Annotated in this window: 110 protein-coding genes and 3 pseudogenes (2 of these 113 only partly in view); 60 read left to right on the forward strand and 53 right to left on the reverse strand. The window is 66.9% G+C overall.

Features of this window, described 5'->3' with window-relative positions:
• Window positions 1-88: the 3' end of an anti-sigma factor gene (locus tag PKB_RS12310; protein WP_043252102.1), read on the forward strand. It extends 713 nt beyond the left edge of the window; 88 of the gene's 801 nt are visible here — the last part of the coding sequence; the start codon falls outside the window, past its left edge; its stop codon occupies window positions 86-88.
• A 55-nt stretch (window positions 89-143) separates the two neighbouring features.
• Window positions 144-710 carry an START domain-containing protein gene (locus tag PKB_RS12315; protein WP_242411224.1) on the forward strand — a complete coding sequence of 189 codons (567 nt, stop codon included), beginning with the start codon at window positions 144-146 and terminating at the stop codon, window positions 708-710.
• Here PKB_RS12315 and PKB_RS12320 read toward each other — a convergent pair.
• The 4 genes from PKB_RS12320 to PKB_RS28750 form a co-directional block, all read right to left on the reverse strand.
• Window positions 707-2,203 carry a sensor domain-containing diguanylate cyclase gene (locus PKB_RS12320; protein ID WP_052355256.1) on the reverse strand — a complete coding sequence of 499 codons (1,497 nt, stop codon included), beginning with the start codon at window positions 2,201-2,203 and terminating at the stop codon, window positions 707-709. The genes PKB_RS12315 and PKB_RS12320 overlap by 4 nt on opposite strands.
• Before the next feature lie 122 nt (window positions 2,204-2,325).
• Window positions 2,326-4,716, reverse strand: coding sequence for an ATP-dependent DNA helicase (locus tag PKB_RS12325; RefSeq protein ID WP_043252104.1), 2,391 nt, complete (start codon window positions 4,714-4,716; stop codon window positions 2,326-2,328).
• Window positions 4,713-6,365, reverse strand: coding sequence for a VRR-NUC domain-containing protein (locus PKB_RS12330; RefSeq protein WP_043252106.1), 1,653 nt, complete (start codon window positions 6,363-6,365; stop codon window positions 4,713-4,715). Before PKB_RS12330 ends, PKB_RS12325 begins: the two co-directional genes overlap by 4 nt.
• A gap of 89 nt (window positions 6,366-6,454) precedes the next feature.
• Window positions 6,455-9,514, reverse strand: coding sequence for an EAL domain-containing protein (locus tag PKB_RS28750; RefSeq protein WP_052355257.1), 3,060 nt, complete (start codon window positions 9,512-9,514; stop codon window positions 6,455-6,457).
• A gap of 307 nt (window positions 9,515-9,821) precedes the next feature.
• Here PKB_RS28750 and PKB_RS12340 point away from each other — a divergent pair, with 307 nt between their 5' ends.
• Window positions 9,822-10,169, forward strand: a complete 348-nt coding sequence (locus PKB_RS12340) for a PilZ domain-containing protein (RefSeq protein ID WP_043252109.1) — start codon at window positions 9,822-9,824, stop codon at window positions 10,167-10,169.
• Between the two features lie 2 nt (window positions 10,170-10,171).
• On the opposite strand, the gene PKB_RS12345 is transcribed toward PKB_RS12340, so the two are convergent.
• Genes PKB_RS12345 through PKB_RS12375 form a run of 7 tightly spaced genes read right to left on the reverse strand, consistent with a single transcriptional unit; the run spans window position 10,172 to window position 16,439 of the window.
• Window positions 10,172-12,268, reverse strand: a complete 2,097-nt coding sequence (locus PKB_RS12345; RefSeq protein ID WP_043252111.1) for a flagellar biosynthesis protein FlhA — start codon at window positions 12,266-12,268, stop codon at window positions 10,172-10,174.
• Window positions 12,265-13,404 (reverse strand): flagellar type III secretion system protein FlhB, encoded by a 1,140-nt coding sequence (gene flhB / locus PKB_RS12350; protein ID WP_043252113.1) that lies wholly within the window; start codon window positions 13,402-13,404, stop codon window positions 12,265-12,267. Before flhB ends, PKB_RS12345 begins: the two co-directional genes overlap by 4 nt.
• Window positions 13,397-14,197: a flagellar biosynthetic protein FliR gene (gene fliR, locus PKB_RS12355; protein ID WP_043252115.1), complete on the reverse strand. Its 801-nt coding sequence runs from the start codon at window positions 14,195-14,197 to the stop codon at window positions 13,397-13,399. The genes flhB and fliR overlap by 8 nt, the downstream gene beginning before the upstream one ends.
• Window positions 14,198-14,211: 14 nt before the next feature.
• Window positions 14,212-14,484 (reverse strand): flagellar biosynthetic protein FliQ, encoded by a 273-nt coding sequence (locus PKB_RS12360; protein ID WP_043252117.1) that lies wholly within the window; start codon window positions 14,482-14,484, stop codon window positions 14,212-14,214.
• Window positions 14,485-14,491: 7 nt separating this feature from the next.
• Window positions 14,492-15,247: a flagellar type III secretion system pore protein FliP gene (gene fliP / locus PKB_RS12365; protein ID WP_043252119.1), complete on the reverse strand. Its 756-nt coding sequence runs from the start codon at window positions 15,245-15,247 to the stop codon at window positions 14,492-14,494.
• Entirely contained in the window at window positions 15,244-15,603 is a 360-nt protein-coding gene (locus tag PKB_RS12370) for a flagellar motor switch protein FliN (protein WP_043252121.1), read from the reverse strand. The genes fliP and PKB_RS12370 overlap by 4 nt, the downstream gene beginning before the upstream one ends.
• Window positions 15,600-16,439, reverse strand: coding sequence for a FliM/FliN family flagellar motor C-terminal domain-containing protein (locus PKB_RS12375; protein ID WP_043252123.1), 840 nt, complete (start codon window positions 16,437-16,439; stop codon window positions 15,600-15,602). Before PKB_RS12375 ends, PKB_RS12370 begins: the two co-directional genes overlap by 4 nt.
• A 511-nt stretch (window positions 16,440-16,950) precedes the next feature.
• Between PKB_RS12375 and PKB_RS12385 the strand changes: the two genes are divergently transcribed.
• From PKB_RS12385 to flgN, 9 genes are all read left to right on the forward strand, one after another.
• The gene (locus tag PKB_RS12385; RefSeq protein ID WP_052355258.1) at window positions 16,951-18,339 is read left to right on the forward strand and encodes a sigma-54 dependent transcriptional regulator; all 1,389 of its coding nucleotides are present in this window, start codon (window positions 16,951-16,953) and stop codon (window positions 18,337-18,339) included.
• Window positions 18,340-18,354: 15 nt separating this feature from the next.
• Complete coding sequence (gene fliE / locus PKB_RS12390) at window positions 18,355-18,687, forward strand: flagellar hook-basal body complex protein FliE (protein ID WP_043252128.1); 333 nt, start codon at window positions 18,355-18,357, stop codon at window positions 18,685-18,687.
• Window positions 18,688-18,707: 20 nt separating this feature from the next.
• A complete protein-coding gene (gene fliF / locus PKB_RS12395) occupies window positions 18,708-20,417 on the forward strand; it encodes a flagellar basal-body MS-ring/collar protein FliF (RefSeq protein ID WP_043252129.1) in 1,710 nt (569 codons plus the stop codon).
• Complete coding sequence (locus PKB_RS12400; RefSeq protein ID WP_043252132.1) at window positions 20,389-21,432, forward strand: FliG C-terminal domain-containing protein; 1,044 nt, start codon at window positions 20,389-20,391, stop codon at window positions 21,430-21,432. Before fliF ends, PKB_RS12400 begins: the two co-directional genes overlap by 29 nt.
• A 7-nt stretch (window positions 21,433-21,439) precedes the next feature.
• On the forward strand, window positions 21,440-22,135 hold the full coding sequence (fliH, locus tag PKB_RS12405) for a flagellar assembly protein FliH (protein WP_043252134.1): 696 nt from the start codon (window positions 21,440-21,442) through the stop codon (window positions 22,133-22,135).
• A gap of 2 nt (window positions 22,136-22,137) precedes the next feature.
• A complete protein-coding gene (gene fliI, locus PKB_RS12410; RefSeq protein ID WP_043252136.1) occupies window positions 22,138-23,484 on the forward strand; it encodes a flagellar protein export ATPase FliI in 1,347 nt (448 codons plus the stop codon).
• Window positions 23,481-23,903: a flagellar FliJ family protein gene (locus PKB_RS12415; protein WP_043252137.1), complete on the forward strand. Its 423-nt coding sequence runs from the start codon at window positions 23,481-23,483 to the stop codon at window positions 23,901-23,903. Before fliI ends, PKB_RS12415 begins: the two co-directional genes overlap by 4 nt.
• Window positions 23,904-23,977: 74 nt before the next feature.
• Window positions 23,978-24,262, forward strand: coding sequence for a flagellar biosynthesis anti-sigma factor FlgM (flgM, locus tag PKB_RS12420; RefSeq protein ID WP_043252138.1), 285 nt, complete (start codon window positions 23,978-23,980; stop codon window positions 24,260-24,262).
• Complete coding sequence (gene flgN, locus PKB_RS12425) at window positions 24,259-24,699, forward strand: flagellar export chaperone FlgN (protein ID WP_043252140.1); 441 nt, start codon at window positions 24,259-24,261, stop codon at window positions 24,697-24,699. Before flgM ends, flgN begins: the two co-directional genes overlap by 4 nt.
• Before the next feature lie 364 nt (window positions 24,700-25,063).
• On the opposite strand, the gene PKB_RS12430 is transcribed toward flgN, so the two are convergent.
• From PKB_RS12430 to PKB_RS29100, 9 genes and pseudogenes are all read right to left on the reverse strand, one after another.
• Complete coding sequence (locus tag PKB_RS12430; RefSeq protein WP_043249792.1) at window positions 25,064-26,080, reverse strand: IS110 family RNA-guided transposase; 1,017 nt, start codon at window positions 26,078-26,080, stop codon at window positions 25,064-25,066.
• Between the two features lie 229 nt (window positions 26,081-26,309).
• On the reverse strand, window positions 26,310-26,834 hold the full coding sequence (locus PKB_RS12435; protein ID WP_043252142.1) for a hypothetical protein: 525 nt from the start codon (window positions 26,832-26,834) through the stop codon (window positions 26,310-26,312).
• 118 nt (window positions 26,835-26,952) lie between these two features.
• Window positions 26,953-27,861 (reverse strand): serine/threonine-protein kinase, encoded by a 909-nt coding sequence (locus PKB_RS12440; RefSeq protein WP_084166621.1) that lies wholly within the window; start codon window positions 27,859-27,861, stop codon window positions 26,953-26,955.
• A complete protein-coding gene (locus PKB_RS12445) occupies window positions 27,858-28,586 on the reverse strand; it encodes a PP2C family protein-serine/threonine phosphatase (RefSeq protein WP_043252145.1) in 729 nt (242 codons plus the stop codon). Before PKB_RS12445 ends, PKB_RS12440 begins: the two co-directional genes overlap by 4 nt.
• Window positions 28,586-30,316, reverse strand: a pseudogene (tssM, locus tag PKB_RS12450) (type VI secretion system membrane subunit TssM); the annotation flags it as partial. The gene PKB_RS12445 and the pseudogene tssM, both read right to left, overlap by 1 nt.
• A complete protein-coding gene (locus tag PKB_RS12455) occupies window positions 30,214-30,993 on the reverse strand; it encodes an FHA domain-containing protein (protein ID WP_052355260.1) in 780 nt (259 codons plus the stop codon). The gene PKB_RS12455 and the pseudogene tssM, both read right to left, overlap by 103 nt.
• Window positions 30,994-31,010: 17 nt before the next feature.
• Window positions 31,011-31,151 carry a hypothetical protein gene (locus PKB_RS12460; protein WP_043252146.1) on the reverse strand — a complete coding sequence of 47 codons (141 nt, stop codon included), beginning with the start codon at window positions 31,149-31,151 and terminating at the stop codon, window positions 31,011-31,013.
• Window positions 31,152-31,198: 47 nt separating this feature from the next.
• Window positions 31,199-31,729 carry a hypothetical protein gene (locus tag PKB_RS29860; RefSeq protein WP_167333365.1) on the reverse strand — a complete coding sequence of 177 codons (531 nt, stop codon included), beginning with the start codon at window positions 31,727-31,729 and terminating at the stop codon, window positions 31,199-31,201.
• Window positions 31,678-32,505, reverse strand: coding sequence for a type VI secretion system protein TssA (locus tag PKB_RS29100; protein ID WP_084166623.1), 828 nt, complete (start codon window positions 32,503-32,505; stop codon window positions 31,678-31,680). Before PKB_RS29100 ends, PKB_RS29860 begins: the two co-directional genes overlap by 52 nt.
• Window positions 32,506-33,219: 714 nt before the next feature.
• Between PKB_RS29100 and PKB_RS12475 the strand changes: the two genes are divergently transcribed.
• The 9 genes from PKB_RS12475 to PKB_RS12515 all read left to right on the forward strand — a co-directional run bounded on the left by PKB_RS12475 (window position 33,220) and on the right by PKB_RS12515 (window position 40,623).
• Window positions 33,220-33,738, forward strand: coding sequence for an Hcp family type VI secretion system effector (locus PKB_RS12475; protein ID WP_043252149.1), 519 nt, complete (start codon window positions 33,220-33,222; stop codon window positions 33,736-33,738).
• Between the two features lie 483 nt (window positions 33,739-34,221).
• On the forward strand, window positions 34,222-35,529 hold the full coding sequence (gene fliD, locus PKB_RS12480) for a flagellar filament capping protein FliD (RefSeq protein ID WP_043252152.1): 1,308 nt from the start codon (window positions 34,222-34,224) through the stop codon (window positions 35,527-35,529).
• On the forward strand, window positions 35,526-35,921 hold the full coding sequence (fliS, locus tag PKB_RS12485) for a flagellar export chaperone FliS (RefSeq protein ID WP_043252155.1): 396 nt from the start codon (window positions 35,526-35,528) through the stop codon (window positions 35,919-35,921). Before fliD ends, fliS begins: the two co-directional genes overlap by 4 nt.
• Complete coding sequence (locus tag PKB_RS12490; RefSeq protein WP_043252156.1) at window positions 35,905-36,228, forward strand: hypothetical protein; 324 nt, start codon at window positions 35,905-35,907, stop codon at window positions 36,226-36,228. The genes fliS and PKB_RS12490 overlap by 17 nt, the downstream gene beginning before the upstream one ends.
• 2 nt (window positions 36,229-36,230) lie before the next feature.
• Entirely contained in the window at window positions 36,231-37,433 is a 1,203-nt protein-coding gene (locus PKB_RS28755; RefSeq protein WP_052355262.1) for a flagellar hook-length control protein FliK, read from the forward strand.
• A gap of 43 nt (window positions 37,434-37,476) precedes the next feature.
• Entirely contained in the window at window positions 37,477-37,974 is a 498-nt protein-coding gene (locus tag PKB_RS12500; protein WP_043257254.1) for a flagellar basal body-associated FliL family protein, read from the forward strand.
• A 10-nt stretch (window positions 37,975-37,984) separates the two neighbouring features.
• A complete protein-coding gene (locus tag PKB_RS12505; protein ID WP_043252159.1) occupies window positions 37,985-38,719 on the forward strand; it encodes a FliA/WhiG family RNA polymerase sigma factor in 735 nt (244 codons plus the stop codon).
• Window positions 38,720-38,722: 3 nt separating this feature from the next.
• A complete protein-coding gene (motA, locus tag PKB_RS12510; protein ID WP_043252161.1) occupies window positions 38,723-39,595 on the forward strand; it encodes a flagellar motor stator protein MotA in 873 nt (290 codons plus the stop codon).
• Entirely contained in the window at window positions 39,592-40,623 is a 1,032-nt protein-coding gene (locus PKB_RS12515; RefSeq protein ID WP_052355263.1) for an OmpA family protein, read from the forward strand. Before motA ends, PKB_RS12515 begins: the two co-directional genes overlap by 4 nt.
• On the opposite strand, the gene PKB_RS12520 is transcribed toward PKB_RS12515, so the two are convergent.
• From PKB_RS12520 to lafA, 3 genes are all read right to left on the reverse strand, one after another.
• Window positions 40,617-41,078, reverse strand: coding sequence for a hypothetical protein (locus PKB_RS12520; RefSeq protein WP_043252163.1), 462 nt, complete (start codon window positions 41,076-41,078; stop codon window positions 40,617-40,619). The two genes, PKB_RS12515 and PKB_RS12520, sit on opposite strands and share 7 nt — an antisense overlap.
• Window positions 41,075-41,908 carry a winged helix-turn-helix domain-containing protein gene (locus PKB_RS12525; RefSeq protein WP_043252165.1) on the reverse strand — a complete coding sequence of 278 codons (834 nt, stop codon included), beginning with the start codon at window positions 41,906-41,908 and terminating at the stop codon, window positions 41,075-41,077. Before PKB_RS12525 ends, PKB_RS12520 begins: the two co-directional genes overlap by 4 nt.
• Window positions 41,909-42,131: 223 nt before the next feature.
• Window positions 42,132-42,995, reverse strand: coding sequence for a lateral flagellin LafA (gene lafA / locus PKB_RS12530; protein ID WP_043252167.1), 864 nt, complete (start codon window positions 42,993-42,995; stop codon window positions 42,132-42,134).
• Between the two features lie 346 nt (window positions 42,996-43,341).
• Between lafA and PKB_RS12535 the strand changes: the two genes are divergently transcribed.
• Genes PKB_RS12535 through PKB_RS12550 form a run of 4 tightly spaced genes read left to right on the forward strand, consistent with a single transcriptional unit; the run spans window position 43,342 to window position 49,356 of the window.
• Complete coding sequence (locus tag PKB_RS12535; protein ID WP_422613529.1) at window positions 43,342-46,878, forward strand: glycosyltransferase; 3,537 nt, start codon at window positions 43,342-43,344, stop codon at window positions 46,876-46,878.
• Between the two features lie 11 nt (window positions 46,879-46,889).
• Entirely contained in the window at window positions 46,890-48,050 is a 1,161-nt protein-coding gene (gene vioA, locus PKB_RS12540) for a dTDP-4-amino-4,6-dideoxy-D-glucose aminotransferase VioA (protein WP_052355265.1), read from the forward strand.
• Window positions 48,026-48,763: a class I SAM-dependent methyltransferase gene (locus PKB_RS12545; protein WP_043252170.1), complete on the forward strand. Its 738-nt coding sequence runs from the start codon at window positions 48,026-48,028 to the stop codon at window positions 48,761-48,763. The genes vioA and PKB_RS12545 overlap by 25 nt, the downstream gene beginning before the upstream one ends.
• Window positions 48,760-49,356, forward strand: a complete 597-nt coding sequence (locus tag PKB_RS12550) for an acyltransferase (protein ID WP_043252172.1) — start codon at window positions 48,760-48,762, stop codon at window positions 49,354-49,356. Before PKB_RS12545 ends, PKB_RS12550 begins: the two co-directional genes overlap by 4 nt.
• A gap of 101 nt (window positions 49,357-49,457) precedes the next feature.
• Here PKB_RS12550 and PKB_RS12555 read toward each other — a convergent pair whose 3' ends face one another.
• Window positions 49,458-49,925, reverse strand: a complete 468-nt coding sequence (locus PKB_RS12555; RefSeq protein ID WP_043252173.1) for a BRO-N domain-containing protein — start codon at window positions 49,923-49,925, stop codon at window positions 49,458-49,460.
• Window positions 49,926-50,417: 492 nt separating this feature from the next.
• Complete coding sequence (gene flgA, locus PKB_RS12560) at window positions 50,418-51,218, reverse strand: flagellar basal body P-ring formation chaperone FlgA (protein WP_242411226.1); 801 nt, start codon at window positions 51,216-51,218, stop codon at window positions 50,418-50,420.
• Window positions 51,219-51,298: 80 nt separating this feature from the next.
• On the opposite strand from flgA, the gene flgB reads away from it, so the two are divergent.
• From flgB to PKB_RS12630, 14 genes are all read left to right on the forward strand, one after another.
• Window positions 51,299-51,667: a flagellar basal body rod protein FlgB gene (gene flgB, locus PKB_RS12565; protein ID WP_043252174.1), complete on the forward strand. Its 369-nt coding sequence runs from the start codon at window positions 51,299-51,301 to the stop codon at window positions 51,665-51,667.
• A gap of 2 nt (window positions 51,668-51,669) precedes the next feature.
• Complete coding sequence (flgC, locus tag PKB_RS12570) at window positions 51,670-52,101, forward strand: flagellar basal body rod protein FlgC (RefSeq protein ID WP_043252175.1); 432 nt, start codon at window positions 51,670-51,672, stop codon at window positions 52,099-52,101.
• Entirely contained in the window at window positions 52,098-52,760 is a 663-nt protein-coding gene (locus PKB_RS12575) for a flagellar hook capping FlgD N-terminal domain-containing protein (RefSeq protein ID WP_043252176.1), read from the forward strand. Before flgC ends, PKB_RS12575 begins: the two co-directional genes overlap by 4 nt.
• A gap of 23 nt (window positions 52,761-52,783) precedes the next feature.
• Entirely contained in the window at window positions 52,784-53,974 is a 1,191-nt protein-coding gene (flgE, locus tag PKB_RS12580) for a flagellar hook protein FlgE (protein WP_043252177.1), read from the forward strand.
• Window positions 53,975-53,983: 9 nt separating this feature from the next.
• Window positions 53,984-54,709 (forward strand): flagellar basal-body rod protein FlgF, encoded by a 726-nt coding sequence (gene flgF, locus PKB_RS12585; protein ID WP_043252178.1) that lies wholly within the window; start codon window positions 53,984-53,986, stop codon window positions 54,707-54,709.
• Window positions 54,710-54,764: 55 nt separating this feature from the next.
• A complete protein-coding gene (gene flgG, locus PKB_RS12590) occupies window positions 54,765-55,550 on the forward strand; it encodes a flagellar basal-body rod protein FlgG (RefSeq protein WP_043252179.1) in 786 nt (261 codons plus the stop codon).
• 5 nt (window positions 55,551-55,555) lie between these two features.
• Window positions 55,556-56,221, forward strand: a complete 666-nt coding sequence (gene flgH / locus PKB_RS12595) for a flagellar basal body L-ring protein FlgH (RefSeq protein ID WP_043257262.1) — start codon at window positions 55,556-55,558, stop codon at window positions 56,219-56,221.
• Window positions 56,222-56,234: 13 nt separating this feature from the next.
• Window positions 56,235-57,338, forward strand: coding sequence for a flagellar basal body P-ring protein FlgI (locus tag PKB_RS12600; protein ID WP_043252180.1), 1,104 nt, complete (start codon window positions 56,235-56,237; stop codon window positions 57,336-57,338).
• Window positions 57,339-57,347: 9 nt separating this feature from the next.
• A complete protein-coding gene (locus tag PKB_RS12605; RefSeq protein ID WP_043252182.1) occupies window positions 57,348-58,343 on the forward strand; it encodes a lytic transglycosylase domain-containing protein in 996 nt (331 codons plus the stop codon).
• Complete coding sequence (gene flgK / locus PKB_RS12610; protein ID WP_043252184.1) at window positions 58,340-59,704, forward strand: flagellar hook-associated protein FlgK; 1,365 nt, start codon at window positions 58,340-58,342, stop codon at window positions 59,702-59,704. The genes PKB_RS12605 and flgK overlap by 4 nt, the downstream gene beginning before the upstream one ends.
• A 23-nt stretch (window positions 59,705-59,727) precedes the next feature.
• On the forward strand, window positions 59,728-60,642 hold the full coding sequence (gene flgL, locus PKB_RS12615) for a flagellar hook-associated protein FlgL (RefSeq protein ID WP_043252186.1): 915 nt from the start codon (window positions 59,728-59,730) through the stop codon (window positions 60,640-60,642).
• 12 nt (window positions 60,643-60,654) lie between these two features.
• Window positions 60,655-61,695 carry a hypothetical protein gene (locus PKB_RS12620; RefSeq protein ID WP_043252187.1) on the forward strand — a complete coding sequence of 347 codons (1,041 nt, stop codon included), beginning with the start codon at window positions 60,655-60,657 and terminating at the stop codon, window positions 61,693-61,695.
• A gap of 115 nt (window positions 61,696-61,810) precedes the next feature.
• Window positions 61,811-62,137 carry a hypothetical protein gene (locus PKB_RS12625; protein ID WP_043252189.1) on the forward strand — a complete coding sequence of 109 codons (327 nt, stop codon included), beginning with the start codon at window positions 61,811-61,813 and terminating at the stop codon, window positions 62,135-62,137.
• A 408-nt stretch (window positions 62,138-62,545) separates the two neighbouring features.
• Window positions 62,546-63,151, forward strand: a complete 606-nt coding sequence (locus PKB_RS12630) for an eCIS core domain-containing protein (RefSeq protein ID WP_052355266.1) — start codon at window positions 62,546-62,548, stop codon at window positions 63,149-63,151.
• A gap of 74 nt (window positions 63,152-63,225) precedes the next feature.
• Here the strand turns inward: PKB_RS12630 and fnr are convergent, their stop codons facing one another.
• Window positions 63,226-63,972, reverse strand: a complete 747-nt coding sequence (gene fnr, locus PKB_RS12635) for a fumarate/nitrate reduction transcriptional regulator Fnr (protein ID WP_043252191.1) — start codon at window positions 63,970-63,972, stop codon at window positions 63,226-63,228.
• 154 nt (window positions 63,973-64,126) lie between these two features.
• On the reverse strand, window positions 64,127-64,684 hold the full coding sequence (locus PKB_RS12640; RefSeq protein WP_043252193.1) for an Hsp20/alpha crystallin family protein: 558 nt from the start codon (window positions 64,682-64,684) through the stop codon (window positions 64,127-64,129).
• A 205-nt stretch (window positions 64,685-64,889) separates the two neighbouring features.
• Between PKB_RS12640 and PKB_RS12645 the strand changes: the two genes are divergently transcribed.
• From PKB_RS12645 to PKB_RS12655, 3 genes are all read left to right on the forward strand, one after another.
• Entirely contained in the window at window positions 64,890-65,624 is a 735-nt protein-coding gene (locus PKB_RS12645; protein ID WP_043252195.1) for a ferredoxin reductase domain-containing protein, read from the forward strand.
• A gap of 94 nt (window positions 65,625-65,718) precedes the next feature.
• Window positions 65,719-66,615 (forward strand): universal stress protein, encoded by an 897-nt coding sequence (locus tag PKB_RS12650; RefSeq protein WP_043252198.1) that lies wholly within the window; start codon window positions 65,719-65,721, stop codon window positions 66,613-66,615.
• 15 nt (window positions 66,616-66,630) lie between these two features.
• Window positions 66,631-66,867 (forward strand): hypothetical protein, encoded by a 237-nt coding sequence (locus PKB_RS12655; RefSeq protein ID WP_043252199.1) that lies wholly within the window; start codon window positions 66,631-66,633, stop codon window positions 66,865-66,867.
• Window positions 66,868-66,898: 31 nt separating this feature from the next.
• Here the strand turns inward: PKB_RS12655 and PKB_RS12660 are convergent, their stop codons facing one another.
• The 4 genes from PKB_RS12660 to PKB_RS12675 form a co-directional block, all read right to left on the reverse strand.
• Window positions 66,899-67,084: a hypothetical protein gene (locus PKB_RS12660; protein ID WP_043252201.1), complete on the reverse strand. Its 186-nt coding sequence runs from the start codon at window positions 67,082-67,084 to the stop codon at window positions 66,899-66,901.
• A 16-nt stretch (window positions 67,085-67,100) separates the two neighbouring features.
• Entirely contained in the window at window positions 67,101-67,664 is a 564-nt protein-coding gene (locus tag PKB_RS12665; protein WP_052355267.1) for a GNAT family N-acetyltransferase, read from the reverse strand.
• Between the two features lie 135 nt (window positions 67,665-67,799).
• Window positions 67,800-68,999: an MFS transporter gene (locus tag PKB_RS12670; RefSeq protein WP_043252203.1), complete on the reverse strand. Its 1,200-nt coding sequence runs from the start codon at window positions 68,997-68,999 to the stop codon at window positions 67,800-67,802.
• Window positions 69,000-69,308: 309 nt separating this feature from the next.
• The gene (locus PKB_RS12675) at window positions 69,309-70,196 is read right to left on the reverse strand and encodes a TIGR02285 family protein (protein WP_043252205.1); all 888 of its coding nucleotides are present in this window, start codon (window positions 70,194-70,196) and stop codon (window positions 69,309-69,311) included.
• Between the two features lie 169 nt (window positions 70,197-70,365).
• Here PKB_RS12675 and PKB_RS12680 point away from each other — a divergent pair, with 169 nt between their 5' ends.
• A complete protein-coding gene (locus PKB_RS12680) occupies window positions 70,366-71,259 on the forward strand; it encodes a LysR family transcriptional regulator (RefSeq protein ID WP_043252207.1) in 894 nt (297 codons plus the stop codon).
• 10 nt (window positions 71,260-71,269) lie between these two features.
• Here the strand turns inward: PKB_RS12680 and PKB_RS12685 are convergent, their stop codons facing one another.
• Window positions 71,270-72,274 carry an aldo/keto reductase gene (locus tag PKB_RS12685; RefSeq protein WP_043252209.1) on the reverse strand — a complete coding sequence of 335 codons (1,005 nt, stop codon included), beginning with the start codon at window positions 72,272-72,274 and terminating at the stop codon, window positions 71,270-71,272.
• Window positions 72,275-72,284: 10 nt separating this feature from the next.
• Window positions 72,285-72,437, reverse strand: a complete 153-nt coding sequence (locus tag PKB_RS30135; protein WP_167333366.1) for a hypothetical protein — start codon at window positions 72,435-72,437, stop codon at window positions 72,285-72,287.
• A 251-nt stretch (window positions 72,438-72,688) separates the two neighbouring features.
• Between PKB_RS30135 and PKB_RS12690 the strand changes: the two genes are divergently transcribed.
• The gene (locus PKB_RS12690; RefSeq protein WP_043252211.1) at window positions 72,689-73,672 is read left to right on the forward strand and encodes an aldo/keto reductase; all 984 of its coding nucleotides are present in this window, start codon (window positions 72,689-72,691) and stop codon (window positions 73,670-73,672) included.
• Between the two features lie 64 nt (window positions 73,673-73,736).
• Window positions 73,737-74,954 carry a multidrug effflux MFS transporter gene (locus PKB_RS12695; RefSeq protein ID WP_052355268.1) on the forward strand — a complete coding sequence of 406 codons (1,218 nt, stop codon included), beginning with the start codon at window positions 73,737-73,739 and terminating at the stop codon, window positions 74,952-74,954.
• A 22-nt stretch (window positions 74,955-74,976) separates the two neighbouring features.
• On the opposite strand, the gene PKB_RS12700 is transcribed toward PKB_RS12695, so the two are convergent.
• Window positions 74,977-75,711, reverse strand: a complete 735-nt coding sequence (locus tag PKB_RS12700; protein WP_043252212.1) for a substrate-binding periplasmic protein — start codon at window positions 75,709-75,711, stop codon at window positions 74,977-74,979.
• 294 nt (window positions 75,712-76,005) lie between these two features.
• Here PKB_RS12700 and PKB_RS12705 point away from each other — a divergent pair, with 294 nt between their 5' ends.
• From PKB_RS12705 to PKB_RS12715, 4 genes are all read left to right on the forward strand, one after another.
• Entirely contained in the window at window positions 76,006-77,217 is a 1,212-nt protein-coding gene (locus PKB_RS12705) for a patatin-like phospholipase family protein (RefSeq protein ID WP_043252214.1), read from the forward strand.
• A gap of 200 nt (window positions 77,218-77,417) precedes the next feature.
• On the forward strand, window positions 77,418-78,146 hold the full coding sequence (locus tag PKB_RS12710) for a substrate-binding periplasmic protein (RefSeq protein WP_242411227.1): 729 nt from the start codon (window positions 77,418-77,420) through the stop codon (window positions 78,144-78,146).
• Between the two features lie 174 nt (window positions 78,147-78,320).
• Window positions 78,321-78,473 (forward strand): hypothetical protein, encoded by a 153-nt coding sequence (locus PKB_RS29580; protein ID WP_156958028.1) that lies wholly within the window; start codon window positions 78,321-78,323, stop codon window positions 78,471-78,473.
• 48 nt (window positions 78,474-78,521) lie between these two features.
• A complete protein-coding gene (locus PKB_RS12715) occupies window positions 78,522-79,601 on the forward strand; it encodes a C45 family autoproteolytic acyltransferase/hydrolase (RefSeq protein WP_043252216.1) in 1,080 nt (359 codons plus the stop codon).
• Between the two features lie 89 nt (window positions 79,602-79,690).
• Here PKB_RS12715 and PKB_RS12720 read toward each other — a convergent pair whose 3' ends face one another.
• The 3 genes from PKB_RS12720 to PKB_RS12730 are packed head-to-tail and all read right to left on the reverse strand — an operon-like array spanning window position 79,691 to window position 82,762.
• On the reverse strand, window positions 79,691-80,794 hold the full coding sequence (locus PKB_RS12720) for an extracellular solute-binding protein (protein ID WP_043252217.1): 1,104 nt from the start codon (window positions 80,792-80,794) through the stop codon (window positions 79,691-79,693).
• A 2-nt stretch (window positions 80,795-80,796) separates the two neighbouring features.
• Window positions 80,797-81,705 (reverse strand): N-carbamoylputrescine amidase, encoded by a 909-nt coding sequence (gene aguB, locus PKB_RS12725; protein WP_043252219.1) that lies wholly within the window; start codon window positions 81,703-81,705, stop codon window positions 80,797-80,799.
• A 4-nt stretch (window positions 81,706-81,709) separates the two neighbouring features.
• Window positions 81,710-82,762, reverse strand: coding sequence for an agmatine deiminase family protein (locus PKB_RS12730; RefSeq protein ID WP_043252221.1), 1,053 nt, complete (start codon window positions 82,760-82,762; stop codon window positions 81,710-81,712).
• Between the two features lie 133 nt (window positions 82,763-82,895).
• On the opposite strand from PKB_RS12730, the pseudogene PKB_RS12735 reads away from it, so the two are divergent.
• The 3 genes and pseudogenes from PKB_RS12735 (at window position 82,896) to PKB_RS12745 (ending at window position 85,568) form a co-directional block, all read left to right on the forward strand.
• Window positions 82,896-83,771, forward strand: a pseudogene (locus tag PKB_RS12735) (LysR substrate-binding domain-containing protein).
• A 37-nt stretch (window positions 83,772-83,808) separates the two neighbouring features.
• The gene (locus PKB_RS12740; protein WP_043252223.1) at window positions 83,809-84,345 is read left to right on the forward strand and encodes a cysteine hydrolase family protein; all 537 of its coding nucleotides are present in this window, start codon (window positions 83,809-83,811) and stop codon (window positions 84,343-84,345) included.
• A gap of 155 nt (window positions 84,346-84,500) precedes the next feature.
• Window positions 84,501-85,568, forward strand: coding sequence for a hypothetical protein (locus PKB_RS12745; RefSeq protein ID WP_052355269.1), 1,068 nt, complete (start codon window positions 84,501-84,503; stop codon window positions 85,566-85,568).
• 9 nt (window positions 85,569-85,577) lie between these two features.
• On the opposite strand, the gene PKB_RS28760 is transcribed toward PKB_RS12745, so the two are convergent.
• Both PKB_RS28760 and PKB_RS12755 read right to left on the reverse strand, forming a co-directional pair.
• Window positions 85,578-88,358: a DUF2235 domain-containing protein gene (locus PKB_RS28760; protein WP_052355270.1), complete on the reverse strand. Its 2,781-nt coding sequence runs from the start codon at window positions 88,356-88,358 to the stop codon at window positions 85,578-85,580.
• 48 nt (window positions 88,359-88,406) lie between these two features.
• The gene (locus tag PKB_RS12755; protein WP_156958029.1) at window positions 88,407-89,876 is read right to left on the reverse strand and encodes a hypothetical protein; all 1,470 of its coding nucleotides are present in this window, start codon (window positions 89,874-89,876) and stop codon (window positions 88,407-88,409) included.
• 353 nt (window positions 89,877-90,229) lie between these two features.
• Here PKB_RS12755 and thiM point away from each other — a divergent pair, with 353 nt between their 5' ends.
• Entirely contained in the window at window positions 90,230-91,093 is an 864-nt protein-coding gene (gene thiM, locus PKB_RS12760; RefSeq protein WP_084166628.1) for a hydroxyethylthiazole kinase, read from the forward strand.
• Between the two features lie 4 nt (window positions 91,094-91,097).
• Here the strand turns inward: thiM and PKB_RS12765 are convergent, their stop codons facing one another.
• Window positions 91,098-92,015, reverse strand: coding sequence for a LysR family transcriptional regulator (locus tag PKB_RS12765; protein ID WP_043252226.1), 918 nt, complete (start codon window positions 92,013-92,015; stop codon window positions 91,098-91,100).
• A gap of 123 nt (window positions 92,016-92,138) precedes the next feature.
• On the opposite strand from PKB_RS12765, the gene PKB_RS12770 reads away from it, so the two are divergent.
• Window positions 92,139-92,813, forward strand: coding sequence for a glutathione S-transferase family protein (locus PKB_RS12770; RefSeq protein WP_043252228.1), 675 nt, complete (start codon window positions 92,139-92,141; stop codon window positions 92,811-92,813).
• Window positions 92,814-92,830: 17 nt separating this feature from the next.
• Window positions 92,831-93,268, forward strand: a complete 438-nt coding sequence (locus tag PKB_RS12775; protein WP_043252229.1) for a VOC family protein — start codon at window positions 92,831-92,833, stop codon at window positions 93,266-93,268.
• Here the strand turns inward: PKB_RS12775 and PKB_RS12780 are convergent.
• The 3 genes from PKB_RS12780 to imuA are packed head-to-tail and all read right to left on the reverse strand — an operon-like array spanning window position 93,265 to window position 98,376.
• Complete coding sequence (locus tag PKB_RS12780; protein ID WP_043252232.1) at window positions 93,265-96,339, reverse strand: error-prone DNA polymerase; 3,075 nt, start codon at window positions 96,337-96,339, stop codon at window positions 93,265-93,267. The genes PKB_RS12775 and PKB_RS12780 overlap by 4 nt on opposite strands.
• Window positions 96,336-97,751 carry a Y-family DNA polymerase gene (locus PKB_RS12785; RefSeq protein WP_043252234.1) on the reverse strand — a complete coding sequence of 472 codons (1,416 nt, stop codon included), beginning with the start codon at window positions 97,749-97,751 and terminating at the stop codon, window positions 96,336-96,338. The genes PKB_RS12780 and PKB_RS12785 overlap by 4 nt, the downstream gene beginning before the upstream one ends.
• A 7-nt stretch (window positions 97,752-97,758) precedes the next feature.
• Window positions 97,759-98,376, reverse strand: coding sequence for a translesion DNA synthesis-associated protein ImuA (gene imuA / locus PKB_RS12790; RefSeq protein WP_043252235.1), 618 nt, complete (start codon window positions 98,374-98,376; stop codon window positions 97,759-97,761).
• A 410-nt stretch (window positions 98,377-98,786) separates the two neighbouring features.
• On the opposite strand from imuA, the gene galU reads away from it, so the two are divergent.
• Window positions 98,787-99,626 carry a UTP--glucose-1-phosphate uridylyltransferase GalU gene (gene galU / locus PKB_RS12795; protein ID WP_043252236.1) on the forward strand — a complete coding sequence of 280 codons (840 nt, stop codon included), beginning with the start codon at window positions 98,787-98,789 and terminating at the stop codon, window positions 99,624-99,626.
• Between the two features lie 162 nt (window positions 99,627-99,788).
• Here the strand turns inward: galU and PKB_RS12800 are convergent, their stop codons facing one another.
• A complete protein-coding gene (locus PKB_RS12800; protein ID WP_043252237.1) occupies window positions 99,789-100,211 on the reverse strand; it encodes a VOC family protein in 423 nt (140 codons plus the stop codon).
• A gap of 84 nt (window positions 100,212-100,295) precedes the next feature.
• Here PKB_RS12800 and gorA point away from each other — a divergent pair, with 84 nt between their 5' ends.
• Entirely contained in the window at window positions 100,296-101,651 is a 1,356-nt protein-coding gene (gorA, locus tag PKB_RS12805) for a glutathione-disulfide reductase (protein ID WP_043252239.1), read from the forward strand.
• Between the two features lie 94 nt (window positions 101,652-101,745).
• On the opposite strand, the pseudogene PKB_RS12810 reads toward gorA, so the two are convergent.
• Window positions 101,746-102,748, reverse strand: a pseudogene (locus tag PKB_RS12810) (bile acid:sodium symporter family protein).
• A gap of 141 nt (window positions 102,749-102,889) precedes the next feature.
• Window positions 102,890-103,243: a hypothetical protein gene (locus PKB_RS12815; RefSeq protein ID WP_242411228.1), complete on the reverse strand. Its 354-nt coding sequence runs from the start codon at window positions 103,241-103,243 to the stop codon at window positions 102,890-102,892.
• A 132-nt stretch (window positions 103,244-103,375) separates the two neighbouring features.
• Between PKB_RS12815 and PKB_RS12820 the strand changes: the two genes are divergently transcribed.
• Window positions 103,376-103,849 (forward strand): Lrp/AsnC family transcriptional regulator, encoded by a 474-nt coding sequence (locus tag PKB_RS12820; RefSeq protein ID WP_043252241.1) that lies wholly within the window; start codon window positions 103,376-103,378, stop codon window positions 103,847-103,849.
• Between the two features lie 41 nt (window positions 103,850-103,890).
• On the opposite strand, the gene PKB_RS12825 is transcribed toward PKB_RS12820, so the two are convergent.
• Both PKB_RS12825 and PKB_RS12830 read right to left on the reverse strand, forming a co-directional pair.
• Complete coding sequence (locus PKB_RS12825) at window positions 103,891-104,397, reverse strand: DUF1993 domain-containing protein (protein WP_043252242.1); 507 nt, start codon at window positions 104,395-104,397, stop codon at window positions 103,891-103,893.
• A gap of 100 nt (window positions 104,398-104,497) precedes the next feature.
• A complete protein-coding gene (locus tag PKB_RS12830; RefSeq protein ID WP_043252243.1) occupies window positions 104,498-105,214 on the reverse strand; it encodes an endonuclease in 717 nt (238 codons plus the stop codon).
• A gap of 364 nt (window positions 105,215-105,578) precedes the next feature.
• Here PKB_RS12830 and PKB_RS12835 point away from each other — a divergent pair, with 364 nt between their 5' ends.
• A complete protein-coding gene (locus tag PKB_RS12835) occupies window positions 105,579-105,914 on the forward strand; it encodes a hypothetical protein (protein WP_043252245.1) in 336 nt (111 codons plus the stop codon).
• 92 nt (window positions 105,915-106,006) lie between these two features.
• Here the strand turns inward: PKB_RS12835 and PKB_RS12840 are convergent, their stop codons facing one another.
• The 4 genes from PKB_RS12840 to PKB_RS12855 form a co-directional block, all read right to left on the reverse strand.
• Entirely contained in the window at window positions 106,007-106,186 is a 180-nt protein-coding gene (locus PKB_RS12840) for a hypothetical protein (RefSeq protein ID WP_043252246.1), read from the reverse strand.
• 93 nt (window positions 106,187-106,279) lie between these two features.
• Window positions 106,280-107,005 (reverse strand): class II aldolase/adducin family protein, encoded by a 726-nt coding sequence (locus PKB_RS12845; RefSeq protein WP_043252247.1) that lies wholly within the window; start codon window positions 107,003-107,005, stop codon window positions 106,280-106,282.
• A 104-nt stretch (window positions 107,006-107,109) separates the two neighbouring features.
• Window positions 107,110-108,021 carry a LysR family transcriptional regulator gene (locus tag PKB_RS12850; RefSeq protein WP_043252249.1) on the reverse strand — a complete coding sequence of 304 codons (912 nt, stop codon included), beginning with the start codon at window positions 108,019-108,021 and terminating at the stop codon, window positions 107,110-107,112.
• Between the two features lie 65 nt (window positions 108,022-108,086).
• Complete coding sequence (locus PKB_RS12855; RefSeq protein WP_043252251.1) at window positions 108,087-108,404, reverse strand: hypothetical protein; 318 nt, start codon at window positions 108,402-108,404, stop codon at window positions 108,087-108,089.
• Between the two features lie 207 nt (window positions 108,405-108,611).
• Here PKB_RS12855 and PKB_RS12860 point away from each other — a divergent pair, with 207 nt between their 5' ends.
• A complete protein-coding gene (locus tag PKB_RS12860; protein WP_043252252.1) occupies window positions 108,612-109,007 on the forward strand; it encodes a hypothetical protein in 396 nt (131 codons plus the stop codon).
• Window positions 109,008-109,137: 130 nt separating this feature from the next.
• On the opposite strand, the gene PKB_RS12865 is transcribed toward PKB_RS12860, so the two are convergent.
• On the reverse strand, window positions 109,138-109,263 hold the end of the coding sequence (locus tag PKB_RS12865; RefSeq protein WP_043252254.1) for a PGDYG domain-containing protein. 309 nt of this gene lie beyond the right edge of the window; only the last 126 of its 435 coding nucleotides appear in the window; its start codon lies beyond the right edge, outside the window — the gene reads right to left on this strand; the stop codon is at window positions 109,138-109,140.

A 109,263-nucleotide genomic window follows, 5' to 3' on the forward strand; every position in this document is an offset into this window, starting at 1 on the left:
CCTGCTGATCGGCCATAGCCCGGCCCAGGCCCTGCAATCCATGGCGGCCGGCCTGCGCGAACGCCTGGGGACGGGCGGTGGGGCATGAAACGGCTGCTGGTGGCCCCCCCCCCCTCCTGCTGCTCTGCGCAGCAGGAGGGCAGGTGAGTGCGCAGGAGCGCTGGCGCCTGTCCCGTGAAGAGGACGGCATCCGCGTCTACCTGAGTCCGGTGCCCGGCTCGCAGTACCAGAGCTATCGCGGGGTGGTCGATATCCGCGCCAACGTGCAGACCCTGGTCGACCTGCAGGAAAACCTGCGGGTCGCCTGCAAATGGCTGTATGCCTGCGCCGAGCTGCGCCTGCTCAAGGCCAGCGGCGATGACGTCTGGCTCTACATGCGCACCGAGCTGCCGTGGCCGACGCAGCCGCGCGACATGGTGCTGCGGGTGACGACTCAGCACAGCGACGACGGCGGCCTGTTGCGCCGTATCCAGGCAGTGCCGGACTACCTGCCGCCGGTGCCGGGGCAGATCCGCGTGCCCATGCTGGCCGGTATCTGGCAACTGGCGCCGCTGCCCGACGGGCGCACCCGGGTGACCTACCAGATGCGCGCCGAACCCGGCGGCAGCGTGCCGTCCTGGCTGGCCAACAGCTTCGTGGTGGATGCGCCGCTGGACACCCTGCGCACCTTGCGCGCGGTGGCAGAGCGCCAGGCGCCGCGCACGCCCTAGTGGGCTGCGACCGCGTCTGCGCTGTAGCTGGCGACGCGGTTGCGACCTTCGGACTTGGCCCGATAGAGCGCCCCATCCGCCGCTTCCAGCAGTTCTTCCAGACTCCCTGCGGAGCATTCGGAGGTGCTGGCTACGCCCACGCTCAGCGTCAGGATGCCCAGCGGCCCGCGTTCGTGGGGCAGGCTGCGGGCCTGTACGGCGGCGCGGATCTGCTCGCCGAGCGCCAGGGCCTTGGCCAGGTCGCTGTCGCCCAGCAGGACCACGAACTCCTCGCCACCGTAGCGGGCGGCGAAGTCGCTGGGGCGTCGCGCCAGGCCACCTATGGTCTGTGCCACTAGCCGCAGGGCCACGTCGCCCTGTGGGTGGCCGTAGTGGTCGTTGTAGGCCTTGAACATGTCGATATCGAGCATCAGCAGGGCCAGCGGCTCGCCGCTGCGCTGCGTGCGTGACCACTCTTCGGCGGCCCGGCGGTCGAAGGCGCGGCGGTTGTTCAGGCCGGTGAGCGCGTCGGTGTGGGCTTCCTCGCGCAATTCGCTGACCAGCGCCGTGCGCTTGCGCATCTGGCGTGCGGCGAGTAGCGCCAGGCCAATGATGGCGAGGTCCAGCCCGGCGGCCAAAAGGCCAATGGTCCAGGCGCGCAGCCGCCAGCGCAGGAAGATCTGCTGCTCCGGCAGGGCGACGCTGAACACCAGCGGGTAGTTGCCGACGCGGCGAAAGCTGTACCAGCTTCGCTGGCCATCGACGTGCGATGTCTCGATGAAGTCGCCGCGGCTGGACAGCAGGAAACGGCTGAACGCAGGCGTGTCGCGGTCGTCGGGAATGGGCGTGTCGAGCACCGGCCAGCGCACCAGGGGCGTGCCGTCGAGCATGCGCAAGGTGACCTCGCCGCCTTTGCCCAGGGACAACCCGCTGAACTGTTCGCGCAGGTAGTCCAGTTCCAGGGTGGCCACCACCACCCCGGCGAAACTGCCGTCGGATGTGCTAAGGCGGCGGCTGACGGCGATGCTGCGCTGGGCCCCCTCGACCAGCGGCAGGAACGGCTGGCTGATGTGCAACGCATCGTCGCCGGCGATGCGCTGGCTGGCGAAGAGCTCGTTCAGCGCAAGGCTGGCCGGCTGCGGCATGCGTTTGCCGAACTGGAAGATGACCTTGCCGTTTTCGTCGGTGAGAAAGATCGAGCCCATGCCCTTGGTGGTCGCCACGTAGTCCTGCAGTAGCGCGTTGCGCACCGTCGCCGGCAGCGCCAGTACGCTCGGTTCGCGATAGGCGTGGAGCACCGTGTTCAAAGCCAGGTCGTAGGCATCGAGGTTGTGCTTGAGGTCGCGCTCGACCAGCAAGGCGATGTTGTGGCCGCTGTCACGCGCGATTGCCAGGGCGTCCTGGCGCATCTGCAGGATGACTGCGGCGGTCAGTGCCGAGATCGCCACGGCCAGGGCCAGGCTGATGTAGAGAATGACATGGGGGCGGCGGAACAGCATGGCGGACGGGCCCATTGCGATTGGGTTCGCCGGACGGGTGCCCGGGCGAATGGCCTGACAACTAAATCAGAGCCTTCATCGCATATAGCAGGTAGCCAGATTGTTGCACGCCGGGGCCGATCGAAGACTGATCCGCCTCAACCTTCGTCGAAGCCCAGTTCGCCCTGGCGCTGCGCGGGACGCGGGCGCTCACGGCTTGGCCTCTTGGGCGCCTGGGAGGTCGTCGACCGCGAGACCGGTTCGGCCTCCGGCGGCGGCAAGGCCAGGCGGCAGCTCTCGACCTTCCACCAGCGCGGCAGCAACTGGCGCACCGCGCCCTGGCCGAAGCGGTCGTCGATCAACCAGACCACGCCCTGGTCCTGCTGGGTGCGGATCACCCGGCCTGCTGCTTGCACGACCTTCTGCAGGCCGGGGTAGAGATAGGTGTAGTCGTAGCCGTCGCCGAACTGGCTGTGCATGCGCTGGCGGATTTCCTCGTTCACCGGGTTGACCTGGGGCAGTCCGAGGGTGGCGACGAAGGCGCCGATCAGGCGCTCGCCCGGCAGGTCGATGCCTTCGCCGAAGGCGCCGCCGAGCACGGCGAAACCGATGCCGCGACCGCCTTCGCGGAATTGTTCGAGGAAGCCTTCGCGCGCCGTCTCGTCCATGTTGCGCGCCTGAACCCAGACCGGCACGTCCGGCTCGTCGCGGACGAAGCGCTCACGCACCTGTTCGAGGTAGGCGTAGCTGCTGAAGAAGGCCAGGTAGTTACCCGGCCGCTCGTGGTACTGCCGCGCCATCAGCTCGCAGATCGGTCGCACCGACTGCGCGCGGTGCTGGTAGCGGGTGGAGAGATTGCGCACCGCCTGCACGCTGAGCTGTTCGGCGCGGAACGGCGACTCGACGTCGAGCCAGGCGCTGTCCTGCGGCAGGCCGAGCAGGTCGCGGTAGTAGTGCGCCGGTGTCAGGGTGGCGGAGAACAGCGTGCAGCTGTGCGCCTCCTCGAAGCGCGGGGCGAGGAAGGGCGCGGGGATCACGTTGCGCAGGCAGAGGGTCGAGTAGACCCGGCCGCTTTCGCTCTCGCGGCGCGTGATGTCGAAGATCGAATGCTCGCCAAAGGCTTCGGCCAGGCGGCAGAAGGCCATGGAATCGAGGTAGAAGCTCAGCAGTTCGAGGCTGTTGCCGTCGGGTTGCTCGCTGAGGTGGTCGGTGATCGCCGTCACGGCCTTTTGCAGCGCGAGGATGAACAGCTCGGGCGCCAGCGGGTAGACCTGGTATTCCACTTCCTGGTCGCGGTGCAGCTGGTTCCAGTGGCGGCCGACGCGCTCCAGCGCGCCCTTCAGCTTGGCCGGGGCGACGCGGCGCAGGTCCTGGAAGTCGGCCTGGTCAAGCTCGGCCGTGTACATCTTGCGGCCGCGCTCGACCAGGTTGTGCGCCTCGTCCACCAGCAGCGCCACTTTCCACTCGTTGAGCGCGGTGAGCGCGTAGAGCAGGGCGCTCATGTCGAAGTAGTAGTTGTAGTCGCAGACCACCAGGTCGGCCCAGCGGCTCAGTTCCTGGCTCAGGTAGTAAGGGCAGATGGCGTGTTCGCGGGCCACTTCGCGGACCCGCGCCTGGTCCAGCCAGGCACTGTCCAGGGCGGCCTGGCGCGCGGCCGGCAGGCGGTCGTAGAAGCCCTTGGCGAGCGGGCAGGAGTCGCCGTGGCAGGCTTTGTCCGGGTGTTCGCAGGCCTTGTCGCGGGCCACGTGTTCGAGCACTCGCAGCGGCAGGTGCGGGTCGTCTTGGCGCAGGCTGGCCAGGGCTTCGAGCGCCAGGCGCCGGCCCGGGGTCTTGGCGCTGAGGAAGAACAGCCGGTCCAGGCCCTGGCCGGGCATGGCCTTGAGCTGCGGGAAGAGGGTGCCGAGGGTCTTGCCGATGCCGGTGGTGGCCTGCGCCATCAGGTGACGGCCATCGCGGGCGGCGCGGTACACGGCTTCGGCGAGCTGGCGCTGGCCGTGGCGGAACTGCGGCCAGGGGAATTGCAGTGTTTCCAGGGCCCGGTCGCGCGCCTCGCGGTGGGCCATCTCGCGTTCGGCCCAGACGATGAAGCGCTGGCACTGCAGCTCGAAGAAGGCGTGCAACTCGTCAGCCGTGAAGCTTTCCTGGAACACCGTCTCCTTCTGCGTCATGACGTTGAAGTAGACCACCGCCAGGTCGATTTCCTCGAGGTCCTGCAAGGCGCAAAGCAGCCAGCCGTAGACCTTCACCTGGGCCCAGTGCAGCTGGCGGTGGTTGTCGGGGATGCGCGCGATGTCGCCGCGATGGGTCTTGATCTCTTCCAGGCAGTTGCGCGCCGGGTCGTAGCCGTCGGCGCGGCCGCGCACCACCAGGTTGCGGTAGGCGCCGGCCAGCGGTAGTTCGGCGCAGTAGCCGGGGCCGCGGCGGCCGACCACGGTGGCGTGCCCGGCCATGCCTTCCTGGGCGGTGGGCGAGGGGGTGAAGCGCAGGTCGAGGTCGCCGACCTTGGCCGTGAACTCGCAGAGCGCGCGCACCGCGACCTGATAGTTCATACCGCGTCGTCCGCGCCAGCCCAGGTCACGTAGCAGACCTCCACCGGCATGCCGTGCTCGGCGCAGAAGGTCAGCCAGCGTTTCTGGTTGTCCTGCAGGCGGTCGCCGGGGCCTTTCACCTCGATCATCCGGTAGCGCCCTTCGGCGGGGTAGAACTGGATCAGGTCGGGCATCCCGGCGCGGTTGGCCTGCAGGTCCTGCAGCAGGCGCTCGAACCAGGCCTTCAGGTGCGCCGCCGGCAGGCAGGCCAGGGCCTGTTCCAGCAGGTTTTCGTCGAGCAGCTCCCAATAGACGAAGGGCGACTGCAGGCCCTGCTTGGCGCGGTGGATGCGGCGCATCTCGTCGGCGTAGGCATCGCTGTCGAGCAGCGCCAGGCGCGCCGCTAACAGTTCCGCGCGGCGAGAGCGGAAGCGGCTGTCGAAGAGGTCCGCCGGCCCGCTGTGGAAGGGGTGGAAGAAGGCGCCGTGCAGGGGCGCGAAGACCACGTCCCAGCAGAGCAGGCCGAACAGGCTGCAGATCAGCGTGTTCTCCACGTAGTGCACCGGGGCATTGGGACGCTGCAGGTGCAGTTGCACACATTGCTCGACGCTCAGGCCGGGCACTGGCTCCAGTTCCAGGTCGATGCGCGCGGGCGGCGCGGCCTTGGTTTTCGCCGGCTGGGCCAGGCCGAGCTGGCGGCGCAGGCGGACCAGGGCGCGCTCGATCAGCTGGGCTTCGGCGGCGTCCTGCGGCTCGGCTTCGGCCTGCACGGCCAGTTCATAGGCATCGGCATGCCGCTCCAGGCGTTCCAGCACGCGCACCTGGCGTTGCCGCGCGGCGGCGTGGCCGCTGGCGGCGTAGACGGGCAGCGCACCCTCCCAGTCGGCTTCGCGTTCCAGCTGCTGGCCGATGTGGTACAGCAGGCGCCCGCGACGGCGCTGCAGGTTGGCGGTGGAGCAGTCGAGCGCGGCAATCAGCGGAAGCAGCTCTTGCGCCTCGGCGCCCAGCTCGAAGGCTTCGCGGCAGCGTTGCAGGAACAGGTGCCCGTCGATCTCCTCGCGGCTGGCGAACCCACGGGATTCGCGGGTCAGCGGGACCGTCTCGTAGCGCATGATGCCGAGGTCGGCGAGGACGAACTCGCTCCAGTCCTGATGCAGGTTGCCGAAGAACATCAGGCGCAGGCGCTCGATGCGTTCGCCGATGGCCAGGCTGTAGACCGGGTCATCCAGCTGTGGGCACCAGTCGGCGAAGGGGCGTGGCTCGGCCTCCTGCTCGGCGAGCTCGGCAAGCAGCTCCGGCTTGCGCAACTGGCGGCTGGACAGGCGTGCACCGAAGCAGTCGAGGATCTCGTCCTTGCGCAACAGGCCGAACAACTCCTCCAGGCCTAGTGCGGCGCGACCGTCCAGCCAGCCGGCCTCCAGCAGCGGCGCGGCGGCAGCGCGCGGGCAGCCGATCTCGGCATAGTCCAGCTTGCTGGCACGGAAGTGCGGGCCCTTGCGCATGACCAGCCGTACCAGTAAGGCCCGGCTTTCCAGGGGCATTTGCTGGAATTCGGCGAGGAATCGGCGTTCATCGGCGTCGAACAGGTCGTCGTAACGCTCCTCCAGCCAGGCAATGGCCCGGTGGAAGTTGGCGAGGTAATAGAAACGCGGGTCGGAAAGGGCGGACATGTCTGAAGGCAAAGGCTGTATTTTTATACAGATATCAGCCAGAGCGCCGAATGGCAATCCGCGCGGGATGGATGGCCCGCGCGGCCGGCTCAGCGTGGCTGGCCCCCGGCCCCCCCGCGCAGCGCCGGGCTCTGCTGGCGCCAGCTTTCCAGCCAGATCGGCAGCTCCTGCGCCGGCATCGGCCGGCCGATGCCGTAGCCTTGGCCGAAACGGCAGCCCATGCGTCGCAGCTGGCGGGCGTGCTCGAGGGTTTCCACGCCCTCGGCGACCACCTCGCGGTCGAAGGTTTCGGCCAGGCGGATCACGCCTTCGACGATGCCCAGGTCGTCGCCGTCGTGGAGCATGTCGCGGACGAAGGTCTGGTCGATCTTCAGGGTGTCCACCGGCAACTGGCGCAGGTAGGTCAGCGAGGAGTAGCCGGTGCCGAAGTCGTCGAGGGCGAAATGCACGCCCAGCTTGCGGCACTGGCGCAGCACCTGGATGGCGCGGGCCATGTCGTCGATGGCGACGCTTTCGAGGATTTCCAGCTCCAGGCTTGCCGGCGGCAGCTCGGGGTAGCGTGCCAGGCTGCTACCCAGCCACTCGGGGAAGTGCTGGTCGAGCAGGTGGCAGGCGCTGACGTTGACGCTGATCGCCACCGGCCGCCCCTCGCGGCGCCAGGCATCGGCCTGGGCCAGGGCGGTACGGATCACCCATTCGCCCAGGCGCATGTCCAGCGGGCTGCCCTGCAGCGCCGGGAGGAACATGCCCGGCATCAGCAGGCCCTGGTCGGGATCGGCCCAGCGCACCAGCGCTTCGACGCCGACCAGCGCGCCGGTGTCGAGGTCGACCTTGGGCTGGTAGTGGAGGACGAATTCGTCGGCCTCCAGGCCACTGTGCGCGCGGTCGAGCAGCTTGCGCCGGGCGTGCGCCTTGCGGTCGCTGTCCGGGTCGAACAGGTGGTAGCGGTTCTTCCCGGCGGCCTTGGCCAGGCACATGGCCTGGTCGGCGTGGCGCAGCAGCAGGCCGGCATCGACGTCGTCGTCGGGGTAGATGCACACGCCGATGCTGGCCGAGAGGCGGAACTCACCGGCTTCGGTGGCGATGGGCGCGTTGATCGCGGCGAGCATGCGGTCGAGGGAGGACGAGCAGTCCTCCACCGACTCGATCTCGGTCAGCAGCACCACGAACTCGTCGTCGCCCAGGCGCGCCAGGGTGTCCTCGCTGCGCAGCACATGCTTGAGGTTGTCGCCGACCGTCACCAGCAGGCTGTCGCCCAGGGCCGTACCGCCTTGCTGGTTGATGGACTTGAAGTCGTCGATGTCCAGGTAGCACACCGCCAGCGAGTGCGACGAGCGCAGGCTGCGGGCGATGGCCTGGTCGAGGCGGTCGCCGAGCAGGCGGCGGTTGGGCAGGCCGGTGAGCGGGTCGAAGTGGGCCATGCGGTCGAGCTGGTCGGCCTGGCTCTTGATCTGCGTGAGGTCGCTGAACACGCCTATGTAGTGCAGCGGCTGGCCCTGGTCGTCGTGGGCGACGCTGATCGAGAGCATTTCCGGATAGGTCTCGCCGGACTTGCGGCGGTTCCACACTTCGCCGCTCCAATAGCCGTCGCGCGCGAGGCTCGCGTACAGCTCGCTGTAGAAGGCGGGGTCATGCAGGCCGGAGGAAAGCACGTTGGGCCGCTGGCCGACGACTTCCTCGGCGGTGTAGCCGGTGATCCGGGTGAAAGCCGGGTTGACCCGGCTGATGCGCATCTGCGGATCGACCACGATGATGCCCTGGTGGCTGCTGTCGAAGACCATTGCCGCCTGATGCAGCGCCAGTTCGGCGAGCTTGCGCTCGTTGATGTCCTGCAGCGCGCCATAGAGCTGGCGAACCTTGCCGTCGCTGCCGCGGCGGCCATAGCCACGCACCGATACCCAGCGCTGGGCGCCGGACTGGTCGCGCAGTTCCGCATCGACGGCGAAGTCTTCGCCCTGGGCCAGCGCCTTGTGCGTGGCCTGCTCGATCAGCGCCCAGTCCTTCTCTCCGAACCATTGGCGCAGCGCGGAGAAGGACGGCGGCGGCTGGTCGCTGGGAAGGCCGAAGATGCGGAAGGTCTGCTCCGACCAGACCTGCCGGTCGCTCGCCGCATCCCACTCCCAGTTGCCCACATTGGCCAGGCGCTGGGCCATGCGCATGGCGGTCTCGCTGCGCTGCAGGGCTTCCTCGGTGCGCTTGCGTGCAGTGATGTCGTGGGCGATGCCGAACACGCCACGGACCTGGCCGGCGGCATCGAAGATCGGCCCCTTGGTGATCAGGAATTCGAGCGCGCGGCCATCGCGCAGGGTCAGGCTTCGCTCCCAGCTGCGGGTGCACGCCTCGCGCATCAGGGTCAGGTCTTCTGCGCGCAGTTGGTCGGCTTGCTCGTCGCAGAAAAGCAGGCGGTCGTCGTTGCCGAGCAGAGCCTCCGGAGTGACCTGCAGCAGCTCGGCGAAGGCGCGGTTGGCCAACTGGTAGCGACCGGCCTGGTCCTTGACGAAGATGGCATCGGTGGTGCCGGTGACCACGGCGTCGAGCAGGTGGCGCTGGGCGTGCAGGTGCCGTTCGGTACGCAGGCGCAGGTGGCTGAGCAGGCTGATGGCCAGGCCGCCGAGGCAGAGGACGGCGAACTGCAGCAGGTCGTGGTCGTTGTCGATCCACAGGCTGTTCAACGGCGGCAGCGCGAGGTAGTCCAGTCCGAGTCCGGCCAGCGCGGTGGCCAGAAAGCCGGGGCCGAAGCCGCCGAGCCAGGCGCTGGCGACGATGGGCAGGAGCAGGATCACCGGCAGGGAGTGGTGATCGAGAAGGCCGGCCAGGCTGTGGTGCACCAGCAGCATGGCGAGGGTTACCAGGGTGGCGAACAGGTAGCTGCCGGCGCGTTGCAGCAGACTGCGTTGCGGCGCATCGCCGAAGGGGGCGCTATCGAGGGGGCTGGCCGTGGCCGGCGGCACGGTGTTCAGCGCATAGATGAGCAGGGCGGTGGTGAGGATGACGAAGAAGCCGCCCTTGGCCATGGACAGCCAGACCATCGCCTGGGTACTGGCCAGGTCGGCGAGCAGACGATCCGAACAGTAGATCCAGGCCAGGGAAGCCAGCGCATAGCCGCTGGCGGCGAGGCCGATGAATCGTCCGCGGGGAGACATTGCCATCCATCACTTCCTGTCTGTGCGTGATTGCCACGATATAGGGATGATCCGCGTCGTTCGCCGGAGTTCCACCCGTGGGTCCCTGGCTCCTTGCAGATTAGTTCAGGCGTCGGCGCAGCGTCCGTCAGCGCGGAGCCGAGGCCGTCTTGCGACCTTCGGCAGACATTCATGAACTGAGTCTGCAGGAACTTTCCTGTGATGGCCGTCACAATATCCGGTATTGCGGCTTTTTGGCATTACGAAGGGCTTAAGAGTGTTCGCCCGGCGGTCGCCCTCTTTTCCGAAGAGTCCGCCAACGACCAGGTTTCCCATGCGCCAGCACGACCGAATTGCTTTCCGCTCGATGTTCCGTATTCGTGTCCACGACGCCGCCAGCGGCGCGCTGATCGGTTATGCCGCCGATGTCTCGGAAAGCGGCCTGAAGCTGCGCTGCGATGTACTGCTGGAGGTCGACAGCCTGCTCGACCTGCGCCTGCGCATGCGTGACCGCGAGGACCGCATGCGCGTGGCCGAAGTGAAGATGCGCTGCGTCTGGGCGCGGGAAAACGCGCAGACCGGCCAGTACGAGGCCGGTCTGAAGCTGGAGCTGCCCTCGGTCACCTTCAACGAGCTGATGAACGAACTGCGCGCCGGTCGTCGCACGCCGGCGCCGGGCTGACCTCAGCCGAGGGTGCCGAGGATGTTCACCGCCACGCGCTCGGGGATTTCGTTCTGCGACAGCACGTGCAGGCCGGGGCTGAACACGCGGGCATAGCGCGCCAGCAGTGGGCGCAGTTGCGGCATCACGGTGAGGATCGGCGGGTGGCCGTCCTTGCGCAGCTTTTCCTTCACCACCGGCATGGTGTTCTGCAACTGGTTGAGCAGGTTCGGCTCCACCGGGATGTTGTCCAGGCTCACCGGGCCTGCCTGCTGGGCGATGGCCAGGGCGCTGAGCAGGGTGTTCTCCAGGTTGTTGTCGAGGATGAACACCGAAAGCTCGCCGCGTTCGCCGGCGATGCCCGAGACGATGCTGCGGCGCAGCGCGTAGCGCACGTCGGAGGCCAGCAGCACCGGGTCCTTGGTGGTTTCCGCCGACTCCACCAGGGTGGTGGCGATGCTGACCACGTCGCGCAGCGGCACCTGCTCCTGCAGCAGCTGGCGGTAGACGCGGTGCTGCAGGCTGAAGCTCAGCTGCGAACGCAGGTGCTCGGCAAGCTTCGGCGACTGGCTGGCCAGGCGCTGCATCAGCTGTTCGACGTCGTCGTGCTTGAAGATTTCCGGCAGGTGCTCGCGGATCACCTTGTTCAGGTGCGTGGCGATGACGCTGGCGCAATCGATCACCTGGTAGCCGAGGTTGAGCGCGCGCGGTTTGTCTTCCGGGCGAATCCACACCACCGGCATCTGGTAGGCCGGGTCGTGGCCGAGGATGCCGTCGATCTCGCCGTAGAGTTCCGCCGAGGGAATCGCCATCAGGCGGTCGGCGTGCAATTCGGCGCCGTCGATGCGTTCGCCGCTGATGTGAATGCTGTATTGCCCGGCCTTCAGCCGCAGGCTGTCGCGGATGTGCACTTCCGGGAGGAGGAAGCCGAGGCTTTCCGAGAGCGTCTGGCGCACCCCGCGCACGCGCTGCACCAGCGGCGCGCCGCCGGCTTCGTTGACCAGCCCGACCAGCTTGTAGCCCAGCGACACCGACAGCCGCTCGACCAGCGGGATGTCGTCCCAGCCGAGGTTCTGCACGCGCTCCTGGTCCATCGCCTTGCCCAGGGCCTCGACCTTGTCGAGTTCTTCCGCCTCGGCCGGCGGCTCGGCCAGCGACACCCGCCAGGCGACGAAGGCGATCAGCGCGGCGAAGCTGAAGAACGCCAGGTGCGGCATGCCCGGCACCATGGCCAGGACGGTGACGATGCCGGCCACCGTATAAAGGATGGAGGGCGAGGCGAGCATCTGCCGGCGCACCAGCGCGGTGATCTCCGCCGACTCGTTGACCCGGGTGATGATGATCGCCGCCGCGGTGGACAGCAGCAGCGCCGGGATCTGCGCCGCCAGGCCGTCACCGATGGTCAGCAGGGCGTATTGGCGGAAGGCCTCGCCGCCGGCCATGGCGTAGACGAAGACGCCGATGGCGACACCGCCGAACAGGTTGATCAGCAGGATCAGGATGCCGGCGATGGCGTCGCCGCGTACGAACTTCGAGGCGCCGTCCATCGCGCCGTAGAAGTCGGCTTCCTTGGCCACCTCGGCGCGGCGCTTCTTCGCCTCGGCCTGGTCGATCAGGCCAGCGTTGAGGTCGGCGTCGATGGCCATCTGCTTGCCGGGCAGGGCGTCCAGGGTGAAGCGCGCGGTCACCTCGGAAATCCGCTCGCCCCCCTTGGTGATGACCATGAAGTTGATGATGGTGAGGATCACGAAGACGATGATGCCGACGATGAAATTGCCGCCGATCACCACGTGGCCGAAGGCCTCGATCACCTTGCCCGCCGCGCCCGAGCCGGTGTGGCCGTCGAGCAGCACCACGCGCGAGGAGGCGACGTTCAGCGACAGCCGCAGCAGGGTGGTGACCAGCACCACGGTCGGCAGCAGCGAGAAGTCCAGCGGGCTGCGTGAGGACACGCTGACCATCAGCACCAGCAGGGCGATGCCGATGTTGAAGGTGAAGAGCACGTCCAGCAGCAGCGGCGGCAGCGGCAGGATGATCATCGCCAGGATGGAGAGGACGACCAGCGGGATGCCGATCCGCCCGCTGCGCAGTGTCGGCAGGAGTTGCTCGAGGAAATTCATGGTTGGCCTCTGCTTGCCAGGCTGTCGGGAATGGGGAGGTGGGTGGCCAGTTCCGGCTTGCGTTGCCGGCGCCCCTGGCGGTAGGCGCGCAGCTGCAGGATGTAGGTCAGCACGTGGGCCACGGCGGTATACAGGCCGGCCGGGATCTGCTGGTTGACCTGGGTGCTGAAGTAGATGGCGCGCGCCAGCGGCGGCAGCTCGAGGACTTCGAGATTGTGCTTGGCGGCGGCCTGGCGGATGTACAGGGCCATCTCATCCATGCCGCGGGCGAGCACGTAGGGCGCCTGGGCCTTCTTCGGGTCGTACTTGAGCGCCACCGCGAAGTGCGTGGGGTTGGTCACCACCACGTCGGCCTTGGGCAGCACGCGGTTGATCTGCCGCTGCAGCATCTGCCGCTGCACCTGGCGGATACGCGCCTTCACTTCCGGGCGGCCTTCCTGGTTCTTGTGCTCCTCGCGGCGCTCCTGCTTGGTCATGCGCATGCGCCGGTGGAACAGGAAGCGCTGCAGCGGCACGTCGAGCAAGGCGAAGAGGACGAAGACCATGAGCAGGCCGATCAGGGTGTCGTAGAGCAGGCCGAGGGAGCCGCCGATGGCCGTGCGGATGTCGCCGCGCTGCAGCTGGATCAGCTCCGGGATCGCTTCCTGCAACTGATACCAGGCCACTGTCAGCAGCACGGCCATCTTCAGCAGCGATTTCAGCAATTCGGTGAGGTTCTGCGGCGAAAACATCTTCGCCAGGCCGGAAATCGGGTTGAGCTTGCCGGCTTTGAAGGCCAGGTTCGCGGAAGCGAAGATCCAGCCGCCAGGCACCATGCCGAAGGTCACCACCAGCAAGGGCGTTAGCAGCAGCGGCAGGAGCAGCTGGACCAGCAGCCAGATGTGCTGGCCGAGGATCAGCGCCAGGTCGTTCAGGCCGATCTCGCTGTGCTTCAGGTCCAGGTAGGAGAAGCGGAAGCTGTCCTCCAGGCCCTGGCAGAAGCGCCCGACGCAGGCCTTGAGCACGAGCAGGGTGCAGAGCAGTGCGACCGTGCCGGCCAGGTCCTTCGAGCGCGGCACCTGGCCCTGTTCGCGGCTCTTGCGCAGTTTGTGCGCGCTGGCCTCTTCGGTCTTTTCACCGGAGCTGTTCTCAGCCATGGCTGGCCTCCCGCAGCAGGTGGCCGAGGTTGTCGAGCAGCTCGCGGGAGAGGTGCAGGTAGTTTTCCGGCAGCTCCGGCAGGGTCAGGTGGATGCATGCCAGGCTCGCCAGGATGGCCATGGGGAAGCCCAGGGAGAACAGGTTCATGGCCGGCGAGATGCGGTTGAGCAAGCCGAAGCAGAACTGCACGAGGAAGAGCGCGAACACCAGCGGCAGGCTGAGCAACGTGGCGGCGGACAGCACCCAGGCCATGGCGTAGATGAAGGTGGCGAAGCCGGCGTAGCTGAGGCCGCTGCCCACCGGCCAGTAGACGAAACTCTGGTAGATCACGCTGACCGCCAGCAGGTGGCCGTCGCTGGCGAGGAACAGCAGGGCGATCAGCAGGAAGTACAACTGGCCGACCACCGAGGACGAGGACACGCCGTTCACCGGGTCGTTGTAGCGCGCCATGCTCATGCCCATCTGCGTCGAGACGATCTCGCCGACCACGCTGAAGATCACGAACACCAGTTGCAGGGTCAGGCCGAGCAGGGCGCCCACGGCGATCTGCTCGATGGCAGCGAGGATGCCGGCGGCCGACAGCGCGTCGAGTTGCGGAGGGCGGGGCAGGGCAGTGGACAGCGCCAGGGTCAGCGCCAGGACGAGCAGAACCCGGGCGCGCTTGGGCAGCGACTTGTGGCCGAGCACCGGCGCCGTGGTCGCCAGCGCCATGATCCTGCAGAACGGCCACCAGTAGCGCTGCATCTCCTGCAGGTACTGGCTGGCCTCAAGCAGCGACTCGTTGGCAAGCATCCGTCGCGTCCCGCCTAGCCGACCAGGTGTCCGGCCTGCTTGAAGGTCTCGATGAACAGGTCGCTCAGCGTGCGCAGGATCCAGTGCCCGGCGAACACCAGCATGCCCAGGGTGATCAGCAGGCGCGGGAGGAAGCTGAGCATCTGCTCGTTGATCTGCGTGGCGGCCTGGAAAATGCTCACCAGCAGGCCGCCAAGCAGGCTCGGCACGACCAGCACGCAGACCACGATGGCGGTGATGTGCACGGCATTGGCGATGAACTCGACGGCGTATTCCGGGGTGAGCATGGCGGCCTCAGAACGGCTGGATGCTGGAGGTGAGGGTGCCCATCAGCAGCGCCCAGCCGTCGACCAGGACAAACACCATGAGCTTGAACGGCAGCGAGATCATCATCGGCGAGAGCATCATCATGCCCATCGCCATGAGCACGCTGGCCACCACCAGGTCGATGACCAGGAAGGGCACGAAGATCATGAAGCCGAGCTGGAAGGCGGTCTTCAGCTCGCTGAGCACATAGGCCGGCAACAGCAGCGAAAAGTCGAGATCGGCCTTGTTCTCCGGCATCTTCTCGCCCGCCAGGGCGAGCAGGGTGTCCAGGGAGGTCTTGGAGGTCTGCGCGAGCATGAAGCGGCTCAGGGTGCCCTTGGCGCGGCCCAGGCCCTCTTCCAGGGTGATGCTGTCGGCCTGGAAGGGCACGTAGGCCACGGTGTAGACCTCCTTCCACACCGGGCGCATGACCAGCAGGGTCATGCACAGCGCGATGCCCACCAGGATGTTGTTCGGCGGGCTCTGCTGCAGGCCCAGGGCTTGGCGCAGGATCGACAGGACGATGATGAAGCGGGTGAAGCAGGTCATCATCAGCAGCATGGCCGGGAGGAAGCCGAGCAGCGTCATCATCACCAGGATCTGCAGCTTCACGCTCAGTTCCTGGCCATGGCCGGTGTCGTTCAGGCTCAGCAGCGAAACCTCGCCGCCGGCGGCCAGGACCATGCCGGGAAGCATCCCGGCAAGCCCCAGGCCCAGCGCCAGCCAGTGCCGCGCGCGGTTCATCGGGTCAGGTCGTCCAGCCCGGCGCCGCACAGTTCCAGCACGCGCAGGCCGTAGTTGCCGTTCATCACCACCACCTCGGCCTTGGCGAAGAGCGCGCCGTTGACCTTCAGGTCCAGCGGCTCGCCGGCCAGCTTGTCGAGGACGATGACGCTGGAGGTGTCGACCTCCATCAGCTCCTTCAGGGAAATCTCGGTGGAGGCGACCTCCAGGGTCAGGTTCACCGGGATCTTGCCGAAGAAGCTCAGGTCCTGGCGCGCCGCCGGGGAGGCTTCGGGGCTGGGCATGGACGGCTCGTCGAGGGCCAGGCCCGCATCGTTGAGCAGGTTGTCCAGTTCGCTGTCGGTCACTTGGCTCATGGGCTTGTCACGCTTTCCAGGGAGGTCAGGAAAAGGCCGCCATCTTCTTCGAAAAGGCTGCCGCGGAAGAGTTTCTGCTGGTTAACCTGCACGTCGCAGCGCTCCAGCATGCGCACCGGGATGATGTCGCCGGGACGCAGGTCCAGCGCCTGGTTCAACGGCAGCTGCAGGGCGGCGATCACGCAATCCAGGCGCACCGGCAGGTGCAGCAGGTGCTGCATGGGGTCGCCGTTGAGCCGCGCCGGCGGCGGGCCGGAGAGGCGCGCCGTGAGTTCGTCGGTCAGCTCGCCGTCCAGGTAGATGTGCAGCGCTGCCGTGTTGCCGGTGATGTGGCTGAGGAACTGGAACTCGGCGACGTATTCCCACTGCACGATCTCGTAGTCGTTGTCGTGCGGGCTCAGCTCGCCAAAGGTGTCGCCCAGCAGCAGCGAGCGGGCGAACAGCTGGCTGACGTCCACCCCCAGGCGCTTGCGCATGCGCTGCTCGGAGGTGCTGATCGGCGGGGTGTCGTGGCTCGGCAGCGAGGTGCCGCCGTAGTAGCACTCCAGGGCCTCGGTCAGCAGCGGGCGATCGATGGCGAAACCGACCTTGCCGCCGGGGCAGCTGAACACGCATTCGGCCGGTCGCGGCGCCTGCTCGTGGACCTCGATCTTCTGCAACTCCAGGTTGATCCGGTAGTTGCGCAGGAAATAGTCGCTGATGGTCCGCGGATATTTATGGACGATCTCGCGAATATATTGCGGAACGCGATGGTGATGCCGGCCCAACTTGTGTGGCTGCAAGCGCGTGAGTCTTTCCGAGGGCACGCCGTGGTGGACTTTGGATGGGCCAGTCATGGGTTGTGTCGAATTCCGGAAGTTGGGGCTGCTCAAGGCGTTCGCGGCGCTCCCGGACGGTGCCGGGCAGGACGAACCTGAGGTGCTCGCCGGGGCCATCGGGAAAATCACCGAGGAGCCTCTGCAGATGGGCGGAAGTCTATGGCGGCGGGAGCTTGCGGTTAAATCAATAGATATCAAATGACGTTTTTGATCGTCAGCGGAGGGCGCCTAAGCGAATTTGACGAGAACTGACTGGGTCGTTTTGGCGTGATCTGGTTAACGTTGCGGCAGTGACGGGGTGCGCAACAAAAAGCAGCCCGTGAATGAGCAGGGCGACCGGGAAGTGGAACTTCTTAAGCCCTGTCGAAGAAAGAACTGAAAAAAGAGGTGAACTTTTCGAGGGTCTTTATAAAAGGCCGGAAAGTTGCCAGGGAAATGACCTCCATAAACGGCGGAAGTTCATCGTCGATGTGCGGGCGATGAAATAAACGAGTGCTGCCCAAGGCAGCCGAGAAGCAGGAAAGTTGCATTGAAACAGTTCAATCAATTGTCCAGTCAGGCGGCCCGGATCACCCCGGCCGAGCAGCAGGTGGTGATCGTCGGCGGGGCCGGCGAGATCGGCCTGGACCTGCTCAACGAGGGGCTGGCGCGACTCGGTCGCGAGGTGCTGCGGGTACGCCATCCGGCCGAGCTGGACGGCTGCGACCTGCAGGCGGTCGGCCCGGTCTTCGTCTTCGCCGAGCGCCAGCCGGCGCGCACTTTCCCGCACATCGCCGAGCTGCTGCAGCGGGTGCCGCAGCTGAGCCTGGTGCCGGTGGTCGAGTACGCCGACCAGGAAATGGCCGCGCAGCTGCTGGAGCTGGGCTGCGTCGACTACCTGCTGGCGCCGTTCAGCGAAAGCCAGCTGGCCGCGCTGCTGCACCGCCACGAACAGGCCCAGGCCGCAGGCGAAGGCTTCGTCTCGCAGTCGCGCGCCGGCCGCCGTCTGCTGGCCATGGCCCAGCGCGTGGCGCAGACCCGCGCGCCCATCCTCATCACTGGCGAAACCGGCACCGGCAAGGAGCTGATGGCGCGCTACATCCATCGCTTCTCCGCCGATCCGCAGGCGCCCTTCGTCGCGGTGAACTGCGCGGCAATCCCCGAACAAATGCTCGAATCGATTCTTTTCGGCCACGAACGCGGCGCGTTCACCGGCGCTGTCAGCGCCCAGCCGGGCAAGTTCGAACAGGCCAACGGCGGCACCCTGCTGCTCGATGAAATCGGCGAACTGCCGCTGGGCCTGCAAGCCAAGCTGCTGCGCGTGCTGCAGGAGCAGCGCGTGGAGCGCCTGGGCGGGCAGCGCGAGATCCGCCTGGACGTGCGCATCATCGCCGCGACCAACCGTGACCTGCAGGACGAAGTGGCCGCCGGGCGTTTCCGTTCCGACCTGATGTTCCGCCTCGACGTGCTGCCGCTGCACATCAGCCCGCTGCGCGAGCGCAAGGACGACATCCTGGCCCTGGCCCAGCGCTTCATCGGCCAGTACGCGCCGCAGGAGCGCCACGCCGAGCTGCTCACCGAGCCGGCCCGCCAGGCGCTGCTGGCCCACGACTGGCCGGGCAACGTGCGCGAGCTGGAAAACGTCATCCAGCGCGCCCTGGTGCTGCGCGCCGGGCTGTTCATCCAGCCCCGCGACCTGGGCCTCGCACCGCCTGCCGGGCTGGTGGAAGCCGTCCCGGTGGCGCAGCTGCCGGCCGAAGGCGGCAAGGCTGCGCTGCGCGCCAGCGGCAAGTGGGCCGAGTACCAGCACGTGATCGACACCATCCGCCGTTTCGGCGGGCACAAGACCAAGGCCGCCGAAAGCCTCGGCATGACGCCGCGCGCGCTGCGCTACCGGCTCAATGCCATGCGCGAGCAGGGCGTGCACCTGTCCTTCTGACCCGAGACCCCGTGAATGAACCCAATTCTGCAGGCCCGTAACGACATGCTCGGGCAGATGGAACAAATGCGCGAGCTGTCCGCGGCGCCGATCCGCCCGGCCGCGCAGATCGACGGCGCGGTCGCCGAGGCCGGCGTCGGCAATGCCTTCGAGGACGCGCTGCGCGCCGTGGACGCCCAGCAGCACCAGGCCAGCGCGGCCATGGCGGCGGTAGACAGCGGGCAGAGCGACGACCTGGCCGGGGCGATGATCGAGAGCCAGAAGGCCAGCGTCTCCTTCAGTGCGCTGCTGCAGGTGCGCAACAAGCTGAGCAGCGCCTTCGACGAAATCATGAGCATGCCGCTGTGACGGCGGACAAGGGCTGAACCGTGCTGCAGAAGATCAAAACCCGCCTGCCCCTGGAAAAGCTGCGCTTCGACCCGCGCCTGAGCCTGCTCGGCCTGGCCGGCGGCGCCGCGTTGCTGGCCCTGGGCAGCACCTGGTACCTGTGGCGCGACCAGGGCGCCTTCCATCCGCTGTATGGCGCAGGCGAAGCCTTCCCGGCCGCCGAGGTCATGCAGGTGCTCGACGCCGAGGGCGTCGCCTATCGCCTGCACCCGCAGAGCGGCCAGGTGCTGGTGCGTGACGACCAGCTGGCCCACGTGCGCATGCTGCTGGCGGCCAAGGGGGTGAAGGTCGCGGTGCCGGCTGGCTACGAACTGTTCGACAAGGACGAGCCGCTGGGCACCAGCCAGTTCGTCCAGGACGTGCGCTTGAAACGCAGCCTCGAAGGCGAGCTGGCGCGCACCGTGATGACCCTGGAAGGCGTGCAGCAGGCGCGTGTACACCTGGCCCTGGAGCAGGACAGCTCCTTCGTGGTCAGCCAGCGCGACCCGGCCAAGGCCTCGGTGATGCTGCAACTGGCGCCGGGCTACAAGCTCAAGCCGGACCAGGTCGCCGCGGTGGTCAACCTGGTGGCCAACAGCGTGCCGCAGCTCCAGCCGGAGAGCGTCAGCGTGGTCGACCAGCACGGCGTGCTGCTGTCGCGCGGGCTCAGCGCCTGGGGCGGCTCGCAGGAAAACGGCCAACTGGTCGACGACTTCCAGCAGAAGGCCGTGGCCAACGTCGAGCAGGTCCTCGCGCCCATCCTCGGCGCCGGCAACTACCGCGTCAGCGTGGCCGCCGACATCGACTTCAGCCAGGCCGAGGAAACCCGCCAGACCTACGGCGACAACCCGCGCCTGCGCCGCGAGACCACCCGCGACGATCGCACCCTGGACGAGCTCGCCCTCGGCGTGCCCGGCTCGCTGAGCAACCTGGCCCCGGCCAAGCCGAACGACCCGCAGCAGGGCGCCGGCAATGCGCAGGCGGCCGCAGCCGGTGGCGCCAATGGTGCTGGTGGCGAGAAGGGCCAGAACAAGTCGGCCACCTCGCTGCGCCAGGAATCCAACCGGCAGATCGACTACGACCAGACCGTCACCCATGTGAAGCGCGCGCCCTTCAACCTGCGCCAGCAGAGCATCGCGGTGATGATCAACGCCAACGTCGCGCCCAAGGATGGCTGGAACGAAGAGGCGCGCAAACAGATGGAACAGGCGGTGAAGAACGCCGTCGGCTTCAACGCCGCACGTGGCGACAGCCTGTCGATCTCGGTGCTGCCCTTCGTCGCCGCCGAACCCGTGGACGCGGCGAGCCCCTGGTGGGCCGACCCGCAATTGCAGGGCTGGGCCCGGCTGGGTGCCTTCACCCTGGTCAGCCTGCTGCTGGTGCTGCTGGTGGTGCGCCCGGCGGTCCGCAGCCTGAGCAACCGTCCGGCGTCGGGCGTGGCAGTGGACGACAACGACGGCCTGGCGCCGCTGCTCAGTGGCGAACGCGCCGCCGAGCGCCTGCTCGCCCGGGTCGGCGACGAACCGCGCGCGCTGGGTGTGTTCAGCGAACTCAACCCGCTGTCGGAGATTCGCCTGCCGGCGCCCGGCTCGGGCCTGGAGCACCAGATCGAACACCTGCAGATGCTGGCCAAGAACGATCCCGAGCGGGTCTCCGAAGTGATCAAGCAATGGATAGGGCGCAATGAGCGAGACCTCCAACCCGTCGGCTGAAGAGCCGCGCGTACCGGCGCGCCGGCGCAATATGAGCTCCATGGAACAGGCGGCGATCCTCATGCTGAGCATGGGTGACGAAACCTCCGCCGGCGTGCTGCGACACTTCTCCCGCGAGGAGATCATCAGCATCAGCCAGGCCATGGCGCGGCTGAACAACGTCAAGCTGCCGATGGTCTCGGACGTCATCGGCCGCTTCTTCGAGGACTACAAGGAGCAGAGCAGCATCAAGGGTGCCTCGCGCGGCTACCTCGCCGGCATGCTCGGCAAGGCGTTGGGCAGCGACATCACCCGCAGCCTGCTGGACAGCATCTACGGCGAGGAAATCCGCGCGAAGATGGCCCGCCTGGAATGGCTCGATCCCAAGCAGTTCGCTGCGCTGATCGCCAACGAGCACGCGCAGATGCAGGCGGTGTTCCTTGCCTTCCTGCCGCCGTCGATGGCCAGCGAGGTGCTCGAATGCCTGCCGGCCGAGCGCCAGGACGAATTGCTCTACCGCATCGCCAACCTCAGCGAGGTCAGCAGCGAAGTCATCGCCGAACTCGAGCAACTGATCGACCGCAGCCTGCAGGTGCTTTCCGCGCAGGGCTCGCAAGTACGCGGCATCAAGCAGGCGGCGGACATCATGAACCGCTTCAAGGGCGACCGGAACCAGATGTTCGAGCTGCTGCGCGGGCACAGCGAGGACCTGGTGGAGCGCATCGAGGAGGAGATGTACGACTTCTTCATCCTCTCCCGGCAGTCCCAGGACACCCTGCAGGCGCTGCTCGAAGCCATCCCCCTGGAAGAGTGGGTGGTCGCGCTCAAGGGCGCCGAGCCGGCGCTGGTCAAGGCCATCCAGGCCGCGATGCCCAAGCGCCAGGCGCAGCAGATGGATTCCATCAAGCGCCGCCAGGGCCCGGTGCCGCTGAGCCGCGTCGAGCAGGTGCGCCGCGACATCATGGGCATGGTCCGCGAGCTGGCCGCCGAAGGCGAAATCCAGCTGCAGCTGTTCCGCGAACAGACGGTGGAGTGAGGCGAACATGACGGTCAAGGTTATCCGCGGCAGCACCCGCGAGTGGCGGCCGTACCGATTCCCGCCGCGTTGCAGCGGGGCCCTGCAGGAGCAATGGCAGGGCGGCGATCCGGCCGAACTGCAACGCGCCGTAGCCGACGGCTACCAGCAGGGCAGCGAGAAGGGCTACCACGAAGGCCTCGAACAGGGGCGCGAAGCCGGCCACGCGGAAGGCCTGCGCAGCGGTCGCCAGGAAGGCCTGCGCCAGGGGCGCGAGGAGGGCCGTGCCGAGGGGCGCCAGGTGTTCGAAACCGCGGCGCAGCCGCTGGATCGCCTGTGCCAGGAGTTCCGCCGCTTCGCCGAGCAGTTCGAGGCGCAGCGCCGCGAGCAATTGCTGGAGCTGGTGCAGAAGGTTTCCCGGCAAGTCATCCGCTGCGAGCTGACCCTGCATCCGACCCAATTGCTGAGCCTGGCCGACGAGGCCCTGGCGGCGATGCCGGAGCGCCCGGAGAGCGTGCAACTGCTGCTCAACCCCGAGGAGTGCGCGCGCATTCGCGAGTTGGCCCCGGAACGCGCTGCAGCCTGGCGCCTGGTCCCCGACGAGCGCCTGGCGCTGGGCGAGTGCCGGCTGCTGACCGCCGAAGAGGAAACCGATATCGGCTGCCAGCAGCGCCTGGACAGCTGCATGCAAGTGCTCGACGAGCACCTGCTGGGCGAAGCCTGACCATGGCCCTGGGCGACGGCTTCGGCTTCGACCGCGACCTCGATCTCGACGGCGCCCTGCGCTCGCTCGATGCAGTCCAGCTGGCGAAGGTCAGTGGGCGCCTGGTGCGGGTCTCCGGGCTGCTCCTGGAAAGCCTCGGTTGCCGCCGCGCCACCGGCCAGCGCTGCATGGTCGAGCAGGCCGACGGCAGCCTGCTGGACGCCCAGGTGGTCGGCTTCAACCGTGATACCACCTACCTGATGCCGTTCAAGAAACCGGTCGGCCTGGCCGCCGGCTCGCGGGTGTTCCCCGCCGAGGAGCAGGCCGCGCTGCGCATCGACGAATCCTGGCTGGGGCGGGTGGTCAACGGTCTCGGCGAACCCCTCGATGAACTGGGCCGGCTCGGCGGGCGCGATCCGCTGTCGACCCAGCTGCCAACGGTCAACCCGCTCAAGCGCCGCCCGGTGACCGAGGCGCTGGACGTCGGCGTGCGCGCCATCAACGGCTTGCTGACCCTCGGCAAGGGCCAGCGCGTGGGCCTGTTCGCCGGCAGCGGCGTGGGCAAGAGCGTGTTGCTGGGCATGATCACCCGGCAGACCAAGGCCGATGTAGTGGTGGTTGGGCTGATCGGCGAGCGCGGCCGCGAAGTGCAGGAATTCATCCAGCACTCCCTCGGCGAGGAAGGCCGGCGCAAGGCCGTGGTGGTAGTCGCGCCGGCCAACGAGTCGCCCTTGATGCGCCTGAAGGCCACCGAGCTGTGCCACAGCATCGCCGCCTATTTCCGCGACCAGGGCCGCGACGTGCTGCTGCTGGTCGATTCGCTGACCCGCTACGCCATGGCCCAGCGCGAAATCGCCCTGGCCCTGGGCGAGCCGCCGGCGACCAAGGGCTACCCGCCGTCGGTGTTCGGCATGCTCCCGGAGCTGGTGGAAAGCGCCGGCAACGGCGTGGCCGGCAGCGGCAGCCTGAGCGCGCTCTACACCGTGCTCGCCGAGGGCGACGACCAGCAGGACCCGATCGCCGACAGCGCGCGGGCCATCCTCGACGGCCACATCGTGCTGTCGCGCCGCCTGGCCGATATCGGCCACTACCCGGCCATCGACATAGGCGCTTCGGTCAGCCGCTGCATGGCGCAGGTCGGCGACCCGCAGCAGCTGCGCGCGGCGCGGCAGTTCAAGGAGTTCCACGGCACCTACGAGAAGATCCGCGAACTGATCCCGCTCGGCGGCTATACGGCAGGGCTCGACGCGCGCACCGACCGTGCCGTGCAACTGGCCCCGGCCCTGGAACGCTTCCTGCGCCAGGAGGTGGGCGAGGGCGCCGACCTCGCGGCCAGCCGTGAAACCCTGCAAACGGTACTGCGCGGATGAAAGAACAGATCGACACCCTGCGCCGGCTCGCCGGCGTGCGCGGCAACCGCGTGCGCGAGATGCTCGGCCGGGTCAACTACCAGCGCGGCCTGTGCCAGCGCTACCGCAACAACATCACCGGCCTGAACCGCCTGTGCGGCTTCGTGGTGCCGACCAGCACCGCGCTGCAACGCGGCAACCAGCAGCAGTACAAGGCCACGCTGTTCAAGATGCTGGCCCTGCAGCAGCGCGAGCTGGAAGTGGCCGAGCAGACCCTGGAGCGCATCCAGGCCGAACTGCTGCAGGCCATGCGTGGCGAGAAGGTGCTGGAGCACGTCATCGAATCGCGCCTGGAGCAATGGCAGGCGCAGCTGGCGCGCCAGGAACAGAAGATCCAGGACGGCCTGGCCGCCCAGGCGTGGTGGCGCGGGCAGGATTGATGAGGCAGCATTTAAGTTCTTCGGCGCATGGGTCGCCTGTGGGTCGATAGGCCCCCCTTATTCTGGATTCGAGCATGGAAATCACCCGCCAACTCAAGCCCGCCCTCGGCACCCCGGTGCAGACCGCCGCGACCTCGCGCGCGTCCACCCAGGCCACGGTGCAAGGCGCCGCGACCCAGGCCGCAGGCAATGCCGCCGCGTTGCCGGTCGAGCAACTGCAGGACGCCCTGGGCGCGCTGCCGGACGTCGACCTGGACAAGGTCGCGGCCATTCGCGACGCCCTGGCGCGCGGCGAGATCTCCCTCGACCCCGAGGCGCTGTCGCGCAGCATGCTCGACTTCCACGGCGGCGGTGCATGAGCGAAAAGCGCGCCCGCCTGCTGCAACTGATCGAGGCCGACATTCGCCTGGATCGGGCTGATTACCTGTACCTGCGTGCGGCATTGCTGGAGCTGCACGACCAGCTGATGGCCCGTGACAGCGAGGCCATCTCCCGCGGCAACCGACGAATCGAAGAGCTGGTGGCCAGCGTGCGCGAACGCGCCGAACGCCGCACCAAGGTCCTCCAGGCATTCGGCCTGCATATCGACCGCGCCGGCATGCAACGCCTGTTGGAACACTTCCCCGGCGCCGGCCGCGAAGCCCTGCAACGCGACTGGCAGCAGCTGGGCGAACAGGTCGAGGAATGCCGCCTGCTCAACGAACGCAACGGCCGCCTGCTGGCGATGCACCACGAAATCCTCGGCCAATTGCTGGGCGAGCAAGGCGGGCACGGGGTCTATTCGCCCGCCTACTGAATCCATTCCTTTGCGGCGCCCCAGGGCGTCGTTTTTTTGCCTGCCGCGCAGCCCGAAAAGGCGGATAACCCCCTCGGGGTTATTCGTATATGGACTCCTCCCGGTTTGCCAGTGTTTGGCGGGGATTTCGAACCTAGGTACGACTGCGTCCGTATATCCGGCTTCATGGAGCGGTGTGGCAGCTCCCGAGCCCTGATGAAATGCGCGCCTGTATGTCTGATCGCCCTAACGGCTTTGCTTCACGGCAGCAGGGAGCCCGCGGATAACCCAGGTTTCATACAGGCCGGTTCGACCGGTTCGTCATCAATGCCATTCACTGTGCAATCGTGGTGGAGCGTTTCTACAGCGGTGTTGCCGGTAACGCTCAGGCGGGTTGGTAGGTGGTTTCCCGACTGAGCAGGGCCCAGACGATCCGGGCATTCTTGTTGGCCAGGGCAACGGCGACGGCGTTGGCATTGCATCGTTGCAACAGGCCTTGCAGCCAGCGACTGCGAGCATCGGTCTTGTTGGCGCAACAGCGTACGACCGAGCGGGAGCCATGGGTGAACAGGGTGCGCAGGTAGGTATCGCCACGCTTGGTGATCCCGCCCAGGCGCTGCTGCCCGCCCGTGGAGTGTTGCCGTGGCACCAGGCCCAGCCAGGCCGCGAACTGACGCGCCGTGCGGAATTGCCGGGCATCGCCGACCGCTGCCACCACCGCGCTGGCGGTGAGCGGGCCGATGCCTTCCACGGCCAGCAGGCGCTGGATGCGCGCATCCTCGCGCGCACTGCGCTTGATCACTCGCTCCAGTCGCTCGATGCGGGCATCCAGCGCCTGCAACTCCTCTTTCAAGCCGCTCAACAACTCGCCCATCGGCGCCGGCAAGGGCACCGGCTCGGCAGCGGTGACCGTCTCGAGCAGTTCGACCGTCGCCGCGCGCCCGCGTCGGCTGGCGACCAGGCCGAATTCGCCGAGCAAGCCGCGAATTTCGTTGCACAGTGCCGTACGGGCCCGGACCAGACGGCTGCGAATGCGATGCACGGACTGCCCGGCCTGCTGCTGCGCACTCTTCACCGGCACAAAGCGCATGCTCGGACGGCTGGCCGCCTCGCAGATCGCTTCGGCATCGTGGGCATCGTGTTTGTCACCCTTGACGTAAGGTTTGACGAACTGCGGTGCAATCAAGCGGACCTCGTGCCCCAGCCCCTGCAGCTCTCGCGCCCAATAGTGCGCACTGCCGCAGGCCTCCATCGCCACCAGGCAGGGTGCCAGCTGGCGAAAGAAATCCAGCATCTGCGCCCGCTTGAGCTGCCGCCGGCACACCACGCGCTCGTGGCTATCGACGCCGTGCACCTGAAATACCTGCTTTGCCAGATCCAGACCAACGCGACTAATGTTCATGCTGACTCCCCCTCCGGGACTTGTGGCTACACCATCAGTCTGGCGCTTGACGCCGTAGGAGGGAGGAGTCCATTTCATTGCCCTACCAACGCGCCCGTGCCGAACTCGCGGAATCCCCCTGTAGGAGCGGATCTCATCCGCGAAAATCCCCGCGCCAATGCCTTTGTAGGAGCACGCCATGCGCGCGAGTCGCGGATGAGGTCCGTTCCTGATGAGTCAATCGTGACGCTCAGCTCATTATTGGCCTGACCAGGCCGCTGAGACGCGGCACCGTGTTCAGCTCCAGTTTCGCTTCGGCCACCTTGCCCTCCGGCACGTAGATGGCACGCACATGGTCGATGTTGATTCCGCGGCAGCTGACCGGGTGATCGAGGAACCTCTCATGGGTGCAGACCTCGCTACCTAATCCGAACAGAACCGGATAGGCCCCAGATTCGCAGCCGAACTTCGCGTAGTGCAGCGATTCGCCGAAGTTCTGCACGTGATTCAGGCTGACGCCCTGCGAGACGGGCTGGCCGCAGTACAGATAACGGCGCGTATAGCCACGTTCTCCGGAATGCAGGCCGTGGGCATGGAACCAGGGGGTTCCGTCGATTTCCTCCATGCTCAGCAGCGCCCTGAAGCGAATCAGGCCGGCGAAGGAATGGCTGTTGGAGCCATGTACGTAGCTGACCCCTCGCGCGGCCATGTCGACGAATTGGGGCTGTTGTTGCACGGGGGTGATGTTCAGGGAGAGCGCGGGGCGTCTTTTCATGGTGTTCGACTCGATATTTCGGAGATGGCGGAATCGGCACATCCTGGTGTTGTGGGGCATCTGGCGCATGGAAGGTGGTGTTGGCAGGGGGAACATGCGTGCGTTTCCTTGTTCCGGGTCATCCGCGACGCCGTGGCAGCCATCGCCCCAGCCCCATTGGACGTGCCGTGTGCAAGGCATCGCGCAACTGTGCGACGCTGATCCGGCGATCCGCTTCGTCCAACGCCAGGGCAGTACGCAGCGCGCGCCAGCAGCGGCGGGGCAGTTGCGCGGGGGCTCTCAGCTCCCGGTCGAGCTGCTTGGCCTTGGCTTGCCGCGCGCTGAGGCGTTGGTAGGGGTGCTTGCCGGTCAGCAGCTCGTAGAGCACGCAGGCCGCCGCGTAGAGGTCGGTGGCGGGCGAGAGGGGGCCGCCTTCGAGCAGTTCGAGGGCGGCGTAGCGGGGCGTCCAGGCGGCGAAGCGGGCGCGCGCCAGTTTTGGCAAGCCCTCCAGAAGGCCCTGGCTTGCCTGGCCCAGGCCGAAGTCGAAGAGGCGTAGACCGTCCTCGGCCAGGAGCAGGTTGCTCGGCTTGACGTCGCCGTGCAGCACGCCGCGTTCATGGGCGTGGGCGAGAGCGGCCAGCAGGTCGCCGGCCAGTTCGGCGAACTCGTGCCGGGGCAAACCTTCAGGGCACTCGCAGAGCAGTTGGTCGAGGGTCGGGCCGCGCAGCAGCTCCAGTGTGATGAAGGCGCGCTGGCTGGCCGGGTCCACCTCGAAGCTGTGCGGGCGCACCACGTGTGGGTGATGCAGGCGCAAGGTCAGGGCGTACTCGCTATAGAGCAGCGCGTTGGCGTCGGGATACTCGGCGAACTCGGCGTTGAGCAGCTTGAGCGCCATGTAGGGCTCGGGTTCGCCGAACTGCTCGCGCAGCAGGTCGCGGGCGCGGTAGACGCTGCTCATTCCGCCCACGCCGAGCAACCGTTCCAGCTGATAACGGTCGCACAGGGCCTCGGGCAACGGCTGGTCGGCGAGGGCTTCCGAATGGCTCATAGGCGTACTACCACGGCGGTGAGGTTATCGCGGGCCGCCCCTTGCAGTGCCTGCTCGAACAGACGCTCCAGTGCGGCATCGGGCGAGGCGAGGGCGAGCGCATGGCTCAGGGCTTCCTGGCTGAGGGAGCGATAGAGCCCGTCGCTGCACAGCATGAAAACGTCGCCCGGATAGGTCTCAAGGCCGAGGACGCCGAGCGAGAGTTGGTCGCCGGCGCCTATCGCTCGAGTCAGCGCATGGGCGGAGGGGTTGCAGCGCGCCTGCTCAGCGCTCAGGCCCTGCTCGTCGATCAGTCGTTGCTCCAGCGAGTGGTCGCGAGTGAGCTGGTAGAGCCGATGGCTGCGCCAGAGATAGCAACGGCTGTCGCCTGCCCAGACGCAGGCGGCTCGAGAACCATCGAGCAGCAGCGAAACCACGGTACTGCCCATGACCGGCCTGGGTTGCTCGCGGACGACGGTAGGCTCCTCGCAAAGCCGGCGATTGAGCCCATGAAGACACTGGCGCAACTGTCGCAGACGCACCTCGAAGCCGGCCTGCATCGGCAGCTCTGCGAGGTTGTCGACGACCAGGCGGCTGGCGCGTGCGCCACCGTGGTAGCCGCCCATGCCGTCGGCGACCACCCAGAGCCCCTGCTCCGGGTGGTCGAGGAAGGCGTCCTCGTTGTGCTCGCGCACCTTGCCGGGGTGGCTGCGCGCCGCGCTGCGCCAGAGGCTGCCGGCGGCCATCAGAGCGACACCGGCAGGTGGAAGCGGCGCAGGGCGGCGAGGTCGAACGGGTTCGGCTCGCGCTGTGCCAGCACCAGGTAGCTGGCGCGCAGCCCGTCGATGTCGGCCTTGAGCATCAGCACATCGCGACCGCTGTGGTACTCGCTGTGCATCTGGTCGAAGAGGCGGAACAGCGACCAGGGCCCGCTGTCGCTTTCCAGGCTGGCGCGGCGGCCGCCGAGTTCTTCCAGGGTCAGGCCGCTGCGGTCGTTGTCGGTTTCCGCCGGCCACTTGAAGGTCATCGGCACTATGGGGCCGTGGCGGTACTCCAGGCGCTGGCCGGCGAAGCGGAATTCCGCACGGTGCAGGTTGGCGTCGATGCTGTGCGGCTCCAGCCTGAACTGCACCTGGGGTTCGGCCGGGTTGTCGGTGAAGAAGCTGCGACGGATCGCCTGGACGTGGCCCAGTTGCGCGAGGAAGTCGTGCGAGACCGGCAGGCTGCGGCCATCGACGCTGCGCAGGCGGTAAGCCTCCGCATCGCCGCTGACGAAGGGCCGCAGGTAGGTTTCGAAGAAGCGCTCGGCGACGCCCTGGGCCTTGAAGAACTCGCGGAAGTCGGCGATGGCTACATCGCTTTCGCTCTGCGGGTTGAACGGATAGCGCTGGTTGAGGGCCTTGAAATAGAAGCTGTAGAGCTCGCTCTGGTAGCGCTGGTTGAGGTAGAGGTGGGCATCGTCCAGCACCAGGCTCCAGCTGTCCTCGGCCAGCAGCGAGAACCATCCGTTGAGCGGTGGCGGCAGGCGCGTGGCGCTGGTGCGTAGCGAGGCCAGTGCGTCGAGTTGGCCGCCCATGCGGTTGCGCGCCAGTTCGAAGGCGGCTTGCTGCGGCTGGCTGGCGTGGCTCAAACCTGCCAGTTGCAACTGCAGGCCGTTGAGTGCTTGCAGCACTGGCGGCAAGTCGGCGCTGGGTGCGCCGTTGTCGTCGAGCAGCCGTTGCAGCGGCTCGAAGCGGCGCCGCATGGCCAGGCGCGCGCTGTCCGGCAGGTTCTTGGCGAGCGCGTCGCGGGCTTGGCCGGCCGCAGCGGCGGCGATCTTGCCCACGGCTCCCTGCTTGCCACTGGCTTCGAGGGCCGCCACCGCTTCGCCGGCGCCTTCCGCCACCCCTGGCAGCAGCGTGTTGTCGCGCACTTCCTGCAGCAACTGCAGCAGCGGCGAGTTGGCCGCGGTGAGGGCGGCAACCTCGTCGGCGCCCTGGCTGGTGTCGAGCAGCGGTTGCAGCTGCACCCGGTTGACCGCTTCGCTCCAATGGTCGGCGTAGTCGCGGAAGTACAGCTGCTGCAGCTCGACCATCAGGCGGACGAAGTCCTGGCCGCTGAGGCTGCTGCCTTCGCCGAGCACCCAGTTGTCGCGCAGGAACTCGCGGACCAGGGGTTCGCCCTGGGTGATGAAATAGCCCTGGTAGCCGGTGCGGGTATAGAGGCCGGGAATCGCGTAGTCGGCGTCGGTGAGCAGTGCTCCCTGCGGGCCGAGGTGCTGGCTGAGGCGATATTCCGGGAGGCTGCGCGCCTGCTCGCGGAGCAGCCGATAGACCACGCTGGCCAGGGGCTCGCCCTTGAGTTTCTGGCGCGCCTGGGCAACCAGCGAATCGTTCAGCGGGTAGCGGAAGGGTTGTTCCAGCAGGCGGGCGAAGTGCCCGGCCAGGCTGTTCTGCACCTTGGCATTGCCGCGGTAGCGCAGCGACCAGTCTGCTGCAGCCCGCCGATGCACTGGCGCAGCAGGTGCGCAGTCTTCAGCGCCAGGGCTTGCCGGGCGTTATCGTCCAGCTCGTCCAGGTCCAGCCCCAATTCGCTGGCGAAGTTTTGCCAGAAGCGATCCGCTGGCTGTGGCGAAGGCGTTGCCGCAGCCGGCTGCGATTCCGGCACCAGTACCGGCAGCGGCAGGTTGCCGATCTCGACGCGGGTGTGGTCCGCCGGCTGCACCGGCGCTTCCGATGTTTCGCCGCCGAGGCGGACGCCATTGGCCAGGCCGATGGCACTGAGCGGGTCGAGGAAGGCGTCGTCGGGGATGAGGGCCGGCGCGGCGCTGGCGTGATCCGCGCGCGCCTGGCTTTCCACCAGCCGGGCGCGGATCAGGAAGGTGGCCAGGCGAAACACGTTGCCATTGGCTATGCGGTGTGGCGCGCCCTTGCCCAGCTGCGCCCCGTCGTCCATGAGCTGGGTGCCGTTGGTGCTGATGTCGGTCAGGTAGTAGGCACCGTCGCGATAGCTGATCGTGGCGTGCTGCTTGGAAAGCTCGTTGGTGGGGTCGTGAATCACCCAGTCGCAGTCGGCGTGGCGACCGATCACCCCGCCGGCCTGCCGGAAGGTCTTGCCAGCCGGCACGGCGGGCACCGATTGCAGGGCGCTGACGATTTCGAAAACCAGGTCCATGAAGGCGAACTCCTTGTTCAGTGGCGAGGCTTGATCGCCTGTGGCTCGCCCAGCGGGCGGTAGTCGTCGTCGTTGAAGCGGTAGTTGCCGCCGCAGGCGCAGAGGCCGAACAGGACGACGCAGCAGAGCAGCGCGGTGCGCCAGGGAAGGGAAGGCATCGGGTGTCCTTTTGAAGGGGGCGTAAGGGGGCGAGGGTGGCGAGGCATCAGCTCCAGTCCCCCGCCGGCCCGAACAGCTTGTCGAAGTCCAGCGGCCCGGCAGGGATGGCCCAATACTCGTTCGCGGCCTTGGGCGGAATCATGGCCAGGGGCTCCGGGTCATGGTTCGACGCGTGTGCCAGCCAGCGCTCCAGGGCCTGCTCCAGCATCGGCTCGGCCAGGTCGCCGTACAGGCTTTCCCGGGTCGGGCTGTCGAAGCGCAGGGAGTCCAGGCGCTGGAGGCTTTCTTCCAGTCGCCCGCGTTCGGCGGACAGGGCGTTCTGCGCGGTGATCGGCGCCTGCTTGTCGGCGGGCTTGCCCGGGGTATGCGCCAGCTCGCGCTGGACCTGCTGCAGGCGTTGCTTGACGTCCTCGAGCTGGGCTTTCAGCGCCTGCCGTTCGATCTCGGCGACCAGCGTCGCTTTCCCGTCCAGCGCCCGCTGCCAGCGGCGCAGCACGGCCCAGGCGTTGGGGATGTAGCTGTCGGTCATCTTGTGGTCGGAGAACTGCAGCAACTGGCCGATGAAGCCCGGCCGCACCGGTAGGTCGCGGTCGCTGTTGAAACCCAGCGCCTTGCTGCAGGCGGCCTCCTCGACGGTGTCGCAGCCGGGCTCCCAGAGAAACGCCGAACGCGCGCCGCCTGGCAGGTCCAGGGGCATGAAGTGCAGCAGCTTGCCCTGGTGCTGGTAGGGCTAGCGGCCTGCTTCACCTGGGCGACCACCGCGCCTACCGAGCCGGGTTCCGGCTGCCCTTGCGCTGCCCGCTGCAGCATCTCCGCCAGGCGCCGGCACTGTGGCAGCAGCAGTGGCGCATCGGCGCCCAGCTCCCGGCTGAGGATGGCCTCCAGACCGGTGAGGTTGTCGGCGAGTTCGCGGAAAAGGGGGAGCTGATCCTTGAGCGCCAGGTCCTCGGTGAACAGCGGTTCCAGCCGTGTGGTCAGCCAGCCCAATGCCGCCGCGCGGGTACGAGCCTTGGTCGGGTGGACGTCTTGCCAGTGCTGTTCGCACAAGCCGCGGATGAGGCCGATTCCGGCGTTAAGGCCCGGAAACGACTCGCACTGGTACAGCCCCCAGGTCAGCCAGGCGGCGACGCGCAGATCCTTCGACTGTTCGCTCAGCACGGTCTCGCTCAGTTGACGAACCCGCTCCCAGTCGAATTTTCCGGCGTCACCCAGCGCCAACCCTTTGCTCAGTTCGCGCTCCAGTTGTTCGTATTCGGGCGAATAGCGAGCGCTGGAACCGACATAGCTGTCACGGCTGATTGGGGTGCCCAGTAAATTCAAATAATGCATCGCCAGGTCCTTTTGATAATTCAAATTAACCTCCTGCGATGATTTGTCTCTGGGCGGGTATTTGTTGGTCTGTTATTCGCGATTGATAAAGGTGTAATCGTTTAGCGCCTAATATTTAGTGTTTGAGTGCTTGGATTGTCGGTGCCGAATTCGTGATTATTTGAAATTGTTTATCTCGGCTCGAAATTGATCTGTGTCAATTTTTTGAATTATTTCGAGTGATAACGTTTTTGCGGCTTTTAATTGCGGGAGATTGGTATATGCCGAGTGGGGATAGAAATCTGCTTCAAAAGGCCGCAGATTCATCCGGAGCCTCTAGTACTCCAGGATCTTATGCGCACAGTATTGGATGGGTTAATTTCGCAATGCAGAGATTTAGGGTGGGGCTCTCAACTGCTCAAGAGCGAAATATGTGTACCAATATGGGGAGGGTCGATGCCGGCGAACTGACAAACTCCGAAGCATCAATGGCCGAGGGGAAGGGGTTTCTGAAAGACGTTGCCAATTCCAATTTTTCGGGTAAGGACAGATTGGCGAGCCTCGCGGGGGTGGTTGCAAACATGGGGTTTGGGCCAGCATTCCATTATCCGACAGACCAGTACAACTATCTAAGAAACAAGGGTCAAAGTCCGGAGGTTCGCGCAATGATGCACGCGCATACATCGGGGGATACATTCTCCTGAATCTGGATTCCTACATTTTGTATGTAATTTCCTACAAGTCATTGAGGATTGATAAATGCCTACACCTGCCTATATCTCTATCACTGGAAAGACCCAGGGCAATATTACCCAGGGAGCCTTCACGGCAGATTCTGTTGGAAATGGTTTCGTGGAAGGACATGAGGACGAAATCCTGGTCCAGGAAATCAAGCACCTCATTCAACTTCCAACCGATCCGCAATCCGGCCAGCCGACCGGGCAACGTGTTCACCGTCCACTGGTATTCACCTGTTCCGTTAATAAATCCGTACCGCTGCTTTATCAGGCGCTGGCTTCTGGCGAGTTGCTCACCAAGGTTGTCCTGAAGCTCTACCGAACGTCAGTGAACGGCCAGCAGGAGCACTTCTTCAGCACCACGCTGGAAGACGCCGTGATCGTCAACATTTCCATGGCGGTGCCCAATGCGCAGAGCCCGATGTACTCCGACTTCACCCAACTGATCGACGTTGCGCTGTCGTATCGGAAAATCAGCTGGGAGCATGTCGTGGCCAATACCTCGGCGGCCGATGACTGGCGAGCACCCAAGGCCAGTTGATGGCCAGACCGGCCCCCTCAGGGGGCTGTTTCGCCTAATGACTCTCTCTTACGGCGCCTTCGGGCGCCGTTTTTTTGCCTGCTGCCCCTGCCAAAGCGCCCGCCACGAACCTTCGGCATCCCCCGTAGGAGCGGAACTCATCCGCGAGAATCCCCGTACCGATGCCCCTCGTAGGAGCGCGCCATGCGCGCGAATCGCGGCCATGGGCCGCTCCTACAGGGGCGTCGTGCCGTGCGGTTCGCGAGCGAGCTCGCTCCTACGGGATTTCCCCTATCCCACCGCTTAAGCCCCGCCTTCTGCGCGTCGCCTGTAGAGGGGAGCAGCTCCGTTCCCGGCAGGCGGAAACGCCGTTTCCGGGCTGGCTTCCGGTTTCTTCTGGCGGAAGTGTCCTTTCACCCTACGGATGTCTGGAAGCCCCGTTTCATGGGGCTTTCAGGCGTTGGCATCGATATTGCTATAAGGCTCGCAAAGGGGTACCTGACCATGGCAACCATAGATTCCGATTACGTCCAGAGCATGGCCACGCAGCTGGCCAAGTACGACATCCAGGCGTCGCAGACCCGGCTGAACCGTAATCAGACCAGTTACAACAACCAGCTCAGTGCTGTGAATCAGCTCAAGACCGCCCTGAGCACCTTCGACTCGGCAGTGACGGGCCTGAAGAGCACCACTAGCGGCGCCAGCAGCATGCTGGTCAACAGCGCGACCTTCAGCGACGACGGCTATGCCACCGCCACCGTCGGCGCCACTGCGACCGCCGGCAGCTACCAGTTCTTCGTCCAGCAACTGGCGTCCAAGGACCAGTTCGCCCTGCAGGGCCTGAGCGACAGCGACCTGGGCAGCGGCAGCCTGACCCTCGGCCAGAACGGCAAGAGCTTCAACGTCGACATGACCGGCGTGACCAGCCTTTCGGCGCTGGCCACCAAGATCAACGGCGCCAGCGACAACACCGGCCTCACCGCGACCCTGGTGCGCAGCAACGGCTCGGTCAACCTGGTGCTGACCAGCAACGACACCGGCGCCGACCAGGCCATCAGCGTGTCGAGCAGCAACACCGCGGTGCAGACCTCCATCGACGGCCGCAAGCAACTGACCAGCGCCAAGGACGCCATCGTCTACCTGGGTGGGCAGGGCGGCATCGAGCTGCGCAACGGCAGCAACACCTTCGACGACGCCATCGACGGCGTGAGCCTGACCTTCAACAAGGTCAGCGACCCGGCCGGCTCGCCCCTGACCCTGGACATCGGCCAGGACAAGGCTGGCACCACCAAGAAACTGCAGACCTTCCTCGACGCCTACAACGCCCTGGTGAGCAGCCTCTCCTCGCTCACCGCCAGCGGCTCCAGCAGCAGCTCGCGCGGCGCGCTGGCCGGTGATTCCAGCGTGCAGGCGATCAAGTCGGCGGTGAACGGCCTGATCCGCACCAGCTTCGGCGGCGCCAACCTGATCGCCTACGGCATCAGCGCCGACAGCAACGGCAAGCTGACCGTGGACAGCAGCAAGTTCGACAAGGCCCTGGCGCAGAACGCCGAAGGCTTCGAGAACCTGTTCAGTGGCAAGGGCAACCTGATCGACAGCCTGCACGACACGCTGAAGACCTACACCAGTTCCAGCAGCGGCCTGCTGACCTCGCGGGTGAACAGCCTGAACCAGAAGCTCAGTGACGTCAGCGACCAGCTCGATGCGCTGCAGACCCGCTATGACGCGTCCTACAACCGCTACCTGAAGCAGTACACCAACCTCATGCAAGTCATGAATTCCATGGACCAGACCTCCAGCATGTTCACATGACCTACTCGATGAACGAAGGCTACGACAGCTACCGCTCGGTGGACCTCGAGGCTCGCGCCGCCGCCGCTTCCCCCTACGAACTGGTGCTGGTGCTGTTCGACGGCCTGCTCGACGAGCTGGCCCGCGCGCGCGGCCATATCGAGGCGCGGCGCTTCCAGCAGAAGGGCCGTTCCCTGGAGAAGTGCATGAACATCCTCAATGGCCTCTCCAGCGCCCTCGACCTCGACGCTGGCGGGCAGGTCGTGCAGGACCTGGCGCGCCTCTACGACTACTGCATCTACAAGCTTTCCGAGGTCAGCGTGAGCCTGTCCCTGGACGGCCTGGACGAAGTGGTCGGGCTGCTCGGCACGCTCCGCGAGGGGTGGGCCGGTGTCCATGCCGCCCGTGGCTGACAACGTCGTGCGCGCCCTGCGCGAAGTCCACGCGCGCCTGGCCGAAGTGCTGGCGCTCGGCGACTGGCAGCGCCTGGGCGAGATCGATCAGTTGATCCGCGCGCTGCTCGAGCGCCTGGCCGCCGGCCCGGCGCTGGATGACGCCGCGCTGGCCGCCAAGCGCGATCTGCAGGCCCTGCACGAGCAGGCCCGGCAGCAAGGCTCGCGCGAGCTGGAACGCCTGCGGCAATTGCTCATGAGTCATCTGGAGTACGCCGAAGGGCGCTCCGCGTACATGCACATCGACCGCGTGTTGGCTGGGAGGTAAGGGTGCTGCAAGTGAATCCCGGTCTGGCGGCGAAAGCGACGCCGGGCAACGACGCGCCGCTGCCGGCGGCGCAACCGGGCAGCGTGCCGGCCATGGGCCGTGCCGACGGCGACCGCGACACCAAGGATGCGAAAGGCGCCAAGGGCAAGGCGGAAGCCGCGCGCGATGGCGCTACCGATGCGGTTGTGCCGGGCGATGTTTTCGGTGCTCAACTGGCCTTGCAGGCGGATGCCGCGCAGGACGCAGTGCCGGTCCAGGCGACCGGTGCCGATACGCCCCAGGACGCCCAGGCTGCGACGCCGACGCCGACCGATGTGCCCCAGGCCGAGCCGGCGCAATCTGTCGTGCCTGCCGCCGAGCAATGGCTGGCGAGCATGCTGGGTCAGCGCGAAGTGACCCTGCAGGCGCGTGACTCGGGCGCGGATGCGTCTGGCGTTGCGCAGGGCGTGCTGAAAGCCGCGCAGGCGGCCGCCAGCGCATTGCCTCAGTGGCGCTCCGGCCTGCCGGCCGTGCAGGCCATGCCGGTGCAGCCGGCAGGCGGCCAGGCGCTGCCATTGGCGGCCTTGCCGAAAGAGGCGCATGCCACGCCGGATGCCGCGCCGGGCAAGACCGACTCCACGCTTGACGACACCCTGCGCAGCCAGCTCGACAGGCTTGCCAGTCAGGTCGGCGAGCCCGCGGGCGCCTCGCCGGCAGCAAGCGCACCGACAGCACCTGCTCAGCCTTCGACGGCGCCGGCATCGATGCCGGTTCCGGAGCGCCAGCTGAGCCTGCAGGCGCCGGCCGAGCGCTGGGGCGAGCAGATGCTCGATGCGCTGCGCGACAACGTCGAGCTGCAACTGAAGCAGAACCAGCAGAGCGCGAGCATTCGCCTCGACCCCGCGGAACTGGGGCGCCTGGACATCCACCTGAGCCAGGAGGCCGGACGCCTGACGGTGCAGATCCACGCCCAGCAGAGCGACGTTGCGCGAATGATCCAGCAGGGCGCCGAGCGCCTGCGCCAGGACATCGCCGGCAACGGCCTGCAGGTGGTCGATGTGCAGGTCTCCGACGGTCGCACCGCGCAGCAGGGTTCGCAGCAACAGGCCCAGCAGGGGCGCGCGGCGCCCTGGCTGGAAGAAACACAAGTGCGCGCCGCGAATGGCGAGCAGGGCACGCCCGAGGATGCCGAACGGCGCCCGCGCGACGTGCTGGTAACCGTCTGAGGACGAGCAAGCAATGGATGAAATCGAGGTTCGCAAACCCTTTATGACAATGCCGCGGATCATGCTGCTGGTCACCGTGCTCAACCTGCTGGTCGCCGGCGGTGGCGTGGCGGCGACCTGGTTCCTGGCGCGGCCGCTGCTGGCCGAGCGCGCCCAGGCCGAAGCGGCCAAGGCTGGCGCGGACAAGGACAAGGGCAAGGAAGAAGAGAAGGAGCAGGAGCCGGCCGAGTTCGAGTTCTTCCCGGTCACCAAGATCATCGTTAGCCTGCCGGGCAGCGACGGCCGCGAGCACTACTTCGTGCTCGACCTGGTGCTGCAGGCGGAGCAGGGCACGGCGCAGAAGAAGCTGGAGCAGATCGACCCGATGGTGCGCAACTCGGCGGTGGCGCACCTGAGCGCGCTGACCTTCGAGCAGCTGCGCGGCAAGAGCGTGCCGGCGCTGCAGGCGGAGCTGGAGCAGGTGCTGCTCGCCGACTTCGCCACGCGCAAGGTGATCGCGCCCTTCCAGCATGTGCTGGTCAGCAAGCTGATCGTCCAGTAAGGCCACGGCCATGAATGCCCATTGCGCCCTCGACTACCAGAACCACGCACCGGCCGCCGGTCATCCGGCCATCGCGCCCGGCGCCGAACAGCAGTGGCTGCTGCGCTACCTGCCGCTGGTCAAGCGGGTGGTCAGCCAGCTGTCGCTGCAGGCCAACCAGGTGCTGGATCGCGAGGACATGGAGCAGATCGGCCTGATGGGCCTGCTCGAAAGCCTGCGCCGCTACGGCACGCCCGACGAGCATTTCGCCGGCTTCGCCGTGCTGCGCATCCGCGGCGCCATCCTCGACGAGCTGCGCCGCCAGGATTGGCGTCCGCGCCAGGTGCGGCTGCAGGCGCACAAGGTGCGCGACAGCATCCGTGAGCTGACCCGACGCCTGGGCCGCGCGCCCAGCGAGAAGGAAATCCTCGCCCACACCGGCCTCGACGAGCGCGGCTACCAGGACTACCTGCAGGCCGAGACTTCCGAGGCCATCGAGAGCCTCGACGCGCTGCTCGGCGAGGGCCTGGAACACCTGGCCGACGGTGAGTCGGCCCTGGAGGTGCGGGTGCTGCGCGAGCGCATGCTGGCCCAGGCCCTGGCGCAGCTGAGCGAGCGCGAACGCCTGGTGCTGACCCTGTACTACCAGCACGAGCTGAGCCTGAAGGAAATCGCCCTGGTCCTCGACGTGAGCGACGCCCGGGTCTGTCAATTGAGCAAGCAGGCGTTGAACAAGGCCTGCCGTTACCTGAGCGAGAGAAGCTGAATCATGCAGAAAGTCATAGGCGCGCTGATCATCGTCGCCTGCGTCCTGGGCGGCTACGCCATGTCCCATGGCGAAATGGGCGTGCTCTGGCAGCCGGCGGAAGTGCTGATCATCCTCGGCGCCGGTCTCGGCAGCCTGGTGGTGGCCAACCCGCGTGAAGTGCTGGTGGAAATGCTGCACCAGCTCAAGGGCGTGTTCGTCCAGAAGCGCCGGGGCGAGGAGTTCCAGCGCCAGCTGCTGATGCTGCTCTACCAACTGCTGGAGATGGTCGAGGTCGGCGGCCTGAAGGTGCTCGACGAGCACATCGAGGACCCCAGCCAGAGCGAGCTGTTCGCACGCTATCCGCTGATTCTCGAGGAAGACAACCTGATGGCGTTCATCGCCGACAACTTCCGCCTGATGGCCATGGGCAAGATCAGCGCGCACGAACTCGAAGGCTTCCTCGAGCAGGAGCTGGACGCCATGGAGCACGCGCTGCTGCTGCCGTCGAAGTCGCTGCACAAGGTCGGCGAGGCGATGCCCGGCTTCGGCATTCTCGCCGCGATCATGGGCATCATCATCACCATGGGCAGCATCGGCGGCACGGTCGCCGAGGTGGGCGCGCACGTCGCCGCCGCGCTGGTCGGCACCTTCCTCGGCATCTTCTTCTGCTACTGCGTGCTCGATCCGCTTTCCAACGCCATGGCGCAGCGGGTGAAGACCGAGCTGTCGGCCCTGGAGTGCGTGCGCACCACGCTGGTCGCCCACGTCGCCGGCAAGCCCACGCTGCTGGCGGTGGACGCCGGGCGCAAGCTGATCGAGCAGGACGTCAAGCCGGCCTTCCGCCAGCTCGAGACCTGGGTCAACCAGTACGAGGATGAAAGGGAAGCGGCATGAGGAAGCGCGCCGAACAGAACCACGAGATCATCATCAAGCGGCGCGGCAAGAAGGGCCACGCCGAGGAGCACAGCTCCGCCTGGAAGGTGGCCTTTGCCGACTTCACCCTGGCGATGATGGCGCTGTTCATGGTGCTGTGGATCGTGCAGCCGCGCAGCGCGCTGCAGAACCCGTCTTCCGGCGACCTGCAGAGCAACCCGCTGGTGGATGGCGGCGCCGGCGTTTTCGACGGCTCCAGCCGCAGCCCGATCGCCCTGGATGGCCTGCCCATGCCGGTGAACCCCCAGGACCCGACCCGTCCGGCGCAGCCGGCCGCCACGGCGACGCCCGAGGCGAATGGCGACCAGCAGCCGAACACCGCGAAAGAGCCGCGCCATTACGATTCGAATGTCGACCTGCAAGAGCTGGCCGCGCTGATCCGCGCCGTATCCGGACAGGTCGATGCGCTGGCCAACGTCGAGATCAAGGTGGTGCCCCAGGGCCTGCGCGTGCTGATCAAGGACGACCAGAAGCGCTTCATGTTCGAGCGCGGCAGCGCCAACCTCGATCCGCACTTCCGCACCCTGCTGGTCGCCCTGGGCGGCGTGCTGGCCAAGGTCGAGAACAAGCTGATCATCAGCGGCCACACCGATGCGGTGCAGTACCGCGGCGCCAATGGCTACAACAACTGGAACCTGTCCGGCGACCGCGCCCTGCGCGCGCGCAACGTGCTGGTGGAGTCGGGCCTGCCGGCGACCAACGTGCTGCAGGTGACCGCCCAGGCGGACGGCATGCCCTTGCTGCCGGCCGACCCGCAGAACGGCGCCAACCGCCGCATCGAATTGCTGCTGCTGACCGACAGCGCGGAGAAGCTCTATCGCCAGCTGTTCAGCGAAGACCAGGCACAGATCGAGTTCGGCCCGCACGGCGCTTCGTTCAGCGCACCGCGTGATCCGGCTGTGAAGGAAGGGCAGGGCGCGGCTGCGGCGGCACCGGCACCGACAATCGCAGCGCCTGCTGCACCCGCCGCAGCAGTCAAGGCTCAGTGATCGCCGGCGTAGCGCTCGGGGCAGAACAGTTGCCGGGTTTCCTCGGCGAACAGGCAATCGCCTTGCGGAACGAGGTCGATGACGTTGTTGCTCTCGCCGCCGTAAAGCAGGTCGAAAAGCAGCTCGTTGTCGGTTGCGCCGGCCTGCGTGAGTTCGCTTAGCTCGCTCTTGTCCACGCGCAGGCGCAGGTGGCCGAGGAAGCTCGATTCGACGCTGCCGGCGCTGCGCTGCACGGTGTCGCCCTGGCGTGTCATGGCGTAGAAGCGGTCGTTCTTCAGCAGCAGGCTGTATTCCAGGCGCAGGTCGCGGCCGTCGCTGAGCAAGAGTTTGCCGCTGCTGTGGTAGCGGCCGGCGAACTCGCTGGCGGAGCCGTATTCGAACCAGGCGCCGAGCAATCCGGCGGCCAGGCAGAGGCTGATCGCCGCACTGGCGGCGAGCCGGTGTACAGGTTTCATGGCAGGCAGCTCCGCAGTTGCCCGATGTCGAGGGCGGCCAGGCGGTCCTGGTGGACCACCAGCAGGCGCGTGGCGCCGTCGGCGTCACTGCAGGCGATCTCGTAGAACCCGGCGTGCCGTGACAAGGTGAAATTCATGGCGGCCGTACTCAGGGCGCCCAGGCGCACGCTGAGTTCGGCGGTCCGCTCGCGCAACTGGCGCAGGCGGTCGTGGTCGGCATCCAGATAGATGAAGTGCTTGTTGCCGACGCTGGTTTCTTCGCGGGCCAGGCGCGGCTGCTGGCTGAACAGGTGCAGCGCGGCGGCCAGGGTCAGCACGATCAGCAGCAGCGGGGTGGCCATGGCAATCCAGTCGAGCGGCCGCTGGCGTCGGGCGGGCGGCAGGATTTCGTCCAGGGAAATGGCCTTCGGCGGCTCTGGTGCTTGCGTGGGCTCGGCTTTCGGCGGCGGGGTGCGGCTGGCGTACTGCGGATTGAGCATGTAGCCCCGGCGGGGCAGGGTCTGGATGATCTCGCGGCGCTTTTCGTCGCCCAGGACCTGGCGCAGGGTATAGATCTGCTGGTTCAGGCTGCCCTGGCCGACCACCCGGTCGCTCCAGGCGTGGGAGAGCAGTTCGTCGCGCGCTACCACTTCGCCGGGCTCGCGCATCAGTCGCTCGAGCAGGCGGCTGCCGGAAAAGCCCAGCTCTACCTTTTCCTCGTAGCCGTCGCGGCGCAGGACCAGCTGATACAGCTCCGGATGGAAATGGGCGATGCAGCCGTCGCCCAGCCCGGTGCGGATGCTGCCCAGGGGAGCGGGTCGGACCTCGGGGGCCTGGGGAATCTGACTCATGTGCATGGGGTGCTGCGCCGGCCCGTTCTTGTAGGAATTGTTCGACGTTTGTAAGAAAGGGCCGACATTTTGGCGTCAACAAAATGTAGAGACAAGTCCCATTTCTGAATCTATGGGGCTTGACATGGATGGGGCAGACCTTTCCGACGAAACTTTTCGCCAAGCAACGACAAACGCCCCGAACCAGTCGGGGCGTTTGTCGTGGGAGGTGCTACGCGGCGGATCAGCCCAGCAGCGACATCACCATGCCAGGCATCTGGCCAGCTTGCTTGAGCATCGAGATACCCGACTGCATCAGCATGCTGTTCTTGGTCATGGAAGCCGATTCGGAAGCGAAGTCGGCGTCCATGATGGTGCCCTTGGCCACGTCGGTGTTGTCTTTCATGTTGGCCAGGTTGTTGGCGGTGTGGTTCAGGCGGTTGATGTTGGCGCCGAACTGGGCACGCAGGGTGCCGATGCTGTCCAGGGCCGAGGCGATCTTGTCGATCATGGCGTTGGCGCCCGAAGCGGTGGACAGCTCGGTGCCGCCGCTGGTGCCGCCGAAGGTGGCGGAGATGCCGCTCAGTGCGGTGGAAACGCCGCTGACGTTGGCCGAAGCGTCCAGGCTCAGGGTTTCGCCGCTGCTCGAACCGATCTGGAAGTCGACGTTGGCGGTGAACTTGCCGCCGGTGGCGAACAGCTTGTCGCCGGCGTAGCTGGTGTTGTTCATGATGTTGCCCATTTCCTTGCCGAGTTCGTCGAACTCGGACTGCAGGGCATCACGGTCGGTCTGGCTGTTGGTGCCGTTGGCGGCCTGGGTGGCCAGGTCCTTCATGCGCTGAACGATGTCGGTCATTTCGCTGAAGGCGCCTTCGCCGGTCTGCAGCAGGGAAACGGCATCGTTGACGTTACGGGTGGCGACGGCCATGCCGCGGGACTGACCGTCCAGGCGGGTGGCGATCTGCAGGCCGGCGGCGTCGTCCGCGGCGCTGTTCACGCGGAAGCCGGTGCCCAGGCGCTGTTGGTTGGTGGCCAGCTTGGAGTTGGTCTTGCTCAGGTTGGTCTGGGTAACGAGAGCGGAATAGTTGGTATGAATCGAGAGAGCCATGGACTTGATCCTTCGTAGGAGTGGGCTGTCGAAGCCGGCTTAGCTCGGCTGCTGAAGGGGTAGGGCGACGAACTTTCGGCGGCACTTAAATGGCGTTCGAAAATTTTTTCGCAGCACTCGAGAAACGCCGGAAGAAGCCCGGCGAACCGCGCCTTGTCGCCTTTTGGGGTGCCTGTCCAGGGCGCGGAAGCCGGACTTCCGCCTATGCTCGCCAAGGCTGCGCAGGCGGAAGCGCAACTCCTCTGCCTGTGCCTGGTTGCCCAATAAAATCAATTGTTTAGGCCTGCTCTGCAGGGTGGCGCGCTTTGTGCACCACGCGGCAAACGAGTTCTTTGCCCCGAGGTGTGTGTTGAGTCACTCCAACGAAGCCGGCCCGCTGGTCAGCGTGGTGATCCCGGCGTATCGCGCCGACTTCCTTGCCGATGCCCTGAGCAGCGTGCTGCTGCAGACCTACCGGCCGCTCGAGCTGGTGGTTTCCGACGACTGCCGCAGCGATGCGGTGCGCGCGCTGGTCGACGACTTCCGCGCCCAGGCCGATTTTCCCATCGTCTACAAGCGCAATGCCGAGGCCCTCGGCGAGCGTCTCAACACAGCTGCCGGCGTGGCGCTGGCGAGCGGCGAGTACATCAAGTTCCTCCATGACGATGACCGCCTCGCGCCTGGCTGTGTCGAGGCTTTGCTGGATGTGATGCGTCGCGAGAGCAATGTCGTGCTCGCCAGTTCGCGGCGCCGCCGCATCGACGAGGCCGGCGCACCGTTGCCCGACATTCGCGAGACGGCCTTCCCCTTCGCCGGCGACGTGCTGATCGACGGCCAGGACGTTGGCGGCTTCTTCGCCGAGCACCTGGTCAACTTCATCGGCGAGCCGAGTGCCGTGCTCTGCCGGCGCAGCGACCTGCTGGCGCTGGGCGACGAGCTGATGTCGCTCAACGGTGAGCGCATCTCCTGGGTCGGCGACCTGGCGCTGTACGTGAACCTCCTGCGCAATGGCCACCTGGCGCTGCTCGCCGAACCGCTGATGGACTACCGGGTGACTGCCAGCCAGGTGACCCAGCAGGGGCGCGACGATCCCTCGCTGTGGCTCTCGTGCCACGAGCAGTTCAAGCAGGCGCTGCGTGATCTCGGCTGGAATCGACCGGTCGCGACCTGTCACTGGTTGCAAGTGGCGCCCATTACCCGGGTCAAGACGCGTGCGTTCAGGAGCGTCGACCTGCTCACGGCCATCGCCCAGGCGGCCGGACATGGCGGTTTCTCGCTGGCCTCCTGGCTGGGCGTTCGCCAGCCGACCCCAGCCCAGCAGCGGCTGATCGACCAGCGCCTGGCGGAACGGGGCGGCGGTCCGCTGATCGAGATTCTGCTGCTCGATCTTCTTGGCGCTGCCGATAGGGTGCGGTGCAGCCTGGACAGCCTGGCCGAGCGCAACGGCTACCGGCGCTACGCCGTGCGGGTGCTGAGCGATGCGCCGGAACGGCTGGCCGGGCTGGGCGTCGAGTGCCTGCCGTTGGCGGGCGAGGCGCCGGTCAGGGCGGTCAACCGTGCGTTGGCATCGTCCACGGGCGACTGGCTGCTGATCGCAGACGCCGGAGTCGAGTTCACCCCCGGCGGCCTGCTGGTGGCAGCGCTGGATCTGCTCGAAGCCCCGGACAGTTGCCGCGCGGCATACGCCGACGAGGTGCTGCGTGTCGGCGAGGGCGATCTCGGCCTGGCCCTGCGCCCGGACGTCAACCTCGACCTGCTGCTCAGCTTCCCCGCCGGCCTGGCGCGCCACTGGTTGTTCCGTCGCGAGGCGTTGCAGGCGGCCGGCGGTTTCGACGAGGCAGCGGGCGAGGCCTTCGAGCTGGACTACCAGCTGCGCCTGATCGAGCGCGAAGGTCTCGCCTCGTTCGGCCACATCAGCGAGCCGCTGCTGCTCGCCGAGCATCCGCCGCTGGCCGATAGCGCCGATGAGCGCCGGGTGCTGCAGCGCCATCTCGGCGAGCGCGGTTATCCGCAGGCGCAGGTGCAATCGCGCTATCCGGGGCGCTACGAAATCGACTACGGGCATGCCTCGGCCCCGGCCGTCAGCGTACTGGTGGTCGTCGAGGGTGACCTGGGCCGGCTGCAGCGCTGCGTGCAGACCCTGATGGAGCAGACCGCCTACCCGAACTACGAACTGCTGCTGGTTTGCGTCGGTGCCCAGGACGCCGAGACCTGTGCCTGGCTGCGCGGCATCGAGGGCCTGGGCCAGGCGCGCCTGCGCGTGCTGCGCCAGCCGGTCGGTGAGGGTCGCGAGGCGGCCTGCAACGAGGCGGCGCAGGCGGCCAGGGGCGACTTCCTGCTTTGGCTGGGCGCCGGCGCCGGCATCCTCCAGCGCGATTGGCTGCAGCAGTTGCTCAACCACGGCCTGCGTCCGGAGGTCGGCGCGGTCGGTGGCAAGCTGCTGGCGGCCGATGGCACCGTGCGCCAGGGCGGACTGCTGCTCGGCCTGGGCGCGCCGGTGGGCAGCGCCTTCCACGGCGCCGCGATGGATGCGCCGGGCTACATGAGCCGCCTGCTGGTGGACCAGAACCACGCTGCGCTCAGCGGCGACTGCCTGTTGCTACGCAAGGCGCTCTTCCTCGAGGCCGGTGGCTTCGAGCGCGAGCCGAAGCTGGCGCGCTGGGCGGCGGTGGATCTGTGCCTGCGCCTGCAGCAGGCCGGCTACCTGAACGTCTGGACGCCGCGCGCGTACCTGATGATGGACTTGCCCGCGCAGCCGGCCGCCAGCGTCGAGGAAGAGGACGCCATGTTCCAGCGCTGGCTGCCGCTGCTGGCGCGCGACCCTTCCTATAACGCCGGCTTCGCCCTCGGCGGCGACCAGGGCTACACCCTCGGCGACCCGGTGCGGGCCTGGCGTCCGCTGCAGGGCTGGCAGCCGGTGCCGAGCCTGCTGGCGCACCCCGGCGACCTGCATGGCTGCGGCCACTACCGGGTGATCCAGCCGTTCAACGCGCTGCGTGCCGAGGGCGCGCTCGACGGCAGCATGTCGCTGACCCTGCTCGACGTGCCGAGCCTGGAGCGCTACCAGCCGGACATCATCCTGCTGCAGCGCCAACTGGGCGACCAGCGCCTGGAAGCGATGCGCCGCTACCAGGCATTCTCCCGCGCCTTCAAGGTCTACGAGCTGGACGACTACCTGCCCGGCGTGCCGATGAAGAGCATCCACCGCCAGCATTTCGTGTCCAGCGACATGACCCGCTACCTGCGTCGCGGGTTGTCCTACGTCGACCGTTTCGTGGTTTCCACCGAGCCGCTGGCCGAGGCCCTGGGGCACCTGCACAGCGACGTGCGGGTGATGCGCAACTGCCTCGACCCACTGTGGTGGGGCGACCTGAAGAGCGAGCGGCGCGTCTCGGCCAAGCCGCGCGTGGGCTGGGCCGGCGGCTCCAGCCACACCGGCGACCTGGAGCTGATCGCCGACGTGGTCAAGGAACTGGCCAACGAAGTGGAGTGGGTGTTCTTCGGCATGTGCCCGGAGAAGCTGCGCCCCTACGTGCACGAGTTCCATCACGGCATCCCCATCGCCCGCTACCCGGCGGCGCTGGCGGCGCTGAACCTCGACCTGGCGCTGGCGCCGGTGGAGCAGAACCTGTTCAACGAGTGCAAGAGCAACCTGCGCCTGCTGGAGTACGGTGTCTGCGGCTTCCCGGTGATCGCCAGCGACGTGCGCTGCTACCAGGGCGAGCTGCCGGTGACGCGGGTGAAGAACCGCTTCAAGGACTGGGTCGACGCCATCCGCATGCACCTGGCCGACCTCGACGCCAACGCGCGCATGGGGGACGAGCTGCAAGCGGCCATCCGCCGCGACTACATGCTCGAGGGCGCCAACCTCGAGCGCTGGCTGCAAGCCTGGCTGCCGAGTTGAGGGAGACTGCCATGACCGACAAGACCCTCTACGTCACCCAGCCGCACTTGCCGCCGCTGGAAGAGTTCCTGCCGTACCTGGAGGAAATCTGGGAGCGACGCATCCTCACCAATGGCGGCCCGTTCCACCAGCAGCTGGAAAAGGCGTTGTGCGAGTACCTGGGTGTGGAGCACATCGCGCTGTTCGCCAACGGCACCCTGGCGCTGGTCACGGCGCTGCAGTCGCTGCGCATCACCGGCGAGGTGATCACCACGCCGTACTCGTTCGTGGCGACGGCGCACTCGTTGTTGTGGAACGGCATCAAGCCGGTGTTCGTCGACATCGACCCGCACTCGCTCAATCTCGATCCACGGCAGATCGAGGCGGCCATCACCCCGCAGACCACGGCGATCCTGCCGGTGCACTGCTACGGCCGGCCGTGCGACGTCGAGGCGATCCAGCGCATCGCCGACAACTACAACCTCAAGGTCATCTACGACGCCGCGCATGCCTTCGGTGTGCGCGACGCCGGCGGCAGCGTGCTGCGCCATGGCGACCTGGCGATCCTCAGCTTCCACGCCACCAAGGTGTTCAACACCTTCGAGGGCGGCGCCATCGTCTGCCCGGACGCCAAGACCAAGCAGCGCATCGACCACCTGAAGAACTTCGGTTTCGTCGACGAGGTGACGGTGGCGGCGCCGGGCATCAACGGCAAGATGAGCGAGATCAACGCCGCCTTCGGCATGCTCCAGCTCAAGCACGTGGATGCTGCCATCGAGCGTCGTGGGCAACTCGACCGCCAGTACCGCGATGCGCTCGGCGAAGTGGCCGGCCTGCATTGCCTGCCGCGCGACGGGGCTGCGCGGGACAATCACGCCTACTTCCCGATCCTGGTCGAGGACGGCTACCCGCTGTCCCGCGATGCGCTCTACGCGCGGCTGCGCGAACACGGCATCCACGCGCGGCGCTATTTCTACCCGCTGATCTCCGATTTCCCGATGTACCGCGGCCTGCCTTCGGCGCAAAGCGGCAACCTGCCGGTGGCCGCCGGCATTTCCGAGCGGGTGCTGTGCCTGCCGATCTACCCCGACCTGACCGACGAGCAGCAACAGCGCGTGATCGACGTGCTGCGTGCCTGCGCCATTCCAGCCTTCGCGAGCCAAGCCCCATGCGTCAGTGTTCCCTGTGCCTGAGCCAGGTGCCGAATTTCCTGCCCCTGCCCGATAACCTGGTGCGCCTGTTCAACCGCCTGGAGGTCGACTATTCGCTGGAAGACTTCGAGACGCTGAATGTCGGCCAGTACAGCTGCCCGAGCTGCGGCGCGGCGGACCGCGAGCGGCTCTACGCGCTCTTCGTGCGTGCCTGCCTGCAGTGGGGCGGCGAGCAGCCGATGCGCATTCTCGACATCGCGCCGGCGCCGGCCCTGTCGCGCCTGCTCAGCGGCCTGAACCACGTTCACTACCGCTCCGCCGACCTCTGTTCGCCGCTGGCCGATGACCAGGTGGACATCACCGACATGGCGCTCTACGCCGATGCGTCCTTCGATTTCATCCTCTGCTCGCATGTGCTGGAGCACGTGCCGGATGACGCCAAGGCCATCGCCGAGCTGTACCGGGTGCTGGCCCCGGGCGGCGCGGCCATCCTCATGGTGCCGATCCTGCTGGGGCGGGACGCAACCGACGAGGACCCCGCCGTCGACGACGTCAACGAGCGCTGGCGGCGCTTCGGCCAGGACGACCATGTGCGCATGTATGCCCGCGAGGACTACCTGGCGCGCCTGCGTCGGGGCGGTTTCGAGGTGCTCGAGCTGAACAGCGCAACGTTCGGCGAAGGGGTGTTCCGCCAGCACGGCATCACCGAGCAATCGGTGCTCTACATTGGCCGCAAACCAGGAGGCGCCGAATGACCTGCCTCGACGTGAGTCGCATGGGCTTCAAGCACGTCGGCGAGAACGTGCGCATCTTCCCCGGCGCGAAGATCATCGGCTGCGAACACATCCATATCGGCAGCAACGTGATCATCGATGACTTCGTGCTGATCTACGCCACCGCGCCGGTGTACATCGGCAGCTATGTGCACATTGCCTCGTTCACGTCCATTTCCGGCGGCAGCGTGGTGCTGGAGGATTTTGCCGGGCTGTCGTCCGGCGTGCGCATCATCGCCGGCAGCGAAGACTTCCTGGGCGGCGGCCTGACCAATCCCACCGTGCCGGCGAAATATCGTCCGGTTCAGCGTTCGGTGGTGCACATAGGGCGGCACGTCATCATCGGCGCCAATAGCAGTGTCATGCCCGGTGTGCATGTGGGCGAGGGGACGGCGGTGGGGGCCAACTCACTGGTAGGCAGATCGTTGGAACCCTGGGGCGTGTATCTGGGGAATCCGGTTCGACGGCTGAAGGAGCGCGAGTCGGAAACCATCCTGCGCCTGGAGCGCGAGCTGATGGCCGAGCGACCCTTCGAGCCGCTGGTGCCGCCAGATATGCGGGCGCTTTACGGCTGAAAGGTGGCGCTCGGTTTTCTGGGTTCCCGCGTTCGCGGGGATGACGCGCAGAGGAGGGCGCGGGATGCTGCTTTTCGCAGGAGCAATGGGCCCAGCCCAGCCTACGGGCTGGTTTCCAGCAGCGTCAGCGCGTCCTTCGCCCGCACCCAGAGCGTGCCTTGCCAGTCCAGCAGGCCCAGCTCGCGGCCCAACGCCTGGCCATAACGGCGGCGCGGCAAGTGCTGGTTGTGCTGCTCTTCGTCGCGTAGCACCGGTATCACTTCGTTGCTCAGCCACTGGCGCAGGCTGCGGTTTTCCGGGTGGTAGAAGTTGACCGCCAGCAGCGCGTAGACACCGCTCTCGCTGACCAGCAGCTCTTCTTCGGCTGCGCCTCGCGGCCCCATCAGCAGGGCTTTGCGGTGCTGGTCCGGGTCCAGGCGATGGATCACCCGTTCGGTGACGTGGCTGTTGGTCAGCCGCGCCAGGTCGCGGGCGACGAACCAGGCCTGGCGCTCGATCAACACGACGCGCAGCTGGCGGTGGTAGCGCAGGAAAGTGGAGGGAATCAGGACGGAATCGGAAGGGCTCATTGCTGTCGCTCCTTGCTGTATTCAAGAAGCCGCCACCGGAATGCCGGGAGGGGAGGCGGACCGTGCAAGGGTGGAAAACCGGCTATTACCAGACCGGCCGGGCCGAAGCCCGCCTTGCACGGTCCGCCATAGACAGCCAGAGAAGGCCCGGCTTGTTTAAGGCCTGACCCTCTCTGCTATGGCGCGTAGGTAATAGCTCAGGTTTCCACACCTGACCGCGAAAATCGCGGCGGGCGAAAACTACGCAGAGAGCTTGTAGGACCGCAATGCAGTTACAGCGTAGGAAATTTCGCCTGGTAGGCGGCACGAGCCTTTTTCTCGCCTGCCGCAGCCACGTCGGGGCTGGGCTGGAAACCGTAGGATGGGTTGAGGCACGAAACCCATGCGGTCGCCGGTGACGTTCGTGCTGTGTTCGTCATTGGAGCGGACGACCACATGCAGCATGGGTTTCGCTTCGCTCAACGCCATCCTACGGATACGTTGCCCCTTTCTTCATTCGAAGGTGCTGCTGACCACTCCGGCGTCGATCACCTTGGCCTGGATCACCTTCTGGCTGCTCAGGTTGCGCACCTTGATCACTTCGCCTTGCTGACCGTTGGCCATCGCCTCGCCGGGCATGCTCGCCTGGATGCCGTCGCGGCTGGCGCTGATGCGGACTTGTTGGCCGCGCTTTACCTGCGCGGCCTCGGTGAGCAGCGCCGGGGTCAGCAGTTGGCCGGCGCGCACTCGGCGGCGCAGGGCCTGGCCGAGCACCTGGTCGGCGCGTACGTAGAAGCCGTGGTGGGCGCGGGCGATGTTCTGGGTCTTTAGCTGCAGGTCGCCGGCTTCCAGGGTGTGGCCGCGCTCCAGCACGGCGCCGGTCACCAGCACCGGCAGGAAGACCTCCGCTTGGCTGCTGACCACCAGCGACCAGCCATCGCCGCAGCGTACTTCGTAGCGCTGGCGGGCTAATGCCGAAGGCTCTTCGCTGCGGCGCAGCACCTGCAGCGGGGTGGCGCAGGGTGTCGGCGGCAGCGCGCCAAGCAGTTCGTGACTGAACTGGCTGCGGGCGCCTTGCCAGCCATTGCGCTGTGCCTCGTCGGCCAGTTGTGAGGAAAGCTGTGCGTTCACCGCCTGTTCGACCTGGGCACGCACGCCGTCGGCAGCTTCGCTCACCGGCGCGCAGCAGAGGCCGGCGAAGAGGAGGAAGAGGGCGGAAATGGCTTTTCCGCCTGCCGTCGCCGGGCGACGCGAAAGCGGAAGGCGGCGTTGTGCCTGTTGTCCTTCCTGCTGGCTGAAAGTCAATGAAATCAAGGTTTTGCTCGCTGTTCTCAAGATAGGCACGGTTCCTGCTGAAGGGGATCCCAGCAAGAGTCAGGCCGGAGACACGAACGATGAGCATACGGGTAGAAGAATCGCTGGGCGTGCACATTCGCGCGCTGCAGGTGCGTGGCGAGCGCAGCGAAATCCTCGCCGCCAACCTGGCGAACCAGGACACCCCGGGTTTCCTCGCCCGCGATATCGATTTCGCCGGCGAGATGCAGCGCCTCGATCCGCAGGGCGCCGACGCCGACCTGGTGTCCGCCGACAGCCCGGCGCAGTTGAAGTACCGCATTCCCAACCAGCCGTCCGAAGACGGTAACACCGTCGAACAGGGTGTCGAGCAGGCCGAGTTCTCGCGCAACGCCATGGGCTTCCAGACCAGCCTGACCTTCCTCGGCATGCAGTTCCGCGGCCTCAAGCAAGCCATCGAAGGACATTGACCATGGCACTGGATTCCATCTACCGCATCGCCGGTTCCGCGATGACCGCGCAGACCGTGCGCCTGAACACCGTGGCCAGCAACCTGGCCAACGCCGATTCCGCCGCCTCCAGCGCGAGCGCCGTGTACCAGGCGCGCAAGCCGATGTTCGCCGCGGTCTACGGCAACGACGAGCTGACCCGCGGCGCCGGCATGGGCGGCGCGCGCGTGCAGGTGATGGATGTGGTCACCTCCGGCCGCCAGCCGCAACGCCGCTACGAGCCGAACAACCCGCTGGCCGACCGCGACGGCTACGTGTTCTACCCGGACGTCAACGAGATCGAGGAAATGACCGACATGATGTCGGCCACCCGCAGCTTCGAGAACAGCGTCGACGTCCTCAACCGCGTACGCAGCATGCAGCAGGGCCTGCTGAAGCTCGGAGAAGAGGCATGACCACCGTCAACGGCACCACGTCCGGCAGTTCCACGGACAGCACCAGCAGCAACCCGACTGCCAACCTGACGGACGTCAGCCAGCTGCAGAACAACTTCATCAGCCTGATGGTCGCGCAGATCCAGTACCAGGACCCGACCGACCCGGTGGACAGCACCCAGTTCGTCAACCAGTACTCGCAGCTGTCGCAGGTGCAGAGCCTGGAGAACCTCAACACCATCCAGAAGAACAGCCTGGTGCTCGCCGACAACCTGCAGAACCTCACCGCAGCCGGGCTGGTGGGCCACCAGGTGATGGTCTCGGCGGACAGCCTGAGCCTGGACGCCGCCGCCATCGACGGCCAGGTGCAGCTGGAGCACGCCTCCACCAGCACCACCCTGAAGCTGACCAGCAGCGCCACCGGCGAGGTCACCGAGGTCGCCCTCGGCCCGCAGGAGGCCGGCACCGTGATGTTCACCGTCGATCCCGAGAAGCTCGGCCTGGCGCCGGGCAAGTACGCCGTCGAGGTGCAGACCAGCAGCGGCGAGAAGCCCAAGGTCGAGATCGGCGGCAAGGTCAGCAACGTGCGGGTCAGCAGCAATGGCCCGGTGCTGGACGTTGACGGCGTGGGTTCCGTGCCTTTCTACAACATCGTCGAATTCGGCAGCGGCGCTGCCTGAGCCCTTCCTAGGAGCAACCCCAGATGAGCTTCAACATCGCCCTGACCGGCCTGAACGCAGTCAGCGAGAAACTGGACGCGGTCAGCAACAACATCGCCAACGTCGGCACCACCGGCTTCAAGTCCTCGCGCACCGAGTTCGGCAGCGTCTACGCCGACAGCCAGGCAATGGGCGTGGAAGTGCTCGGCAACACCCAGAGCATCAGCCTCGGCGGCAGCATCACCAACACCAGCCGCAACCTCGACCTGGCGATTTCCGGCGCCGGTTTCTTCATGGTCAAGGGCGGCACCGGCGAGACGCAGTACACCCGCGCCGGCGTGTTCAACACCGACAACGCCAACTACGTGGTCAACGCCTCCGGCCAGCGCCTGCAGGGCTACATGACCGATGCCGCGGGCAACCTGCAGTCCGGCACCGTGGGCGATCTGCAAGTGAAGCCCGCCAGCCTGCCGGCCAAGGCCACCGACGCGCTGACCTTCGTCGCCAACCTCGACGCCGACGAAGCCGTGCCGACCACCACGCCCTTCGATCCGGCGACCAAGGCCAGCTACAACTCCACCTACACCACGAAGATCTACGACTCCCAGGGCAAGCAGCACACCCTGACCCAGTACTTCGTGAAGAACGCCGCCAACGACTGGACCAGCAACTACTACGTCGATGGCACCGCCGCTGGCAGCCAGGCGCTGACCTTCGACTCGGCCGGCATGCTGACCTCGCCGACCACCCCGACCACCCTCAGCGTCGCCGGCCTGCCCGGCGGCGTGGCGCCGCTGTCGATCGCCGTCGACTTCACCGGCACCACCCAGTACGGCTCGGACTTCGCGGTGACCACCAACGCCCCCACCGGCTACGCCTCGGGTGACAAGACCGGCCTGACCGTCGACGACCAGGGCATGGTCTACGTCAACTACAGCAACGGCGAGCGCCTGCTGCAGGGCCAGGTGGTACTGGCCAACTTCACCAACCCGCAGGGCCTGAAAGCGGTCAGCGGCACTGCCTGGACCGAGACTTCGTCCTCCGGCAGCGCGCTGGTCGGCGCGCCCGGCAACGGGCAGTTCGGCGACCTGGTGGCCGGCGCCCTGGAAGGCTCCAACGTGGACCTGACCGCGCAGCTGGTGGACCTGATGGAAGGCCAGCGCAACTACCAGGCCAACACCAAGGTGCTGACCACCGACAAGGAACTCACCCAAGCGCTGTTCGGCGCCATCTGAGGCTGACCCATGGACCGCCTTGCCTACACCGCGATGACCGCCGCCAACCGCACCCTGGAGTCGCTCTCGGTGCGCGCCAACAACCTGGCCAACGCCAATACCCCGGGTTTCCGTGCCGACATGGAAAGCGCCCAGGCGGTGGACATCAAAGGCTACGGCTACGACAGCCGGCACCTGGCAACCGTGAAGAACGACGGCGTCGACATGACCCCGGGCACCCTCACGGTGACCGGCCGCGACCTCGACTTCGCCATCCGCGGCCAGGGCCTGATCGCCCTGCAGGACGGCAACGGCGAGGCCTATACCCGCCACGGCAGCATGGTGGTCGACAGCGAGGGACGCCTGACCATCAACGGCCGCCAGGTGATGGGCGAGGGCGGTCCCATCGTGCTGCCCGAGTACGACAACGTGAGCATCGGCGAGGACGGCACCATTTCGGTGATGCCGCGCGGCGATTACCTGATGACCGAGGTCGACAAGATCAAGCTGGTCGACGCGCCGGCCGCCGAACTGAAGAAGAACGCCGCCGGCCTGCTGGTGCGCAAGGACGGTCAGCCGGCCCAGGCCGCCGACAACGTGCGCCTGGTCAGCGGCTACCTGGAGTCGAGCAACGTGTCCTCGATCGACCAGCTCACCGCGACCCTCAGCCTGAATCGCACGTTCGAGACCCAGGTGAAGATGATGAAGGCCGCCGAGGACATGGCGTCCGCTGGCGATCGCCTGCTGCGCGACTGACGCCCACCCGTACAACTTGAGGCCGCGCAGGGCGCGGCCGTGAAGGAGCATCTACATGAGTTCGGCACTCTGGGTCAGCAAGACCGGTCTGGCGGCGCAGGACACCGCGCTGTCGGCGGTCGCCAACAACCTGGCCAACGTCAACACCAACGGCTTCAAGAGCGACCGCGTGGTCTTCGAGGACCTGTTCTATTCCATCGACCGCCAGCCTGGCGCCCAGGCCGACCAGGTCAACACCGTGCCCTCGGGCATCCAGTTGGGCAGCGGCGTGCGCGTCGCCGGCACGCAGAAGGTGTTCACTGAAGGCAGCATGCAGACCACCGGCCAGCCGATGGACCTGGCGATCGTCGGCCGCGGCTTCTTCCAGGTCGAAGCGCCCAACGGCGACACCCTGTACACCGAGAACGGCCAGCTGCAGCTCAACTCCGACGGCGTGGTGGTCAACGCCCAGGGCCTGCCGCTGATCCCCAACATCGAGGTGCCGGCCGGCGCCAGCAGCTTCACCGTGGGCAGCGACGGCACCGTCACCGCGATCCTGCCGGGCGAGACCCAGCCGACCCAGCTGGGCCAGATCACCCTGGTCAACTTCACCAACCCGGCCGGCCTCGAAGCCCTGGGTGGCAACCTCTACCGCGAGACCGTCGCCAGCGGCCAGCCGGTGGAAGGCACGCCGGGCGAGGAGGGCCTGGGGACGCTCAAGCAGGGCGTACTGGAAGGCTCCAACGTGCAGGTGGTGGAAGCGATGGTGAACATGATCGCCATCCAGCGCGCCTACGAGGCCAACGCCAAGGTGCTGGACGCCGCCTCCGGCATGCAGCAGTTCCTCAACCAGACCGTATGACCGCCATGAGCCGCCTGCCGATGCTGCTTGCCGCGCTGCTCCTGCTGGGCGGCTGCGCGAGCTTCAACGAGATGCTTCCGGAAGAGGATTCCAGCGCCTACCAGCCGCCGAAGTTCGACTACAGCATGCCGCCGACCACCGCCGGCGGGTTGTACCGTACCGGCTTCTACGGCGGCCTGGTGCAGGACCAGCGCGCCCTGCGCGTGGGCGACGTGCTCACGGTGGTGCTGGAAGAGCAGACCCAGTCGAGCAAGAGCGCCGGCACCAGCTTCGACAAGAGCTCGAGCCTGGGCATTGGCGTGCCGAAGATCCTCGGCCACGACTACGACCGCCTGGAAAGCTCGGCCAGCGGCAAGCGCGACTTCAAGGGCGACGCCAAGAGCGAGCAGCAGAACTCCCTGCGCGGCTCCATCGCGGTGACCGTGCACCAGGTGCTGCCCAACGGCACCCTGCTGATCCGCGGCGAGAAGAACCTGCGCCTGAACCAGGGCTCGGAGTTCATCCGCCTGACCGGGATGGTCCGGGTCGAGGACATCAACCGCAACAACCAGGTGTCCTCGCTGAACGTCGCCAACGCCAACATCTCCTACGCCGGGCGCGGCGTGCTCAACGACAGTAACTCGGCCGGCTGGCTGACGCGCTTCTTCACCCACCCCATCTTCCCCCTGTGAGACGAGACCGGTCATGCGCCTGACGCTCAAGCTTTTCCTTCCCGCGGCCTTGCTCCTATGGCCGCTGGCGAGCCGCGCGGTGCCGCTGCTGGACCTGGTCGACATCGAGGGCGTGCGCGGCAACCAGCTGATCGGCTACGGGCTGGTGGTGGGCCTCGACGGCACTGGCGACAAGAACCAGGTGAAGTTCACCAGCCAGTCGGTGGTGAACATGATCAAGCAGTTCGGCGTGAACCTGCCGGCCAACGTCGATCCCAAGCTGAAGAACGTGGCGGCAGTGAGCATCACCGCCGAGGTGCCGCCGTCCTACAGCCCCGGCCAGACGGTGGACGTCACCGTTTCCTCGCTGGGCGATGCCAAGAGTCTGCGCGGCGGCCAGCTGCTGCTCACGCCGCTGCGTGGCATCGACGGCGAAACCTATGCCCTGGCCCAGGGCGCGGTGGCCGTCGGCGGCCTCAACGCCAGCGGCCAGAGCGGCTCCAGCGTGGCGATCAACACCGCCAACGGCGGCCGCATCCCCAATGGCGCGACCATCGAACGGATGATCCCCAGCGACTTCACCACGCGCCCGGACATCATGCTCAACCTGCGCCAGCCGAGCTTCCAGACCGCCACCAACATCGTCACCGCGCTGGACGGCATGCTCGGCGCCGGCAGCGCCCAGGCGCTCGACGGCACCAAGGTCAGCGTGCGCGCGCCGCTCTCGCCGAACCAGCGCACCAGCTTCATGGCCTTGCTCGAAGGCGTCGAGGTGAAGGAAGGCCGCGAGCGGCCGAAGGTCGTCTTCAACAGCCGCACCGGCACCGTGGTCATCGGCCAGGGCGTGCGCGTGAAGGCCGCCGCCGTGTCCCACGGCAGCCTCACCGTGACCATCAGCGAGAACCCGCAGGTCAGCCAGCCGGCGCCGTTCTCCAACGGCCAGACCACCGTCACGCCGCAGTCCAGCGTCAACGTCAGTCAGGACAAGAAGCCGATGTTCCGCTGGCCGGAAGGCACCAACCTGCAAAGCATCATCGACACCGTGAACAGCCTTGGCGCCACGCCGGACGACGTCATGAGCATCCTCCAGGCGCTGGAGAAGGCCGGCGCGCTGAACGCCGAACTGATCGTCATCTAAGGCCGGGCCATGAGCATCGTTTCCCTTCCCACCGCGCTGAACGTCGCCCGTGGCCAGCAGGCCAACCCGCAGGCGCGCCTGCAGGCAGCGGCCGAGCAGTTCGAGGCGCTGTTCCTGCAGCAGATCCTCAAGCAGATGCGCAAGGCCAGCGACGTGCTTTCCGCCGGCAGCATGCTGCGCAGCCGCGACCTGGACACCATGCGCGATTTCTACGACGGCGTGATGGCCGACGACCTGGCGCAGAAGAAGCAGACCGGCATCGCCGACATGCTGGTGCGCCAGCTCTCCGGGCATGACGCGCAAGGGCAGGGCGAGGCGCTGGCCGGCGGCGACCGCCTGGGCCTGCCGCGCAGCCTGCAGCAGGCGGTAGCAGCCGATTGGCAGCGCAGTGTGCAGAGCGTCGGGCGCCTTTGGCAGCGCGGCAGCGCGGCATTTTCCGACCTGGTCGAGAGCCTGATTTCCCACGAGTCGTCCGGCGACGTCGCCGCCGTGTCCTCGCGCGGAGCGCGCGGCCTGATGCAGCTGATGCCGGACACCGCGAAGGACATGGCGGCCAAGCTCGGCATGGATTTCGACGAGCAGCGCCTGACCCAGGACGGCGCGTACAACCGCCAGCTCGGCAGCGCCTACCTGGACGAGATGCTGCGGCGCTACGACGGCCAGCGCGCACTTGCACTGGCTGCCTACAACGCCGGTCCGGCGCGGGTCGACGAGTGGCTGAAGACCAATGGCGACCCGCGCAACGGCGAAGTCGATATCGACACCTGGGTACAGCGCATTCCCTTCGACGAGACCCGCAACTACACCCGCGGCATCCTCGACGACCTGGCCCGCCGTGGTCATGCCTCTACGGCTCCGGCGCGCAGCAATGAAAGTGCGCCGGCAGCGCCGCTTAAGCCGCAGGCCGATCCCGTCGCCTATCAGCAACAGGGCGCACAGCATCAGGCGCTGTCCGCCGCCTTCGCCCAACCGATCCGCCTTCAGCCGAAAGGGAAGCAGTCGTGAGCAATTTGACGCAGATCGCCTACAGCGGCGTGCGCGCCTCGGAGATCGCCCTGTCGGTCACCGGGCAGAACACCTCCAACGTCAACACCCCCGGTTTCAGCCGGCTGTCCACGGTGATGAGCTCGCTGGGCGGGCAGGGCATGTCGAACCCCGGTGGCGGCGTCACGGTGAGCAGCATCCGCCGCATGTCCGACGACTTCCACAACCAGCAACTGTGGCGCGCGACCACCGCGCAGAATTACTACAGCGACTCGCAGCAGTACCTGGGTGCGCTGGAAGACCTGATGTCCAGCGACGGCGCCAGCATCAACGTCGGCCTGGACAACTTCTTCACCGCCCTGAGCGAGGCCACCGGCACGCCCGATTCCGATGCCCTGCGCAAGCAGATCATCACCGAGGCCGGCAACCTGGCGCAGCGCTTCAATACGCTCTCCGGCAACATCGACACCCAGCTCAAGTCGCTGCAGGAGCAGCGCAGCAGCATGGTCGGCGAGATCAACGGGCTGACCTCCAACATCGCCCTGCTGAACAAGAAGATAGTCGCGGCCAAGTCCGCCGCCGCCGATCCCTCGGCGCTGCAGGACCAGCGCGATGCACTGATCACCCAGCTCAGCCAGTACAGCGGCATCCGCACCGCGACTGCCGACGACGGTTCGATCTCGGTGTCCCTGGCCAACGGCCAGCCGCTGGTGGCCGGTGCTTCCGCCGCGCAACTGAAGGTCAGCCTGACCTCAACGGGGGAGCAGGATGTCAGCCTGTCCTTCGCCGGCACCCAGTTCTCCATCGACCAGCAGGGCCTGGGCGGCGGCATGGGCGCGCTGTACGACACCGAATACCAGACCCTGCGGCCGAACCAGGACCGCCTCGGGCAGATGGCCTCGCAGGTTGCCGACCTGGTGAACAACACCCTCGCCGGTGGCTTCGACCTGGACGGCAACGCCGGTCAGCCGCTGCTGCAGTACAACGCCGGCAGCACCAAGATGCTGACCCTGACCGGCCTCACCGCACGCCAGCTGGCGCTGTCGGACAGCGTCGGCGAGGCGGGCAACAACGGCAACCTGCTCAAGCTGATCGACCTGAAGAACCAGTCGATCACCCTCGACGGCAACGCCGTGTCGCTGAACGACGCCTACGCCGGAATGATCGGCGAGGTCGCCAGCGCGAGCCGGCAGAACCAGGGCGACCTGGATACCGCCAAGTCCGTGACCACCCAGGCGCAGGCCCAGCGCGACAGCGTCAGCGCGGTGAACCTGGACGAGGAAGCGGTGAACCTGATGACCTACCAGCAGGCCTACCAGGCCAACATGAAGGTCATCAGCACCGCCAAGGACCTGTTCGACAGCATGCTCGCCGCCTTCTGAGCGGCCTGACCGGAAAACGCCCGATGCGCATCACCAATTCGCAGACCACCTCGATCCTGCTGGACTCGATGACCCGCAACAACGACAAGCTGTCGCAGCTGATGCAGCAGATGTCGAGCAGCAATCGCCTGTTGCACCCCTCGGACGACCCCATCGCTTCGGTGAGCATCCTGCGCGTGCAGCGCGCCGAGGCCAGCCTGACCCAGTACGGCAGCAACATCTCCAGCCTGTCCGGCAGCCTGTCGATCCAGGAAACCAACCTGCAGTCGACCTCCGACACCATGCTCGACGTGCGCGACCTGCTGCTGTGGGCCTCCAACGGCTCCAACGGCAAGGAAGAGCTGAGCGCCATGGCCGGGCAGCTGTCGACCCTGGAAACCACCCTGGTGAGCTACCTCAACGTGCAGGACGAGGAGGGCCGCTACCTGTTCTCCGGCACCCTGACCGACAAGCCGGCGGTGACCTTCGACTCGGCGACCGGCACCTACTCGGCCACCGGCAACGCCAAGACCCGCCAGGCCGCCGTGGCCAACGGCGTGCTGGTCGACGAGAACGTCGCGGTGCAGCCGATCTTCGGCGGCAGCATGGACTTCCTCAACAGCCTCCACGGCCTGGTCGCCAAGCTGCAGGACCCGGCGCTGGACACCACCGACCCGACCGTCCTGCAGAGCATCAAGGACACCATGAACCTGCTGGACGACAGCCAGGGCAAGGTGCTCTCGACCATCACCGACCTGGGCGGCCGGCAGAACACCCTGACCCTGCTGGACAACAGCAACCAGGACGTGTCGCTGGTCAACCAGAAGATCGAGGGCGACCTCTCGGCGCTGGACTACGGCAAGGCGAGCATCGACCTGAACAACTACAAGCTGGCGCTGCAGGCGACCCAGAAGACCTACGTGACGGTCAACGGGCTGTCGCTGTTCAGCATCCTCTAAGGTCCCCGGGCGATGAAGGTCGAGAATCCGTTTCCGGCGGTCGCCGCCATCGAGGGCAACGAGCGCCGCACGCCGGTGCCGCTGTCCGGCCGTGGCGGCGTACGCCAGCGCAAGAGCGCTGGCGCCGGCGATGCCGTGCAGGTCGAGCGCGGGCCGGGCAAGGCCGCTGGCTTCAGCATCCAGCTCAACCAGCAGCTGAGCGCCATGCAGAGCGCCGAAGGCTACCTGGGCGAGCTGTCCGACCGTCTCAGCCAGCTCAAGCTCAGCCTCGGCCGCGAACTGGCGTCCAGCCAGGGCAGCAGCCGCAAGCCACTGGACGAGCCGCTCAAGCAGGCGGCCGACCTGCTCGACCAGCGCAGCGAGCGCAGTGCCGGCGGGCTCGACGCCAACCTCGAACTGCGCCTGCACGAGCCGGCGCGCACGCGCTTCTCCATCGACGGCCTGGAAACCCTCGACCAGGCCCGCAGCGGCGGCCGCGAGAGCCTGCTGTTCAGCGCCGGACGCAGCCAGACCGAGCCGGGCGTGGTGGTGCTCGACGATGCCATGAGCGACCAGCAGGTCCTGCGCAGCTTCAACCTGGGCCTGGCGTCCTCGGGCATTCGCGCGGAAGTCGGCGCGGACGGCAAGCTGACGTTCTCCATGGCCGAGACCGAGTGGCAGCGCAACGGCGGCGAGCTGAACGTGAAAGGCGAGGGCAAGCGCTTCGCCAAGGACCGCAGCAGCCGCGCGCAGACCCGCGAGGAGCGCCTGCTGCAGCTGCCGCAAAGCCTGGCCGGCAGTGGCCAGCGCGAGCTGCGGCAGATGCTCGACCAGGTGATCGATGCGCTGGACCGTATCGGTACCCTGCGCGACCAGCTGCGCCAGCGGCAGAACGAAATTCGCGAATTCCTCGCGCGCCAGGCCGGCAGCGACGAGCAGCAATGGGCGCAGGACTACGCCGGCACGGTTTTCGACCTGGTCCGCCAGAGCGGTTCGAGCTACGCCGCGGTGACCCAGACAGTGGTCGCGCAAGCGAACTTGAGCCGATTCACGGTGGTCAGCCTGCTTTCTTGAGTCGACCTTGTTAAGCTCCGTCGAACCAATGGACCGTTCGACGGTCCGAGCATGCGGCGGAGGCAAGGGACAGGCCCCGCGTGTACCTCAGGCACAGACGGTGAAGGCGATCCGCATGGTTTACGTACAACGTGATGGACATGGAAAACTGTTGAGGGTGGAGAGCCAGCCGTTCGAGGGCATGAACGACACGCTGGCCTACCAGAGCGACGAACTCAAGGATTGGCTGGAGGCCCGCACCGAGGTGCGTAGCCGCCTGGACCTGCTGCGTCATTCCGACCTGGACCTGGTGCGGGTGCTGGAAGACGTGGTCAACGTCCTGGTCGAGCGCGGCGTGATCCGCTACACCGACCTCCCCGAAGCGGCCCGTCGCAAGCTCGACGACCGCGCCGTGGCCCGCGCCGAGCTGGAAGGCCTGGCCGACCATCCGGGTGACGAATAGCTGCCACGGCAAGCCGTTTCCGCCGATTCTCGCGCTCCCGCGCTTTCCGCAGCAGCGAGGGGGACGCCTAGTTCTTGCTCACGAACCGCACGGCACGGTATTTCCCCTGTAGGAGCGGCCCATGGCCGCGATTCGCGCGCATGGCGCGCTCCTGCAGGGAGCTTCGGTGCGGGGTTTGTCGCGGATGAGATCCGCTCCTGCAGGAGGATGCCGAACGCCCCGCGTGCACCCTATAGCGCCCTCGCCCTCCAGGGCGGGTCGCGCAGAGAGGGGCCTTGGCGGTCGCGCACTCTGCAGTTCGCCGGAAAACACCGTCCGCCCGTTCCCGCCCAGTGAGCAAATCGGCTCCGGCAGTTGTCTGAGGTAGCGCGGGTATACTCGCCCGCCTGCCTGATCCCGGAGCCCCGCTTGTCGATCCCTCTTGCCTCACGCCCGTTGCTTTCCTTCGTTGCAGCGGCCTGCCTCAGTCTCAGCGCATCTCTCTATGCCTGCCCGGCCGGCCAGGCGGAAATCTGCATGGGCGAATGCATCTGCGTGTCCGATCCCGATGGCACGCTGGGCGGCCTGCAGGAGAGCGCCCGGCAAGTCGCCGCGCCCGCCCTGGCGCTGTGGCTTAACCAGTCGCGCGAGCAGGCGCTGGCCGCCGGCGCCGAGCCCATTCCGCTGGATCTGCGCGTGAAGTTGCAGGCCTGGTATCCGGACGATTTGCTGCAAAGCGTGCGCTACCGCGTCGGCCAGGGCGACGACGTCGATGCCGCCAGCGCCATGCTGCAGAACCAGGACGTGGTCGCCGTGACCCTGGTGGACGTGATCGTGTTCCGCAATCGTGACGACGCGCTAAGCGACCTGGCGCTCTGGGCCCACGAACTCAAGCACGTGCAGCAATACCGCGAGCTGGGCGTGAACGGCTTTGCCCAGCAGTACGTGCGCAACTACCACACCCTTGAAGATCCGGCCTACGCCATCCAGAACCAGGTCGAAAAGGGCCTGCATACCGCATCGCGCAGCAACTGACCTCGCCGCTCAGAGCAACTGGAAGGTCCGCTTGATCTACTCGCGCAGCGCCGTTCGGCCTCTGGTTCGGAGTTTCAGGTGCTCTGCGTCGGGTTGCGGGTTTCGTGCTGCCCGCCCATCCGGCACAGGCCGCCACGGTCGAGCAGGCGCACTTCGCGGCCATGGCACTCGATCAGCCCAGCCTGGGCGTAGCGGGTGAACAGCCGGCTGACGGTTTCCACGGTGAGGTCGAGGTAGTTGCCGATTTCCGCGCGGGTCATCGGCAGGATGAAGGCATCCGGTGACAGGCCACGCTGGTGATAGCGGGTCGACAGCCCGAGGAGGAAGGTGGCCAGGCGCTGTTCGGCCCGTTCTCGGCTATGGCGGATGTGTTCGTGCTCAACGTGGATGCCCTGGCTGAGAATGTGCAGCAACTGGTGGCGCAGGCCGGGGATGCGTCCGGAAAGCTCTTCCAGCTGATCGAGGCCGATGGCGCAGACCAGCGAGGTCTCCAGGGCCGTGGCGTAGCCGCGGAATCGCTCGGCGCCGATGGCGTCGAGGCCGAGCATCTCGCCGGGGAGGATGAAGCCGGTCACCTGTTCTTCGCCATTCGCATCCAGCAGGTAGGTCTTGATGGCGCCGGAGCGCACCGCGTAGACGTGCTGCATGAGGTCGTCGGCGCGGAACAGATACTCGCCCTTGTGCAGCGGACGATTGCGCCGAACGATGTGGTCGAGCTCTTCGACTTCGCTGTTGCTGAGGCTCGCCGGCAAGCAGAGACGGCTCAGTGAACAGGCCTGGCAACTGACCTGGAGACGAGGGGGGGGGCGCTCTTCAGGCATTACACACCCGCAAAGATGACATAGGCGAATTAAATATAGTCAGCCCGTGCCCCTATGCATTGTGGGGTGATGGAAAGCAGAACGGCGCCCGGCGCCAGTGTCGGCGCAATGGCCGCGCGCGCCGCCGTCCCAGGGCGCGCGCGGTCGGTCTGGCTCAGTCAGCCGGTTTGACCGGAATCACCTTTTCCGGATGAACGGCTTCGGGGCGCTTGGGCAAGTGCACTTGCAGCACACCCTTGGCGAACTGGGCGTTGATCTTGTCGGCATCGACTTCCTTGGGCAGGCGGAAGGCGCGCTCGAAGGAGCCATAGCGGCGCTCGGAGAGGAAGTAGTCCTTGCGCTTTTCTTCCTTCTCTTCCTTTTTCTCGCCCTTGATCACCAGGTTGCCGTTGCTCAGCTTGATCTCGATGTCCTTCTCGTCCATGCCCGGCAGCTCAGCACTGAGCTGGTATTCCTCGGCGTGCTCGCTGAGGTCCATGGCCGGCATGTGGCGAAACGGCTCGCGATGCCAGAACGGCTCGACATCGAAGGCGCTGTGGCCGAAAGGCAGGCGCAGCGGTGCCCGACCGAAGTCGTCGAAGAGGCTATCGATCTGCCGGCGCAGGTTGTCGAAGGGATGCCAGAAATCGGACGGGCCGCTGCTGGGCACCGGCGCTTTGCTGCTCTGGCTGGGGACGGGGGTAACGGGGACTTTCTTCGCGATGTTGGACATGACGGCTTCCTCCGCTTGAGGCTTGCCCGGTTGAGGGTCGAGTCGATTCTGCAAAGCCGTTCGGGTGCCGATCTTGATCATGATCAAATTTCGAAGCCCATCGGCGCTACCGTTCGACGGCGGAATGTTGATGGCAATCAAGTCGCCCGCGGTTGTCCTCCGTAGCCTGAAGAAACAGCGGCCTGGATGGTCGAGGAGGAGTGTCATGCAGACGGTAAGCGAAGGGCACGTGCGGGTGATGCAGCGGATCGCGTTGGGCCAGGACGTGCATTGCCTGCGCCTGTGCCTGGAGGATGCCGACTTCGAGCCAGTGGCTCCCGGCCAGTATTGCCGCCTCTCCGGACCGGGGCTGGCGCCGCAGGCCTGCAGCTATGTGAGCCTGCCCGACCACGACGGCTGCTTCATGGTCGCTGTGGACGGCGCGCGCACTGCCGTCGCGGTGGGCGAGCGGCTTGACTACCGTGGCCCACTGGGCTGCGGCTGGCCATTGCCGTTGCACGCCAGCCACCTGCTGTTGCTGGTGACCGACAATGGTCTGCTGAGCCTGGCCGCATTGGTCGACGAACTCGGCTGCTGGATGCCCTGGGTACAGCTGCGCCTGCTCTGCGAACCGCAGTGCTTCGAGCGCCTGCCGCAGGAATGTCGTGGTTGGCTGCGCTCGCTGGGACTGGCGCCGTCGGCCAATCCGGACTGGTACTGCGGCGACCTGCTCGACCGACTCGAAGAGCAGCTCCGCGCGCAGCCGCCGGACCTGGTGTTCTGTAGCGGTTCGCAGCGCTTCAGCCTCGCCTGCGCCGAACTTTGCCTACGCCACGGAGTGGCCCAGAGAAATATCTGGTTGCGCGCCGACATCCTGCCGCGGATCGACGGTCCGCCGGCGGAGGAGGGCCCGGTCTTCCGCCTGGATCGCTATCCACCGGCGGGACGGGGTCGGACTTGATGCACATCAAATCGACAGCCGGGCGATCGGCCCAGGCTTGAGCAAGATCCAACGAGCATGCCCCTAGCGGGGTGCCACCCATGCGGAGGTCATCATGAGTACCTATCAGCGTCTGCTTCTGATCTGCGACCCGGTCCTGCACTATTCCCCCGCCATGGCCCGCGCCCAGGCGCTGGCCGGCTCCAGCGGCGCCACCTTGCACATGGTGGCGCTCGGCAGCCTGCCGGTCGGGCTGCGCATTCTCGACAACAGCCTGCAGATCCGCGCTCGCGAGGAGGCCCTGGAGCGCCAGCAGATCTGGCTGCGCAATCAGGTCGAACTCATGCGCGGCCATGGCATCGAGGCCAGCGCCGAGGCCATCTGGAGCGAAGAGCCGCTGCAGGAGGTGTTGCAGCTGGTGAATGAGCGCTCCATCGACCTGCTGATCAAGGACAGTCAGTACGAACCGGCGCTGAGCCGCGCGCTGATGGCGCCGCTGGACTGGCAATTGCTGCGCGTCTGCCCGGCGCCGCTGCATCTGGTCAGCCTGGCTGAGCACCCGCTGCCGCGGCGAGTGGTGGCGACGCTGGACCTGTCCCAGGACGATCCGCAGGTCGACACCCTGAACGATCGTATCGTCGAGGCGGCGCAGCAACTCGCCGAACAGTGCGATGCCGAACTGCACCTGCTCGAAGCCTACGACTTGTCGCCAAGCTTCCTCGCGTATGCCGCCGGCCCGGTGTCGTGGAATGCCGAAGTGCAGGAGGAAATCACCGGTCGCGCGCACCAGCGCATGATTCGCCTGGGCGAGCGTTTTGGCGTGCCACTGAATTTCCAGCACGTGGTGAAAGGTCAGGCGACCAAGGTGATCGCCGAGTTCGCCGCCGAACAGCACATGGACGTGGTGGTGATGGGCACCCTGTACCACGCCGGGCTGGCGAAGATTATCGGCAGTACGACGGAACAGGCGCTATACAAGGTTAAGTCGAGCATCCTGGCGATTCGCCCCTGAGGAGGGGGCTCCGGCATGAAGGTGGTCGCCTTTCTCAGTCTGCTGTTCTCTTTCTGGGCCGCCGCCTGTGTGGCCTGGATGGAGTATCGCTATACGCCGGCCGGCGGCGATTCACAGTACGTGTTCCTCTGGGATCGCTGGGAGAACCGGCTGTGCCTGGTTTCCCCGGCGTCTCCCTCGAAGATCATCTGCGATTTGCGCACCCTCTGGGTGCAACAGGACGGTACGACGCGCGAAGCGCCGCGGCCCTAGGCCGTCGGCGCTTCGCGTTCAATCGGGAGTTTCAGGCGGGTCGGCGCAGCTTCGGCGAGAGGTGCGACGCGCTTGCAGGCAGGACATGCGGCGCGGCGATGCGCTGTTCCAGCCGGGCCAGGTAGTCGCGGGCCTGGCGCTCGTCATGGAAGGGTACTCGCCATTCGTCCAGTTGCACGTAGCAGTGGCCGTCGATGGTGAGCAACTGGATGCGCATGGAAACCTCCCGCGGCTCAGGACGCCGCTTGCAACTTCAGGGTATGGATCAGTTGGGTGGCGTCTTCGGGGTCCTGGTGGCTGCTGAAGCCGAGGAAACGCGCCAGGTCATGCATGGCCGTGTTGGCCGCCGAGTCCACTGAAAACATCTGCTGCAATCCATTGCGTCGTGCGCAGTCGATCAGGTGGCGCATCAGCGCGACGGCCAGGCCGCGCTCGCGCCAGTCGTCCGCGACTGTGACTGCGCATTCGCACTGCTGCTTGTCCTGGCCCACCGAGTAGCGGCTGATGCCGACCTCGATGAGCTCGCCGTCCTGATGGACCAGGGCGACGTAGGCAACGCTGTCGTGGAAGTCCACCGCCATCAGCTGGTCGAGCAGGGCCGGGCTCACCTCGCGCATGCTGCAGAGGAAGCGGAAGTGCCGGGCCTCCGGCGACAGCCGGGCGATGAAGTCGGCTTCGCGCTGGCGGTCTTCCGCGCGCAACGGGCGGATCAGCACGTGCGTGCCGTCGGTGAGGGATTCGACCCAGTGTTCGCCGCTGGGATCTTGGGCGGGCAGGGTTGCGGGGGAAGCGGGCATGGAAACCTCCTGGCATCGGCGGATGTGTAGGCGAGTACCGCCGGATCACTTCTACGCCGGGCGTTGAATCGCGGATTGATCCGGATCAAAAGCCGAGGAGGTCAGCGCCGTTCGCAGCCGAACGGCGCCGAGGGGTCAGCAGTCGCCCTGCAGGGCGCTCTTCGCCGGGCGGCTGGTGGCCACGGAGATCGACCAGAGCACGAAGCCGCCGATGGCCAGCAGGCTGCCGACCCAGCGGGGGGGGCCCCAGCCGTAGCCGGCGGCCAGGGCCAGGCCGCCGAGGAAGGGGCCGAGTGCGTTGGCGAAGTTGAAGGCCGAGTGGTTCAGCGCCGCGGCCAGGCCCTGGGCGTCTTCGGCAACGTCCATCAGGCGCGTTTGCAGCACGGTACCCAGCGCGCCGCCGAAGCCGACGAAGAACACGCAGATCGAGACGGTCCAGATGTTCCCGGCGGTGAACGGGAAGATCGCCAGCACCACCGCGCTCCACACCAGCAGGCCGCCGGCGGTGGGCATCACGGCGCGGTCGGCGAGCACCGGGATGAACATGTTGCCGAGGGTCATGCCGACGCCGAACACCGCCAGCACCAGCGGCACCAGGGTCGGCGAGACATGCGTGACGGCGCCGAGGATGTCGGCCAGGTAGGTGTACACGGCGAACAGGCCGCCGAAGCCGATGGCGCCGATGCCCAGGGTCAGCCACACCTGGCCGCGCTTGAGCGCGCCCAGCTCGCGCAGCGGGCTGGCATCGGCCTCGGCGGGCGAGTAGGGGGCGAACAGGCGGACGCAGAGCATGGTGGTCACGCCTAGCGCGGCGACCAGGGCGAAGCTCCAGCGCCAGCCGACGGCCTGGCTCAGCCAGTTGGCCAGGGGCACGCCGACGATGGTGGCGACGGTCAGGCCGAGGAACATCCGCCCGACCGCCACGGTGCGCCGGTGCGGCGGCACCACGGAGGCGGCGACCAGCGCGGCGATGCCGAAGTAGGCGCCGTGGGGCAGGCCGCTGATGAAGCGGAACAGCAGCATCCAGTGGTAGGTCGGCGCCAGCGCGCTGAGGCCGTTGCCGAGGGCGAACAGGCCCATCAGCAGCACCAGCAGGGTGCGCCGCGGCAGGCGCGCGCCCAGCACGGCGAGCAGCGGAGCGCCCACCACCACGCCAAGGGCGTAGGCGCTGATCACATGGCCGGCGGTGGGCGCATCGATGCCCAGGGCCGGCGCGAAGTACGGCAACAGGCTCATGGTGGCGAACTCGGTGGTGCCGATGGCGAAGCCACCGACGGCCAATGCGAATAGCACCAGCGCCGTACCGCGATGCGGTTCGGTTTTGCGGGTAGTCATCAGGGATTCCTTGGTCTTATGAGGTGCGCCGAGGCGCGGCTGTCTTGCGGGGCACGGGCAAGGCGGGCCGACAGCAGAAGGACGCGCAGGATAGCAGAACCGTCCGGTCGATGGGCTGGTGAATGCGTCTGGCGCGCGGTTTGGCGATGGGCGGGAAATCTCCGCCAGGGGCCGCAGGATGGCTTGAGGCACGAAACCCATGCTGTCGTCGTGGGCTTCGGCAACGCGCTTCAACGGGGCGAATGCGGGGCGGGTTCCGGGATAAGTCCGGTGCGAGGCTTTCGCCGCATGGGGTTCGCTCAACCCATCCTACGGCGGTGTCGTTTCCGCCGCGCCGAACACCTTTTTCACCAGTGCCTGGTAGCGCTCCCGGTCTTCGCCTTGCAGTTGCGCGGCATAGGCGGCGGAGACGGCTGGGCGGATTTCGCCGAGGAGGCGGTTGATGTCCTGCACCACCTGGCGGCCGAGCGGGCTCTGCGAGCAGGCGATGTAGCCTTCGAGGTATTCCGGCGTGCCGGCGATGGCGTAGCGGCGCATGGCCGGCGCCGTCTTGCCCGAGAGCGCGAGGCGTTGCTCCAGCTCGTTGGGGTAGGCGAGCACGCCGTCGATCTGCCGGCCTTCGGTGGCCATCATGTTAAGCAGACCTTCGAGCTGGTCCTGGGCCAGGCGGCGGTACACCGCGGCGTCGTGCGGGTGCTGGTCGAGGGTGCTATCGATACCCGGGCCGTACTTGCGTCCGCCCATCACGCCCAGGCGGAAGTTGCCGTCCTGCAGCAGTGCCCGCAAGTCCACCTTGGCGTCGCGGGTGGGCGGCTGCTCGCGGTCGGCCGGCACGAACAGTTCGATGGGCAGCATCACCCGATAGGAGCCGCTGAAGGCGAAGGCGCGTTCGCGCTCCGGGGTCTTGAGGAAGGCGGCGAAGCAGGCGTTGTCGCGGGTCTTCAGCTCGCGCTCGATGCGCGGATAGTTCGCCGGCACCGTTTCCTGGATGTGCCTGTAGGCGGTCAGCCGGCGCTCGGCGATCCGCTGGGCGATCTCCGCCAGGCCCTGGCCCTGGTTCGGGCCGGTGAGGATGAATTGCGGCGGGAAGTCGGTGATGAGCCAGCGGACGGTTGGGGGGGCCGTCGGGGCAGGGGCCGCCTGGGCGGCCTGGGTGAGGGCGGCGATCAGCAGAAAGGCGCTGAAGCGGTGTCGCACGTTGGTCTGTCCTTGTCCTTCGTTCGTCAGCCGGCTCAGTATCCGGCGCCTGAAACTCTAGACAATGAATGGCGTTGCCGCACCTGGCAGGGTGCGGCCGGTGCAGGGATCGTCGCCGGCTCGGCGTGCATGGCAAGATGGCGCCTCTTCAGTGCAGCCGGATCGGACCATGCCCCGCGAGAACTTCAATGACCTGCAGGCTTTCGTCAGCGTGGCCCGCGAGGGCAGCTTCACCCGCGCTGCGGCGCAGCTGGGCGTCTCGCAGTCGGCGCTGAGCCACACCATCCGCGCCCTGGAAAGCCGCCTGGGGGTGCGCCTGCTCAGCCGCACCACGCGCAGCGTGTCGCCCACCGAAGCGGGCGAACGCCTGCTGCTGACCCTGGCGCCGCGCTTCGAGGAGATCGAGGCGGAGCTGGCGGCGCTCAGCGACTTCCGCGACAAGCCGGTCGGCACCCTGCGCATCACCGCCGCCGAGCATGCCGCGACCACGGTGCTCTGGCCGAAGCTCGTGCAGGTGCTGCCGCAGTACCCGGACATCAAGGTGGAAGTGAACATCGACTACGGCCTCACCGACATCGCCGCGCAGCGCTTCGATGCCGGCGTGCGCCTGGGCGACCAGGTGGCCAAGGACATGATCGCCGTGCGCATCGCCCCGGACCTGCGCATGGCCGTGGTAGCCAGCCCCGAGTACCTGAAGGCTCACGGCCGGCCGGAAACCGTGCAGGCACTGGCCGAGCACGCCTGCATCAACCTGCGCCTGCCGACCTACGGCGGGCTGATGGCCTGGGAGTTCGAGCGCGATGGCCATGAGGTGAAGGCGCGGGTGGACGGGCAGCTGGTGTTCAACAGCAGCCCGCACATCCTGCGCGCGGCGCTGGCTGGTTTCGGCCTGGCCTACCTGCCGGAGGACATGGTGCTCGAGGCGGAAGCGGCGGGGCAGCTCGAACGGGTGCTCGACGACTGGTGCCCGACCTTCCCCGGCTACCACCTCTATTACCCGAGCCGGCGCCAGTCCTCGCGCGCCCTGGCGGTGCTGGTCGAGGCGCTGCGCTACCGCCCGTGACGGCTCGCTTTTAGCGCGGCAGACGTCCTTCGATGGGATAGGCCGGGTCGGAGTAGCCCGGTGTCGAGGCATGGCCCGGCGGCACCAGGCTGTCGACCAGGGCTTCGTCGGCGGCGTCCAGCTTCACCTGCAGCGCCTCCATGTAGCCGTCCCAGTGCGCCTCGGTGCGCGGCCCGGCAATGGCCGAGCTGACCAGGCGATTGTTCAGCACCCAGGCGAGGGCGAAGGCCGCCGAGGCAGTGCCGCGCGCCGCCGCATGCTCGGCGATGCGCTGAGCAACGTGCAGCGACTCGGGGCGCCATTCGGTCTGCTGGATACGCTTGTCGCCACGGCCGACGCGGGAGTCGGCGGGCGGTGCGGCATCAGGCTGGTACTTGCCGGTGAGCACGCCGCGCGCCAGTGGGCTGTAGGGCACCACGCCGATGCCGTAGTGCCCGGCAGCCGGCAACTGCTCGACCTCGGCCGTGCGGTCCACCAGGTTGTACAGCGGCTCGCTGGCCACCGGGCGGTCGATGCCCAGCTGGTCGGCCAGGCGCACCACCTCGGCGATGCGCCAGCCACGGAAGTTGGACAGCCCGTAGTAGCGCACCTTGCCCTGGCGGATCAGCTCGCCGACGGCGCGCAGGCCTTCCTCCAGCGGCGCGTCGTTCAGCGAGCGGTGGAAGTAGACGATGTCCAGGTAGTCGCTGCCCAGGCGCTTGAGGCTGGCCTCCACCGATTGATAGATCCACTTGCGCGACTGGCCCTGCTGGTTGGGGCCCTGGCCGAAGGCGTAGCCGAACTTGCTGGCGATCACCCAGTCGTCGCGGTTCGCGGCGATGGCGCGGCCGACGATCTCCTCGGAGCGGCCGGCATGGTAGACGTCGGCAGTGTCGATGAAGTTGACGCCCTGCTCATGGGCCTTGGCGATGATGCGCGCGGCCGTGGCTTCGTCGGTCTCGCCGCCGAACATCATCGCGCCCAGGCACAGGGGCGACACCTTGAGGGCGCTGTGGCCCAGATAGCGGTATTCCATGGGGGTTGCCTCAATATTCCTGGGTAGTGGGGCGGAAGAGGATCTCGTTGATGTCCACCGAGTCCGGCTGGCTCATGGCGAACAGCACCTGGTCGGTGTAGTCGGCCAGGACCGGGGCGATGTCGCCGAAAGCCTGGCGGGCGGGAGTGGGGGAAGTGCTCATGGGCTGTCTCCGGTGGGGGTGGGCCGTTGCCTTGCCGACCATGCTACGTAGCGGCCGCGCAGCGATTAAGAGCGCGGCTTCGCTTGGACCTATGAGCCGAGTTCATGAGTGACCGCCCATGAGTCATGAGCGGTGCTCATAAGCGAATGCGGATTCAGCTGGCTAATCAAGGCGGGGCAGGCTCAGTAAAGTTGAATCCACTCGAACCCACCTTGAATCGCCTCGGCAGAACCCGGGCAGGAGGAACTCCCATGGACAAACGCACACTCGGCAACGGCGGGCTGGAGGTCTCGGCCCTGGGCCTGGGCTGCATGGGCCTGAGCTTCGGCTACGGCCCGGCGACCGACAGGGCCGAGGCGATCGGCCTGATCCGCGCCGCCTTCGAGCGCGGCGTGACCTTCTTCGATAGCGCCGAGGCCTACGGTCCTTTCACCAACGAGGAACTGCTCGGAGAAGCCCTGGCGCCGATGCGCGATCAGGTGGTGATCGCCACCAAGTTCGGCTTTCTCGACGGCGATTCCAGCAAGGGCCTGGACAGCCGCCCGGAGCGCATCCGCGCAGTTGCCGAGGCTTCGCTGAAGCGCCTGAAAACCGACCGCATTGACTTGTTCTACCAACACCGGATCGACCCGAACGTGCCCATCGAGGATGTCGCCGGCACCGTCCGCGAACTGATCCAGGAAGGCAAGGTGAAGCACTTCGGCCTGTCCGAAGCCGGCGCGCAGTCGATCCGCCGCGCCCATGCGGTGCAGCCGGTGGCGGCGCTGCAGAGCGAGTATTCGCTCTGGTGGTGCGAGCCGGAGAAGGAGGTGCTGCCGGTACTGGAGGAGCTGGGCATCGGCTTCGTGCCCTTCAGTCCGCTGGGCAAGGGCTTCCTCACCGGCGCCATCGACGCGAACACGCACTTCGACGCCAGCGATTTCCGCAACGTGGTGCCGCGCTTCTCGGAAGAAAACCGCAAGGCGAATGCGGCACTGGTGGACGTACTGGGGCGGATCGCCGAGGGCAAGGGCGCCACCCGCGCGCAGATCGCCATCGCCTGGTTGCTGGCGCAGAAGCCCTGGATAGTGCCGATCCCCGGCACCACCAAGCTGCATCGCCTGGAAGAGAACCTCGGTGCCGCGCGAATCGTCCTCGATGCAGTCGACCTGGCCGCCATCGAAGCTGCCTTGCAGCAGATCCAGGTCGTCGGCGAACGCTACCCGGCGCACCTGCAGCAACGCGTCGACCGCTGACGACAACTGGCGCCCGACTCCTGGCGGAGCGGGGCCCGTCCTTCCCACTGCAAAACCCGCGTGCATGACCGAACAATTGATTTCCACCGCGACACCGCACCAGGGCCTCGGCGTCCTGCTGATCCTCAGCACCCTGATGGCCTTCGCTTCCATCTCCACCGACCTCTACCTGCCGGCGCTGCCGCACATGGCCGCTGCGCTGGCGGCCAGCCCCGGCAGCGTCGAGCTGAGCATTTCCGGCTACCTGGTCGGCTTCAGCCTCGGCCAACTGCTCTGGGGGCCGATCGGTGACCGACACGGCCGGCGCCTGCCCATCGCCATCGGCCTGGTGCTGTTCATCCTCGGCTCCGCCGGCTGTGCGCTGGCCACTAGCGCGCCGACGCTGATCGGCTGGCGCGTGCTGCAGGCGGTCGGCGCCTGCGCCAGCGTGGTCCTGGCCCGTGCCATGGTCCGCGACCTCTACTCGGGGCCTGCGGCTGCACGGATGCTCTCGACCTTGATGACCGTGATGGCGGTCGCGCCCCTGGTCGGGCCGAGCCTGGGCGGCCTGATCCTGCGGCTGGGGTCCTGGCAGGCGATCTTCTGGGTGCTGGTCGGCGTCGGCCTGGCCACCCTGGGCGCGCTGGCGCTGTTGCCGGAAACCCTGCCGGCCGAGCTGCGCAGCCGCGAACCCCTGGCCGGCGCCGTGCACCGCTACGGCGAACTGCTGCGGCAGCGGCGCTTCCTGGCCTACGCCGGCGCGGGCGGCTTCTTCTATGCGGGGATGTTCGCCTACATCGCCGGCAGCCCGTTCGCCTACATCGACTACCACCATCTTTCGCCGCAACTGTATGGCGTGCTCTTCGCCGTGGGCATCGTCGGCATCATGCTGACCAACCAGGTGAATGCGCGCCTGGTGGAATGCTACGGCAGCGACCGCCTGTTGCGCCTGGGTTGCGGCATGGCGGCGGGCGCCGGGTTGATCCTGGCAGCTGTCGCCGCAACCGACATGGGTGGCTTGCCGGCCTTGGCGCTGGCGCTGTTCCTGTTCATCGCGGCCACCGGTTTCGTGGTCGCCAACTCCATCGCCGGCGCCTTGGCCGGCTCGCCCCAGCAGGCCGGCGCGGTGTCGGCCCTGATCGGCTCGATCCATTACGGCTCGGGCATTCTCGGTTCTGCATTGGTCGGCTTGTGCGCCGACGGCACGCCCTGGCCGATGGGCTGGGTGATCGCCCTGTGCGGACTTGGGAGCTTGTGCTGCGCGCGGATGCTGGTGGCTGCCGGAGAGGCGCCGGCACGCTAGTGAATGTCGCGGGCCTGGCGCTTCAGCGCCAGGCCTGGTCGACCTGCCATTGCTGCGCGAGGCGCTGCAGCTCGCCCTGCTGGCGCAGCTGATCCAAAGCCGCCTGCCAGTTCGCGATTCGCTGTGCGTCGGTCTGCGGCGAGAAGGCGATGTAGACGCCCTGGCGCAGCAGCGCCAGGCGCAGGTGGATCTGGCGCGGGTCGATGCCGGCGTCGCGGGCCAGCGAGGTGATGGTGTGATCATCGGCCACCACCAGATCGGCGCGGCCGAGTTTCAGCAGGTTCATCATCTGCTCGGGGCTTTCCACGCCGTACAGGTTGTCCATGCCGTGCTTCTGCAGGTAGCTGTAGCCCAGCCATTTGCGCGGTACGGCGATGCGCCCGGCATGCCGGGCCTGTTCCAGGCTGGCCAGCGGCAGCGGCTTGTCGCCCAGCGAGTAGAGGCCGATCTGCACGTCCAGCGCCGGCCCGACCCAGCGGTACTGCGTTTCGCGCTCGGGGCTGCGGAGCACCAGGAAGACGCCGGTGTCCGGGGTTTGCGCGGCCAGCAGCAGGGCGCGGCGCAGGGGCGTCTGGTCCAGCCGCACGCGGTCGCCGGTGAGCCCTGCCAGCGCATGCACCAGGTCCACCCCGTAGCCTTTGAGCTGGCCCTGCTGCAGGAATTGCAGCGGTGGGTGGTCGTCGGTGAGCAGGTGCAGTTCGGCTGCGCTGGCGGCGAAAGAGCAAAGGGAAAGGAGGCAAGCGAACAGCAGCTTCATGAAGCGGATCCCGAGGATGAGGCGCGCCAGAGACTATAGGGCGGTATGCGAATTGTCGCCGGTCAAATTGGCCAATGGCCATTATATTTGCGCGGCAGTTCCGGGCACGGGGATTGCCGTACTTGACGTGCAGAATCCGGCTCGCGCACCGCAATCGCAAAAGGCGATACGTGCCGCCTCAACGATTGCCAAACGGTTTGCGCGCGCCCCGGGGAGCACCGTTGCGCTCGGCTACGCTCAGCTCAGGGCAACATTGCCGATCGGCAGTGGACTTGGCTTGAAGGGAGTCTGGCTATGAGCGAATACCGCATCTTGTCCCTCGACGGTGGTGGCACCTGGGCGCTGCTCCAGGCGATGGCTCTGCAGCATATGTTTGGTATTGACGCACGTGGGCACGATGTCTTGCGCCGGTACGATCTGGTGGCAGCAAACTCCGGTGGCTCCATCGTGCTCGGTGGCCTGTTCGAGAATCTGCGCCTGGGCGAGTTGCTGGAACACTATTTTCGCAGCGAAAGCAGTCGCAAGCGCATCTTCGTGCGCAATTCGTTCCTCAAGGCGCCGCTAGCGGGCACCCTGCAGGCGCTCGCTGACGTCGGTCCGAAATATGATGCGTCAGCCAAGCTGGATGGACTGCAGTCGATCCTGCGCAACGCCGGCAATGTCCTGCTCACCGACCTGCGCGACGACGTCATGGGAGGCGACTGTCCGGACATCATCGTCTGTGCCTTCGACTACCAGGTGCAACGGGCACGGTATTTCCGCTCCAACCCCAAGAGTCGTGCGGCCAGCTTCTCGACGCCCACGCCTGTGACCCTGGCCGAAGCCATCCATGCCTCGACCAATGCACCGGTCAACTATTTCGATGCCCCGGCCATGGTTCGTCGTGAGGCGTTCTGGGACGGCGGCGTGGCCGGTCTGAACAATCCAGTGCTGGCGGCGGTGGTCGATGCACTGTCGAACGAAAAACCGGCTGCGGATATCCGCGCGTTGAGCATAGGCACCGCCACCGCCGGCCAGTTGCCCCGGTCGAAGCCAGAGTCGGCTCCCGACCACAAGCTGACCCAGTTGCCGCTGGAAACCGGCCTGAAGGCCGACCTGCGCAAGTTGGCCATGAGCATCATCGGGGACCCGCCGGATGCGGCCACCTTCATTGCCCATGTAAGCCTGGGCCAAAAGGTGCCACTGGAAGAAAACGATGCCCCGGTGGTCGGCAATCTGGTACGGCTGAACCCGCTGATCCGCCCCAGGAACAAGGACGCGAATGGCATCTGGCAGGCGCCGCACGGATTCGCTCAGGATGAGTTCCTGAAGTTGGTGAAGATGGACATGGATGCCGTCGAGGAGGAAGACGTAAACCTGATCGTGCGCCTGGGGCAAGGCTGGATCGCCGGCGACTTCCTCAACCAGCCGATTCGCATGAGCAATGAGCCCTATCGCTGCGAGATAGGTCACGACCAGTTTGCCGCTGCCCACCAGCACGCGCGGGCTCTGGGTCTGGTGCCTTAGGTCGGGGCTGCGCCTTCGGTTCCTGCCAGGTGGTCGTATTGGCAAGCGCGGTAGTCGTATCCGGCACTTTCCCGAATGCCCGCCGATTCTCTAGACTCCGGTAACCCCGACCGCTGTGAGCTGCGACCTTGCCGAGAATTGCCGCCCGCTCTGCGTCATTGGTGCGCTTGTTGCGCGCCTTCGTCCCCGCGATTTTCCTCGTGTTCTTGCCCGCGTACCTGCTGGCCTGCGAGAAGAGCTTGCGCTGGGACGACGATCCGCCTTTCAGCATGCAACTGGAGGACGGTTCGGTCGGCGGCATCTACGTCGACCTGAACCGCCACGTGCTGGAGCGCATGGGCTGCCGCACGATACTGGTCAAGCTGCCCTGGGCGCGGGCACTGAAGGAGCTGGAGAACGGTCACCTGGACGTGCTGCCCGGCGCCTTCCGCAAGCCCGAGCGCGAGGTCTACGCCTACTTCTCCGGCGCAATCTGGAAACCGTCGCGCAACATCCTCTTCATGCGCAAGGAGCTCCAGGCGCAATACCCGTTGCACGACCTGCTCGATCTGCTGAGCACTTCATTCCGCCTCGGCGCCCAGGTCGGCGTGGCCTACGGCGAGTCCTACCAGCAGCTCATGAGCCACACCGACTTCGCCGGGCGGGTGTTCTTCAACGCCAACCGCCTCAACCTCTGGCACATGATCGACAAGGAGCGCCTCGACGGCATCATCGCCGACGAGAACAGCGGCCTGTACGAGCTGCGCCAGCTGGGGCTGAGCGAGCGCATCGTGGCCACCGACGTGGTGGTCTCCTCGGACGCCTCGGAAGTGGCCTTCAGCAAGCGCTCGAACACCCCCGAGTTCGCCGACCACTACGCCCAGGAGATGCGCGCGGTGGTCGATAGCGGCGAGTACCAGCACATCGTCGACCGCTACCTCGGCCGCTGACGCCGCCTCAACCCAGCCCCTCGGCCTGCAGGTGGCCTTCAAGTAGTCGATGAACACCCGCACCTTGCGGGTGGTGCGCCGGTGCGGCAGGAAGAGCACGTGGATGGTCGGGCCGAAGGCGCTCTGGTCGCGCCAGCAATCCGGTAGCTGCTCCACCAGCTCCCCGCGTTCCAGATGGGCGTGCTCCATATCCTCTCTGTGGGCACCGACGCCGAGGTGCTGCGCCTGAAGCAGCCCGGCCTCCAGGTCATCGACCCGCACGGCAGGGTGCTGAAAGCCCGGTTCGCCGGCCGCGAGATCTATAGTCGTCAGGGCGCGAGCCTTTAGCGAGGCTCCCGCCGGAGCCCGGTATTCTTCGTAACAAGGAGCCTTGCAGTGATCATTCATTCCTTCGTCAGCGACCTTCGCGACCCCTACCAGCGCGGCCGGCAGATCGGCGAGCAGTGGGCGGCGCAGATCGGCCGCACCCTGGACCTGTACCTGGCGTTCTTCCCCAAGCTGGGCATTCCCAACGTACAGGTGCGCAGCATCGGCGAGGCCAGCCTGGCCGCGCTGGATGCCTGGTGCCCGGCGCTGGCGCGGGAAATCGAAGGCCTGGCCAAAGGCGTGCAGCGCCCGCTGTGGCAACTGGCGGCGCTGAACGCGCGCACCGAGATTCTCGCGGTGATGCCGGCGCAGCCGGTGGAAGGCGAGTGCTCCACCTCGGTGTACGCACCGGCCGGTGCGGCGGCTCCGCTGAGCCTGCAGACCTGGGACTGGCACGACAGCCTGGTGCCCCACGGCCTGCTGCTGCAATTCGTTGGCGCGAGCGGCCTGATCGTCAAGCTGTTCACCGAGTTCGGCATGCTCGGCAAGATCGGCGTGAACAGCGCAGGCCTGGGCCTGCACTTCAACATCCTGCACCACGCCAGCGACAACGGTGACGCCGGGGTGCCGGTGCACGCCATCGCCCGCCGCGTGTTGGAGGAGGCGCGCAGCGTGGAGGAGGCCATCGCCCTGGCGCGTTCGGCACGGGTGAGTGCTTCCACCGTGCTGACCGCCTTCACCCAGGCTGATGGGAATCCGCGCGCGGCAAGCATCGAGATGAGCCCTGCGCATGTCGGCGTGGTCCTGCCCGGCGACGACGGCTGGCTGCTGCATACCAACCACTTCCTCGACCCCGATCTGGTCCGTGGCGAACGCACCGCCGACGTCTCCACTACCTATGCGCGCCTCGATCACCTGAAGGCGATGACCCCGGAAATGGTTCGTACCGAGCTGGTCGAGCGCGCCGATGCCTTCTGCGGCGCGGCGGGCGATCAGGCGGTGGTGTGCTTTCACCCGGACCCGAGCCAGCCGGAAACCGAGCGCTGGGAAACCTTGTTGTCGGTATCCATCGACACCGCCGGCTGCGCCCTGGAGTACGTCGCCGGCACACCAAAGGCCCTGGCCCGCGACGGCGCATTGCGCTTTTGAGCCGTCGGGCGACGTTCGCGCGGCATCGCTTCCGATGCTTCCAATTCTCCTGACGCCCCGCCGCCGCGAGCGGAGCGGGGCGCCTGGTCCTAGTGGCTCGACGCGGTCTTGAAGTCGGTCCAGGCACGCATCCGCGCCCGCATGGTGCGCTGCGGGATGTCCTTGCCGGGGATCAGCCGCTTGTAGGTGGCTTCGTCGACGTAGATATCCGGGTTGTCGCGCATCAGCGGATCGACCATCGGCTTGGCCTTGGCGCTGGAGGTCGGGTAGCCGGTGGCGTTGCTGATCGCCGCCATGTTCTGCGGACGCATGATGAAGTTGATCAGCGCGTAGGCGTACTCCGGGTGCTGCGCATCGGCGGGGATGGCCATGGTGTCCATCCAGATGCTGGTGCCCTCGCGCGGCACGCGGTACTCGAAGCGCTCCTTCTTGCCCGCTTCGTCGGCGGCGCGCTGCGCCTGGGTGACGTCGCCGCTGTAGCCGAGCGACAGGCAGATGTCGCCGTTGACCAGTTGGGTGACTGGCTGCGACTGGAACTTGCGGATGTACGGCTTGATCCGCTTGAGCACCGCTTCGGCGTCGGCCAGGTCCTTCGGATCGCCACTGCGCGGGTCGCGGCCGATGTAGTTGAGCACCACGGCCAGCACTTCGTCGGGCGAGTCGATCATCGAGATGCCGCAATCGGCGAACTTCGCCGCCAGCTCCGGCTTGAACAGCATGTCCAGGCTGTTCACCGGCGCATCGGGCAGGCGCTTGTCGATCATCGCGCGGTTGAAGGTCAGGCCCACGGTGCCCCAGGTGTAGGGCACCACGGCGTGGCGCGAGTAGGGGTACTTGGTCTGCAGCTCGCGCAGGCCCGGCTCGATGTCGTCCAGGTGCTGCAGCTTCGCCGGGTCGAGCTTCTGCAGCGCGCCGGCGCGCATCAGCCGCTCGGCCACGGTGTCGCCGGGGAAGATCATGTCGTAGCCGCTGTGCCCGGACATCATCTTGGCTTCCAGCGTCTCGCTGCTGTCCATGATGTCGTAGACCACCTGGATGCCTGTCTCGCGGGTGAAGGCGGCGAGGGTGTCGGGGGCGAAGTAGTCGGCCCAGTTGTACAGGTGCAGGACCTTGTCTTCGGCGTTCGCGCTCAGCTGCGCGCCGGCCAGGATCAGCCCCAGCGCGGCCATGCGGATAGGTTTGTCGCGTTTCATCGTCAGACTCCCAGGCCTTGCCAGCGTGGATGGACGTGCTGGCCGTCGAGGCCCAGCAGCGGGCCGTACATTTCCGGCCGGCGGTCGCGGTAGATGCCCCAGTTCAGGCGTTCCTCGCGCATGGCGGCGAAGTCGAGGGTGCGCACCTGCACACCGGCCGTTTCGCGGTCGGCAGAGGCCAGCAGCTGGCCCTTGTGGTCGCTGATGAACGAGGAGCCGTAGAAGCGCATGCGCAGGCTGGCGTCGCTGCCGGCCACTTCCTCGCAGATGCGGTTGGAGGCCAGCACCGGCAGCAGGTTGGCGGCGGCGTGGCCGCGCTGGGTCATCTGCCAGTGATCGCGCGAGTCGAGGTGATCGGCGCCCGGCTCGGAACCGATGGCGGTGGGGAACAGCAGCACCTCGGCGCCTTGCAGCGCCAGGCAGCGCGCGGTCTCGGGGAACCACTGGTCCCAGCAGATGCCGATGCCCAGGCGGCCGACGGCGCTGTCCCAGACGCGGAAGCCGGTGTCGCCGGGGCTGAAGTACTCCTTCTCCTGGTAACCGATGGCGTTGGGGATGTGCGTCTTGCGGTAGACCCCGAGCAGGCGGCCATCGGCGTCGGCCACGGTCAGCGAGTTGAAGTAGGCGTTGCCGGCGCGCTCGAACCAGCTCAGCGGCAGCACCACGCCCAGCTCCCCGGCGAGGTCGGCGAAGCGCGCGAGCAGCGGGCTGCCGGCGTAGGGCTCGGCCAGCGCCAGGTGGCGGTGGTCCTGCTCGATGCAGAAGTAGGGGGTGGCGAAGAGTTCCGGCAGCAGGATCAGCTTCGCGCCCGCGGCGGCCGCTTCGCGCACCAGGCGCTCGGCGGTGTCGAGGTTGGCGCGCAGGTCCCAGCTGCAGGCGAATTGCACGGTGGCGACGGTCAGCAGGCTCATCGCATCACCCCCGCACCAGCCAGGCCGGCTGCTGCTGGGTGATGCAGTGCACGCCGCCGCCGCCGTGGGCCAGGTGGTTGATCTGCACCGGCACCACTTCGCGGCCGGGGAAGGCCAGGCGCAGGGTTTCGGCGGCTGTCTGGTCGGCGTCGATGCCGTAGGCCGGCATGATCACCGCGCCATTGGCCAGGTAGAAGTTGGTGTAGGAGGCGCAGAAGACCTCCGCCTCGGGATCGACCGCGTCGCTGGCCTCGAAGAGTTCGAGCATCTCGAAGGAGCGGCCCTGGGCGTCGGTGGCCAGTTCCAGGGCGCGGCGGTTCTCCTTCGCCACTTTCGCGTAGGTCGAGTTCGGGTCGCGGGTGGCGTCCACCAGCAGCGCGCCGGGGCGAGCGAAGGCGCAGACGCCGTCGACGTGGCCGTCGGTCATGTCGCCGGTGACGTAGTCCGGATCGCCCGGCAGCCAGATGGTCTTGCGGATGCCCAGCAGGCGGCTGAACACGTCCTCGATCTCGCGCTTGCTGATGCCCGGGTTGCGGTTGCCGTTGAGCAGCACCGATTCGGTGGTGATCAGCGTGCCTTCGCCGTCGACGTGGATGGCGCCGCCTTCGTTGGCCAGCGGCGTGCCGAAGCATTCCAGGCCGAGCTGGTTGAGGATGCGCCGGCCGAGGCCTTCGTCGAGCCCGTGGGCCGACTTGCCGCCCCAGGCGTTGAAGCGCCAGCTCACGCCGGCCAGGCCCAGTTGCGGGTGGCAGACGAAGGTCGGGCCGGAGTCGCGGCACCAACTGTCGTCGATCGCGATCGGCAGCAGTTCGACGTTCGCGCCGCACAGTTCGCGGGCGCGCTCCACGGCCGAAGGGTCGACCACCATCTTCACCGGCTCGAAGCGGGCGATGGCGTTGGCGACCCGGGCGAAGTCTTCCTGCACTTGCTCCAGCGTCACCCGCCAGCTGCCTTCCCAGAGCGAAATGTTGTGCGGGAAAGCCATCCAGGTGGCGGCGTGGGGGACCCATTCGGCAGGCATGTGCCAGCCGTTCTGCCAATCGTCGTTGCGATGCATAGCGGAACCTTCAGGTAAGGAATTTTTATTGGATGGAAACGGAGGTAGGCGCCTGGAGTTCATCCTAGGCCTGTGAAAACGCGGCAACAAACGATAGATTTTGCGGAAATTCGATTAGCAGGACTTATCGATCATGCTCAAGCACTGGCCCCCTCTGAATGCCCTGCGCGGTTTCGAAGCCGCCGCCCGCCTGGGCAGCTTCCACAAGGCCGCCGAGGAGCTGCACCTCACCCAGTCGGCGATCAGCCAGCAGATCCGCAGCCTGGAGAGCTTCCTCGAACAGCCGCTGTTCCATCGCCAGGGGCGCAAGGTGGCGCTGACCGATGCCGGCTTCGACCTGCTCAGCACCACCCAGGCGCTGCTGCAGCAACTGGCCGTGGGCATCCGCCGCCTGGATCAGTACCGCAAGCCGAACCAGCTGGTGGTCAACACCACGCCGGCCTTTGCCCGCCATTGGCTGGTGCCGCGCCTGGGCGACTTCCATCGCCGCCACCCGCAGGTCGACCTGTGGCTGCTGACCACCGACGAGACGCCGGACATGGCGACCCAGACGGTCGACGTCGCCGTGCGCGACGACCTCAGCGCACAGGCCGAATGCACCTTCCGCGTGCTGCTGGAGGACCGCCTGTATCCGGCCTGTCATCCGGCCGTGCTGGCGCAGCCGGAAGCGGAGCGGACCACCCTGCACGGCGAGCGCGAGATGGACTGGGCCTATTGGCAGCTGCAGGGCGGTGAGCCGGTCGGGCAGTGCGCCAAGGGCCTGAACTTCTCCGATCCCGGGCAGTTGCTCGACGCCGCCTGCTAGGGGCTGGGCATTGCGCTGGTCAGCCGCCTGCTGGCCGGCGACGCTCTCGCGAAGGGCAATCTGGCGGCGCTCACCGAACAGAGCGTGCGCGGCGCCAACTGGGCCTGGCTGGTGCACCGCGACAGCGAGCGCAACGCCCTGGCTGGGGACTTCTGCCAATGGCTGGCACAGCAGCTGGAGGCGGGGGATGGTGACTTCTGCTAAAAAGACGGCCTCCTTTCCCGTGCCCCAGGACGTTGCCATGACCACCGCCTTGCTCATCATCGACGTACAACAGGCCCTCTGCAGCGGCACCGGCGCCGCCCATGACATCGAGCGCGTGCTGCAGCGGATCAACGGCCTGAGCCAGCTGGCGCGCGCCGCCGGCGTGCCGGTGGTGCTGGTCCAGCACGAAGAGCCGGACGGCGACTTCCGCTACGACAGCGACGGCTGGCAACTGGCCGAAGGGTTGCTGGTGGGCGAGGGCGATGCGCGCGTGCGCAAGACCACGCCGGACTCCTTCAACGGCACCGACCTGGCCGAAGTGCTGAACGAACTGGGCGTCGACGGCCTGGTGATCTGCGGCCTGCAGACCGACTTCTGCGTCGACACCACGGTGCGCAGCGCCCTGGCCAAGGGCTACGACGTGACCCTGGTGGCCGACGCCCACTCGACCGTCGACAACGCCGTGCTCAAGGCCGAGCAGATAGTCGCGCACCACAACGCCACCTTCTCCAGCATGAGCAGCTTCGCCCCGCGCCTGCTTGTGCTGCCGGCGGCCGAGGTGAGCGTCCGCTAGTCGGCAAGCGCGCACGCTGTGGCGTGGTGGCGGTCCTAACCCGCAGGAGCGGTCGGGCCCGCTACCTATACTCAATGAAGACGCCGTGCCGGGGAGGGGCGGCCGGGCATCGGCAATGACGCGGTACGGGCGGGCCGCGCAGCGAGTGCGTCGCCATGAACGCTGTTCCGCGATCGCTATCCATCCTCCGCTGGCTGCTCGCCGCCGCGCTGCTCGGGCTCGCGCTGACGCTGTGCGGTTGTGCCGGGCACCCGGCGAAACCGCCGGTACCGGTCTCGCCGGCGACCTGGCGGCAGGTCGACGCGGACCTGCAGGCGGCCTCGCAAGCCGCCAGCGGCAAGGCCGAGGACTACGCGCAAGGCGCCATGCAGAACTGGATGGACCTGGTCTACCAGCGCACCGATGCGGACTTCATCCCCTGGTTCTCCAGCTACTGGACCCAGGAATGGCTGGGCGTGCGGGTGGCCTGGTACAAGCTCGGCGCGAAGAACGACGAGGAGCCGGCCACACGCCTGGCCAACTACCTGCAAGGGCAATACCGCAAGCGCGTGCTCGACGCGGTGGGGCGGCAGATGGACCCCGACTCGATCATGCAGGCCTCCACCGATTACTACCTGCAGGAACTGGGAGCCCAGGTGAAGGCGATGCCCGGCCGCTACGGCATCGCCCAAGGCGATTTCGACCGCCGCCTGCAAGACATCCCGGCCATCGTCCTGGGCCCGCCGGAGGCGCGCAACGCCTCGCTGTTCCAGCTGCTCCACGCGCGTTCGCCGCAGTCGGTGCCGGCCTATACGGCGCTGCTCGAACACGTGCGCCAGGCCGGCAAGGCCGGCACCAGCGTCGAGGAACCGGACGCCGGCATGGCGGCGGTGGCCAAGCAGACCAGCGAACGACTCGTCGGCGAGATGACCGTCGGCGGCGCGGCCAGCGCAGTTGCCTCGGCGGTGGGCAAGGTGGCGGGCGCGATGATCTCCCTCGGCAGCCTCGGCTTTAGCGTGATGAGCCGCGACAAGGCTCGGCCGGAAATGGAGGTGCAGCTGCGCAAGAGCGTCAACGCGGCCTTCGACGAGCAATGGCTGAAGCTGATGAACGACCCCGACAGCGGCGTGCTGGCCGGGGTGCGCTACCTCTCGATACAGGTCGAAGGCAACCTGCTCGAAAGCGAACAGCCACGCGTGCAGACCGCACCGCAGTCGGTCCCGGATGCCGGCGAGGCGCCTTGAGCAGGCAACCTAATCCAGCCTCGGGGCGCAGGCCGCTGGCGCTGCGGCAGGCGCCGCAGCAGTGCCCTGCCTCTGCAGAGGGCATTCGCACCTGAGCGTTTGCGCGTCTGCGGTCGGAGATGCGGGACTGGCGGAGCGAAGGGGCCGGACACTGCCATCTGGATGCAAATGCTCGACCGTCACCTGCGCGGTGCCGCGATTGTTCTCGTAGAAGTGGCCGACATTGAACGGCCAGCTCAGCACTGCATCGTTCACGTAGAGATAGAGCGTGCCGCTGGCGTCGGCGGTGATCTCGGCCGTCAGGGTGCGATGGTCGTCCGGTGTCGGTTGCTCGCACATCAGCTCCTGCGCTTCGGCGTCGCTGATCGGCGATGTAGCCGATTCCTTGACCCGCGAGGCATCCACGTTCTCGTAGCGGTGCTCGGTGAAGGGGGCGAGCGGATCCAGCGCGAATTCGTCGTTGCCCTTGGCGCCGATTCGGGCGATGGGCTTGAACCAGTCCTCCAGCCATTGGCGCTTCAGTGGCGAGAAAAGTACGAAGACCGGTGTGCTGGAAGGCCGTCCGGCGACATCGGCGCGTTGGTAGGCATCGAACCAGTCACCCCGGGTTTTCAGAGTGATGCGGTAGCGGGCGCCTTTCTCCAGTTGGATGCCGGTGTTCCAGCAGAGGGAGGCGGTATCGAAGATGTCGCTGGCTTCACCCGATGCGCTGCTGGACGCCTGGCAATAGCTACCCCGTGTGTCGCCGATGTCGAACGCCAGGCGGATTACCGATTCCGTCAACAGCACCAGGAACAGCAGGATGACCAGGCCGGGGACGAGGTAGTCGGTCAGGTAGCCATACCAGGTCGCCAGGGTCTTGTTACGCCGGAGCGTTTCCGCCAGCTGCAGGGCGAAGGTTCTGGGCAGCGGGGTAGTCGGCGATGCCGATGCGCGAAGCGTGTCGCGGGCAGCGCTGACGATTTTCAGGCGGTAGCTACGCCACCCGGCGAGCAGCAAGGTCAGTACGGCGGTGCAGGCGAGCTCGAGTGCCATCAGGTTTTGCGCAGCGGCAGGCTCGAAGGCCGGCCCGAGCCAGACCGCGAGTGCCGACATCGCAAACAGCAGCCCGATGACTAGCGTCACATTGCGGCCATTGCGCTCGGACTGCCGTTGCCAGGCGAGGTACTTCGGCTGGAATTGCCGGTGCCAGGCCAACCGGGCGCGATCGCCGATGCGTGTCTTGAGTCGACCGCTCATGTAGAGCGAGGCTCCCAGCCCGGCGGCGAGCAGGGCGAAAGCATCGGGCGCCATGCTGAAGGCGCGGGTCCATAACGTGCTCACGTTGGGAAGCAGGTAGCTCAGCCCCTGCAGGCCCCGGCGAATCAGCTCGTCCGAGTTGGAGCCGGCCCACTCGGGCAGGTTGCTGGCGAAGGTTGGCATCAGTAGCAACAGGGCGCCGAACAGCAGCGTCAGCAGGTAGGTCAGCTTGCGCCACCAGATGGTGTCCGCCACGATCGCCAGCGCGCCGGGCGGCGGGTTGCTCAGGGCCGTACAGGCACTCCAGGTGGCCGCTTCCTCGGCGCGAAGGGCTGCGCTCGTCATGCCCATCAGGGGCACCGTCTGGAGGGGCGCTGTCGGCTGCAGGACGCCCTGGACGATGGTCTTGCAGATGCCGCTGGGCGCCAGGACCCGGAAATTGCGGGGGAGGGGCACAGGCACGTAGTAGTCCTGCCCGTCGACCATGCGGCGGATCACGCTGCCATCGATGATCGGCAAGATGGCTGAACCATCGACCTTGCGCCAGTGCTCCAGGCGCCGTGGTGCGTAGCGGTAGAGGGTCGCGACGCCGGCGCGCGAATCGTATAGACGGGCGCAGGCGGATTTCTCCATGACCACTCGGTCCACGGCGTCGGGCAGCAGGACGACCCCGGCGTGGCTCGCTTCGCTCATGATCCAGTGCAGGGGGACCAGCGACAGCCGATCCTCGGGATAGCCGCCGCCGACATTGCTGTGCACCCCGGCGAACCAAACCTGCAGCAGCCGGCCGGGCGGTACATCGCCTTTGGCGACCATCTGATCCTCTCCAGCTTCGTCCCACAGCAATGGATGGAATGTCTGCCGCTGGTCGTCCAGGGACAGGGCATGGCGGGCGGCAACGACATTGGTGGACAGCTTCAGATCGGCGAACACCAGGGGCCAGATGGCAAGGTCGATTGCTTTCTTGAGGGCCTCGATGGGGACCTCATAGGCCTCGACCGTATCCCACAGGCCGAGGAACTGGATCTTCACATCCGCCGTGTTCCACGCGGGGCTGTAGGGCGCGCGCTGGCGCAGGGCGTCGTAGCAGCGCAGCGCCGCATCGCGCAGCCCGCGCATCAAGATCACCAGCGGGCTGAAGGAGTGGAAACGCTCGCTGCGGTAGTGGCGATAGGCGGCCCTGGCCAGCCGGTCGAGCTCCTCCTCGCTGCTGGGGCGAACCAGCCCCTCGAAATGGATCAGCCCGACCAGCAGGCGAATGGTGAAGGCGCCGCGGCTGAAGCCGAAGCCACAGATCTCGTCGCCATCCTCGTAGTTGCGGCAGACGAACTTGTAGAGGTCGATGACGTTGCGCTTCAGGCCCCAGCCGAAGGCACCACCCAGGGCGGCCAGGTACTTGTTCGATGAGGTGCCGACACCGTCGTCGTAGTAGGCCTTCTGGCTTCCATCGCGCAGGTCGACGGCCTGGAACAGGCGCCAAACGTTGGTTTTTTCCGCCTTGGCGGAGCTGTTGCCGGTGCCATCGGAGAACAGCAGCAGTCGTTTGGGCATGGTTTTCCATCTCCAGTGCATTCAGGGATGCGATTCGCGCCGACAGGATCAGAGATCGTTCTGGGCGACATCGGCCAGTGCCGGGCGGTTGCAGGTCGTGGCGATCTGCTGCACGGCCTTGCGTGCCGACGCGCCGGCGAAGGTCTCGATGATGGAGGCCACGGTTTCGTTGTTCAGCGAGGCTATGTAGCCGCCCCGGATGAGAACGCCCGTGCCGGTGGTGACCACGGCTTGGGTGCGGTTGCCGCGGATGTCGAGGGTCGACCAGTCCTTGCCGGGGGTCGTTATGCATTGACCCGGCTGGTCACGCTCATCGAAAAGCCCCTTCACGCAAGCCGTGGATTTTCCTGCCAGGCCCGGAGGGTGCTGGCCATTGGCGTCGAACACCGCCTCGACCATCACCTGTGCCAGCTGTGGGCCGAGCACGCCGACGGAGGGCGAGGACAGCGTTGGTTTCCAGAACTTCGCCGACTTTTCGTCGCCGAAGACCAGGTTTACCCCGGCGAACTGCAGATTCTGGCCGAATATCGACACGAAGCCGCTCTGGCCTAACGTCGGCAGCCCCGAGCAAAGCCCCGCGGTTTGGTTGCAATGGGCCTTCAGCGTGTCCTTCAGCGCCTGTTGCTGGTCGGCGCTCAGGGGCGTCTTCAGCTGTTCGTTGACCCGCTTGACGACGGCGTCCTCGAAAGCCGGCTGGTCGACGCTGACCTGCAGCCATTGCCCGCCACGGAAATACTCGTCGAAGTAGGTCGAAATGAAGTTGGCCGTATTGAAGATCGCCACCATGCCGAGCAGTTCAGGGGTTTCCTCGTGCTGGGTTTCCAGGTGGCGGGCGATGCGCTCCGCGGTCAGCAGGGTCAATTGGTGGAAGGGCGCCAGGGTCGAGAGACGCTGCATAGACGGCTGCAGCGCCTTCAGATCGCTGGCGTGGAACGGCGTGATCTGACTCTTGATGTTGACCTTCAGCAGGCTGTCATTCTTGGCCTGCACGAAACCGATCAAGGACAGGCCATCGGCGACGGCCTGGTTGTTGGCGGAGTCGTTGGCCGGGTCTTGCACCGACAGGAGCGGCTCCTCCTGCCGCGCCAGCCAGGGAATGCGCGAGGCGAGTTCCTCGCGCACGCTGCCGGGTACTTTGTTCTGGCCCTGCGGCGTGTTGAGCAGGGTTGCGGATTGTTCGAGCAGCTTGCTGAACGCCTGTATCTGGCCGTGATCGAGTGATTCGCGGTACAGCGCCTGGCGGTCCGAGGCGCTAGGTAGCGACACTCCTAGCGTAGAGGGGCTGTCGGTGGCGGCGGGCTCCGAGGTCAGCAGAACACCCTGGCGGGCGTGACGGAAAGCCGCCTGGAGTATTTGCAGGTCTGTCCCTTTGACGGCCTGGGCTGGAGGCAGATGGCATTCGGGTGGCAGGGTCCGAACATTGGCCGAGGGGCCCCAGGCGCATCCGCATAGCAGCAGGGCCAAACCACCGAGGAAGAACAGCGGACGTATCGACGAAAGCGGCAGTGCGGTACCCATGGCAGCACTCCTTACTTGGGCAATCGGGACCGGCCATCCATTGCGTCTCGTAAGACCTACCGCGCACTACAGGGCGTTCGAAACCGAGCGGATCTGCTGGCCTCGCGTGGGTTGTGGTTACACGCTTGAAGCTAGCCGAACAGTGGCGCTTTGCTGGCACTTGGCGACTAATGGAGAATTTTTCTCCACTTTCGGCTGTCCGCTCGCGTTGGTGTCCTATTGCATAGGATTGAATTTGCGTCTGGGGGCAGTGACGTGCGGGCTGGTAATCCCTCGTCGGAAACTCGAAGATTGCCGCGGCCGCCGGCCTTGGGATGAGCGGGCGGAAGTTTTCATCGGTTGGAGTGTTCTTTATGCCCGCGCTACCCCTCGCCAAACGCCTGCCCACCCTCGACGGCATAGTTGCCGCCCACGCCGAGCTGCGTGCCCGGCGGCCGCTGGTGCAATGCCTGACTAACGTGGTTTCGGCGAACTTCATGGCCAACGTGCTGCTGGCCGCCGGGGCCTCGCCGGCGATGGTCGACAACCCCGAGGAGGCCGCCGGGTTCGCCAAGGTGGCCGGTGCCGTGCTGGTCAACCTGGGCACGCCGACCAGCGCCCAGGTCGAGTCGATGCGCCTGGCCGTGCAGGCGGCGAACGCGGCGGGGCGGCCCTGGGTGCTCGATCCGATTGGCGCTGGCGGCCTGCCTTGGCGCGGCGCGGTAGCCGCCGAGCTGCTGCGACAGAACCCTTCGGTGGTGCGCGGCAATGCCTCGGAGATCATCGGCCTGGCCGGGCTGGGCGAGGGTGCGCCGGGCTTCGACAGCTCAGACGACCCCGCGCAAGCGGTGCCGGCGGCGGTGGAGCTGCTGCGGCAGTGCCAGGCGGTGTCGGCTTCGGGGCCGGTCGATCATGTGCTCGGCTGGGTTGGCGATAGCGCGGATAGCGCCGTGCCGCGCCTGCTGCGCATCGGTGGCGGCAGCGCCTTGCTGCCGCGGGTGACGGCTTCCGGCTGCGCGCTGGGGGCGCTGGTCGCGGCTTATCTGGCGGTCAGCGAAGATGCCTTCACCGCCCTGAGCGCGGCCCATGTGCATTTCGCCGTGGCTTCGGAGCTGGCCGAGGAGGGCAGTCGTGGTCCTGGGACCTTCGCCGCGCTCTTCCTCGATGCGCTGGATGCGGTGGATGCTGAACTCATCCGCCAGCGCGCGCAGCTGATGCCGGAGCAGGCCGGCGCCTGATTCGTCAGGCGAAGGCGTCCAGGCCCTGCACCAGGCGTTGTGCCAGCCGCGGCTCGCGCAAACGCTCCAGCCACCAGTGCAGCGCCGGACCTTCCTGGTCGCCGCGCCAGCCGACGTAGAGGATGTTCGGCTCGCGCGGATCGGCCGTGGCTTTCTCCACCAACTCGCCGCGCGCCAACAGCCCGCTGACCCGCTGGCGCGGCAGCCAGCCGACACCCAGGCCGGCGCGCTGGGCGAGGATCTTGCCGCGCATGCTCGGCACCGCCAGCACCGGCTGCCCGCCGGAAACCCCGTAGGTGCGGCCTTCGCCGCTGCGTGAGGAGTCCGCCACCACCACCGCGCGGTGCTCGGCGAGCTGGGCCCGGCTCAGTGGCTCGGTGGCCTTGGCTAGCGAGTGTTTGGGCGCCACGGCGAACACCCAGTCCATGCGACCCAGCTCGAACCAGCGCAGAGAAGGCGTCGCCGGTGGCTCGTTGGTGGCGCCTATGACCAGATCGGCGTGGCCATCGCGCAGCGCCTCCCATACGCCTTTGAGCACTTCGTGGGTGAAGCGCAGCGACACGCCTGACTGCAGCGAGTCGAACGCGTCTATCACCGGCAGCAGGCTGTCGAACTCCAGCAGCTCGTCCGTGACTATCCAGAGCCGGCTCTCCCAGCCGTTGGCAACCTGCTGCACGCGACGGGTCAGGCGCTCGACGTCCTGCTGCAGGCGCTCGGCCTCGCGCGCCAGCAGCTCGCCGGCCGGGGTCAGCTGCAGGCGGTAGCGGCGGCGGTCGAAGAGCAGGGCATCGAAGCGCTCCTCCAGCTGGCGCGCGGCGTAGGACACGCTGGAAGGCGCCTTGCCCAGGCGCGCGGCGGCGCGGGACAGGCTGCCGGTGTCGCGGATGGCTTGCAGCAGGGCGAGTTCTTCGGTGGCAAGCATGTTCGAAACCTTCGAATGTTCTGGTCGGTTGAATCGTACGTCATTCGAACGAGGGCGCTGCAACATCCTCCCCAACGGCGCTACCGAATCCCCGGTACGCCGATCCGCCATCGAGGATGCCCCATGAAATTCTTCTTCCACCCGTCTCCCAACCCGATGAAAGCCGCGCTTCTGCTGGAGGAACTGCAGGTTCCCTACGAGGTGATCGGCGTCGATACCTTCAAGGGCGAGCAGCACACGCCGGCCTTCCGCAAGATCAACCCGAACGCCAAGGTGCCGGCGCTGGTCGATGGCGACGCCACCGTGTTCGACTCCCACGCGATCCTGCTCTACCTCGCCGAGAAGCATGGGCGCTTCCTCCCGACCGGCGCGGCCGAGCGTGGGGCGCTGCTGTCCTGGCTGCAGTTCATCGCCACCGGGCTGTCGCCGTTCTCCGGCCAGGCCGTGCACTTCCTGCACCATGCTCCTGAAGAGCTGCCCTATGCGCGCAACCGCTACCTGAAGGAAGTCGAGCGGTACTACCGGGTGCTCGACGAACGCCTGGCGCAGAGCCGCTACCTGGCTGGCGACGAGTACAGCATCGCCGACATCGCGTTGTGGGGCTGGGCCAACTTCGCCGGCTACATCCTTGGCGAGCAGGGCCTGAGCGCTTATCCGAGCGTGCAGCGGCTGGTGGCGGAGATCGCCGAGCGGCCGGCGGCCCAGCGCGCGCTGCAACTCAAGGAGCGCCTGGTGCTGAAGGCGGAGTTCGACGAGGAAACCCGTCGCGCGCTCTTCCCGCAGAACGTCCCGGCCTGAGCCCAGGAGGTCTTCCCATGAGCACGTCCGCCTCCCATCCGCTCGCCGGCCGCCTGCTGCTGAACAACCTCGCGCTGGCCGTGGCCGATCTGCCCAGGGTGATCGACTGGTACCAGCGCGTCCTCGGCTTCGTCGTCGAGGAGCGCGGGCACTTCGAGCCGGTGGCGGCGGACTTCGCCATGCTGGTAGGCGCCGGAGTACGCCTGGAACTGGTGGCCAGCCGCCGCGCGATCCTGCGCGAGGTCGACCGCACGCCGCCGCCACGGCACCTGCAGGTGCTCGGCTGGAAGGCGCTGGTGCTGCAGTGCGATGACCTCGCGGCGCTCGGCGAGCACTTGCGCGCGGAAGGTGTGGAACTGCTCTGGGAAGCCCAGCCGCTGAACGAGTCGCGCAGCTCCACCCTGCTGCGCGACCCGGAAGGCAACCTGATCAACATCTTCGGCCCGCGCCGCTAGCGGAAGTCGCGGCTGCGCACGTCCAGCCCGCTGAGCAGCTCGGTGCGGTCTACCAACTGTTCGGCGATCACGTGGCGCACGCCGCTCTCGCTTTCCAGGCGGCCGCGCACCTGCAGCAGCTGTGCCTGCAGGAAGACTCGGCGCTGGCGCTCGGCGAGGTCGCGCCAGACCACCACGTTGATCAGGCCGAACTCGTCTTCCAGGGTGACGAAGGTGACGCCGCTGGCGGTCTGCGGGCGCTGCCGGCCGATCACCAGCCCGGCGACGCTCAGCGGTCGGTCGGGTTCCAGGTTCGGCAGTTCGCGCGAGCTGCGGCAGCGCAGCGCCTTCAGCTGGCCGCGCAACAGGCTCAGCGGATGCGGACCGAGGGTGGTGCCGAGGCTGGCGTAGTCGGTGAGCATGTCTTCGCCGACGCTGGGCAGCGGCAGGCTCACCGGGGTTTCCGCCGCGCTTTCCTGGCCGGCGAACAGCGGCAGCTGCGGTTCCACCCCGGCGGCGGCCCAGCGCGCGCGGTGGCGGTGTCCGGCCAGGCCGCGCAAGGCGCCGGCGTCGGCCAGGCGCTCGCGGGTGGCGGCGTCGAGGTTGCCGCGGTAGCTGAGGTCGTCCATGCCGCTGAAGTCGCGCTGCTGACGGGCCTGGACGATGCGCTGCGCCACCTCTTCGCGCAGGCCGCGGACCATGCGCAGGCCCAGGCGGATCGCCGGCTGCGGCTGGCCGTTGTGTTCCAGGCTGCAGTCCCAGTCGCTGTAGCGCACGTCCACCGGGCGTACCTCGATGCCGTGGCGGCGCACGTCCTGCAGCACCTGGTCGGGGCTGTAGAAGCCCAGCGGCCAGCTGTTGATCAGGGCGCAGGCGAAGGCCGTCGGCTCGTGGCATTTCAGCCAGCAGCTGGCGTAGGTGAGCAGGGCGAAGCTGGCGGCGTGGGACTCGGGAAAGCCGTAGCTGCCGAAGCCCTTGATCTGCTCGAAGATGCGCGCGATGTATTCCTGCGGATAGCCCTTGGCGCCCATCCGCTCGAACAGCTTCTGCCGGTGCGGCTCCAGGCCGCCATGGCGCTTCCAGGCGGCCATCGAGCGGCGCAGCTGGTCGGCCTCGCCGGGGCTGTACTCGGCGGCGATGATCGCCAGCTGCATCACCTGCTCCTGGAACAGCGGTACGCCGAGGGTGCGTTCGAACACCGGCTTGAGCTCTGCGGAGGGGTACTCCACCGGCTCCTCGCCGTTCCGCCGGCGCAGGTAGGGGTGGACCATGTCGCCCTGGATCGGCCCCGGGCGGACGATGGCCACCTCGATCACCAGGTCGTAGAAGGTTTTCGGACGCAGGCGCGGCAGCATGGCCATCTGCGCGCGCGACTCGATCTGGAACACCCCCACGGTGTCGGCGCGGCTGATCATCGCGTAGGTCTGCGGACACTCCGCCGGCAGGCTGGCGAGGGTCCAGCGCTGGCCGCGGTAGCGTTCGATCAGGTCGAAGCAGCGGCGCAGGGCGCTGAGCATGCCCAGGGCGAGCACGTCGACCTTGAGCAGGCCGACCGCGTCGAGGTCGTCCTTGTCCCACTGGATCAGGGTGCGCTCGGGCATGGCGGCGTTCTCCACCGGCACCAGGCTGTCCAGCGGCTGCTGGGAAATGACGAAGCCGCCCGGGTGCTGCGACAGGTGGCGCGGGAAGCCGATCAGCTCGGCGGTCAGCGCCAGTACCCGGCGCAGGATGGGGCTCTGCGGGTCGAAGCCGGCCTCGGCCAGTTGCTCTTCCGGTGGCACCTTTTCGCTCCAGCGCCCGCAACGATCGGCCAGGGCGTCGACCTGGTCCGGCGGCAGGCCGAGGGCCTTGGCCACGTCGCGGATCGCGCCGGCGCTGCGATAGCTGCTGACCACCGCGGTCAGCGCTGCGCGATGCCGGCCGTAGCGGCGGAACACGTACTGGATGACTTCCTCGCGGCGCTCGTGCTCGAAGTCGACGTCGATGTCCGGCGGCTCGTTGCGCTCGCGGGAGATGAAACGCTCGAAGAGCAGGTTGGCCTGCGACGGGTCGAGCTCGGTGATGCCGAGGGCGAAGCACACCGCCGAGTTGGCCGCCGAGCCGCGGCCCTGGCAGAGGATGCCGCGGCCACGGGCGAAGGCGACCAGGTCGTGGACGGTGAGGAAGTAGCTGTCGTAGCCCAGCTCGGCGATCAGCGCCAGCTCGTGCTCGATCTGCTGGCGGACCTTGGCGCCTTCGCCTTCGGGCCAGCGGCGGCGCAGGCCTTCCTCGGTCTTCTCGCGCAGCCAACTGCTCGGCGTGTGGCCTTCGGGCACCAGTTCGCGCGGGTACTGGTAGTCCAACTGGTCGAGGTCGAAGGTGCAGCGTTCGGCGATGCGCAGTGTCTCTTCCAGCAAGGCTGGCGGATACAGCTCGGCGAGCACCTCGCGCGGGCGCAGGTGGCGCTCGCCGTTGGGGTACAGCCAGGCGCCGGCCTCGTGCACCGGCAGGTGCCGGCGGATGGCGGTCATGCAGTCCTGCAGGGCGCGGCGGCCACGGGCGTGCATGTGCACGTCGCCGCAGGCCACGGCGGGGATGTCCTGGCGTTCGGCCAGCGCCAGCGCCTGGCGCAACTGGCCGGCGTCGTCGGCGCCGCGGAGGAGTTCCACGCCCAGCCAGAGGCGCCCGGCGAAGCGTTCGCGCAGCCAGGCGCCGTGCGGTTCGCCACCCGGGTCGGGCAGCCAGATCGCCAGCAGGCCGTCGAGGTCGCCGTCGAAGTCCTCGCGCACCAGGTGGTAGCTGCCCTTGTCGGCGCGGCGCCGGGCCTGGGTGATCAGCCGGCAGAGGTTCTGGTAGCCGGCCAGGTCTTGCGCCAGCAGCACCAGCTTGGGGCCGGCGTCGATGCGCATTTCGCTGCCGACGATCAGCGCCAGTTCGCAGGCCTTGGCCGCCTGCCAGGCGCGGACGATGCCGGCCAGGCTGCACTCGTCGGTGATCGCCAGGGCGCGGTAGCCCAGGCGCGCGGCACGCTCGAAGAGCTCCTGGGCGCTGGAGGCACCGCGCTGGAAGCTGAAGTTCGACAGGCAGTGCAGCTCGGCGTAGGCGGGCGTCATGCGAACCAGCCGTGGAGCAGCCACGGCCCCTCGTTGCCGACCTCGCGGTAGGCCCAGGCGCGCTGGCCGGCGCGGGTCTCTACCAGGTAATAGTCGCGGCGCAGGTCGCCGCCGTCCCACCAGCCGGATTCGATGCGCTCGGGTCCTGCGAGGATGCGCGGTGCGGCTTCGCGCAGCACCTGCGGTTGCGCCAGCAGCCAGCCGGGGCGCGGGCCGCAGGGTGCCAGCGGCGGCGGACGCGGGTTGTCGCGCGGTTGCCAGGCCTGCTCCGGTCGGTGCTCGGCGAGGGCGCCGAGGCCGTGCACGGCGTCGTCGCCGAGACGGGCGCGCAGGCGTTCGCGCAGTTGCTCCCAGGGCAGCGACTGTTGCGGGCGCTCGTCGAACAGCTGGCGGTGCTCGGGGGCGAAGGCCGGCAGTTCGTCGGCGTGCAGGCGCACGGCATACACCGGGGCGGGCAACTGCAGGTGCTCCAGGCGGCCACGGGTCAGCTCGAAGAGCATCGCCGGGTCGCGCTCGGCGCTGAGCAGGCCGACCGGCATGCGCGTGTCGCCTCGGCCGTGGTGTTCCAGGTGCAGCTCGAAGCGTTGCACGCCGCTGTCGCGGCCGGCGAGGAAGGCAGCGAGGTCGCCGGTCAGACGGCGCAGCGGGAAGAGCAGGGCCTGGGTCGACTCGACGTCGAAGTTCAGCTCGAGGCGCGACTCGAAGACCTCCGGCGGACGGTAGAAGTCCAGGGCCAGGGCGCGCTGGCCGAGCAGGGCGTCCAGGTGCTGCAGCAGCGTCGGCGGGAAGCGCCGGGCCAGGCCGTCGCGGGGCAGGACGAGGACCTGCTGCAGCGTGCGCAGGCCCATGCGTGCCAGGCTGGAAAGGGCTTCTTTCGGCAGGCCGCAGCGCTCCAGCGGCAGGCGGCCGAGGACTTCACGCAGCTCGCCGGGGTCTTCCACGACCAGGCCGTCGCCGGCGTTGACCAGCACCCGCGCGGCGACCGGATTGGGCGCCAGGCCGATGCGCTGGCGAAAGCCCAGGGCGTCCAGCTCGGCGCGCAGGCGTGCCTCGAAGCGCGGCCAGGGCCCGAACAGGCCGAGGCTGGAACGCACCTCCAGCAGCAGGGCGCGCGGATAGTGCTGGCTGACCTGTGAGCTGAAGCCGTAAGCCCAGGCGGCGAGCAGGTCGTGGCAGCGCTGGATTTCCTCGGCGTCGTAGTCGGCACAGGCGAAATCGCCGCTCAGGGCGCGCGCGGCGGTCAGCGATTGCCCGGGGCGCAGGCCGAGCTGGCGGGCCGCCGGGTTGAGCGCCTGGATGACGCGGCGCTGCGCCGGGCCGCCGAGCAGGGCCAGGGGCGCCTCGGGATCGGCGCGGCCGCGCAACGCGGCGTCCATCGCCAGCTGCGGTAAAAGGATGCAGGCCCAGAGCATGTCGGCCTCAGTGCAGCGCCGCCAAAGGCAGCGGCTTGGCCGGGGCCAGCCCGCCGCGGCACTTGAGCACGCGCAGCTGCGCCGGGCGCGTCTCGACCGCCAGGCGCAGGGCCGCGGGGGAGGGGTTGACTGCCTCGCGCAGCGGGCGGAAGGCGAAGCCCAGGGTCTGGCCGCTTTCCGCCGCCACCTGCAGGCGGCGCAGGGCGCGGTCGTCGGCCTGCTGCGGCCAGCACAGCACGGCGCCGCAGCAACCCGAGCGCAGCGCTTGTTCGGCGGCCCAGAGCGCGTCGCGGCCGTCGGCCTCGACCCAGATCAGTTGGCGCAGATCGACACCGGCGTCCAGCCAGGCGCGCGGGTAGGGCACATGCGGCGGAGCCACCAGCACCAGGCGCTCGCCAGCGGCACTCAGGCGCGCCAGGGTCGGCCAGAGCAGCTGCAGTTCGCCGATGCCCTCGGCGGCATGGAGGATCTCGCTGAGCGCCGCTTCCGGCCAGCCGCCGCTGGGCAGCAGGGCGTCCAGGCGGGCATGGCCAGTGGGCTGGGCGCCGGCCGGCGCGGCGAGCGACGGGCCTTTCCAGACGCGGCGCTGGTCGAGCAGTTCGCCCAGGGCTAGCGCGACGCCCATGTCCGCACCGGGAGGATGTGTCTGAAGGGAAGGGATGAAGGCGTCATGGGGATGTCAGAAAATACTGTATGGAAATACAGTATCGGTCGACCTCTGCCCACGGGTCAATATCGCCGCACGCCGGGGCACAGCGGCCAACGTGGGGGCGCGGTGCGCAGCCTGGCCGTCCGTCGGGTAGGCTCTTAGGCGTCTGTAGGAATTGATCGGGCGGGGTTGTGCGATATGTCGATGCTGACTTTTTGCTACTACTGATCGAACTTGCCGGCGAAAAGCCGGTCAGAGATGCCGTATTCGGGCTTCTGCGCCTCGTCCGGACGCCCCCAAGGGAGTAAGGGCCGGGCATTGTAAGCCGCACGCGGCCTCATTAGACTGCGCGCCATTCATACCCTCGTTCCTGTCGAAGGACTCACATGATCAAGAAATGTCTGTTCCCGGCTGCCGGTTACGGCACCCGCTTCCTCCCGGCCACCAAGGCCATGCCCAAGGAAATGCTGCCGATCGTCAACAAGCCGCTGATCCAGTACGGCGTTGAAGAGGCGCTGGAAGCCGGGCTGTCGGAGATCGGCATCGTTACCGGTCGCGGCAAGCGCTCCCTGGAAGACCACTTCGACATCAGCTACGAGCTGGAAACCCAGATTCGTAACACCGACAAGGAAAAATACCTGGTCGGTATCCGTCGCCTGATCGACGAATGCACCTTCTCCTACACCCGTCAGATCGAGATGAAGGGCCTGGGCCACGCCATCCTCACCGGCCGCCCGCTGATCGGCGACGAGCCCTTCGCCGTGGTCCTGGCGGACGACCTCTGCCTGAACCTGGAAGGCGACAGCGTCCTGAAGCAGATGGTCAAGCTGTACAACCAGTTCCGCTGCTCCATCGTGGCGATCCAGGAAGTGCCGCCGGAAGAGACCAACAAGTACGGCGTGATCGCCGGCGAGATGATCCGCGACGACATCTACCGCGTGAACACCATGGTCGAGAAGCCCAAGCCCGAAGAAGCCCCGTCGAACCTGGCGATCATCGGCCGCTACATCCTGACTCCGGACATTTTCGACCTGATCGAACAGACCGAGCCGGGCAAAGGCGGCGAGATCCAGATCACCGACGCCCTGATGAAGCAGGCCCAGGACGGTTGCGTGCTGGCCTACAAATTCAAGGGCAAGCGTTTCGACTGCGGTAGCGCCGAGGGTTACATCGAGGCGACCAACTTCTGCTACGAGAACCTCTACAAGACCGGCAAGGCTTGGTAATTCCAGCGCTTTGACGGTTTGTCGAAAAAGCCACCTTCGGGTGGTTTTTTCGTTTCTGCTCAAACGACTCGGTGTTCCCCCTGTAGGAGCGGCCCATGGCCGCGAATCGCGCGCATGGCGCGCTCCTACAGGTGAAAATCGGCGCGCGGAGAAGGTCCGCTCCTACGGAATCGGCATCGCCTCCGACCCCGGCCCCAGCGGCTGGCCGTAGCTGAACTCCACGTAATTACCGGCAGGATCCCTAAGTCCGCAGTAATAGCCGACCGGGTAGGGTTCCTGGCGCGGCGGCCAGATCAGGCATCCCGCGCGCTCGGCTTCGGCGGCGATGGCGTCGACCTTTTCGTGGCTGTCCACGGCGAAGCCGAAGTGGCTGTAGTCGTCGCTGGCCAGGTGGCGGGATTCGCCGCCGGGCATGATGACGAAGATGAACTGGTGCTCCTTGCCCGGCTCGGCCATCCACACGATGCGCGAGCCCTTGCCTTCGCGCTGGTGGATCACGCGCATGCCGCAGAAGCGTTCGTAGAAGGCGATGCTGGCCTCGAGGTCGGGAACATGCAGGGCCAGATGGGTCAGGGTCGGGCGCATGACGGCTTCCTCCTTCGCTGCTCCTGAAGGATAGGTCAGCGGCGATGAGGTATGCTGCCGGGCATCTGTACGTGGAGAACGACGATGGCTTTCGATTTCGATCTGTTCGTGATTGGCGCGGGTTCCGGCGGTGTGCGCGCCGCGCGCTTTGCCGCCGGTTTCGGCGCGCGCGTGGCGGTGGCCGAGAGCCGCTACCTGGGCGGCACCTGCGTTAACGTCGGCTGCGTGCCGAAGAAGCTGCTGGTGTACGGCGCGCACTATCATGAGGACTTCGAGCAGGCGAGCGGCTTCGGCTGGAGCCTGGGCGAGGCGCGCTTCGACTGGCCGACCCTGATCGCCAACAAGAACCGCGAGATCCACCGCCTCAACGGCATCTATCGCAACTTGCTGGTGAACAGCGGCGTGAGCCTGCTGGAAGGCCACGCGCGCATCCTCGACGCGCATACCGTGGAAGTCGCCGGCCAGCGCTCCACCCCCGCCAATATCCTCATCGCCACCGGCGGCTGGCCGCAGGTGCCGGAGATTCCCGGCAAGGAACACGCGATCACCTCCAACGAGGCCTTCTTCCTCGAGCGCCTGCCGAAGCGGGTGATCGTGGTCGGTGGCGGCTACATCGCCGTGGAATTCGCGTCGATCTTCCAGGGATTGGGTGCGCAGACCACGCTGCTCTACCGCCGCGACCTGTTCCTGCGTGGCTTCGACCGTGGCGTGCGCGAACACCTGCGTGACGAGCTGACGAAGAAGGGCATGGACCTGCAGTTCAACGCCGACGTCGCGCGCATCGACAAGCAATCCGACGGCAGCCTGCTGGCCACCCTCAAGGACGGCCGCGTGTTCGAAGCCGACTGCGTGTTCTACGCCACCGGCCGCCGCGCCATGCTCGACAACCTGGGGCTGGAGAACGTCTCGGTGGCGCTGGACGACAACGGCTTCATTCGCGTCGATGAGGCCTACCGCACCAGTGAGCCGTCGATCCGCGCCATCGGCGATGTCATCGGCCGCGTGCCGCTGACCCCTGTGGCCTTGGCCGAGGGCATGGCGGTGGCCCGGCATCTGTTCCGCCCCGAGGAATACCGCCCGCTGGACTACAAGCTGATCCCCACCGCGGTGTTCAGCCTGCCGAACATCGGCACCGTCGGCCTCACCGAGGACGAGGCGCGCGCCGCCGGGCACAAGGTGAAGCTGTTCGAAAGCCGCTTCCGCGCGCTCAAGCTGACCCTCACCGAGTCCCAGGAGAAGACCCTGATGAAGCTGGTGGTCGACGCCGAGACCGACAAGGTGCTGGGTTGCCACATGGTCGGCCCGGAAGCCGGCGAAATCCTCCAGGGCATCGCCATCGCGCTGCGCGCCGGGGCGACCAAGCGGGTGTTCGACGAAACCATCGGCATCCACCCGACGGCGGCCGAGGAGTTCGTCACCATGCGCTCGCCGGTGGCCTGACGCGGGGCGGAGCTGCCTCGTTATCCCCGCGAAAGCGGGGGACCCAGCAAAACAAAAAGCCCGGTGCATGCACCGGGCTTTTTCATTACCGCTGTTACTGCGCGACGGGCGCTGCAGCGGCCTGCTGCTGCCGCTTCGCATAGCGCTGGGCGAGCACCGCGCAGACCATCAGCTGGATCTGGTGGAACAGCATCAGCGGCAGCAGGATCACGCCGATGCTGCCGGTGGCGAACAGCACCTGGGCCATGGGCACGCCGGTGGCCAGGCTCTTCTTCGAGCCGCAGAAGACGATGGTGATCTCGTCCTCCTTGTCGAACCCCAGGCGGCGGCTGAGCTGGGTGGTGGCGAACAGGGCGATGGCCAGCAGCACGCAGCAGGCGACTACCAGGCCGGCCAGCGCGGTCAGCGGCACCTGGTGCCAGAGCCCCTGGATCACCGCGGCGCTGAAGGCGGTGTAGACCACCAGCAGGATCGAAGCCCCCCCCCTGGTCGACGTAGCGCAGCACCGGCTTGTGCTCGTCGACCCAGCCGCCAATCACGCCGCGCAGCACCTGGCCGGCGATGAATGGCACCAGCAGCTGCAGGGTGATCTTGCCGATGGCGTCGAGGGTGGAGACGCCGGTATCACCGTGCACGCCGAGCAGCAGTTGCACCAGCAGCGGAGTGAGGAAGATGCCGATCAGGCTGGAGGCCGAGGCGCTGCACACGGCGGCCGGGATGTTGCCGCGGGCCAGCGAAGTGAAGGCGATGGACGATTGCACCGTGGCCGGCAGGGCGCAGAGGTAGAGCAGGCCGAGGTACAGGTCCGGCGTCACCAGCGGCGACAGCAGCGGCTTGAGCACCAGGCCGAGGATCGGGAAGAGGATGAAGGTACTGGCGAACACCAGCAGGTGCAGGCGCCAGTGGGTGGCGCCGGCGACGATCGCCTGGCGCGACAGCTTGGCGCCGTGCAGGAAGAACAGCAGGCCGATGGCCAGGTTGGTGATCCAGCCGAAGGCGACGGCCACCGTGCCCTGGCAGGGCAGCAGGCTGGCGACGGTCACGGTGGCGACCAACGCCAGGGTGAAGTTGTCGGGGAGCAGACGGGGACGGGCCATGGCGATCTTCTCGGGCAAGGGCTTGAGGCAAGAGCCGCGGCCTCTGGCGGGCCGGCGGTAGCACGCACTCTATGCCCGACCCACCGGTTCCGGCTAACGCGAGAAAGTCAGCTTGTGTCGCTGAACGGACAGAAATTTCCTTCAGACGATGCCGGCACCCACTTGTACCTCGGCGACGCTGACCATCGAACGCATGCGTTCGGCCAGGACTTCCGCACGCTTGGCCGGCAGGCCCGGCACGCGCAGTTCGATCCGCAGCCAGTCCTGTTCCTGCACGGCATGCACTTCCGATGGCAGCCAGCCTTGCAGGGCGAACAGGTTGAGCAACTTGCACAGCACGTCGGCCTCGGCTTCGGCGCGGATGGCGAACAGCGCTGCCCGGGCGGCATCGGCGGGGCGGCAGGTCCAGCCGTCGGGACGCTCCTCGGGGGCGGCGCCAAACAACTCGACGGGCAGGGTGGATTCGCGCAGCGGCAGGGACAGGGCTTGGTTCATGACTCGGGACCGACAGGGGTGGGCGTGAAGCCATTGTCGATTCCGCTGCGAGGTTTTGCTTTGCTCAAATCGCTCCCAAAAGACCTAGCTGCGCATAAACTATTCGCCTGATTGCTATATGGAGGATTTTCTATGCCTGTCGAGTTGGATGCCTACGACAAACGCATTCTCGCCCTGCTGCAGGAAGAGGCGACCCTTTCCACCGCCGAGATCGCCGAACGCATCGGCCTGTCGCAATCGCCTTGCTGGCGTCGTATCCAGCGTCTGAAGGAAGAAGGTGTCATCCGCCGCCAGGTGACCCTGCTGGATCGCAAGAAGATCGGCCTGAATGCGCAAATCTTCGCCCAGGTGAAGCTGAACACCCACGGGCGCAACCACCTCACCGAGTTCGCCGAGGCGATCCGCGAGTTTCCCGAGGTGCTGGAGTGTCATGTGCTGATGGGGTCGGTGGACTTCATGCTGCGCATCGTCACCGAGGACATCGAGGCCTACGAGCGCTTCTTCTTCGAGCGGCTGTCGCAGGTGCCGGGCGTGCAGGAGATCAACTCGATTGTCGCGCTCTCGGAGATCAAGTCGACCACCAGCCTGCCGTTGCCGGGGCGCTGAAGGGCGGGAAGGGTGCCGGGCGAGCCGGCACCCGGAAGGCGTCAGGCGGCGCCGAGGAAGTCCATCTTGCCGACCTCTACGCCGTTGTGGCGGAGGATCGCGTAGGTGGTGGTGACGTGGAAGTAGAAGTTGGCGTTGGCGAAGTGCAGCAGGAAGTCGAGGCCTTTGAAGTGCAGTTCGCGGCTCGGGGTCTTGATGGTGATGTCGCGGTTCTCCGCGCCTTCAAACTGCTCGGGCTTCAGGCCCTTGAGGAAGTCGACGGTCTTGGCGATGCGTGCCTGCAGGTCGGCGAAGCTCTTTTCCTCGTCGGCGAAGCTGGGGATGTCCACGCCGGCCAGGCGGGCGCCGCAGCCCTTGGCGGCATCGCAGGCGATCTGCACCTGACGGGTCAGGGCGAACATGTCCGGGGCCAGGCGGGCATTGAGGAAGACGCTGGGATCGATGTTCTTGGCCTGCGCATGGGCTTCGGCCTTGGCCAGGATGGCCGAGAGGTTGCCGAGCATGCGGATGAAGACGGGAACGGAAATCTGGTAGATCGACAGGGACATGCGAGGTACTCCAGACAGGAAGTAAGAGGCCTGCGCGTTGCGGCGCGCCCGGGGAGTCTACTGCGAAGCCAGTGCAGCGTCGCCTGGGCGCGGCGGACTTTTAGCGGCCGGCGAGTTGGGAGGCGCTGCAGCCGTTCAAATCCACCTTGCCGACGTAGGGATTACCCCAGCCCATGACGCAGCCGACCATCTGGTTGCGCTGCTTCTCCCAGGTTTCCACCGGGTACTGCTTGTTCCAGGCCTCGAACAACTGGCGGTCCTGGCTGGAGATCTTCAGGCCGTAGCGCTCGCTCATGTAGAAGTAGGTGCGCGCGATCATCCCGCGGATCTGCGGGCGCGGCATGGCCTTCTTCGCCTTGAAGTCGACGACCATCGGGCAGGCGCCGTACTGCGGCGGCTGCTTCGGCAGCCAGCCGTAGCTGAAGTTGTTCCGGTCGCCGTTGACCTCGCCGATGCTCGGCACCAGGTTGAACAGGTCGGCCTCGGCGCGCTGGTACACCGGGTCGTGCCGCGAGCAGTTGCTGCGTCCGCCGCTCTGCCAGCACTGGCGCTGGTGGCCGATGACCCAGGCGGGGACTATGTGTTCCCACTCGATGCGTTCGGCGCGCTTCTGGTTCTTGCGCGGTACGTAGCCGCAACTGGCCAGGTCGACGTGGTTGCCCTTGTAGTGACAGCCGCAATAGAACTCGACCGACTGCCGGGCATAGAGCTTCCAGCCGATCTTCTTGGCTTCCTGGAAGGTGCGGGGGGGCTCCGCAGAGGCGGCCAGTGGCAGGGCGAGAAGCAGCAGGGTCAGAATGTGGCGACGAATTTTCATAAGAAATTTCATTCAGAAAACGCCGCATCTTACTGATCTTTAAGAAGCTGCCAATCGTGGCAATCGAATGGCAACGCGCTTGTCGGAGCCGTGATGACGGAAATAGCGAGGGATTTAGGAGGCCGCTGAGCCCTGAATGGCGCGGGTTTCCGGGCTTTTCAGGCGCTGTGCGGAAGTACCGGTCTTGTTTCGCCAGCGAGGCGTAGAATGCAAAGATGAGCCGAGGATTTATCTAGTAAATGGCTTTTAAATATCATTGTAACTCTATGATATTTAAAGATTTATTTTTCTTGAGAAATTACTTTAAGTTTGGCTGGCGCGAGCGGTAGGCGGCTCGTGCGGCGACCGCAGGAGGTCATTGCCCATGAACGCTCGATTCGTCGTTTCCACCCTGTGTGGCGTCTTGCTGAGCCTGCCGGTCATGGCTGGCCAGCCGCCGGCCCGCAGCATCGAGCGGATCTATGTCAGCCCGGGCGCCAGCGGCAGCATCGACAGTTCCTCGAGCTCGCAGAGCTACGACGGCTACGGCGGCGCCCAGGTGCCACGTAGCTATGAGCAGGGTTCGAGCACGGTGATCATCGACAACAGCGGCGATCAGAATGGCGGCATCCGCCAGAGCATCGAGTACCCCAATGGCGTGCAGTTCGAAGTCACGCCGGGAACGACCCGCTCGAATAGCCAGCGGCAGTCATATCCCTGACGAGGGGCTGACCGTCGCCGTAGGAGCGGACCTTGTCCGCGAATCGCGCGCATGGCGCGCTCCTACAGGGGGATCGCGGATGAGATCCGCTCCTACGGGGATTCCTTGCGGACGAGGCGCGACTTGCGCATACCGCCCTTGCAGTAGAAGGGGCCGGTATCGCCGCGCAGGTGGTAGAGGGTAGCGAGGAAGGCCGAACTGGTGCGGCCGACGGAGAGGCTGCGTAGCTCCTGGTAAGCCCACAGCCAGTCCTGGCGGTTGTTCTTGGTCATGGAATCGTCCTTGATTCAGTTGAGGCTTGAAACGTCTGCCATGGACCATAGTGGGCGTGGCGGGCCTCTGCAAGCCAAATCATGACCGTAGCGTCATTCCTTGTAGCTCGGGTCCAGCCGCTCCAGCTTGCGCAGCCAGGCCTGCCAGAGGATCTGGCGTTCGCCCACGGCCTTGGCGAACTGACGCTCGGCATGGGCGCTCAGCGCTTCGGGAATCAGCCGCGGGTGCGGGTTCATGCCCAGCACCGCCTGCTGAATCTCGCAGGCGCGGTTCAGGTAGAACATGGTGTAGAAGGCGTCGGCGACGGTCGCGCCCACTGTCAGCAGGCCGTGATGGCGCAGGATCAGCGCCGGGTGCTGGCCGAGCGAGGCGACGATGCGCTCGCGTTCGCCCAGGTCCAGGGCGATGCCTTCGTAGTCGTGGTAGCCGAGGTTGCCGTGGAATTCGGCGCTGATCTGGTTGAGCTGCAGCAGGCCTTCGTCCAGCGCGGCCACCGCCATGCCAGCCAGGGTGTGTGTGTGGATCACGCAGTGCGCGTCGTCGCGACCCATGTGCACGGCGCTATGGATGGTGAAACCGGCGACGTTGCAGGGCGAGTCGCCGATCACCTTGCCGTGCATATCGACGACGATCAGGTCGCTGGCGCGGATTTCCTCGAACATCATCCCGAAGGGGTTGATCAGGAAGCGCGGCTCGGCGCCGGGCAGGCGCACGGAGAAGTGCGTGTAGATGGTGTCGTCCCACTGGAAGTGGGCAGCCAGGCGGTAGGCGGCGGCCAGGTCGCGGCGCAGGGCGGCTTCGTCTTGGACGGGATGCATGGGCTCGTCTCGGCAATGAATGGGAGCGGCGAGCTTAGGCAGCGGCGCCGAGACGATGAATCACCGGAATTGCAACTTCACTTGCGCTTCGGCGAAAGCGAGCCTCAGGCGTTCGCCAGGCGTTGCCGCGCCTGCTGCAGGGCGTGGGCGAAGCGCTCCAGCGCCGGCGAGTGCTCCTGGCCCTGGCGGGTGATGCTCTCGAAGCGCGAGACATAGGCCAGGCTGCCGCCGCCGAGCCGGCGCAGGCGGCCCTGCGCGAGCCAGGCCGCGGCGTAGTGGCTGGGCAGGTAGCCGATGTAGGTGCCGGAGAAGATCAGGGTGGCGATGGCCTCGATGGAGTAGGCGGTGACGCTGCGTTTGAAGTCCAGGCCGTGGGGCCGCTTGCTGTCCGGCCAGAAGCCGCGCTCGACGTAGTCGGCCTGGCGGATTTCTTCGAGCAGCGGCTCGTCCTTGCGGGCAAAGAACGGGTGCTCCGCCGCGCAGTAGAGGTCCTGTTCTTCCTCGAAGAGCATCTGGTAGTGCAGGCCGGAGAGGTGCTGGCGGAAGTTGCCCAGGGCGAGGTCGAGACGGCCCTCGAGCACCTCCAGCTCAAGTTCGTCCGGGCGCATGATCTGCAGGCTGACCTGGGCGCCGGGCTGGCCCTGGCGGTAAAGCTGGATGGCCAGCGGCAGCGGGCAGCTTTCCAGACTGATGAGGTTGTCCAGGGTGCCGACCTGCAGGTGCTCGGCGCCGTCCTGGGCGGCGGCGCTCACGCGCAGGCGGAACTTCTCGAGGTCGGCGAACAGCTCCTGCGCCGCGAGGTAGATCTCGCGACCCTGGGCGGTGGTCTGGAAACCGCCCTTGCCGCGCCGGCAGAGGCTGCAGCCCAGGCGTACCTCGAGGTCACGTACGGCCACGCTCAGGCGCGGCAGGCTGGTGTTCAGCCGGCCCTGGGCGGCGGTCAGGCCACCGGCCTCGACGATGGCGCAGAAGATGCGCAGCAGGCGCAGGTCGATATCGGACAGGTTGCCGAGCATCTGGAGTTTCCGAAGGGCAGGAAAAGCGCATTCTCGGCGGCAGCGACAGCGCCAACAAGCCGGGCTCAGGCGTTGGCGGCGGCGCTGCGCGACTCCTCCACGTACTCCTTGAGCCAGCGCAGCACTTCCACGGCGTCCCAGCGCGAGGGGTCGAACATGGCATATGCCTGGCCCTGGTAGCCGACCACGTCCAGCGGCCTGTGGTAACCGGCGCGCTGCAATAGCGCCTCGATCTCGGCGAAGCAGGTGTTGAAGTGGGCCCGGGAGAAGGGCGTCTTGCCTTCGGTGACCAGGCCTTCGAGGTGCAGTTCGGCCACCGCCTCGCTGACTTCCTCCACGGCCATGTGGTTCACGGTGTATTTCATCTGGCGGATGTCGACCATTGCGCGCTCCTGTTGCCGGTTCCTGCCTCGGCGCCCTTTCTCAGGGTGCCTTTCGTCATGTCCTACAGGGTAATCGAAAAATACTGTATGCATAAACAGTATTTGCGGCTAGTATCGATTTCGCTGGTTCACTGAATCCATGGTCGTCGCCCGAATGCCCGCGCCCAGACGCGCTTCGGCGGCCACCGCGAAGAAGAGGAACGCGTGATGATCCGAGGCAACCTGTTGCTGCTGTGCACCGTGCTGTCCCTGCTCGTCGGCTGCGCCGAACCGCCGGCGGAAAAGCCGATGGCCAATGGCGCCTACCTGGTCATCGACGGACATGAGGCCTGGGCCGTGCTGGTGGCCAACGGCAAGCGCATCGAGGAACACGGCACTGTGCGCGATGCCATTCGTCTGCCGCGTTCGCGCTCGATGGTCGCCGCCAGCTATGTGATCGATACGCCCAATTGCGGGCGCCTGCAGTGGCTGACCGAAGGTGAGGGCAGCAATGCTGGCACTACATTGCTGCTGCCGGCGCAGAGCAGCGCGAGCGACTTGTCCCAGTGCCAGATCCGCACTGGCATGAGCCGCGTCTGGACGGCGCTCGACTATTCGAGCTGATCATCAATTCTTCACGGCAATTTCACATTGAAGGGGTATGTTGGAGCCCATCGCTAACGGACTAGCGCCCCAATGAAAAACCCGCCCAAAGGCGGGTTTTTCATTTTCTGCCGGACGCATCCGACGCGCCTCACTCGGCCGGGCGATAAACCCGCGCAAAGCGTTGCGCCTGGGTCACGCCGTAGTCGCCTGGGGCGTACTGCATGACCCAATCGCCAGCCTCGCCTTGCAGCACGTCACCGGCTGCCGAGCGGGC

The organism is Pseudomonas knackmussii B13 (assembly GCF_000689415.1).
Taxonomy (GTDB): Bacteria; Pseudomonadota; Gammaproteobacteria; order Pseudomonadales; family Pseudomonadaceae; genus Pseudomonas; species Pseudomonas knackmussii.

Bases quoted from the DNA above. Each gene is read 5' to 3' on its own strand.
- PKB_RS12850 (WP_043252249.1), bottom strand. From the start codon at position 108,021: ATGCTCGGCAACCTGTCCGATATCGACCTGCGCCTGCTGCGCATCTTC.
- PKB_RS12700 (WP_043252212.1), bottom strand. From the start codon at position 75,711: ATGAAGCTGCTGTTCGCTTGCCTCCTTTCCCTTTGCTCTTTCGCCGCC.
- PKB_RS12800 (WP_043252237.1), bottom strand. From the start codon at position 100,211: ATGCGCCCGACCCTGACCCATCTGGCCCTGCATGTTCCCGACCTCGAG.
- flhB (WP_043252113.1), bottom strand. From the start codon at position 13,404: ATGGCTGAGAACAGCTCCGGTGAAAAGACCGAAGAGGCCAGCGCGCAC.
- PKB_RS30135 (WP_167333366.1), bottom strand. From the start codon at position 72,437: ATGAGCACTTCCCCCACTCCCGCCCGCCAGGCTTTCGGCGACATCGCC.
- PKB_RS28750 (WP_052355257.1), bottom strand. From the start codon at position 9,514: ATGGCAATGTCTCCCCGCGGACGATTCATCGGCCTCGCCGCCAGCGGC.
- PKB_RS12665 (WP_052355267.1), bottom strand. From the start codon at position 67,664: ATGCCCGCTTCCCCCGCAACCCTGCCCGCCCAAGATCCCAGCGGCGAA.
- PKB_RS29580 (WP_156958028.1), top strand. From the start codon at position 78,321: ATGGGCGTGCTCCATATCCTCTCTGTGGGCACCGACGCCGAGGTGCTG.
- galU (WP_043252236.1), top strand. From the start codon at position 98,787: ATGATCAAGAAATGTCTGTTCCCGGCTGCCGGTTACGGCACCCGCTTC.
- PKB_RS12620 (WP_043252187.1), top strand. From the start codon at position 60,655: ATGAAGGTCGAGAATCCGTTTCCGGCGGTCGCCGCCATCGAGGGCAAC.
- PKB_RS12645 (WP_043252195.1), top strand. From the start codon at position 64,890: ATGCAGACGGTAAGCGAAGGGCACGTGCGGGTGATGCAGCGGATCGCG.
- PKB_RS12835 (WP_043252245.1), top strand. From the start codon at position 105,579: ATGAACGCTCGATTCGTCGTTTCCACCCTGTGTGGCGTCTTGCTGAGC.
- PKB_RS12740 (WP_043252223.1), top strand. From the start codon at position 83,809: ATGACCACCGCCTTGCTCATCATCGACGTACAACAGGCCCTCTGCAGC.
- PKB_RS12505 (WP_043252159.1), top strand. From the start codon at position 37,985: ATGAATGCCCATTGCGCCCTCGACTACCAGAACCACGCACCGGCCGCC.
- PKB_RS12745 (WP_052355269.1), top strand. From the start codon at position 84,501: ATGAACGCTGTTCCGCGATCGCTATCCATCCTCCGCTGGCTGCTCGCC.
- PKB_RS12400 (WP_043252132.1), top strand. From the start codon at position 20,389: ATGAGCGAGACCTCCAACCCGTCGGCTGAAGAGCCGCGCGTACCGGCG.
- PKB_RS12705 (WP_043252214.1), top strand. From the start codon at position 76,006: ATGAGCGAATACCGCATCTTGTCCCTCGACGGTGGTGGCACCTGGGCG.
- PKB_RS12625 (WP_043252189.1), top strand. From the start codon at position 61,811: ATGGTTTACGTACAACGTGATGGACATGGAAAACTGTTGAGGGTGGAG.
- fliI (WP_043252136.1), top strand. From the start codon at position 22,138: ATGGCCCTGGGCGACGGCTTCGGCTTCGACCGCGACCTCGATCTCGAC.
- PKB_RS12340 (WP_043252109.1), top strand. From the start codon at position 9,822: ATGCGCCAGCACGACCGAATTGCTTTCCGCTCGATGTTCCGTATTCGT.
- fliP (WP_043252119.1), bottom strand. From the start codon at position 15,247: ATGAACCGCGCGCGGCACTGGCTGGCGCTGGGCCTGGGGCTTGCCGGG.
- PKB_RS12845 (WP_043252247.1), bottom strand. From the start codon at position 107,005: ATGCATCCCGTCCAAGACGAAGCCGCCCTGCGCCGCGACCTGGCCGCC.
- PKB_RS12765 (WP_043252226.1), bottom strand. From the start codon at position 92,015: ATGCTTGCCACCGAAGAACTCGCCCTGCTGCAAGCCATCCGCGACACC.
- PKB_RS12345 (WP_043252111.1), bottom strand. From the start codon at position 12,268: ATGAATTTCCTCGAGCAACTCCTGCCGACACTGCGCAGCGGGCGGATC.
- PKB_RS12680 (WP_043252207.1), top strand. From the start codon at position 70,366: ATGCCCCGCGAGAACTTCAATGACCTGCAGGCTTTCGTCAGCGTGGCC.
- flgN (WP_043252140.1), top strand. From the start codon at position 24,259: ATGAGCGAAAAGCGCGCCCGCCTGCTGCAACTGATCGAGGCCGACATT.
- fliS (WP_043252155.1), top strand. From the start codon at position 35,526: ATGACCTACTCGATGAACGAAGGCTACGACAGCTACCGCTCGGTGGAC.
- PKB_RS12475 (WP_043252149.1), top strand. From the start codon at position 33,220: ATGCCTACACCTGCCTATATCTCTATCACTGGAAAGACCCAGGGCAAT.
- PKB_RS12445 (WP_043252145.1), bottom strand. From the start codon at position 28,586: ATGGCCGCCGGCAGCCTCTGGCGCAGCGCGGCGCGCAGCCACCCCGGC.
- PKB_RS12575 (WP_043252176.1), top strand. From the start codon at position 52,098: ATGACCACCGTCAACGGCACCACGTCCGGCAGTTCCACGGACAGCACC.
- PKB_RS12860 (WP_043252252.1), top strand. From the start codon at position 108,612: ATGATCCGAGGCAACCTGTTGCTGCTGTGCACCGTGCTGTCCCTGCTC.
- PKB_RS12640 (WP_043252193.1), bottom strand. From the start codon at position 64,684: ATGTCCAACATCGCGAAGAAAGTCCCCGTTACCCCCGTCCCCAGCCAG.
- PKB_RS12770 (WP_043252228.1), top strand. From the start codon at position 92,139: ATGAAATTCTTCTTCCACCCGTCTCCCAACCCGATGAAAGCCGCGCTT.
- PKB_RS12490 (WP_043252156.1), top strand. From the start codon at position 35,905: ATGCCGCCCGTGGCTGACAACGTCGTGCGCGCCCTGCGCGAAGTCCAC.
- PKB_RS12330 (WP_043252106.1), bottom strand. From the start codon at position 6,365: ATGTCCGCCCTTTCCGACCCGCGTTTCTATTACCTCGCCAACTTCCAC.
- flgH (WP_043257262.1), top strand. From the start codon at position 55,556: ATGAGCCGCCTGCCGATGCTGCTTGCCGCGCTGCTCCTGCTGGGCGGC.
- PKB_RS12785 (WP_043252234.1), bottom strand. From the start codon at position 97,751: ATGCTCTGGGCCTGCATCCTTTTACCGCAGCTGGCGATGGACGCCGCG.
- PKB_RS12650 (WP_043252198.1), top strand. From the start codon at position 65,719: ATGAGTACCTATCAGCGTCTGCTTCTGATCTGCGACCCGGTCCTGCAC.
- flgG (WP_043252179.1), top strand. From the start codon at position 54,765: ATGAGTTCGGCACTCTGGGTCAGCAAGACCGGTCTGGCGGCGCAGGAC.
- PKB_RS12325 (WP_043252104.1), bottom strand. From the start codon at position 4,716: ATGAACTATCAGGTCGCGGTGCGCGCGCTCTGCGAGTTCACGGCCAAG.
- PKB_RS12320 (WP_052355256.1), bottom strand. From the start codon at position 2,203: ATGGGCCCGTCCGCCATGCTGTTCCGCCGCCCCCATGTCATTCTCTAC.
- PKB_RS12670 (WP_043252203.1), bottom strand. From the start codon at position 68,999: ATGACTACCCGCAAAACCGAACCGCATCGCGGTACGGCGCTGGTGCTA.
- PKB_RS12720 (WP_043252217.1), bottom strand. From the start codon at position 80,794: ATGAAACGCGACAAACCTATCCGCATGGCCGCGCTGGGGCTGATCCTG.
- thiM (WP_084166628.1), top strand. From the start codon at position 90,230: ATGCCCGCGCTACCCCTCGCCAAACGCCTGCCCACCCTCGACGGCATA.
- fnr (WP_043252191.1), bottom strand. From the start codon at position 63,972: ATGCCTGAAGAGCGCCCCCCCCCTCGTCTCCAGGTCAGTTGCCAGGCC.
- PKB_RS12840 (WP_043252246.1), bottom strand. From the start codon at position 106,186: ATGACCAAGAACAACCGCCAGGACTGGCTGTGGGCTTACCAGGAGCTA.
- flgL (WP_043252186.1), top strand. From the start codon at position 59,728: ATGCGCATCACCAATTCGCAGACCACCTCGATCCTGCTGGACTCGATG.
- PKB_RS28760 (WP_052355270.1), bottom strand. From the start codon at position 88,358: ATGCCCAAACGACTGCTGCTGTTCTCCGATGGCACCGGCAACAGCTCC.
- PKB_RS12600 (WP_043252180.1), top strand. From the start codon at position 56,235: ATGCGCCTGACGCTCAAGCTTTTCCTTCCCGCGGCCTTGCTCCTATGG.
- PKB_RS12780 (WP_043252232.1), bottom strand. From the start codon at position 96,339: ATGACGCCCGCCTACGCCGAGCTGCACTGCCTGTCGAACTTCAGCTTC.
- flgC (WP_043252175.1), top strand. From the start codon at position 51,670: ATGGCACTGGATTCCATCTACCGCATCGCCGGTTCCGCGATGACCGCG.
- imuA (WP_043252235.1), bottom strand. From the start codon at position 98,376: ATGGGCGTCGCGCTAGCCCTGGGCGAACTGCTCGACCAGCGCCGCGTC.
- PKB_RS12550 (WP_043252172.1), top strand. From the start codon at position 48,760: ATGACCTGCCTCGACGTGAGTCGCATGGGCTTCAAGCACGTCGGCGAG.
- flgF (WP_043252178.1), top strand. From the start codon at position 53,984: ATGGACCGCCTTGCCTACACCGCGATGACCGCCGCCAACCGCACCCTG.
- PKB_RS12460 (WP_043252146.1), bottom strand. From the start codon at position 31,151: ATGCCTTCCCTTCCCTGGCGCACCGCGCTGCTCTGCTGCGTCGTCCTG.
- PKB_RS12430 (WP_043249792.1), bottom strand. From the start codon at position 26,080: ATGAACATTAGTCGCGTTGGTCTGGATCTGGCAAAGCAGGTATTTCAG.
- PKB_RS12605 (WP_043252182.1), top strand. From the start codon at position 57,348: ATGAGCATCGTTTCCCTTCCCACCGCGCTGAACGTCGCCCGTGGCCAG.
- PKB_RS12435 (WP_043252142.1), bottom strand. From the start codon at position 26,834: ATGAAAAGACGCCCCGCGCTCTCCCTGAACATCACCCCCGTGCAACAA.
- PKB_RS12545 (WP_043252170.1), top strand. From the start codon at position 48,026: ATGCGTCAGTGTTCCCTGTGCCTGAGCCAGGTGCCGAATTTCCTGCCC.
- vioA (WP_052355265.1), top strand. From the start codon at position 46,890: ATGACCGACAAGACCCTCTACGTCACCCAGCCGCACTTGCCGCCGCTG.
- PKB_RS12375 (WP_043252123.1), bottom strand. From the start codon at position 16,439: ATGACTGGCCCATCCAAAGTCCACCACGGCGTGCCCTCGGAAAGACTC.
- flgB (WP_043252174.1), top strand. From the start codon at position 51,299: ATGAGCATACGGGTAGAAGAATCGCTGGGCGTGCACATTCGCGCGCTG.
- gorA (WP_043252239.1), top strand. From the start codon at position 100,296: ATGGCTTTCGATTTCGATCTGTTCGTGATTGGCGCGGGTTCCGGCGGT.
- PKB_RS12775 (WP_043252229.1), top strand. From the start codon at position 92,831: ATGAGCACGTCCGCCTCCCATCCGCTCGCCGGCCGCCTGCTGCTGAAC.
- PKB_RS12525 (WP_043252165.1), bottom strand. From the start codon at position 41,908: ATGAGTCAGATTCCCCAGGCCCCCGAGGTCCGACCCGCTCCCCTGGGC.
- fliE (WP_043252128.1), top strand. From the start codon at position 18,355: ATGAACCCAATTCTGCAGGCCCGTAACGACATGCTCGGGCAGATGGAA.
- PKB_RS12515 (WP_052355263.1), top strand. From the start codon at position 39,592: ATGAGGAAGCGCGCCGAACAGAACCACGAGATCATCATCAAGCGGCGC.
- PKB_RS12755 (WP_156958029.1), bottom strand. From the start codon at position 89,876: ATGGGTACCGCACTGCCGCTTTCGTCGATACGTCCGCTGTTCTTCCTC.
- aguB (WP_043252219.1), bottom strand. From the start codon at position 81,705: ATGAGCCTGCTGACCGTCGCCACCGTGCAATTCGCCTGCAGCTGGGAC.
- fliD (WP_043252152.1), top strand. From the start codon at position 34,222: ATGGCAACCATAGATTCCGATTACGTCCAGAGCATGGCCACGCAGCTG.
- flgE (WP_043252177.1), top strand. From the start codon at position 52,784: ATGAGCTTCAACATCGCCCTGACCGGCCTGAACGCAGTCAGCGAGAAA.
- PKB_RS12815 (WP_242411228.1), bottom strand. From the start codon at position 103,243: ATGAACCAAGCCCTGTCCCTGCCGCTGCGCGAATCCACCCTGCCCGTC.
- PKB_RS12360 (WP_043252117.1), bottom strand. From the start codon at position 14,484: ATGCTCACCCCGGAATACGCCGTCGAGTTCATCGCCAATGCCGTGCAC.
- PKB_RS12555 (WP_043252173.1), bottom strand. From the start codon at position 49,925: ATGAGCCCTTCCGATTCCGTCCTGATTCCCTCCACTTTCCTGCGCTAC.
- PKB_RS12825 (WP_043252242.1), bottom strand. From the start codon at position 104,397: ATGTCCCTGTCGATCTACCAGATTTCCGTTCCCGTCTTCATCCGCATG.
- PKB_RS12655 (WP_043252199.1), top strand. From the start codon at position 66,631: ATGAAGGTGGTCGCCTTTCTCAGTCTGCTGTTCTCTTTCTGGGCCGCC.
- PKB_RS12685 (WP_043252209.1), bottom strand. From the start codon at position 72,274: ATGGAATACCGCTATCTGGGCCACAGCGCCCTCAAGGTGTCGCCCCTG.
- PKB_RS12455 (WP_052355260.1), bottom strand. From the start codon at position 30,993: ATGGACCTGGTTTTCGAAATCGTCAGCGCCCTGCAATCGGTGCCCGCC.
- PKB_RS12690 (WP_043252211.1), top strand. From the start codon at position 72,689: ATGGACAAACGCACACTCGGCAACGGCGGGCTGGAGGTCTCGGCCCTG.
- PKB_RS12415 (WP_043252137.1), top strand. From the start codon at position 23,481: ATGAAAGAACAGATCGACACCCTGCGCCGGCTCGCCGGCGTGCGCGGC.
- lafA (WP_043252167.1), bottom strand. From the start codon at position 42,995: ATGGCTCTCTCGATTCATACCAACTATTCCGCTCTCGTTACCCAGACC.
- PKB_RS12730 (WP_043252221.1), bottom strand. From the start codon at position 82,762: ATGCATCGCAACGACGATTGGCAGAACGGCTGGCACATGCCTGCCGAA.
- PKB_RS12830 (WP_043252243.1), bottom strand. From the start codon at position 105,214: ATGAAAATTCGTCGCCACATTCTGACCCTGCTGCTTCTCGCCCTGCCA.
- PKB_RS12440 (WP_084166621.1), bottom strand. From the start codon at position 27,861: ATGAGCCATTCGGAAGCCCTCGCCGACCAGCCGTTGCCCGAGGCCCTG.
- PKB_RS12520 (WP_043252163.1), bottom strand. From the start codon at position 41,078: ATGAAACCTGTACACCGGCTCGCCGCCAGTGCGGCGATCAGCCTCTGC.
- fliH (WP_043252134.1), top strand. From the start codon at position 21,440: ATGACGGTCAAGGTTATCCGCGGCAGCACCCGCGAGTGGCGGCCGTAC.
- motA (WP_043252161.1), top strand. From the start codon at position 38,723: ATGCAGAAAGTCATAGGCGCGCTGATCATCGTCGCCTGCGTCCTGGGC.
- fliR (WP_043252115.1), bottom strand. From the start codon at position 14,197: ATGCTTGCCAACGAGTCGCTGCTTGAGGCCAGCCAGTACCTGCAGGAG.
- PKB_RS12855 (WP_043252251.1), bottom strand. From the start codon at position 108,404: ATGGTCGACATCCGCCAGATGAAATACACCGTGAACCACATGGCCGTG.
- flgM (WP_043252138.1), top strand. From the start codon at position 23,978: ATGGAAATCACCCGCCAACTCAAGCCCGCCCTCGGCACCCCGGTGCAG.
- PKB_RS12370 (WP_043252121.1), bottom strand. From the start codon at position 15,603: ATGAGCCAAGTGACCGACAGCGAACTGGACAACCTGCTCAACGATGCG.
- PKB_RS12820 (WP_043252241.1), top strand. From the start codon at position 103,376: ATGCCTGTCGAGTTGGATGCCTACGACAAACGCATTCTCGCCCTGCTG.
- PKB_RS12660 (WP_043252201.1), bottom strand. From the start codon at position 67,084: ATGCGCATCCAGTTGCTCACCATCGACGGCCACTGCTACGTGCAACTG.
- PKB_RS12500 (WP_043257254.1), top strand. From the start codon at position 37,477: ATGACAATGCCGCGGATCATGCTGCTGGTCACCGTGCTCAACCTGCTG.
- PKB_RS12695 (WP_052355268.1), top strand. From the start codon at position 73,737: ATGACCGAACAATTGATTTCCACCGCGACACCGCACCAGGGCCTCGGC.